General features: G+C 65.0%; 100 protein-coding genes, 1 tRNA gene and 1 riboswitch (2 of these 102 only partly in view). Of the genes, 39 read left to right on the plus strand and 62 right to left on the minus strand.

Annotated elements, in window-relative coordinates:
• The 16 genes from CTA01S_RS04790 to CTA01S_RS04865 form a co-directional block, all read right to left on the minus strand.
• Window positions 1-34: the start of an SDR family oxidoreductase gene (locus CTA01S_RS04790; RefSeq protein WP_019560763.1), read on the minus strand. The gene continues 875 nt to the left of window position 1, outside the view; only the first 34 of its 909 coding nucleotides appear in the window; the start codon lies at window positions 32-34; its stop codon lies off the left edge, out of view.
• 28 nt (window positions 35-62) lie between these two features.
• A complete protein-coding gene (locus tag CTA01S_RS04795; protein ID WP_019560764.1) occupies window positions 63-1,727 on the minus strand; it encodes an isovaleryl-CoA dehydrogenase in 1,665 nt (554 codons plus the stop codon).
• Window positions 1,728-1,760: 33 nt separating this feature from the next.
• A complete protein-coding gene (locus CTA01S_RS04800; RefSeq protein WP_019560765.1) occupies window positions 1,761-2,786 on the minus strand; it encodes an NADP-dependent oxidoreductase in 1,026 nt (341 codons plus the stop codon).
• A 23-nt stretch (window positions 2,787-2,809) separates the two neighbouring features.
• Window positions 2,810-3,265, minus strand: coding sequence for a PaaI family thioesterase (locus CTA01S_RS04805; protein WP_019560766.1), 456 nt, complete (start codon window positions 3,263-3,265; stop codon window positions 2,810-2,812).
• 8 nt (window positions 3,266-3,273) lie between these two features.
• A complete protein-coding gene (locus CTA01S_RS04810; protein ID WP_019560767.1) occupies window positions 3,274-4,062 on the minus strand; it encodes an SDR family oxidoreductase in 789 nt (262 codons plus the stop codon).
• Between the two features lie 47 nt (window positions 4,063-4,109).
• Window positions 4,110-4,463, minus strand: coding sequence for a Dabb family protein (locus CTA01S_RS04815; RefSeq protein WP_019560768.1), 354 nt, complete (start codon window positions 4,461-4,463; stop codon window positions 4,110-4,112).
• Window positions 4,460-4,666 (minus strand): hypothetical protein, encoded by a 207-nt coding sequence (locus CTA01S_RS04820; protein WP_019560769.1) that lies wholly within the window; start codon window positions 4,664-4,666, stop codon window positions 4,460-4,462. The genes CTA01S_RS04815 and CTA01S_RS04820 overlap by 4 nt, the downstream gene beginning before the upstream one ends.
• Entirely contained in the window at window positions 4,666-6,501 is a 1,836-nt protein-coding gene (locus CTA01S_RS04825; RefSeq protein ID WP_062193101.1) for an acyl-CoA dehydrogenase, read from the minus strand. Before CTA01S_RS04825 ends, CTA01S_RS04820 begins: the two co-directional genes overlap by 1 nt.
• Window positions 6,502-6,522: 21 nt before the next feature.
• The gene (locus CTA01S_RS04830) at window positions 6,523-7,698 is read right to left on the minus strand and encodes an acetyl-CoA C-acyltransferase (protein ID WP_062192785.1); all 1,176 of its coding nucleotides are present in this window, start codon (window positions 7,696-7,698) and stop codon (window positions 6,523-6,525) included.
• Window positions 7,699-7,736: 38 nt separating this feature from the next.
• On the minus strand, window positions 7,737-9,830 hold the full coding sequence (locus CTA01S_RS04835; RefSeq protein ID WP_019560772.1) for a 3-hydroxyacyl-CoA dehydrogenase NAD-binding domain-containing protein: 2,094 nt from the start codon (window positions 9,828-9,830) through the stop codon (window positions 7,737-7,739).
• A gap of 140 nt (window positions 9,831-9,970) precedes the next feature.
• A complete protein-coding gene (locus CTA01S_RS04840) occupies window positions 9,971-10,666 on the minus strand; it encodes an ABC transporter ATP-binding protein (RefSeq protein WP_019560773.1) in 696 nt (231 codons plus the stop codon).
• Between the two features lie 4 nt (window positions 10,667-10,670).
• Window positions 10,671-11,453: an ABC transporter ATP-binding protein gene (locus CTA01S_RS04845; protein WP_062192788.1), complete on the minus strand. Its 783-nt coding sequence runs from the start codon at window positions 11,451-11,453 to the stop codon at window positions 10,671-10,673.
• On the minus strand, window positions 11,450-12,790 hold the full coding sequence (locus CTA01S_RS04850; protein ID WP_371326080.1) for a branched-chain amino acid ABC transporter permease: 1,341 nt from the start codon (window positions 12,788-12,790) through the stop codon (window positions 11,450-11,452). The genes CTA01S_RS04845 and CTA01S_RS04850 overlap by 4 nt, the downstream gene beginning before the upstream one ends.
• A 4-nt stretch (window positions 12,791-12,794) precedes the next feature.
• Complete coding sequence (locus CTA01S_RS04855) at window positions 12,795-13,835, minus strand: branched-chain amino acid ABC transporter permease (RefSeq protein ID WP_019560776.1); 1,041 nt, start codon at window positions 13,833-13,835, stop codon at window positions 12,795-12,797.
• 95 nt (window positions 13,836-13,930) lie between these two features.
• Entirely contained in the window at window positions 13,931-15,172 is a 1,242-nt protein-coding gene (locus CTA01S_RS04860) for a branched-chain amino acid ABC transporter substrate-binding protein (RefSeq protein WP_157451299.1), read from the minus strand.
• Between the two features lie 127 nt (window positions 15,173-15,299).
• Window positions 15,300-16,931 (minus strand): 3-(methylthio)propionyl-CoA ligase, encoded by a 1,632-nt coding sequence (locus CTA01S_RS04865; protein ID WP_062192797.1) that lies wholly within the window; start codon window positions 16,929-16,931, stop codon window positions 15,300-15,302.
• A gap of 180 nt (window positions 16,932-17,111) precedes the next feature.
• Here CTA01S_RS04865 and CTA01S_RS04870 point away from each other — a divergent pair, with 180 nt between their 5' ends.
• The 5 genes from CTA01S_RS04870 to CTA01S_RS04890 all read left to right on the plus strand — a co-directional run bounded on the left by CTA01S_RS04870 (window position 17,112) and on the right by CTA01S_RS04890 (window position 20,825).
• Window positions 17,112-18,596, plus strand: a complete 1,485-nt coding sequence (locus CTA01S_RS04870; protein ID WP_062192800.1) for a protein adenylyltransferase SelO — start codon at window positions 17,112-17,114, stop codon at window positions 18,594-18,596.
• On the plus strand, window positions 18,593-18,997 hold the full coding sequence (msrB, locus tag CTA01S_RS04875; protein WP_019560780.1) for a peptide-methionine (R)-S-oxide reductase MsrB: 405 nt from the start codon (window positions 18,593-18,595) through the stop codon (window positions 18,995-18,997). Before CTA01S_RS04870 ends, msrB begins: the two co-directional genes overlap by 4 nt.
• A gap of 21 nt (window positions 18,998-19,018) precedes the next feature.
• Complete coding sequence (locus CTA01S_RS04880; RefSeq protein WP_062192805.1) at window positions 19,019-19,645, plus strand: septation protein A; 627 nt, start codon at window positions 19,019-19,021, stop codon at window positions 19,643-19,645.
• 1 nt (window position 19,646) lies between these two features.
• The gene (locus tag CTA01S_RS04885; RefSeq protein ID WP_019560782.1) at window positions 19,647-19,913 is read left to right on the plus strand and encodes a BolA family protein; all 267 of its coding nucleotides are present in this window, start codon (window positions 19,647-19,649) and stop codon (window positions 19,911-19,913) included.
• Between the two features lie 90 nt (window positions 19,914-20,003).
• Window positions 20,004-20,825, plus strand: a complete 822-nt coding sequence (locus CTA01S_RS04890; RefSeq protein ID WP_062192809.1) for a peptidylprolyl isomerase — start codon at window positions 20,004-20,006, stop codon at window positions 20,823-20,825.
• Between the two features lie 54 nt (window positions 20,826-20,879).
• On the opposite strand, the gene CTA01S_RS04895 is transcribed toward CTA01S_RS04890, so the two are convergent.
• Both CTA01S_RS04895 and purL read right to left on the minus strand, forming a co-directional pair.
• The gene (locus tag CTA01S_RS04895; RefSeq protein WP_062192814.1) at window positions 20,880-21,593 is read right to left on the minus strand and encodes an acetyltransferase domain-containing protein; all 714 of its coding nucleotides are present in this window, start codon (window positions 21,591-21,593) and stop codon (window positions 20,880-20,882) included.
• Window positions 21,581-25,567 carry a phosphoribosylformylglycinamidine synthase gene (gene purL, locus CTA01S_RS04900; RefSeq protein ID WP_062192817.1) on the minus strand — a complete coding sequence of 1,329 codons (3,987 nt, stop codon included), beginning with the start codon at window positions 25,565-25,567 and terminating at the stop codon, window positions 21,581-21,583. The genes CTA01S_RS04895 and purL overlap by 13 nt, the downstream gene beginning before the upstream one ends.
• A gap of 122 nt (window positions 25,568-25,689) precedes the next feature.
• On the opposite strand from purL, the gene map reads away from it, so the two are divergent.
• Genes map through CTA01S_RS04915 form a run of 3 tightly spaced genes read left to right on the plus strand, consistent with a single transcriptional unit; the run spans window position 25,690 to window position 29,721 of the window.
• Window positions 25,690-26,499: a type I methionyl aminopeptidase gene (gene map / locus CTA01S_RS04905; RefSeq protein WP_019560786.1), complete on the plus strand. Its 810-nt coding sequence runs from the start codon at window positions 25,690-25,692 to the stop codon at window positions 26,497-26,499.
• A gap of 14 nt (window positions 26,500-26,513) precedes the next feature.
• On the plus strand, window positions 26,514-29,144 hold the full coding sequence (locus CTA01S_RS04910) for a [protein-PII] uridylyltransferase (RefSeq protein WP_062192821.1): 2,631 nt from the start codon (window positions 26,514-26,516) through the stop codon (window positions 29,142-29,144).
• Entirely contained in the window at window positions 29,128-29,721 is a 594-nt protein-coding gene (locus CTA01S_RS04915; protein WP_019560788.1) for a mechanosensitive ion channel family protein, read from the plus strand. Before CTA01S_RS04910 ends, CTA01S_RS04915 begins: the two co-directional genes overlap by 17 nt.
• A gap of 14 nt (window positions 29,722-29,735) precedes the next feature.
• Here the strand turns inward: CTA01S_RS04915 and rocD are convergent, their stop codons facing one another.
• The gene (rocD, locus tag CTA01S_RS04920) at window positions 29,736-30,992 is read right to left on the minus strand and encodes an ornithine--oxo-acid transaminase (RefSeq protein WP_062192825.1); all 1,257 of its coding nucleotides are present in this window, start codon (window positions 30,990-30,992) and stop codon (window positions 29,736-29,738) included.
• A gap of 124 nt (window positions 30,993-31,116) precedes the next feature.
• On the opposite strand from rocD, the gene CTA01S_RS04925 reads away from it, so the two are divergent.
• Window positions 31,117-31,596, plus strand: a complete 480-nt coding sequence (locus tag CTA01S_RS04925; protein WP_062193109.1) for an Lrp/AsnC family transcriptional regulator — start codon at window positions 31,117-31,119, stop codon at window positions 31,594-31,596.
• Between the two features lie 6 nt (window positions 31,597-31,602).
• Here CTA01S_RS04925 and def read toward each other — a convergent pair whose 3' ends face one another.
• Together def and ligA are read right to left on the minus strand one after the other, a co-directional pair.
• Window positions 31,603-32,139: a peptide deformylase gene (gene def / locus CTA01S_RS04930; RefSeq protein WP_062192829.1), complete on the minus strand. Its 537-nt coding sequence runs from the start codon at window positions 32,137-32,139 to the stop codon at window positions 31,603-31,605.
• 1 nt (window position 32,140) lies between these two features.
• A complete protein-coding gene (gene ligA / locus CTA01S_RS04935) occupies window positions 32,141-34,231 on the minus strand; it encodes an NAD-dependent DNA ligase LigA (protein ID WP_062192834.1) in 2,091 nt (696 codons plus the stop codon).
• Window positions 34,232-34,312: 81 nt separating this feature from the next.
• Between ligA and gorA the strand changes: the two genes are divergently transcribed.
• A complete protein-coding gene (gene gorA, locus CTA01S_RS04940) occupies window positions 34,313-35,692 on the plus strand; it encodes a glutathione-disulfide reductase (RefSeq protein ID WP_062192839.1) in 1,380 nt (459 codons plus the stop codon).
• On the opposite strand, the gene CTA01S_RS04945 is transcribed toward gorA, so the two are convergent.
• Together CTA01S_RS04945 and smc are read right to left on the minus strand one after the other, a co-directional pair.
• Window positions 35,685-36,740, minus strand: a complete 1,056-nt coding sequence (locus CTA01S_RS04945) for a hypothetical protein (RefSeq protein WP_062192843.1) — start codon at window positions 36,738-36,740, stop codon at window positions 35,685-35,687. The genes gorA and CTA01S_RS04945 overlap by 8 nt on opposite strands.
• 5 nt (window positions 36,741-36,745) lie before the next feature.
• Window positions 36,746-40,261: a chromosome segregation protein SMC gene (gene smc / locus CTA01S_RS04950; RefSeq protein ID WP_062192846.1), complete on the minus strand. Its 3,516-nt coding sequence runs from the start codon at window positions 40,259-40,261 to the stop codon at window positions 36,746-36,748.
• 214 nt (window positions 40,262-40,475) lie between these two features.
• Here smc and queF point away from each other — a divergent pair, with 214 nt between their 5' ends.
• The 9 genes from queF (at window position 40,476) to CTA01S_RS04995 (ending at window position 49,293) form a co-directional block, all read left to right on the plus strand.
• A complete protein-coding gene (gene queF, locus CTA01S_RS04955) occupies window positions 40,476-40,907 on the plus strand; it encodes a preQ(1) synthase (protein WP_019561947.1) in 432 nt (143 codons plus the stop codon).
• A 44-nt stretch (window positions 40,908-40,951) separates the two neighbouring features.
• A complete protein-coding gene (dapC, locus tag CTA01S_RS04960) occupies window positions 40,952-42,163 on the plus strand; it encodes a succinyldiaminopimelate transaminase (protein ID WP_062192851.1) in 1,212 nt (403 codons plus the stop codon).
• 21 nt (window positions 42,164-42,184) lie between these two features.
• Window positions 42,185-43,015 (plus strand): 2,3,4,5-tetrahydropyridine-2,6-dicarboxylate N-succinyltransferase, encoded by an 831-nt coding sequence (gene dapD, locus CTA01S_RS04965; protein WP_062192856.1) that lies wholly within the window; start codon window positions 42,185-42,187, stop codon window positions 43,013-43,015.
• A 46-nt stretch (window positions 43,016-43,061) separates the two neighbouring features.
• Window positions 43,062-44,261 (plus strand): PilT/PilU family type 4a pilus ATPase, encoded by a 1,200-nt coding sequence (locus CTA01S_RS04970; protein WP_019561944.1) that lies wholly within the window; start codon window positions 43,062-43,064, stop codon window positions 44,259-44,261.
• A gap of 27 nt (window positions 44,262-44,288) precedes the next feature.
• Entirely contained in the window at window positions 44,289-45,440 is a 1,152-nt protein-coding gene (gene dapE / locus CTA01S_RS04975) for a succinyl-diaminopimelate desuccinylase (protein ID WP_019561943.1), read from the plus strand.
• Window positions 45,437-46,315 carry a 50S ribosomal protein L3 N(5)-glutamine methyltransferase gene (gene prmB / locus CTA01S_RS04980; RefSeq protein ID WP_019561942.1) on the plus strand — a complete coding sequence of 293 codons (879 nt, stop codon included), beginning with the start codon at window positions 45,437-45,439 and terminating at the stop codon, window positions 46,313-46,315. The genes dapE and prmB overlap by 4 nt, the downstream gene beginning before the upstream one ends.
• Window positions 46,312-48,237, plus strand: coding sequence for an ABC-F family ATP-binding cassette domain-containing protein (locus tag CTA01S_RS04985; protein ID WP_062192860.1), 1,926 nt, complete (start codon window positions 46,312-46,314; stop codon window positions 48,235-48,237). The genes prmB and CTA01S_RS04985 overlap by 4 nt, the downstream gene beginning before the upstream one ends.
• Before the next feature lie 91 nt (window positions 48,238-48,328).
• Window positions 48,329-48,832 (plus strand): MarR family winged helix-turn-helix transcriptional regulator, encoded by a 504-nt coding sequence (locus tag CTA01S_RS04990; RefSeq protein WP_019561940.1) that lies wholly within the window; start codon window positions 48,329-48,331, stop codon window positions 48,830-48,832.
• 35 nt (window positions 48,833-48,867) lie between these two features.
• Complete coding sequence (locus CTA01S_RS04995; protein ID WP_062192865.1) at window positions 48,868-49,293, plus strand: organic hydroperoxide resistance protein; 426 nt, start codon at window positions 48,868-48,870, stop codon at window positions 49,291-49,293.
• Window positions 49,294-49,310: 17 nt separating this feature from the next.
• Here the strand turns inward: CTA01S_RS04995 and CTA01S_RS05000 are convergent, their stop codons facing one another.
• Window positions 49,311-50,252 carry an asparaginase gene (locus CTA01S_RS05000; RefSeq protein ID WP_062192868.1) on the minus strand — a complete coding sequence of 314 codons (942 nt, stop codon included), beginning with the start codon at window positions 50,250-50,252 and terminating at the stop codon, window positions 49,311-49,313.
• 134 nt (window positions 50,253-50,386) lie between these two features.
• Here CTA01S_RS05000 and lexA point away from each other — a divergent pair, with 134 nt between their 5' ends.
• Window positions 50,387-51,061, plus strand: coding sequence for a transcriptional repressor LexA (gene lexA / locus CTA01S_RS05005; protein WP_026330354.1), 675 nt, complete (start codon window positions 50,387-50,389; stop codon window positions 51,059-51,061).
• Between the two features lie 155 nt (window positions 51,062-51,216).
• On the plus strand, window positions 51,217-51,996 hold the full coding sequence (locus tag CTA01S_RS05010; RefSeq protein ID WP_157451300.1) for a hypothetical protein: 780 nt from the start codon (window positions 51,217-51,219) through the stop codon (window positions 51,994-51,996).
• Between the two features lie 31 nt (window positions 51,997-52,027).
• Here the strand turns inward: CTA01S_RS05010 and CTA01S_RS05015 are convergent, their stop codons facing one another.
• From CTA01S_RS05015 to guaB, 11 genes are all read right to left on the minus strand, one after another.
• Complete coding sequence (locus CTA01S_RS05015; protein WP_062192876.1) at window positions 52,028-53,653, minus strand: ABC transporter ATP-binding protein; 1,626 nt, start codon at window positions 53,651-53,653, stop codon at window positions 52,028-52,030.
• Entirely contained in the window at window positions 53,650-54,762 is a 1,113-nt protein-coding gene (locus tag CTA01S_RS05020) for an ABC transporter permease (protein WP_083932489.1), read from the minus strand. The genes CTA01S_RS05015 and CTA01S_RS05020 overlap by 4 nt, the downstream gene beginning before the upstream one ends.
• Window positions 54,746-55,771, minus strand: a complete 1,026-nt coding sequence (locus CTA01S_RS05025) for a microcin C ABC transporter permease YejB (protein ID WP_062192880.1) — start codon at window positions 55,769-55,771, stop codon at window positions 54,746-54,748. The genes CTA01S_RS05020 and CTA01S_RS05025 overlap by 17 nt, the downstream gene beginning before the upstream one ends.
• A 5-nt stretch (window positions 55,772-55,776) precedes the next feature.
• Window positions 55,777-57,561: an extracellular solute-binding protein gene (locus tag CTA01S_RS05030; protein WP_062192882.1), complete on the minus strand. Its 1,785-nt coding sequence runs from the start codon at window positions 57,559-57,561 to the stop codon at window positions 55,777-55,779.
• Between the two features lie 58 nt (window positions 57,562-57,619).
• The gene (locus tag CTA01S_RS05035) at window positions 57,620-58,585 is read right to left on the minus strand and encodes an LD-carboxypeptidase (RefSeq protein ID WP_062192884.1); all 966 of its coding nucleotides are present in this window, start codon (window positions 58,583-58,585) and stop codon (window positions 57,620-57,622) included.
• The gene (gene tadA, locus CTA01S_RS05040) at window positions 58,533-59,141 is read right to left on the minus strand and encodes a tRNA adenosine(34) deaminase TadA (protein ID WP_062192887.1); all 609 of its coding nucleotides are present in this window, start codon (window positions 59,139-59,141) and stop codon (window positions 58,533-58,535) included. Before tadA ends, CTA01S_RS05035 begins: the two co-directional genes overlap by 53 nt.
• Complete coding sequence (locus CTA01S_RS05045) at window positions 59,138-59,359, minus strand: hypothetical protein (protein ID WP_033371608.1); 222 nt, start codon at window positions 59,357-59,359, stop codon at window positions 59,138-59,140. Before CTA01S_RS05045 ends, tadA begins: the two co-directional genes overlap by 4 nt.
• Window positions 59,360-59,461: 102 nt before the next feature.
• Window positions 59,462-60,022, minus strand: coding sequence for a 2'-5' RNA ligase family protein (locus CTA01S_RS05050; RefSeq protein ID WP_062192892.1), 561 nt, complete (start codon window positions 60,020-60,022; stop codon window positions 59,462-59,464).
• Between the two features lie 6 nt (window positions 60,023-60,028).
• Window positions 60,029-60,985 carry a YcjF family protein gene (locus CTA01S_RS05055; protein WP_062192908.1) on the minus strand — a complete coding sequence of 319 codons (957 nt, stop codon included), beginning with the start codon at window positions 60,983-60,985 and terminating at the stop codon, window positions 60,029-60,031.
• 253 nt (window positions 60,986-61,238) lie between these two features.
• Window positions 61,239-62,840, minus strand: coding sequence for a glutamine-hydrolyzing GMP synthase (gene guaA, locus CTA01S_RS05060; RefSeq protein ID WP_062192913.1), 1,602 nt, complete (start codon window positions 62,838-62,840; stop codon window positions 61,239-61,241).
• Between the two features lie 69 nt (window positions 62,841-62,909).
• Window positions 62,910-64,382, minus strand: a complete 1,473-nt coding sequence (gene guaB / locus CTA01S_RS05065; RefSeq protein WP_062192917.1) for an IMP dehydrogenase — start codon at window positions 64,380-64,382, stop codon at window positions 62,910-62,912.
• Window positions 64,383-64,581: 199 nt separating this feature from the next.
• Between guaB and CTA01S_RS05070 the strand changes: the two genes are divergently transcribed.
• Window positions 64,582-65,064, plus strand: a complete 483-nt coding sequence (locus tag CTA01S_RS05070; protein ID WP_157451301.1) for a DUF4124 domain-containing protein — start codon at window positions 64,582-64,584, stop codon at window positions 65,062-65,064.
• Here the strand turns inward: CTA01S_RS05070 and CTA01S_RS05075 are convergent, their stop codons facing one another.
• Both CTA01S_RS05075 and CTA01S_RS05080 read right to left on the minus strand, forming a co-directional pair.
• Window positions 65,065-65,388, minus strand: a complete 324-nt coding sequence (locus CTA01S_RS05075; RefSeq protein WP_019562116.1) for an RnfH family protein — start codon at window positions 65,386-65,388, stop codon at window positions 65,065-65,067.
• Window positions 65,375-65,827: a type II toxin-antitoxin system RatA family toxin gene (locus CTA01S_RS05080; protein WP_019562117.1), complete on the minus strand. Its 453-nt coding sequence runs from the start codon at window positions 65,825-65,827 to the stop codon at window positions 65,375-65,377. The genes CTA01S_RS05075 and CTA01S_RS05080 overlap by 14 nt, the downstream gene beginning before the upstream one ends.
• Before the next feature lie 47 nt (window positions 65,828-65,874).
• On the opposite strand from CTA01S_RS05080, the gene smpB reads away from it, so the two are divergent.
• Entirely contained in the window at window positions 65,875-66,339 is a 465-nt protein-coding gene (gene smpB, locus CTA01S_RS05085; protein WP_019562118.1) for an SsrA-binding protein SmpB, read from the plus strand.
• A 61-nt stretch (window positions 66,340-66,400) separates the two neighbouring features.
• Here the strand turns inward: smpB and CTA01S_RS05090 are convergent, their stop codons facing one another.
• The 7 genes from CTA01S_RS05090 to CTA01S_RS05120 all read right to left on the minus strand — a co-directional run bounded on the left by CTA01S_RS05090 (window position 66,401) and on the right by CTA01S_RS05120 (window position 74,024).
• Window positions 66,401-67,603: a trans-sulfuration enzyme family protein gene (locus CTA01S_RS05090; protein WP_062192927.1), complete on the minus strand. Its 1,203-nt coding sequence runs from the start codon at window positions 67,601-67,603 to the stop codon at window positions 66,401-66,403.
• 9 nt (window positions 67,604-67,612) lie between these two features.
• Complete coding sequence (locus CTA01S_RS05095) at window positions 67,613-68,512, minus strand: NAD(P)-dependent oxidoreductase (protein WP_062192931.1); 900 nt, start codon at window positions 68,510-68,512, stop codon at window positions 67,613-67,615.
• Window positions 68,513-68,541: 29 nt separating this feature from the next.
• Window positions 68,542-69,933, minus strand: coding sequence for a 30S ribosomal protein S12 methylthiotransferase RimO (rimO, locus tag CTA01S_RS05100; RefSeq protein WP_019562121.1), 1,392 nt, complete (start codon window positions 69,931-69,933; stop codon window positions 68,542-68,544).
• Window positions 69,934-69,974: 41 nt separating this feature from the next.
• Window positions 69,975-70,562 (minus strand): polyhydroxyalkanoate synthesis repressor PhaR, encoded by a 588-nt coding sequence (phaR, locus tag CTA01S_RS05105; protein WP_019562122.1) that lies wholly within the window; start codon window positions 70,560-70,562, stop codon window positions 69,975-69,977.
• A 206-nt stretch (window positions 70,563-70,768) separates the two neighbouring features.
• Window positions 70,769-70,845, minus strand: a tRNA-Val gene (locus CTA01S_RS05110).
• Between the two features lie 36 nt (window positions 70,846-70,881).
• A complete protein-coding gene (locus CTA01S_RS05115; RefSeq protein WP_084362304.1) occupies window positions 70,882-73,149 on the minus strand; it encodes a RelA/SpoT family protein in 2,268 nt (755 codons plus the stop codon).
• Window positions 73,146-74,024, minus strand: coding sequence for an alpha/beta fold hydrolase (locus CTA01S_RS05120; RefSeq protein ID WP_019562124.1), 879 nt, complete (start codon window positions 74,022-74,024; stop codon window positions 73,146-73,148). The genes CTA01S_RS05115 and CTA01S_RS05120 overlap by 4 nt, the downstream gene beginning before the upstream one ends.
• 72 nt (window positions 74,025-74,096) lie before the next feature.
• On the opposite strand from CTA01S_RS05120, the gene CTA01S_RS05125 reads away from it, so the two are divergent.
• Window positions 74,097-74,867, plus strand: a complete 771-nt coding sequence (locus CTA01S_RS05125) for a 3-hydroxybutyrate dehydrogenase (RefSeq protein WP_062192940.1) — start codon at window positions 74,097-74,099, stop codon at window positions 74,865-74,867.
• A gap of 107 nt (window positions 74,868-74,974) precedes the next feature.
• On the opposite strand, the gene CTA01S_RS05130 is transcribed toward CTA01S_RS05125, so the two are convergent.
• Window positions 74,975-75,682 carry an SIMPL domain-containing protein gene (locus CTA01S_RS05130; protein WP_062192943.1) on the minus strand — a complete coding sequence of 236 codons (708 nt, stop codon included), beginning with the start codon at window positions 75,680-75,682 and terminating at the stop codon, window positions 74,975-74,977.
• A 253-nt stretch (window positions 75,683-75,935) separates the two neighbouring features.
• Here CTA01S_RS05130 and ompR point away from each other — a divergent pair, with 253 nt between their 5' ends.
• The gene (gene ompR, locus CTA01S_RS05135) at window positions 75,936-76,679 is read left to right on the plus strand and encodes an osmolarity response regulator transcription factor OmpR (protein WP_019562127.1); all 744 of its coding nucleotides are present in this window, start codon (window positions 75,936-75,938) and stop codon (window positions 76,677-76,679) included.
• Between the two features lie 131 nt (window positions 76,680-76,810).
• On the plus strand, window positions 76,811-78,145 hold the full coding sequence (locus CTA01S_RS05140) for a sensor histidine kinase family protein (protein WP_019562128.1): 1,335 nt from the start codon (window positions 76,811-76,813) through the stop codon (window positions 78,143-78,145).
• On the opposite strand, the gene ispF is transcribed toward CTA01S_RS05140, so the two are convergent.
• Complete coding sequence (gene ispF / locus CTA01S_RS05145) at window positions 78,146-78,625, minus strand: 2-C-methyl-D-erythritol 2,4-cyclodiphosphate synthase (protein ID WP_019562129.1); 480 nt, start codon at window positions 78,623-78,625, stop codon at window positions 78,146-78,148.
• Window positions 78,625-79,320: a 2-C-methyl-D-erythritol 4-phosphate cytidylyltransferase gene (gene ispD, locus CTA01S_RS05150; protein ID WP_062192945.1), complete on the minus strand. Its 696-nt coding sequence runs from the start codon at window positions 79,318-79,320 to the stop codon at window positions 78,625-78,627. The genes ispF and ispD overlap by 1 nt, the downstream gene beginning before the upstream one ends.
• Window positions 79,321-79,426: 106 nt before the next feature.
• Between ispD and mfd the strand changes: the two genes are divergently transcribed.
• On the plus strand, window positions 79,427-82,870 hold the full coding sequence (mfd, locus tag CTA01S_RS05155; RefSeq protein WP_062192948.1) for a transcription-repair coupling factor: 3,444 nt from the start codon (window positions 79,427-79,429) through the stop codon (window positions 82,868-82,870).
• A 35-nt stretch (window positions 82,871-82,905) separates the two neighbouring features.
• Entirely contained in the window at window positions 82,906-83,607 is a 702-nt protein-coding gene (gene serB, locus CTA01S_RS05160; protein WP_019562132.1) for a phosphoserine phosphatase SerB, read from the plus strand.
• A gap of 45 nt (window positions 83,608-83,652) precedes the next feature.
• Here serB and rraA read toward each other — a convergent pair whose 3' ends face one another.
• The gene (rraA, locus tag CTA01S_RS05165; protein WP_019562133.1) at window positions 83,653-84,150 is read right to left on the minus strand and encodes a ribonuclease E activity regulator RraA; all 498 of its coding nucleotides are present in this window, start codon (window positions 84,148-84,150) and stop codon (window positions 83,653-83,655) included.
• A complete protein-coding gene (locus CTA01S_RS05170; RefSeq protein ID WP_019562134.1) occupies window positions 84,147-84,620 on the minus strand; it encodes an Lrp/AsnC family transcriptional regulator in 474 nt (157 codons plus the stop codon). Before CTA01S_RS05170 ends, rraA begins: the two co-directional genes overlap by 4 nt.
• Window positions 84,621-84,756: 136 nt before the next feature.
• On the opposite strand from CTA01S_RS05170, the gene CTA01S_RS05175 reads away from it, so the two are divergent.
• The 6 genes from CTA01S_RS05175 (at window position 84,757) to CTA01S_RS05200 (ending at window position 91,603) form a co-directional block, all read left to right on the plus strand.
• Window positions 84,757-85,662, plus strand: a complete 906-nt coding sequence (locus CTA01S_RS05175) for an EamA family transporter (protein ID WP_157451302.1) — start codon at window positions 84,757-84,759, stop codon at window positions 85,660-85,662.
• Between the two features lie 18 nt (window positions 85,663-85,680).
• A riboswitch (cobalamin riboswitch) is annotated at window positions 85,681-85,935 on the plus strand.
• Between the two features lie 66 nt (window positions 85,936-86,001).
• Window positions 86,002-87,846: a TonB-dependent receptor domain-containing protein gene (locus tag CTA01S_RS05180; protein ID WP_232300994.1), complete on the plus strand. Its 1,845-nt coding sequence runs from the start codon at window positions 86,002-86,004 to the stop codon at window positions 87,844-87,846.
• A 20-nt stretch (window positions 87,847-87,866) separates the two neighbouring features.
• Window positions 87,867-88,871 (plus strand): FecCD family ABC transporter permease, encoded by a 1,005-nt coding sequence (locus tag CTA01S_RS05185; protein ID WP_062192957.1) that lies wholly within the window; start codon window positions 87,867-87,869, stop codon window positions 88,869-88,871.
• Window positions 88,868-89,674, plus strand: coding sequence for an ABC transporter ATP-binding protein (locus tag CTA01S_RS05190; protein ID WP_084362305.1), 807 nt, complete (start codon window positions 88,868-88,870; stop codon window positions 89,672-89,674). Before CTA01S_RS05185 ends, CTA01S_RS05190 begins: the two co-directional genes overlap by 4 nt.
• Window positions 89,671-90,297 (plus strand): cob(I)yrinic acid a,c-diamide adenosyltransferase, encoded by a 627-nt coding sequence (gene cobO / locus CTA01S_RS05195; protein WP_019562236.1) that lies wholly within the window; start codon window positions 89,671-89,673, stop codon window positions 90,295-90,297. The genes CTA01S_RS05190 and cobO overlap by 4 nt, the downstream gene beginning before the upstream one ends.
• Before the next feature lie 4 nt (window positions 90,298-90,301).
• Window positions 90,302-91,603: a cobyrinic acid a,c-diamide synthase CobB gene (locus CTA01S_RS05200; RefSeq protein WP_062192961.1), complete on the plus strand. Its 1,302-nt coding sequence runs from the start codon at window positions 90,302-90,304 to the stop codon at window positions 91,601-91,603.
• Between the two features lie 53 nt (window positions 91,604-91,656).
• Here CTA01S_RS05200 and CTA01S_RS05205 read toward each other — a convergent pair whose 3' ends face one another.
• The 10 genes from CTA01S_RS05205 to cbiB form a co-directional block, all read right to left on the minus strand.
• Window positions 91,657-94,860, minus strand: a complete 3,204-nt coding sequence (locus CTA01S_RS05205) for a type I restriction endonuclease subunit R (protein ID WP_062192964.1) — start codon at window positions 94,858-94,860, stop codon at window positions 91,657-91,659.
• Window positions 94,860-95,468: a transposase gene (locus CTA01S_RS05210; protein WP_019562239.1), complete on the minus strand. Its 609-nt coding sequence runs from the start codon at window positions 95,466-95,468 to the stop codon at window positions 94,860-94,862. Before CTA01S_RS05210 ends, CTA01S_RS05205 begins: the two co-directional genes overlap by 1 nt.
• On the minus strand, window positions 95,465-95,941 hold the full coding sequence (locus tag CTA01S_RS05215) for a virulence RhuM family protein (protein WP_019562240.1): 477 nt from the start codon (window positions 95,939-95,941) through the stop codon (window positions 95,465-95,467). Before CTA01S_RS05215 ends, CTA01S_RS05210 begins: the two co-directional genes overlap by 4 nt.
• Before the next feature lie 85 nt (window positions 95,942-96,026).
• On the minus strand, window positions 96,027-96,890 hold the full coding sequence (locus CTA01S_RS05220) for a GIY-YIG nuclease family protein (RefSeq protein ID WP_062192967.1): 864 nt from the start codon (window positions 96,888-96,890) through the stop codon (window positions 96,027-96,029).
• Window positions 96,887-98,149: a restriction endonuclease subunit S gene (locus tag CTA01S_RS05225; protein WP_232300995.1), complete on the minus strand. Its 1,263-nt coding sequence runs from the start codon at window positions 98,147-98,149 to the stop codon at window positions 96,887-96,889. The genes CTA01S_RS05220 and CTA01S_RS05225 overlap by 4 nt, the downstream gene beginning before the upstream one ends.
• 399 nt (window positions 98,150-98,548) lie before the next feature.
• Window positions 98,549-100,246 carry an RNA-binding domain-containing protein gene (locus CTA01S_RS05230; protein WP_062192970.1) on the minus strand — a complete coding sequence of 566 codons (1,698 nt, stop codon included), beginning with the start codon at window positions 100,244-100,246 and terminating at the stop codon, window positions 98,549-98,551.
• Between the two features lie 43 nt (window positions 100,247-100,289).
• Window positions 100,290-101,861 carry a class I SAM-dependent DNA methyltransferase gene (locus CTA01S_RS05235; RefSeq protein ID WP_019559500.1) on the minus strand — a complete coding sequence of 524 codons (1,572 nt, stop codon included), beginning with the start codon at window positions 101,859-101,861 and terminating at the stop codon, window positions 100,290-100,292.
• A 29-nt stretch (window positions 101,862-101,890) separates the two neighbouring features.
• Complete coding sequence (locus tag CTA01S_RS05240; RefSeq protein ID WP_019559499.1) at window positions 101,891-102,796, minus strand: cobalamin-binding protein; 906 nt, start codon at window positions 102,794-102,796, stop codon at window positions 101,891-101,893.
• The gene (locus CTA01S_RS05245) at window positions 102,793-103,842 is read right to left on the minus strand and encodes an aminotransferase class I/II-fold pyridoxal phosphate-dependent enzyme (protein WP_062192973.1); all 1,050 of its coding nucleotides are present in this window, start codon (window positions 103,840-103,842) and stop codon (window positions 102,793-102,795) included. Before CTA01S_RS05245 ends, CTA01S_RS05240 begins: the two co-directional genes overlap by 4 nt.
• Entirely contained in the window at window positions 103,839-104,804 is a 966-nt protein-coding gene (gene cbiB / locus CTA01S_RS05250) for an adenosylcobinamide-phosphate synthase CbiB (RefSeq protein WP_232300996.1), read from the minus strand. The genes CTA01S_RS05245 and cbiB overlap by 4 nt, the downstream gene beginning before the upstream one ends.
• A 30-nt stretch (window positions 104,805-104,834) precedes the next feature.
• Here cbiB and CTA01S_RS05255 point away from each other — a divergent pair, with 30 nt between their 5' ends.
• Together CTA01S_RS05255 and CTA01S_RS05260 are read left to right on the plus strand one after the other, a co-directional pair.
• Window positions 104,835-106,307, plus strand: a complete 1,473-nt coding sequence (locus CTA01S_RS05255; protein WP_019559496.1) for a cobyric acid synthase — start codon at window positions 104,835-104,837, stop codon at window positions 106,305-106,307.
• A gap of 76 nt (window positions 106,308-106,383) precedes the next feature.
• Window positions 106,384-107,358, plus strand: coding sequence for an alpha/beta hydrolase (locus CTA01S_RS05260; protein WP_019559495.1), 975 nt, complete (start codon window positions 106,384-106,386; stop codon window positions 107,356-107,358).
• Here the strand turns inward: CTA01S_RS05260 and CTA01S_RS05265 are convergent.
• The 3 genes from CTA01S_RS05265 to CTA01S_RS05275 all read right to left on the minus strand — a co-directional run bounded on the left by CTA01S_RS05265 (window position 107,291) and on the right by CTA01S_RS05275 (window position 111,652).
• Window positions 107,291-108,553, minus strand: a complete 1,263-nt coding sequence (locus CTA01S_RS05265; protein ID WP_062192977.1) for a BaiN/RdsA family NAD(P)/FAD-dependent oxidoreductase — start codon at window positions 108,551-108,553, stop codon at window positions 107,291-107,293. The genes CTA01S_RS05260 and CTA01S_RS05265 overlap by 68 nt on opposite strands.
• Window positions 108,553-110,286: a thiamine pyrophosphate-binding protein gene (locus tag CTA01S_RS05270; RefSeq protein ID WP_062192980.1), complete on the minus strand. Its 1,734-nt coding sequence runs from the start codon at window positions 110,284-110,286 to the stop codon at window positions 108,553-108,555. Before CTA01S_RS05270 ends, CTA01S_RS05265 begins: the two co-directional genes overlap by 1 nt.
• A 103-nt stretch (window positions 110,287-110,389) precedes the next feature.
• Window positions 110,390-111,652, minus strand: coding sequence for an MFS transporter (locus tag CTA01S_RS05275; RefSeq protein WP_062192983.1), 1,263 nt, complete (start codon window positions 111,650-111,652; stop codon window positions 110,390-110,392).
• A 65-nt stretch (window positions 111,653-111,717) separates the two neighbouring features.
• On the opposite strand from CTA01S_RS05275, the gene CTA01S_RS05280 reads away from it, so the two are divergent.
• From CTA01S_RS05280 to nadA, 3 genes are all read left to right on the plus strand, one after another.
• Window positions 111,718-112,587, plus strand: coding sequence for an AraC family transcriptional regulator (locus CTA01S_RS05280; protein WP_019559491.1), 870 nt, complete (start codon window positions 111,718-111,720; stop codon window positions 112,585-112,587).
• A gap of 176 nt (window positions 112,588-112,763) precedes the next feature.
• The gene (locus tag CTA01S_RS05285) at window positions 112,764-114,104 is read left to right on the plus strand and encodes a roadblock/LC7 domain-containing protein (RefSeq protein ID WP_062192987.1); all 1,341 of its coding nucleotides are present in this window, start codon (window positions 112,764-112,766) and stop codon (window positions 114,102-114,104) included.
• Window positions 114,105-114,199: 95 nt separating this feature from the next.
• Window positions 114,200-115,052, plus strand: the 5' portion of a protein-coding gene (nadA, locus tag CTA01S_RS05290) for a quinolinate synthase NadA (protein ID WP_062192989.1). Its footprint extends 260 nt past the window's final position; only the first 853 of its 1,113 coding nucleotides appear in the window; it begins with the start codon at window positions 114,200-114,202; its stop codon lies off the right edge, out of view.

Consider the following 115,052-nt stretch of genomic DNA (forward strand, 5'->3'; position numbering starts at 1 on the left):
TCAGCACCGCCGTCTTGCCTTTGAGTTCTTTCATACGGTCTCCTCGATGAATACGCCACGGTTCACGCCGGCAGGGCTCGTTGCAGCAAGCCTTCCACATCGACGGCCGCCGGCAGGCTGCCATAACACAGGTGATGGAAGTCGCCCAGCCGGGAAGCGATGAAGGCGTCGAAAACGAAGTCCGGCGCATGGCGGCGCAACAAGGCCGCCTGCACGACCAACGCCAGTTCCTGCGCGAGTCGACGGGCGTCATGCTCATCGACAGCATCGCCCATGCAGTCCAGCACGCGGGCGCGGGCTGCATCGGCCACCGGGTGGGCGGCCTTCAGCGGCTCCAGTTCACTGGCCACCGCCTCGCGGACGCTGGGGCCGACCCGCTGCAGTACGCGCAAGAGATCCAACGCCATGATGTTGCCCGCTCCTTCCCAGATGGAATTGAGCGGCATCTCACGGTAGATGCGCGCCATCACGCCCTCGCCGCCTTCTTCGACATAGCCATTGCCGCCCAGGCATTCCATGGCTTCCTGGGCAAAGCCGCTGCCGCGCTTGCAAATCCAGAACTTGGCCACCGGTGTCAACACCCGCCGCATGAGGGCCTCGTAAGGATCGTCCTGGCGGTCGAAGGCGCGGGCCAGCCGCAGGCTCAGTGCGGTGGCCGCCTCACTCTCCAGCGCCAGATCGGCCAGCACGTTGCGCATCAGGGCATGCTGCACCAGCGCACGACCGAAGGCTTGGCGCTGGCGTGCATGGTGCAGAGCCAGCGACAGGGCCTGGCGCATCAGGCCCGTGGTGCCCAAGGCGCAGTCCAACCGGGTGAGCGTGCCCATCTCCAGAATCTGCGGTACCCCGCGCCCCTCTTCACCGACCAACCAAGCCTGCGCCCCGGTGAACTCGACTTCGGAGCTGGCATTGGCCTTGTTGCCCAGCTTGTCTTTGAGGCGTTGGATGCGCAAGGCGTTGCGCTGCCCATCGGGCAAGACGCGTGGCAGGAAGAAGCAGCTCAGGCCAGCCTCGGCCTGGGCCAGCACCAGGAAGGCATCGCACATGGGCGCGGAAAAGAACCATTTGTGGCCCACGAGCCGATAGCAACGGCCCCAAGGCGTATCACCCTCGAAGTGGGCGCGCGTGGTGTTGGCGCGCACGTCCGAGCCGCCTTGCTTTTCGGTCATGCCCATGCCCATGGTCACCCCGGCTTTGTCCCGAAAAACCACCAGGCGCGGGTCGTATTCGGTGCTGGTCAGACGCGGGAACCAGTCCGCCAGTATCGCGGGGTTGCCGCGCAGCGCCGCCGTGGCGGCGTAGCTCATCGAGATGGGGCACAGCACCGAGGGTTCGAGTTCGGTGAACAGCATGAAGCCAGCGGCGCGCTCCACATGGGCCCCTGGACCCAGCGCCCAGGGCCTGGCATGCAGACCGTGCGCAATGGCCGCTCCCATCAAGGCATGGTAGCTCGGATGGAACTCGACCTCGTCGATGCGACGGCCAAAGCGGTCATGGGTGCGCAACACGGGCCCATGCACATTGGCCCAGCGCGCATGCGCTTGCATCGCCGCCGAGCCGGCCAAGGCCCCCAAGGCCTTGAGCCGATCCTCGGCCGCTGCGTGAGCCTGGGCTGGCAGATGTGCAGCCAACCCCTCGCGCAACGGCAGGTTGGCTTCGAAGAGATTCACATCCACCAGCGGGCTGCTTTGGTTGAAGACCTCGTGGGTGAGCGTCGGATCGTCCATCGCCTGTCCTCCGTGGAGGATGCTTCTCCTTGCTCAGAGGAGCCGCACCAGTTGCTTGCCGAAGTTGCGCCCTTTGAGCAGACCGATGAAAGCCTCGGGAGCGCTTTCCAGTCCATGGGCGATGCTTTCACGATACTTGAGTCGGCCGCTGGCCACCAGCGCACCAAGCTCCTTCAGGGCCTCGGGCCAGACGTCCATGTGCTCGCTGACGATGAAGCCTTCCACACGCAGCCGCGAGACGAGGATCATCTGCGGGTGCTGCAACGGGATGGGATCGCCGTTGTAGCCGGCGATCATGCCGCACACCGCAATGCGGCCGAAGGCATTCATTTGCAGCAGCACCGCATCGAGCACCGAGCCGCCGACATTTTCGAAGTGCCCATCGATGCCGTCAGGCGTGGCGCTGCGCAAGGCCGCGTGCAGAGACTCCACAGTGGGATGCTGTCGGTAATCGATGCAGGCGTCGAAACCCAGTTCGTCCACCACGTAGCGACATTTGTCGGGACCGCCGGCAAAGCCAACCACGCGGCAGCCCCGGCTTTTGGCCAATTGGCCCACGACGCTGCCCACGGCGCCGCTGGCCGCACTGACGGTGATGGTTTGCCCGGGACGGGGCTCACAGATCTTCATCAGTCCGTACCAGGCAGTGACCCCAGGCATGCCCACGGCGCCCAGATAGGCCGACAGCGGGATGTGGGTGGTATCGACCTTGCGCAGCACGCCGGGCCGTGTGGCATCGACGAGCGCATACTCCTGCCAGCCGCCCATGCCGACGACCTTGTCACCGGGGGCATACTGCGGGTGACGCGAGGCCAGCACCTCGCCGACAGTGCCACCGATCATCACCTCGTTCAACGGCTGCGGTTGGGCATAGCTCTTGCCCTCGCTCATGCGCCCACGCATGTAGGGATCCAGCGACAGATAGTGGTGCCGGACCAGCACCTGTCCTTCTGCGAGTTGGTCGGGGCTGGGCAGGGAAGACTCGACGAGGCGGAAGTTGTCGATGCTGGGCTCGCCCTGAGGGCGCGACACCAGCAGGATTTGACGATTGACAATCATGGCGAATTCCTCGGGCTGAGCATTCAGTCGGAGCCGTCGCCATCGAGGCGCCGCTGCAAAGGTGCGACCTCGCGTGCGCCGGTGGGCAAGGCTCTCACATATTTGAAAGTCCCGGTGGCCTGCGCGGCCAGCGTTCCGTCTTCACGATAGACGCGGCCTTCGCAAAAAGCCAGGGTGGCCGTGCGGTGCAGCAAGCTGCCCACGGCCCGCAGACGGCCCTGGCCAGGACGCATGAAGCTGGTTTTCATCTCCAGGGTCACCACACCGGGACCATAGTGGGCCGCAGGGTCGTTGACGCTGCGTGCCGCATGGGCCATGACCACGTCCAACAACGTCATCACGGCACCACCATGGGCCACGCCAAAGGAGTTGCAATGGTCCTCGCGCAAGGCATAAAGGATCTCGGCCTGCCCCTCGGCCATGCGCACGAGTTCGAAGCCCAGGGCTTGGACGAAGGGAATGTGGACGGGAAACTGCATGACGCGATTCAACCGCCCGTCAGTGCACTGACACCGCCGTCCACCGCGAGAATCTGCCCCGTGATGTGCTTGCCAGCCCGCGTGGCAAACAGCAGCGCAGCTCCTTTGAGGTCTTCGTCGTCACCCAGGCGTTGCAACGGCGCATGTGCCGCCAGCGTATCGGCGCCCACCGTCTCGAGTACGCCCCGCGTCATCTTGCTGGGGAAGAAGCCCGGCGCGATGGCATTGACCGTGATGCCATAGCGTCCCCATTCGCAAGCCAACGCCCGGGTGAAATTGATCACGGCCCCTTTGCTGGTGTTGTAGGCAATCGTACTCATCACCGTGGGCAGCTGCCCGCCCAGACCGGCGATCGAGGCAATGTTGATGATGCGGCCCTGACGGCGCGGGATCATGCAACGTTTGCCAATGGCCTGGGTCAGCAAAAAGACACCGCGAATGTTGAGGTTCATCACCTTGTCCCAAGCCTCGATCGGGTGGTCCTCGGCCGGAGCCCCCCATGTCGCGCCGGCATTGTTGACCAGGACATCGACCGGACCGAGCCGCTGCAAGGTCTCATCGACCAGGCGCTGGATGTCGGCTTCCTTGGCGCCGTCGGCGGCGATCCAGCGCGCATCGATGCCACGGTCTTGCAGATGGGCGACGGCTTCTTCCAGCTCAGGCGCCTTGCGGGCGCTTAGCATGATCTTGGCGCCGGCCTCGCCGAGCGCCTCGGCGATCTGCAGGCCCAATCCGCGCGAGCCGCCGGTGACGAGGGCCACGCGGCCGCTGAGGTCGAAAAGAGAGGATACGCTCATGGTGGATAAAGGGTTCAACGACGGATCAGGGACAGGCGCACTGGGTTTCACAGGGAGCCCGGTGCGGTGGGAGCGAAAGACAAGTCTTGCGCGAGGTCCACGTCGGCCAACCCCGGCGCCTGGCTGGGGTAATCGAGCACCACGCGATCCAGGCGCAGTGAGGCCAGCTGCGACGCGATGGCCTTGTGATGCGGATGATTTTGGTAGGCCTGCAACGCCGCCGGGTCGGCAAAGCCCGAGACGAGCACCACATCCATCGAGGCCTCCAGCCCGGGGGAGCGGATGCCCACCTCCCACTCCAAGATGCCAGGCACGACCGACTTACAAGAATCCAGCAAGTCCTTGAACTTCGCAGCATCGGCCGGATCGCGCAGTCGCCACATGACGATGTGTCGGATCATGGTTCGTTCTCCCGGGAGGGGCCTTCCATGCGGGCACGCACGATCACCAGCACCACGCCGGCGGCTGTGCATGCCGCCCCTACCAGCATAAACCCAAGCCCGAGCGTCTGGGCACGGGCGGCAACGAACCCACCCCACACGGCGGCCAGTAACCCCCCATAGATGAGCAGCCAGGCGGCCGCGTCGATCCACTGCACACGCATCACAAAGCCTGCGGCGACAAGTCCAAACAGGTACGGTCTCGGTGGGCGACCACGCTCAGCCACGCATCGATGCACGGCAGCTCGTAGCGGAAGAAATACCGCGCCGCTGCCAGCTTGCCCTCGACGAACTCCGGCGGCAACCGGTCGCGGCAAGCCCAGGCGCGGTGAGCGAGCTCGAGCCACATCCAAGCCAGCACCACGTGTCCAAAGGCCTGCAGGTAGGGCGTGGCATTGGCCAGTGCTTCGTCGGGCTGAGCCCCGGCCCAGGCCTTGCGTGTGGCCTCGACCAACTCTTGCAGCGCCCGAGCCAGCGATGACGCCAGCGGCGCCACGGCCGGCTGAGCGGCAGCAAGCGCGATGCTGGCCTCGATGCGCTGGGCCAGCAGTTGCAGTCCGCGTCCGTCCTCCATCAGCACTTTGCGACCCAGTAGATCCAAGGCTTGGATGCCGTGCGTGCCTTCGTGAATCATGTTCAGCCGGTTGTCGCGCCAATACTGCTCCACCGGGAAGTCACGCGTGTAGCCGTAGCCCCCGAGGACCTGCATGGCCAGGCTGTTGGCCTCCAGGCACCACTGGCTGGGCCAGCTCTTGGCGATGGGCGTGAGCACTTCCAACAGCAACCTCGCCTCTTGGGCGGCCTCATCTTCCCCCGTGTACTGCTCATCGACCAAGCGGGCGCAATACAGCTCCAGGGCCAGCGCGCCTTCGCAATAGGCCTTCTGCGCCAACAGCATGCGCTTCACATCGGCATGCTCGATGATGGGCACCGGCGGCGAGGACGGGTCCTTGCCAGCCGGCCCCACCGGACGGCCTTGCGGGCGCTGGCGCGCATAGTCCAAGGACGCGAGAAATCCGGCATAACCAAGCATCGTGGCGCCCAGGCCCACGCCGATGCGGGCTTCGTTCATCATGTGGAACATGCACGCCAAGCCCCGCCCCGGCTCACCCACGAGGTAGCCGATCGCCCCTGGGCCGCCGCGCACGGGAAAGCGCCCTTCGCCGAAGTTGAGCAGGGTGTTGGTGGTGCCCCGATAGCCGCATTTGTGGTTCAAGCCGGCCAGCGCCACGTCGTTGCGTTCGCCGGTGAGGCGTCCTTCGGTATCGACCAAACGCTTGGGCACGATGAACAGCGAGATGCCCTTGACACCCGGAATGAGCTTGCCATCGGGGCCAGGGATTTTGGCCAACACCAGATGGATGATGTTCTCGGTGATCTCGTGGTCGCCCCCCGAGATCCACATCTTGTGGCCCCGGAGTCGATAGCGCGGTCCCAGCGGATCGGCCTGAAAGTCCGCACCGTCGGGTTGCGCACGGGTGGCAATGTCGGACAAGCTGGAGCCAGCTTGGGGCTCGCTCAGACACATGGTGCCAAACCAGCGGCCAGCAAACTCGTTGCGCGCAAAGACGGCCTTCTGCATCGGGGTGCCATGCGCCATCAGCAGGCTGGCATTGCCGCTGGTGAGCATGGCATAGGCTCCCAAAGAGACGCTGGCCATCGAAAAAAAACTGTTGGCCGCCATCTCCACCACGCAGGGCAGCTGCATGCCGCCGATCTCGTAGTCTTGGGCGGCAGCCAGCATGCCCGACTCGACATAGGCCCGTGCGGCCTCATGGGTGGCGCGTGGCAAATGCACCTGCTGACCGTCGAAATGGGGCTCTTCGAGGTCAGCCAGCCGATTGAACGGGGCGAACTTTTCGCGGGCGATGCGCTCGCAGGTGTCGAGCACCGAATCGAAGGTCTCCCGACCGTGGTCGGCAAACCGCTTCCGACGGGTCAATGCGACCACATCGAGCCAGTCATAGAGTAAGAAGTCGAGCGTGGCTCGCAAGCTCATCGCGGCCCCTTCCATGCGGACTCAAAGCACTTCGAACACACCGGCAGCGCCCATGCCACCGCCGATGCACATGGTCACGCACACCCGCTTGGCCCCACGACGCTTGCCTTCGATCAAGGCATGGCCGGTCAGACGTTGGCCACTCATGCCATAAGGATGGCCCAAAGCAATGGCACCCCCGTTGACATTCAAGCGATCCATGGGAATGCCCAGAGTGTCCGCGCAGTACAACACCTGGACGGCAAACGCTTCGTTCAGTTCCCACAAATCGATGTCGTCCATCTTCAGGCCCAGGCGCTTGAGCACCTTGGGCACGGCAAACACCGGGCCAATGCCCATTTCATCGGGCTCGCAGCCAGCCACCGCAAAGCCCAAGAAGCGCCCTAGGGGTTTGAGACCGCGCTGCTCGGCCAGTTTGGCATTCATCACCACGCAAGCCCCCGCGCCGTCGGAAAACTGGCTGGCATTGCCCGCAGCGATGACGCCCCCGGGCAAGGCCGGACGGATCCCGGCCACCGCCTCGTAAGTGGTGCCCGGCCGCAGCCCTTCATCGACACTGACAGTGACTTCCTTGGTGCGCAAGCCCATCACGGGATCGGCCACCCCGGCGGTCACGGTGATGGGCACGATTTCATCGCGGAACTTGCCCGCTTCTTGGGCCGCACAAGCCTTCTGTTGGCTGGCGGCTCCGTACTCGTCCATTCGCTCACGCGGAATGTTGTACCGCTTGGCCACCTGCTCGGCCGTCTGCAGCATGCTCCAGTAGATTTCGGGCTTGTGCTGCATCAGCCAGTTCTCACGCAGCATGTGCGTGTTGGCTTCGTTCTGCACGCAAGAGATGCTCTCGACGCCACCGGCCACGTAAATGTCCCCTTCACCGGCGATGATGCGTTGCGCCGCCATGGCAATGGTCTGCAGGCCGCTGGAGCAAAAGCGATTGATGGTCACGCCGCTGGTGGTCACCGGCAGCCCCGCGCGCAGCGCGATCTGGCGGGCGATGTTGCTGCCAGTGGCCCCCTCGGGCGTGGCACAGCCCATCAGCACGTCATCGACTTCGGCCGGTTCGATGCCGGCACGCTCGACGGCGGCCTTGACCACGTGGCCGCCCAGGGTCGCGCCGTGGGTCATGTTGAAGGCGCCTTTCCAGCTCTTGGCCAGCGGCGTGCGTGCGGTGGAAACGATCACTGCATCGGTCATGGCAATTCCTCGAATGACTTGTAAGGAGGCAGGCTGTCTCAGTTGAAGGTCTTGCCTTCGGCGGCCAGGCGCGCCAGCAGCGGCGCGGGCTGCCAGAACTGCGCATCGTCGTGAGGGTTCTTGGCAAAGCGCTTCATGGACTGCACCACATTGAACAGACCCACGGTGTCCGCATAGCGCATCGGGCCGCCGCGGAACAGCGGGAAGCCATAGCCGGTCAAGTAAACCATGTCGATGTCCGACGCCCTCAGGGCGATGCCTTCCTCGAGAATGCGCGCGCCCTCATTGACCAAGGCGTAAACCAGCCGCTCGACGATTTCCTCGTCGCTGATCTTGCGCGGGGTGATGCCCAACTCGGCACGGTGCTTCTCGATCATCTCCAGAACCACCGGAGATGGAATGGCGTCGCGCTTACCCGGCTTGTAGTCGTACCAGCCGGCTCCGGTCTTCTGTCCGAAGCGGCCCATTTCGCACAGCAGGTCGGCCGTCTTGCTGTAGCGCATGTGCGGCTTTTCGACATAGCGGCGCTTGCGGATGTACCAACCGATGTCGTTGCCGGCCAAATCACCCATGCGGAAGGGCCCCATCGCAAAGCCGAAGCGCTCGATGGCCTTGTCCACCTGCTCGGGCGTGCAGCCTTCTTCCAACAAAAAGCCTGCCTGACGGCTGTACTGCTCGATCATGCGGTTGCCGATGAAGCCGTCGCACACACCGGAGACGACCGCCGTCTTCTTGATCACTTTGGCCAGCTTCATCACGGTGGCCAGCACATCTTTGCCGGTCTTTTCGCCGCGAACCACTTCCAGCAGCTTCATCACATTGGCCGGGCTGAAGAAGTGCATGCCAATCACATCGGCAGGACGCCGCGTGAACGAAGCGATCTTGTTGAGGTCCAGCGTCGAGGTGTTGGACGCAAGAATCGCACCGGGTTTCATCACCTCGTCGAGCTTTCTGAACACCTGCTCCTTGACGCCGATGTCTTCGAACACGGCCTCGATGACGAGGTCCGCGTCCCGGATGTCGTCATAGTTCAGCGTGGTGGTCAGCAGCGCCATGCGCTGTTCGTACTTGTCTTGCGTGAGCTTGCCCTTCTTGACCTGCGACTCGTAGTTCTGGCGCATCACGCCCACGCCACGGTCCAGCGCCTCTTGCTTCATCTCGAGGATGACCACCGGAATGCCGGCGTTGAGGAAGTTCATGCTGATGCCGCTGCCCATCGTGCCGGCGCCGATCACGGCCACTTTGCGGATCTCGCGCGTAGGGGTGTCCTCTGGCACATCGGGGATCTTGCTGGCCGCCCGCTCGGCGAAGAAGGCATGGCGCAGCGCGGCACACTCGGGCGTGAGCATCAAATTGAGGAACTGCTCGCGCTCGAAGGCCAAGCCCTCGTCGAAGCGCTTGGTGGTGGCCGCCTCGACGCAATCGACGCACTTGACCGGAGCCGGAAAATTCCGGGCCGTGGCTTTGACCGTGTTGCGTGCGAATTGGAAATAGCCCGCGCCTTGCGGATGCTCAGCCTTCAAATCGCGCACCCGTGGCAAGGGGCGTCGGTCGGCCACTTCCCGGGCAAAGGCCAAGGCTCCAGCCATCAGGTCGCCCTCGATCACCCGGTCGAAGAGCTTCTGGCCAGGGATGCCGGCGAGCACCTCGCTCTTGACGGCATCGCCGCTGACGATCATGTTCAGGGCATTTTCGACGCCGATCACACGCGGCAGACGCTGCGTGCCGCCGGCGCCGGGCACCAGACCGATTTTGACCTCGGGCAAGGCCACCTGGGTGCCCGGGGCCACCACACGGTAGTGGCAGCCCAAAGCCAATTCCAGCCCCCCGCCCATGCAGACGCTGTGAATGGCCGCCACGACGGGCTTGTCGCAGTTTTCGACCATTTTGATCACGCTGAGGAGGTTGGGTTCTTGCACGGCCTTGGGTGAGCCGAACTCACGGATGTCGGCCCCCCCACTGAAGGCCTTGCCCGCGCCGGTGATCACGACGGCGCGCACCGCCGGATCGTCCTGGGCTTGCTGCAGCCCATCGGTGATGCCTTTGCGAGTGTCGTAGCCCAGCCCATTGACCGGCGGGTTGTTCAGGGTGATGACGGCAATGTCGCCGTGAAGCTCATAACTGGCACTCATCGGTAGGCCCCTTTTGCGATGGAAACGGGAGTCAATAGAACGATCGTTCGAGTGTAAAAAACAAGAACGCCGGCACTTTGTCGCCGGCGTGACAGAACAGGACGAATGTGCCGTCACGGCGCTGCCGGCGGCCGAGGGCGCTACACCTCCAGCCACTCCTTGCGAATATAGGCGTTGCTGCGCAGGTCGTCAGGCGTGCCTTCGAAGACGATGCGGCCGTGACCCATGACGTAGCAACGGGTGGAGATTTCCAGCGCAATGGTGAGTTTTTGTTCCACCAGCAACACACTGACGCCACGGCGTTTGAGCTCGTTCAGATACTCGGCCACCTGTTCGACGATCTTGGGGGCCAAACCCTCGGTGGGCTCGTCGATCATGATGAGCTCGGGATCCCCCATGAGCGTGCGGCACAAGGTGAGCATCTGTTGCTCTCCGCCGGAGAGCACGCCGGCCTCGGTGTGCTGGCGTTCCTTCAGGCGCGGGAAAAGCTGGTACATGTCATCGAAGCTCCAGCGCCCCGATTGGCCCTGCTTCTTCTGCCCGAGCATCAGGTTTTGATGCACCGTGAGCTTGGGAAAGATGTCGCGGTTCTCGGGCACGTAGCCAATGCCACGGTGAGCGATGTCGAAGGCATGAAGGCCGAGGATCTCTTCGCCTTTCCACTTGATGGACCCCTGCCCATCGACCAGGCCCATCACCGTCTTGACGGTGGTGGAACGTCCCGAGCCGTTGCGGCCGAGCAGGCTCACGATTTCGCCGGGCTTGACCTCCATGTGCACCCCGTGCAGCACATGGCTTTTGCCATAGAAGGCATGCAGATTCTCGATGTGCAGCATGACTTCAGGCTCCTGCAGTGGCGGCGGCGGCCTGCTGCTCGGCCAGCACCGACCCCAAATAGGCTTCCTGGACGCGCTGGTTGGCACGCACCGCATCCGGCTCGTCATAGGCGATGACCTCGCCATAGACCAACACCGCGATCTTGTCGGCCAAGCCGAAAACCACGCCCATGTCGTGCTCCACCGTCAGCAAGGTCTTGCCCTCGGTCACCTCGCGAATCAGCTGAACGAAGCGCTTGGTTTCGGACTTGCTCATGCCCGCGGTGGGCTCGTCCAGCAAAATGACATTGCTGCCGCCAGCGATCGTCAAGCCGATCTCCAAGGCTCGTTGCTCGGCATAGGTGAGATTCATCACTTGTGTGTCGCGTTTGCGATCGAGCTTGATCATTTCGAGCACTTCTTCGGTGCGCTCGTTGGCATCGTCCAGGTCAGCCAGAAACTTCCAGAACGCATACCGATACCCCAAAGACCACAGCACCGCACAGCGCACGTTCTCGAACACCGTCAGACGATGGAACAGGTTGGACACCTGGAAACTGCGCGATAGCCCTCGCCGATTGATCTCGTAGGGCTTGAGCCCATCGACACGTTCGCCATTGAGCAAGATCTCGCCACTGGTCGGGGCGAAACGCCCACTGATGAGATTGAACAGTGTGGACTTGCCCGCCCCGTTCGGTCCGATGATGGCCACACGCTCGCCTGCTTTGACTTGCAGGCTGGCACCACGGATGATCTCGGTTTTGCCAAAGCTCTTGCGCACGTCCCTGAGTTCGACCGCGAAGCTCATAGGGCCTCCCGACGACGGATTTCCAACTCGATTTCCTCCTGGATCTGGTTCCACTGTCGGACGAAGGCCCGACGCGCCAGCTCGAACAAGGAAACGCCAGTCACCAGCACGAAGACCGCGCCAAACCAACTGTCGAAGCTGTGCGCGTTGAGCGTTGCGCCCATGAACTTCAGCTCAGGGCCCAGCGCCACGTTGAGCTGCATGTGGTAGACCATTTCGATCATGGCAGCCGCCCCCGTGATGGCAACGGCTGCCGTGCCGCCCAAGGCCAAGTAGGCCGTCCACAGGCGTCGCAGCTTGCCGAAGGCGGCCACGCGCAAATTCATCATGATGAGACTGGCAATCCCTCCGGGGGCATACATCACCATGAACAGGAAAATCAACCCCAGATAGAGCAACCAGGCAGCGGTCATCTCCGACAGCAGCACGAAAGCCACCACCATCAGGATCGCGCCGATGATCGGCCCGAAGAAGAAGGTGGCGCCGCCCAGGAACACGAACAACAGATACGCGCCCGATCGTGCCGCGCCCACCACCTCGGCGGTGACGATCTCGAAGTTCAGCGCCCCCAAGCCTCCGGCGATGCCAGCGAAAAAGCCTGATGCACAGAAGGCCAGGTAACGCACCACCTGCGTGTTGTAGCCGATGAACTCCACCCGCTCGGGGTTGTCGCGCACCGCATTGAGCATGCGACCCAACGGCGTGCGCGTGAAGGCGTACATGGCAGCCGTGCACACGAAGGTGTAGACGGCGATCAGATAGTACAACTGCACCTGCGGCCCGAAGGTGATGCCAAACGGCTGGGCGCCCGTGACGCGGTTGCCGCTGATGCCACCTTCGCCCCCGAAGAACTCGGGAAACATCAGCGACATGGACCACACGAGCTCACCGACGCCCAGCGTGATCATCGCAAAGGGCGTGCCGGACTTCTTCGTGGTGACCCAACCCAAGAGTGCAGCGAAGAACAAGCCCGACAGCCCGCCGACCAGAGGCAGCAGACTGACCGGAAAGCCAGCCAGCGTGCCCGCGGAAATCATGTTGAGCGTGTGGATGGTCAAGAAGGAGCCCAGGCCGGAGTACACCGCGTGTCCGAAGCTGAGCATGCCGCCTTGGCCCAGCAGCATGTTGTAGGCCAGACAGGCGATGATGGCGATGCCCATTTGCGAGAGCATGGTCATCGACAGGCCGCTGGTGAAGATCAGCGGACTGACCAGCAATACCAGGGCATACAGCGTCCAGATGATCCAACGGCCGACGTTGTAGGGCTTGAAGTGATACACCGGACGGTCGGCCAAGGCCATGCTTGCGCCCGGGGCGTTGAGGGTTTGCGTTGGCATGGAGTCAGCCCTCCCGGGTGCCCAGGAGACCCTTGGGACGGAAGATCAGAATCAACACGAGCAGCAGATACGGCAGGATCGGCGCCACCTGCGAGACCGTCAGTTTGAACACCGCATAGCCGAAGGTCTCGGGGGTGATGGTCCAGCCAAACTTTGCGAAGAAGTTGATGAAGGAGTAATCGATGGCCACGGCGAAGGTCTGAATGATGCCGATCAGCAGCGAGGCCAAGAAGGCGCCGGCCAGCGACCCCATGCCCCCCACCACCACGACCACGAAGATGATGGCCCCCACGGTGAAGGCCATGCCGGGCTCGGTGACGAAGGCATTGCCACCGATCACCCCGGCCAGCCCGGCCAAGGCCGCTCCCCCTCCGAAGACGAGCATGAACACCCTGGGCACGTTGTGTCCGAGGGCTTCGACCATCTCGGGATGCGTCAGTGCGGCCTGGATCACCAGCCCCACCCGGGTCCGAGTCAGCAGCAGCCACAACGCCAGCAGCATCAGCACCGCCACCAGCATCATGAAACCCCGATATTTCGGGAACTGGGTGCACACGATGCGCACGCCTTCCTCGACCGCACGACACATCTCAGGCGGGGCCAGACCCCAGACCACGTCCAAAGCACCGGCCGTGGAACCCACGATGGTGAACAACGGCCCTTGCAGCGCCTCAGGCACGCGGTAGTCCACGGCCGAACGCCCCCACACGAGTTGCACCAGTTCGAGGATCACATAACTCAACCCGAAAGTGATCAGCAGTTCTGGAACATGGCCAAATTTGTGCACGCGCCTGAGGCAGTACCTTTCGAACAAAGCGCCCAGCACCCCCACCAACACGGGAGCCACCACCAGGGCTGGCCAGTAGCCCACGAGTTGCATGGTCGTGTAGGCGAAGTAGGCGCCCAGCATGTAAAAGCTGGCATGGGCGAAGTTGAGCACGCCCATCATGCTGAAGATCAGCGTCAGGCCCGAACTGAGCATGAACAGCAAGAGCCCATAGCTCAGTCCGTTCAGCATCGAGATCGTGAGGAACTGCAGGTCCATCGATGGTCAGCGCCCAGGGGCGCGATGATCAAAGAAAAGGGCCCGACAGGAAGATGCCATCGGGCCCGGGAGTACGAGACTGCCCTCGAGGCGGATCAGGACGGTCGCTTCATTTGGCAAGACGTGGGCGTGCTGGACACATAGGGTTCGAAGTACTTGACCGGCACGAAGGTGTAGCCGGTGTTTTCCGGGCTGTAGGGGTGCTTCGCATCGGCTTTCTGCCAACGCGAGATGTACAGCCCCTGCTGGAGCTGATGGTCGGCTCGCCGCATCTCGACTTCGCCGTTGAAGCTCTTGAACTTCAACCCGCTCATCGCAGCGGCCACCTTGACCGGATCGGTCGATTTGGCCTTGGCCATCGCATTGCTGAGCAACGCAAAGGCATGGTAGGTGGCGCCGGTGTACCAGTCGTCGTTGAAGCGCTTGCGGAATTCTTCTTGGATCTTGGCGACTTCACCCCCCATGTTGTAGTGGTTGTAGGACACTTGGTAGACGCGGCCTTCGCCTGCGGCCCCCATGGCCGTGGGCGTGCCACTGACGCCACCGTAGTAGACGAAGAACTTGGCATTCAGACCGGCATCGTTGGCCGCCTTGATCAACAAGGTCAGGTCAGAGCCCCAGTTGCCCGTGATCACGGAATCGGCCCCCGAGGCCTTGATCTTGGCAATGTAGGGCGCGAAATCACGCACCTGAGCCAGCGGGTGCAGGTCTTCACCGACGATCTTGATGTCCGGACGCTTGCGGGCCAGATTTTCCTTGGCATAACGCGCCACTTGGTGGCCATGCGCGTAGTTCTGGTTGATCAGATAGACATTCTTGATGTCCGGCTGATCTTTCATGAAGGTGGTCAGGGCTTCCATCTTCATCGACGTGTCAGCGTCGAGGCGGAAGTGCCAGTAACTGCATTTGCTATTGGTCAGATCGGGGTCGACCGCCGCGTAGTTCAGGAAAACGACTTCCTTGCCCGGGTTGCGCTCGTTGTGCTTGGTGACCGCATCGGACAAGGCCAAGGCAGCGCCCGATCCGTTGCCCTGCACGATGTAGCGGATACCCTGGTCGATGGCCGATTTGAGTGCGTTGAGGCTTTCCTGTGGGCTGAGCTTGTTGTCGATGCCGATGACCTCGAACTTCACACCGACCGGGTTGCCGCGGTTGAAATACTCGGCCATGAACTGGAAGCTCTTGAGCTGGTTTTGACCCACTGTGGCCATGAGGCCCGACAGCGGATCGATCCAGGCGATTCTCACGGTCTCACCCTTTTGGGCGAAGGCCGACCCGCAGCACAGCGCGGCCGCGGCCAGAATCGAGAGTTTCAGATGGGTGCGGCGGTTGATCATCGACGGTCTCCTCGAGCTGTTGGGCAGCGAATGAGCATGAGGCTACAGAACTTCGTTTCAGACTCGTACAGGGAATGCCCGTAGCGACTGTCTCACTGGCGACAGACGACGCCTTTCGGGGCATGGATCAAGTCGGCAAGACATGGTTGGCAAACTGCTCACGCAGCTTGAGCTTTTGGATCTTGCCGGTGGCCGTGTGTGGGATTTCATCGACGAACACCACGTCATCCGGGATCTGCCATTTGGCGATCTTGCCTTCGTAAAAGGCCAGCATCTCCTCGCGCGTGAGCGAGGCTCCGGGCTTGCGAACCACCACCAGCAGCGGGCGTTCATCCCATTTCGGATGCTTGCAAGCAATGGCGGCGGCTTCATGAACCGCGGGGTGGGCCATGGCGATGTTTTCCAACTCGATCGAGCTGATCCATTCCCCGCCGGACTTGATCACGTCCTTGGATCGGTCGGTGATTTGCATGTAGCCATCAGGGTCGATCGTGGCCACGTCGCCGGTGGGAAACCAACCATCTTGCAAGGGGGATTCATCGCGGCGGAAATAGCTTTGAATGACCCAGGGGCCTCGCACCACCAGATTGCCCGAGGACTTGCCGTCCCAGGGCAGCGGTTGACCGTCGTCTCCGATGATCTGCATGTCGATCCCATAAATCACCTTGCCCTGCTTTTCCAGGATGCGTCGCTGGGCTTCGAGCGGCAAATCCAAATGCTTGGCCTTGAGCTTGGACAAGGTGCCCAGCGGAGACAATTCCGTCATGCCCCAGGCATGGATGACGTTGACGCCAAAGTCGTCTTCGAGCGTGCGCAGCATCGACGGCGGGCAGGCCGAACCGCCGATCACGGTGCGTTTGAACGTGCTGAACTTCAGATTGTGTTGCTTGGCATGGGTGATCAACCCCAGCCAGACCGTGGGCACACCGGCGCTGAAGGTGACTTTTTCGGTCTCGAACAATTCGTACAGCGATTTGCCGTCCAAATGCGGCCCCGGCAGGACGAGCTTGGCGCCCACGAGCGCCGCCGAATACGGCAAGCCCCAGGCGTTGACATGGAACATCGGCACCACCGGCAAGATCACGTCTTGGGCCGAGCAGCCCATGGCATCGGGCAAGGCCGAGGCATACGCATGCAGCACGGTGGAGCGGTGGCTGTAGACCGCCCCTTTGGGATGGCCGGTCGTGCCGGACGTGTAACAGATGCTCGAGGCCGTGTTCTCATCGAACTGCGGCCAGGTGTATTGACCATCTTCGGCTTCGACCAGCTCTTCGTAACACAGCAGCCCTGACAGGCTCGTCTGCGCCGGCATGTGCGCGCGATCGGTCATCAGCACGAAATGCTGGACCGTCCGCAGCGTCGGCGCCAGCTTCTCGACCAGTGGCAGGAAGTTCAGGTCGAAACACAGGACGCGGTCTTCCGCATCATTGATGATCCAAGCGATCTGCTCGGGAAAGAGCCTGGGATTGATGGTGTGACACACCAGCCCGGAGCCGGACGTGCCGTAATAGATCTCGAAGTGACGGTACCCATTCCAGGCGAGTGTGCCGATGCGGTCGCCCATCTCGCAGCCCAGCCGCGCCAGGGCCTGAGCCAGCTTGCGCGCGCGCAGTTCTGCATCGCGGTAGGTGTAGCGGTGTATGTCTCCTTCCACCCGCTTGGAGACGATCTCGGTGTCGGCGCTGTGACGCGCGGCATGCGTCAACAGCGACGAGATCATCAAGGGCATCTGCATCATCTGGCCCATCAGGCGCGACATCGGAAACTCCTTGCTCGGTGGTGGTCGTGCAACCAGGTTGAAACGGTCGTTCGATTTCGATGATAGGAATCGTGCTGCACTGCGGTGCCTGCGGTTTTCCCTGAGAAACCGTCGCCATCACGACAGCGGCGTATGGCCCTGGGGCCAACCCCGCCTTGAGCGGCTGGCTACACTGCCGGCATGGACGTTCCTCATGAGTCGAGCCTGCCCGCCGGCCTGCGCTGGATCAACCGCTACGCCACCTTGGACGAGGTCTTTTACACCCGTGTGCGGCCCCAAGGGCTGCCCGAGCCTCGTTGGGTGGCCACCAGCGACGCCGCAGCGCAGGCTTTGGGCTGGCCGACGGACTGGTGGGCCAACGCCGAGGCGCTGGCCGTCTTCAGCGGCCATGCGCTGTGGCCCGGCATGGACGCCTTGGCCACGGTCTATAGCGGCCATCAATTCGGCGTGTGGGCCGGCCAGCTCGGCGATGGGCGCGCCGTGTGGCTGGGCGAGCTGCTCACACCCCATGGCAGCATGGAAGTCCAGCTCAAAGGCAGCGGCAAAACCCCCTACTCTCGCATGGGTGATGGCCGCGCGGTGTTGCGCTCGTCGATACGAGAGTTTTTGTGTTCAGAAGCCATGCACGCGCTGGGGCTGCCCACCACGCGGGCGCTGTGCCTGGTGGCCTCACCGCTGCCCGTGCTGCGCGAAACCGTGGAGACCGCAGCGATCGTCACCCGCTTGGCTCCGAGCTTCGTACGATTTGGCCATTTCGAGCACTTCTGTCATCACGGCCAGCCTCAGGCGCTGCGCCGCCTGGCCGATTTCGTGATCGACCACCACCTGCCCGAATGCCGAGACCAGCCGCACCCCTATGCCGCCTTGCTCGAGACGGTGGTACGCCGCACGGCCGAGCTGGTGGCCCAGTGGCAGGCGGTGGGCTTTTGTCACGGCGTGCTCAACACGGACAACATGTCGATCCTGGGCCTGACGATCGATTACGGCCCCTTCGGCTTCCTGGATGCCTACGACCCCGCCCACATTTGCAATCATTCGGACACCCAAGGCCGCTATAGCTATCACCGTCAGCCGCAAATCGCGCTATGGAATCTGCATGCGCTGGCGCAAGCCTTGATGCCGCTGATCGAAGACACCGATCTGGCCCTGGCGGCCTTGGAGACTTTTCGCAGTGTGTATCCGCAGGCCTGGATGCGGCTGATGCGCGCCAAGCTCGGTCTGCGCTCACAGGAAGAAGGCGATGCCGAGCTCATCGACGACTGGCTGAGCCTGCTGGCCCGCGACCGGGTGGACCATACCCTGGCCTGGCGCCGGCTGGGACGGTTTTCAGTGGACGCCACGGACGGGGCCGGGCCGGTGCGCGAACTCTTCACCGACCGCCAGGCCTTCGAGGCCTGGGCCAGCCGCTACCGGCAGCGGCTGTTGCGTGAATCCAGCCATGACGCTGAGCGGCGTGCTGCGATGGACCGGGTCAATCCGAAGTACATTTTGCGCAATCATCTGGCCGAGATCGCCATTCGCAAGGCCCAGGCCGGAGACGATGACGAGGTGCGGCGCCTGTTGCGCGTGCTGCAGCGTCCCTATGACGAGCAGCCCGAGCATGAGGCATATGCGGCCTTGCCTCCCGAATGGGCGCAAAGCATCGAGGTGTCTTGTTCATCATGAGCGACTACGAAATCCACAAGTCCGATGAGCAGTGGCGGGCCCAGCTCGACCCTCTGGCCTACCGCGTGACCCGCCATGCCGCTACCGAGCCGCCGTTTACTGGCCGCTATTGGCGGCACGATGCCGACGGCGTGTATCGCTGCATCTGTTGTCAAGCCGAGCTGTTCGATTCCAGCACCAAGTTCGATGCCGGCTGCGGCTGGCCGAGCTACTACCAGGCCATCGAGGATGGACGCATCGAGCGGGTGATGGACTACAGCCACGGCATGGTGCGTGTGGAGGTGCGCTGCCGGCGCTGCGGCGCCCATCTGGGCCATGTGTTCGACGACGGCCCACCCCCGACGGGCGAGCGCTACTGCATCAACTCCGCCGCCTTGGATTTTCTGCCTCGTCGAGGCTGAGCCCTCGGTGGCGACCGCCCCATGAAACTGTTGCTCGACTTTTTGCCGCTCATTCTGTTTTTCGGCAGCTACAAGCTGGCGCAATCGCAGCCCGAGCGGGCTGTCGACCTGGCCACGGCCTGGTTCGGCTCGCTGGGCGCGGGAACGGCGGTGGAGGCGCAAACCGCCCCCGTGTTGCTGGCCACGGCCGTCGTCATGGCGACCTCGGCGCTGCAGATCGGCCTCATGCTGGCGCAAGGGCGGCGTGTCGATGCGATGCTGTGGGTCAGCCTGGTGCTTGTGTTGGTATTGGGTGGGGCCACCTTGTGGTTCCACAACGACACCTTCATCAAGTGGAAACCCAGCGTGCTCTATTGGTTCATGGGGGCCAGCTTGTGGGTCAGCCACACTCTCTTTCGTCACAATTTATTGCGTGCGCTCATGGGTGGCCAGATCGAACTGCCCGCCTCGGTGTGGCAGCGCTTGAACTTCGCCTGGATTGCCTTCTTCGGCCTCATGGGCTTGCTCAACGTGTACGTGGCCTATAGTTTTCCCACGTCGGTCTGGGTGAATTTCAAGGTGTTTGGCGCGCTGGGTCTGATGCTGTTGTTTTTGATCGTGCAAGCGATCTACCTCAGCCGCCACCTCAAAAACGAAGAAGCCTCTTGAGATGCCTGTCAGTGCCCAACACATCGAGAATCGCCTGCGCGAAACCCTGGAGCCGCTGAGCCTGTCGGTCCAAGATGACAGCCATCTCCATGCGGGTCATGCCGGCGCCAGCCAAGGCCGGCATTTCAGCGTGCGCATCGTGAGCGCGCGATTTCACGGTTTGTCACGTGTGGCTCGGCATCGCCTCGTGTATGATGCCCTCGCCCCGTTGATCCCTCAGGGCATACACGCATTGGCGCTTCAAACCCATGCCCCTGGCGAGGTCTAAGGTCGGTTCCCGACGGTGATGATGCCGTTTGGGCCACGTGCTGAACTTGGCTGTGGTCCGCCCATTTCTTCCCAACACGAGGTTTCCTGCATGAAGAAGTCTGTTTTCGCCATCGGTGTGCTGAGCCTGGCTCTGGGCGCGGCGCTGCTGCCGGCCGAGGCGACGGCCCAAAACGTGGCCATCGTCAACGGCAAGGCCGTACCGAAGGCGCGTGTCGATGCGCTGCTCGAGCAAATCAAGCGCCAGGCCGATGCGTCGGGCCGCACCCTGCCCCCGAACTTCGAACGCCTGGTCAGCGACCAAGTCGTGCTCAATGAGATCTTCACGCAAGAAGCCGAACGCCGCGGTTTGGCCGCCACGCCCGAGTACCGTCGCCAAATGGAGCTGGTGCGCCAGAACGTGTTGATCCAAGCGCTGTTCCAAGACTTCGAGAAGAAAAACCCGGTCACGGATGCGGAAATCAAGGCCGAGTACGACAAGTTCAAAGCGCAAGCCGGCCAGGAAAAGGAATACCGTGCTCGGCATATCCTGGTGGACAAGGAAGAAGACGCCAAACGGCTGATCGCCCAGATCAAAGGGGGCGCAAGCTTCGAGGACTTGGCCAAGAAGAATTCCAAAGATACCGGTTCGGCGGTCAACGGCGGTGATCTCGACTGGGCCGAGGCCAACGTCTATGTGCCCGAGTTCTCGCAAGCCATGGTCAAGCTGAGCAAGGGCCAAGTCACCGACGCGCCAGTGAAGTCGCAGTTCGGCTACCACGTCATCAAGCTGGAGGATGTGCGAGACGTCCAGTTCCCACCGCTGGAGGAGGTCAAGCCGCAGATCCAGCAGCGCTTGCAGCAGCAAAAAATGATCGAGTTCCGCGACAGTCTGCGCAAGGCCGCCCGCACGGACTACAAGTTCGAGCAGTGAGCCAGCGTCACAGCGGCACACAGGGCGCCTGACAGGGCGCCCTGTTTCCTTGGCTCAGCGCCACAGCCACGCGACGGCCGCCAGCGCACCGATGAACAGCGGCTGGTGCAGCATGTAAAAGCTCAGGCTCCACCGTCCGAGCCAGGCCAAAGGCTTCAGGGCCTGCGGTGTGCTGCCGGCCAGCCAAGCGGGCCGATGCGCAAGCACCCATTGCCCCATCGCCATCCCCCACCACATCACGCCCAGCCAAGGCAGCACGGGGACATAGTCTTCGGTGATCGGCTTGCGGGTGACGAGGCCCACCCAATTCATCCATCGTGCATCGAAAAACGGGTGCTGCACGAGCTGCGGCAACACGATGGCCACCCCGCCCAGCAGCCACAGCCATCGTCCCCAGCCTGCTGTGCAGCGGACGATGACGAGCATCACCGCAATGCCGTGCAACACACCGAAGTAGATGAAACTACGGGGGAACATCAGGTACGAACCGATGCTCACCAGCACGGCACAGCCGGCCACTTGAGCCCAACGTCGCCAAAAGCGCGGCCAGCCCTGCCCTTGCCGGCAGGCCACGGCCTGCCCCACACCGGCGCAGAACAGGAACAGCGACACGATGGCCGTGCGCTGGGTGGTCCAAAACGGGTCCTTGTAAAAATTCTCGTGAATGAAGCCGAAGAGGTTGAGGTCGTAGCAAAAGTGATAGGCCGCCATCCAGAGGATGGCCACGGCCCGCAGGACATCCAGTCGCTCGAACCTCAGCCCACCCATCGACGTGCGTTGCGGAACATGCGCATCCAGGGGCTGAACGCCGCCGGGTCGCCCGAGGTCCAGCTCATCTGGATGTTGCGGAACACCCGCTCCGGGTGCGGCATCATCACGGTAAAGCGCCCGTCGGCGGTGGTCACCGCGGTCAACCCGCCGGGGCTCCCATTGGGATTGGCCGGATAAGCCTCCGTGGGTCGGCCCTGGCTGTCGACGAAACGCATCGCGACGTGCACGGCCTTGGCGTCGCCGCGGCGGGAGAAATCGGCAAAGCCTTCCCCGTGGGCCACGGCGATGGGCAAGAGGCTGCCGGCCATGCCGGTAAAGAAAATCGACGGGCTGTCCAGCACCTCGACTTGGCTCAGACGCGCCTCGAACTGCTCGCTACGATTGCGCGTGAAGCGTGGCCAGGCCGCCGTGCCTGGGATGATCGACGACAGAGCCGCCATCATTTGGCAGCCGTTGCACACGCCCAAAGCAAAACTGTCGGATCGTTGGAAGAAGGCTGCGAACTGCTCGGCCAGCTGCGGGTTGAAGAGAATCGAGCGGGCCCAGCCCTCGCCGGCGCCCAGGGTGTCGCCATAGCTGAAGCCGCCGCAGGCCACCAGCCCCTGGAACTGGTCCAGTCGAGCGCGGCCGGCTTGCAAATCGCTCATGTGCACGTCGTAGGTGTCGAAGCCCGCCTGGTCCATGGCATAGCTCATCTCGACATGCGAGTTGACACCCTGCTCGCGCAAGATGGCCACTTTGGGCCGCGTGAGGTTCAGGAAGGGGGCGGCCACGTCCTCGGACGGATCGAAGCTCGGCTTGACCTGCAGCCCGGCATCGGCCGGATCGCCCACTGCATCGTGCTCGGCCTGCGCGCAAGCCGGGTTGTCGCGCAACATCGCGATGCGCCAGCTCACCTCGTCCCACACTTGGTGCAGCTCTCGCAGCCCGGCGGAAAACACGGCCTTGGCATCGCGCCAGACCTCCACGGTGCCGCGGTCATTGGGCTTGCCGATGACATGGCTGTGGCGTGACAGGCCATGGCGACGCAACACGGCCATGGCATCGTCGCGCCGTGCGGTGGGCACCTGCAGCACCACGCCGAGTTCTTCGTTGAAAAGCGCGCGCAGCGTCAGCTCGTTGCGGCGTTCGCTGACCTGCTGGGTCCAATTCTTGGAATCGCCATACTCGGCCCGGCTGTCGGCGATGCCGTCGCTTTCGGTCACCAACAGATCCACGTTCAGGCTCACCCCGCGGCGGCCGGCGAACGCCATTTCGCACACGGTGGCCCACAGCCCCCCGTCGCTGCGGTCATGGTAAGCCAGCAGCCAACCCAGGGCGCGCAGCTCGTTGACGGCCGCCACCAAGGATTTGAGCAGGGCCGGATCGTTCAAGTCGGGCACCTCGCCACCGAACGCCCCCAAGGTCTGCGCGAGGATGGAGCCGCCCAGCCGCTGGCGGCCTTGCCCCAGATCGACCAGCAGCAAGGTCGTGTCGCCGTCTTTCAACTGGGGCGTGAGGGTGCCGCGCACGTCATCGAGCGTGACGAAGGCCGACACGATCAGTGACACCGGTGCGGTGACTTGTTTGTCCACCTCGCCGTCGCGCCAGCGTGTGCGCATCGACAGCGAATCCTTGCCCACCGGCACGCTGATCCCCAGGGCCGGGCACAGCTCCATGCCCACGGCCTTGACGGTGTCGTACAAAGCGGCGTCTTCGCCAGGTTCGCCACAAGCAGCCATCCAATTGCATGACAGCTTGACTCGCGCCAACTCGATCGGGGCGGCCAACAGGTTGGTGATCGCCTCGGCCACGGCCATGCGGCCCGAGGCGGGAGCATCCACCGCGGCCAGCGGGGTGCGCTCACCCATGCTCATGGCCTCGCCGCGAAAACCCGTGTAGTCGGCCAAGGTGACCGCGCAGTCGGCCACTGGCACCTGCCAGGGGCCCACCATTTGGTCGCGATGGCTGAGCCCCCCGACCGTGCGGTCGCCGATGGTGATCAGGAAGCGCTTGCTGGCCACGGTGGGATGGCGCAGCACGTCGAAAGCCGCTTGCCGCAGGCTCACACCGGTGAGATCCAGGGGGGACGAGCGCCGCACCACGCGCTGCACGTCACGATGCATGCGTGGCGGCTTTCCCAGCAGCACCTCCATGGGCATGTCGATGGCCCGTTGACCGCCAGGTCCGTCCTCGAGCACCAAGGTTTTGTCACCGGTGGCCACGCCCACGACGGCAAACGGGCAGCGCTCGCGCGCGCACATCGCCTCGAACAAGGGCAGGCCCGCCGGATCCACCGCCAAGACATAGCGCTCCTGGCTCTCGTTGCACCAGATTTCCTTCGGAGCCAGACCGCTTTCCTCCAGTGGCACCTTGCGCAGATCGAAGGTGGCCCCCAAGCCGGCACCGTCCACCAGTTCGGGAAACGCGTTGGACAGCCCGCCGGCGCCCACGTCGTGGATGGCCAGGATGGGGTTCTTCTCGCCCAGACCGAGGCAGTGGTTGATGACCTCCTGCGCGCGGCGTTGGATCTCGGGGTTGCCACGCTGCACCGAGTCGAAGTCGAGTTCGGCCGCATTCACTCCGGCGGCCATCGAGCTGGCCGCTCCCCCGCCCATGCCGATCCGCATGCCCGGGCCGCCCAGCTGGATCAGCAGCGTGCCTTCGCCAAACGGCAGTTTGTGCGTCAGACCTTCCCGGATGCGTCCGAGCCCCCCGGCGATCATGATGGGTTTGTGATAGCCGCGGCGCACGCCATCGACCTCTTGCTCATAGACGCGGAAGTAGCCCCCCAGGTTGGGCCGCCCGAACTCGTTGTTGAAGGCCGCACCGCCCAGCGGACCGTCGATCATGATCTGTAGGGCGCTGGCGATGTGGGCCGGCTTGCCGTAGGGCTCGCGTTCCCAGGGCTCGTCCGTGCCGGGCAAGTGCAAATTGGACACGGAAAATCCCGTCAGCCCTGCCTTGGGCTGGGCCCCTCGGCCAGTGGCCCCTTCGTCGCGGATTTCTCCGCCGGCGCCGGTAGCGGCGCCCGGAAACGGCGAAATGGCCGTGGGATGGTTGTGCGTTTCCACCTTCATCAGCACATGGGCCACTTCGTCGTGGGCAGCATAGCGCGGGGCATTGGTATAGCCCTGCGGCCGCCAAGCCCGCACCGGGCCGCCTTCCATCACGGCGGCATTGTCGGCATAGGCCACCACGGTGTGCTGAGGCGCGCGCTGGTGGGTGTTGCGAATCATCGCGAACATCGAGCGCTCCTGGGGCTCGCCGTCGATCGTGAAGTTCGCATTGAAGATCTTGTGGCGGCAGTGCTCGCTGTTGGCCTGGGCGAACATCATCAGCTCGACGTCGCTCGGGTTGCGCTGCAGACGGCCGAAGGCATCGACCAGGTAGTCGATCTCGTCGTCCGACAAGGCCAGGCCGAAATCCCGGTTGGCGGCTTCCAGCGCGGCGCGTCCCTGGCCCAGCACATCCACACACTCCATGGGCTTGCCAGGCTGTGGGTCGAACAGATGGACGCAGGCCTCGCGCTCGAAGGCCACGCTTTCGGTCATGCGGTCGTGCAGTTCGGCGGCCAAGGCCTGCAAGGTGGCGGCCTCCAGCGGCTTTGCCCCCCGCAACAGCCCGCCTTTGAGCTGCAGGCGATACTCCGTCACGCGCTCGATGCGCTTGACCGCCAGGCCACAGTTGTGGGCGATGTCCGTGGCTTTGGAAGCCCAGGGCGACACCGTGCCCAAGCGGGGCATCACCACCACGAGCGCACCATCGTCGGCGGCGGTGTAGGGCTCGCCGTAATCGAGCAAGGCCGCCAGCTTGTGTTGCGCCTGCGGCGTCAACGGGCCGTCACACCATACCCAGTGCACATGGCGGGCGCTCAAGCCCACGATTTGTGGAGCGATGGCCTGCAGGCGCGGCAGCAGCGCTTGGGCCCGAAAGGCAGACAGGGCATTGCCGCCCTCGAAGTGCAGGAGGTGTTTGGCTGAAGCAATCACGTGGGGAACTCGTGCGCAGTGGAGCGGCCGCCCGGCCTGGCATTCGGCAAAGGAAACCGGACGTAAAAGCGGGATTTTACCGGGGTGATGGGTTCACAGCCGTGGCCTGAGATAATCCAGGCATGAGCATCACCATCAAGACGCCCGAAGATCTCGAAGGCATGCGTGTGGCCGGCCGCCTGGCCTCGGAGGTGTTGGACTACCTCACGCCGTATGTCAAGCCCGGCGTCACCACGGCCCATCTGGACAAACTCGCGCTGGACTACATCGAGAACGTCCAGGGAGCGACTTCGGCGACGGTGGGCTATCAGCCCCCCGGCTATCCGCCCTTCCCGGCGGCGATCTGCACCTCGGTGAATCATCAGGTCTGTCACGGCATTCCGAACGACCGGCCGTTGAAGAACGGGGACATCCTCAACATCGATGTGACCGTCATCAAAGATGGCTGGCATGGCGACACCAGCCGCATGTTCATCGTGGGCGAGGGATCGATCGCCGCGCGGCGCCTGTGCCAGATCACTTATGAAGCCATGTGGCGTGGCATCGCCAAGGTCAAACCGGGGGCCCGGCTGGGCGACATCGGCCATGCGATCCAAACCTTCGTCGAGAACGCGGGCTATTCGGTGGTGCGCGAGTTCTGTGGCCATGGCATCGGTCGCAAGTTCCATGAAGAGCCCCAGGTGCTGCATTACGGCCGCCCCGGTACGCTGGAAGAACTCGTGCCGGGCATGGTCTTCACGATCGAGCCCATGGTCAACGCCGGGCGACGCGAGATCCGCGAGATGCCCGACGGCTGGACCATCGTGACGCGCGATCGCTCGCTATCGGCCCAATGGGAGCACACGGTGGCGGTCACGGAGACCGGCTACGAGATCCTCACACTGTCGGCCGGCTACCCGCCGCTGCCCGATTTCATCCGAACGACCACCTGAGACGGAGAGCCCGCATGGCCGTTGGAAGCACCGCGGCGCAGGCCACGCCGGTCCAGGATGGTGCGGCCCGACTGGCACAGCTGCGCGCGCAGTTCCGGCAAGGCAAGCAAGCCTTGTTGCAGGCATTTCGGGAGGCTCGCCCCACTGCCGCGGCGGCCACTCGGTTGGTACGCGATCTCTGCCGCCATGTGGATCAGGCCTTGGTCGGCCTGTGGAAGCAGGCCGATCTCCCCGCTGGGGCGGCCTTGGTCGCCGTGGGGGGGTACGGGCGCGGCGAGCTCTACCCCTACTCCGACGTGGACGTGCTGGTGCTGTTGCCCGACGAAACGGAGTCGGGCCTCCAGGACGACGCCGCCAGAAAGGCCGGCATCGAGGGCTTCATCACGGCCTGCTGGGACATTGGCCTGGAGATCGGCTCCAGCGTGCGCAGCGTCCAAGACTGCCTGGACGAGGCCGCGCGCGACGTGACCGTGCAGACGGCCTTGCTCGAGTCGCGCTTGCTGTGCGGCTCGCGCCGTCTGTACCAACGCTTTCGCAAGGCCTTCGATGCACGCCTCGATGCGCGCGCCTTCCTACGCGCCAAGACGCTGGAGATGCGGCAGCGCCATCAAAAGTACGAAGACACGCCCTACTCTCTGGAGCCCAACTGCAAGGAAAGTCCCGGCGGCTTGCGTGATCTGCAAGTGATCATGTGGGTGGCCAAGGCCGCCGGTCTGGGCCGGACTTGGTCGGCCCTGGCCGCCCGCGGGCTCATGACCCCCTTCGAGCTCAAGCAAGTGCAGCGCAACGAGGCGTTACTGCGTCTGATTCGCGCCCGGCTGCACGTGGTGGCCGGGCGACGCGAGGATCGCTTGGTCTTCGACTTGCAGACCGCGGTGGCCGAAAGCTTTGGCTACCAGCCGACCAAGGCCCGGCGCGCCTCCGAAGCGTTGATGCACCGCTACTACTGGGCAGCCAAGGCGGTGGCTCAGCTCAATTTGATCCTGATGCTCAACATCGAAGAGCGCATCCTGGGCTCGCAACACACGCCCATGCGCGCCATCGACGAGCAGTTTCTGGACCGCGACGGCCTGCTCGAGGTGGCCAGCGACGACCTCTATGAGCGTGATCGCCACGCCATTTTGCGTACCTTCCTGGTCTACCAGCAAACCCCGGGCATCAAGGGCTTGTCGGCGCGCACCTTGCGCGCGCTGTACAACGCCCGTGGGCTGATGGATGCCGAATTCCGCCGCGACCCGGTCAACCGCGCCACGTTCATGCAGATCCTGCAGCAGCCACTGGGCCAGACGCATGTGCTGCGTCTGATGAACCAGACGTCGGTGCTGGGGCGCTACCTCTGGGTGTTTCGGCGCATCGTCGGTCGTATGCAGCACGACCTGTTCCACGTCTACACCGTGGATCAGCACATCCTGATGGTGTTGCGCAACGTGCGGCGATTCTTCATCCCCGAGCATGCGCACGAGTATCCGTTTTGCTCCCAGCTGGCCTCGCAGTTCGACCGGCCTTATGTGCTGTATGTGGCCGCCCTGTTCCACGACGTGGCCAAGGGCCGCGGTGGGGACCACTCCGACCTGGGGGCCATCGAGGTGCGGCGTTTCTGCCGCGATCATGGCGTGCCGAAGGAGGATGCGCGCCTCATCGAATTCTTGGTGCAGCACCACTTGACGATGTCGCGTGTCGCCCAGAAGGAGGACCTCAGCGACCCGGAGGTGGTGGCCGGATTTGCCCGGCTCGTCCAGACCGAACGCCGCCTCACTGCGCTGTACCTGCTGACCGTGGCCGACATCCGTGGCACCAGCCCGAAGGTGTGGAACGGCTGGAAAGGCAAGCTGCTCGAAGACCTGTATCGCCTCACCTTGCGCGCCCTGGGCGGGGCGCAACCCAATCTGGCCGCCGAGATCGAAACACGCAAGCAAGAAGCGCTGCAAATGCTGGCGCTGTATTCGATGCTGCCCGGCGTGCAAGAACCGCTGTGGCAGACCCTGGAGCTGAGCTATTTCGCGCGGCATGAAGCGGCCGACATCGCGTGGCATGCCCGCGCCTTGTGGCGCCACGTGGATGCCGGCTACGCCGTGGTCAAGGCACGGCCTTCGGCGGCTGGTGACGGACTGCAAGTGGTCGTGTATGCCCCCGACCAAGATGATTTGTTTGCGCGCATTTGCGGCTACTTCGACAGCGCCGGTTTCAACATCCTGGATGCGCGCATCCACACCACACGCACCGGCTACGCGTTGGACACCTTCCAGGTCATCACCACCAACCTCGACCTGCACCACCGCGACCTGATCTCGCTGGTCGAAAGCCAGTTGCTGCAAGCCCTCAGCCGCGACGGACCGCTGCCCGAACCCAGCCGAGGGCGTCTGTCGCGGCGGGTCAAGTCGTTTCCGGTGCAGCCGCGCGTGTCGTTGCGTCCGGATGAGCGTGCTCAGCGCTGGTTGCTCACGGTCTCGGCCAGCGACCGCTCGGGTTTGTTGTATTCCATCGCCCGGGTGTTGGCCAAATACCGCATCAATGTGCAGCTGGCCAAGATCACCACGCTGGGCGAACGGGTCGAAGACACGTTCCTGATCGACGGACCGGCCTTGCAGCAATCCAAGGTGCAACTCGCGATGGAATCGGATCTGCTCGATGCGCTGGCTGACTGAGCTGAAGACACATCTGCCCGCCTGGATGCTGGAGTGGCTGGATATCATCATTCCAGCCACCCAGGTGCTTCTGATCCTGTTGGCCGCCTACCTGCTGCGCGCCGCGCTGCGTCTGGCCATCAAGCGGGTCTGTGCGCACTACCAGTTGCCTGCCGAAGTGCACATGGGCGCGCGGCGTGTGCTGGGCTTCCTCGTCTATGCCGCAGCCATCCTGTTGATCCTGGAGCGACTGGGGGTCTCGGGCAGCGTGCTGTGGTCGGCCTTCACCGGCTTTGCGGCCGTGGCCGCCGTGGCGTTCTTCGCCGCATGGAGCGTGCTGTCGAACATTTTCTGCACGATTCTGATCTTCAGCACTCGGCTGTTTCGTCTGCACGATCACATCGAAGTCCTGGAAAGCGGCGACAAGCCCGGTCTGAAGGGGGTGGTGATCGACATCAACGTCGTCTACACCACGCTGCTGGAAGATCAGGGCACCAAGCTGCAAGTGCCCAACAACTTGTTCTTCCAACGCATGGTGCGACGGGGACGGCCGCCAGCCGGGCCCGAAGGCACGACCTCGGATGATTTCGGCGATTGAGCGGCGCGGGGCCCTCAAGCGGCTTGGCGATCGGGCTGCAGCCGCAAGGCTTGCGTGGCGGCCAGCGCGCGGCCGAAGGCGGCCACGGCTTCGTCCAGTTGGGCCGCAGTGACCGTCAGCGGCGGCGCAAAACGCACCACGGTGTCGTGCGTGTCCTTGCTCAGCACGCCTTCGCGCATCAAGGCTTCACACACGAGACGGGCATGCGCGAATTCCCGGTCGATTTCCACGCCGACCAGCAACCCTTTGCCCCGCACCTCGCGGATGGCCGGATGGTGCAGCGTCCGCAGTCCTTGCATCAGGCGCTCGCCCAGATGCGCGGCGCGCTCGCACAGCCCTTCGCGCTCGAGCAGCTCCAACGCGGCCAGACCCACCGTCGCGGCCAGCGGATTGCCGCCGAAGGTGCTGCCATGGTCGCCTGGGCGGAACACCCCCATCACTTCTTCTCGCGCGCAGAAGGCCGACACGGGCAACAACCCACCGCCTAGAGCCTTGCCCAGTGTCAGACCATCGGGCACCACGCCCTCGTGCTGACAGGCCAACACACGCCCGGTGCGCCCCAGGCCGGTTTGCACTTCGTCACAGATCAACAGCACGCGATGCCGGGTGCACAGTTCGCGCGCGGCGCGCAAATAGCCCGGCGGCGGCACGATGATCCCGGCTTCGCCCTGGATGGGTTCGACCAGAAAGGCCACGGTGTTGGGCGTGATGGCCCGCTCCAGGGCCGCGATGTCGCCATACGGCACCGACGCGAAGCCCGGCGCGAAAGGGCCAAAGCCATCGCGGTATTGCGGTTCACTGGAGAAGCCCACGATCGTGGTCGTGCGTCCTGCAAAGTTGCCCTCGGCCACCAGGATACGGGCCTGTCCTTCAGGCACGCCCTTGACCTTGTAGCCCCATTTGCGCGCGGCCTTGATCGCCGTCTCGACGGCCTCCGCGCCAGTGTTCATCGGCAACGCACGGTCCATGCCCGTGTCGCGGCACAAGCGGGCCAAGAAGGGGCCGAGGCGATCGGTGTGGAAAGCGCGGGAGGTGACGGCCAGCCGAGCGGCTTGCTCGGTCAACGCCTGCACCAGCACCGGATGGCTGTGGCCGAAACTGACGGCCGAGTAGGCCGACATCATGTCCAGATAACGCCGCCCGCGGTCATCCCAAAGGTAGACCCCCTGCCCACGCACCAGGGTGACCGGCAGTGGGTGGTAGTTGCGTGCACCGAAACGCTCTTCGAGTTCGCGCGGGCTGGCGGTGAGGTCGGCTTGACGCAAGGACATGTCTGTCTCCACGGAATCATTGGCGATATGCCTCACTCTAGGCGTGGCAAGAGGAAATTTGATTTCCATTTGTTGTAGAAAATGACAAAATCTCGCAACAATATTTCATATGCCAGCGCACACCATGCCAGCCCCTCCTGCCCACGACCTGGACGCCATCGACCGAAGGGTGCTGGAGGTGCTACAGACCGACGGCCGCATCAGCAACGTCGATTTGGCCTCGCGGGTGCATTTGTCGGCGCCGCAGTGTCTACGCCGCGTGCGCTCGCTCGAAGAACGTGGCGTGATCCGTGGCTATGCGGCGCAGGTCGATCGCCAGGCGCTGGGGCTGACGGTGATGGCGTTCGTCGGCTTGAGCATCGACCGCGAACAGTTCACCCGCGTGCGCGAGCTGGAAAAGGTGTTTCAAGATTTTCCCGAGGTCATCGAGTGTCACTCGGTCTCGGGAGATCACGATTACTTGCTCAAAGTGGTGGCCCCCGATCTGCGCACGCTGTCGCAGTTTCTCACCGACCGCTTGATGCAAGTTCCTGGGGTGGACAATGTGCGCTCCACCATCTGCCTGGAAGAAATCAAGCCGCCATCGGCGCTGCCAGTGGGCTGATCGGGGTCAGTCGTCGGTGGTCGCATCCAGCCCGGGAAACAGCACCGACGTGAAGCCGAAGCGGGTGAAGTCGCGCACTCGCATGGGGTAGAGCTTGCCGATCAGGTGATCGCATTCATGCTGCACCACCCGGGCGTGGAAGCCCTCGGCCTCGCGCTCGATGCGTCGCCCCTGCACATCGAAACCGCTATAGCGAATGCGGGCAAAGCGCGGCACCACACCGCGCAGGCCGGGCACGGACAGGCATCCTTCCCAGCCCTCCTCTTCTTCATCGGTCAGCGGTTCGATGTGCGGATTGATCAGCACCGTCTCGGGCACTGGCGGCGCCTCGGGGTAGCGGTCATTGCGGGTGAATCCGAAGATCACCACCGCCAGGTCCACCCCGATCTGGGGGGCGGCCAAACCGGCGCCGTGGGCCGCACGCATGGTGTCGAAAAGATCCTGCACCAAGGCATGCAACTGCGCCGTGTCGAACTCACGCACAGGGCGTGCCACCCGCAACAAGCGAGGGTCGCCCATCTTCAGAATCTCGCGCACAGCCATCTCACACGTCTCCTTGGGACAGCAGGGCCTTCAGGCCTGCTTCGTCCAGCACCGGCACGCCCAGCTCCTGGGCCTTGGCCAGCTTGCTGCCGGCTTCCGATCCGGCCACCACATAGTGGGTTTTCTTGCTCACCGAGCCGGCCACCTTGCCCCCTGCGGCTTCGATCAGCGCCTTGGCCTCGTCTCGGCTCATCGTGGGCAAAGTGCCGGTCAGTACCAAGGTTTTGCCCAACAGAGGGCGCCAAGCCTCGCTGGAAGCCCCTTGGACTTCGGGCCAATGCACCCCGGCATCACGCAACTGCTGGACCACCTCGCGATTGTGCGGCTGCTGAAAGAAGGTGTGTATGCTCTGAGCCACCACGGGGCCGACGTCGTTGACCTCCAGCAGCTCTTCCACGCGCGCCTCCATGATGCGCTCCAGACTGCCGAAGTGGCGCGCCAGATCTTTGGCCGTGGCCTCGCCGACATGGCGGATGCCCAGTGCGAACAAAAAGCGCGGCAGCGTGGTCTGCTTGGATTTTTCCAGTGCCTGCACCAGGTTGCGTGCGCTTTTGTCGCCCATGCGCTCCAGCGCGGCGAGCCGGTCCACGTCCAAGGCGTATAGATCCGGCAAGGTACGGATGAGGCCACCGTCGACCAGTTGATCGACGAGTTTTTCGCCCAGGCCCTCGATGTCCATGGCCCGGCGCTGGGCAAAGTGCAGCAGCGCTTGCTTGCGTTGGGCTGCGCAGTACAAGCCGCCACTGCAGCGCCAGTCCACCTCGCCCGGCTCGCGGACGATCGCACTGCCACACACCGGGCAGCGACCATCCAACCGCCGGTACAGATCGAACGCCTCGCCCACATCGGGCGGCCGGCGCTCTTTGACCACGGCCACGACTTCGGGGATCACGTCGCCGGCCCGTCGCACGATCACCGTGTCGCCGATGCGCACATCCTTGCGGCGGGTTTCGTCTTCATTGTGCAGCGTGGCATTGGTGACGGTGACGCCGCCCACGAACACCGGTGCGAGTTTGGCCACCGGCGTGAGCTTGCCAGTGCGTCCCACTTGGATGTCGATGTCGAGCACCGTGGTCATTTGTTCCTGCGCGGGGTACTTGTGCGCGACGGCCCAGCGCGGCTCCCGTGTGACGTAACCAAGCTGGCGTTGTAGATCCAGGCGGTTCACCTTGTAGACCACGCCGTCGATGTCGAACGGCAGTTGGTCGCGCTTGAGGGCGATGCGTCGATGGAACTCGATCAAGCCCTGCGCGCCGTGCACCACGCTGCGTTCCTCGCACACCGGCAGCCCAAAATCCACGAAAGCATCGAGCACCCCCGACTGCGTATCCGGTTGCTGCGGCCACCCCAGCACCTCGCCCCAGCCATAGGCAAAAAAGCACAGCGGCCGCTGCGCGGCAATCGCTGGATCGAGCTGACGCACGGCGCCTGCGGCGGCATTGCGCGGGTTGACGAAGGTCTTCTCACCGCGCTCACGCTGGCGCGCATTGAGGCGCTCGAAGTCGTCCCGGCGCATATAGACCTCGCCGCGCACTTCCAACACCTCTGGGGGCGAGCCGCGCAGTCGCAAAGGAATTTGTCGGATCGTGCGGATGTTCTGTGTCACGTCTTCACCGACCTCGCCGTCGCCCCGGGTGGCGGCGCGCACCAGCACGCCATGCTCGTAGCGCAAGCTGATGGCCAGGCCGTCGAATTTCAGCTCGGCCTGGTATTCGAGGGGAGGATCGGCCTCGGTGAGCTTGAGTTCACGACGTACACGGGCATCGAAGTTGGCCGCGCCGGTGGGCTCGGTGTCGGTCTCGGTGCGGATGGACAACATGGGCACGGCATGCCGCACGGGCTCGAAGGCTTCGAGCGCCCGCCCCAGCACCCGCTGCGTCGGCGAGTCGGGTGTCAGCAACTCGGGATGCGCAGCCTCCAGGGCCTGGAGTTCTTGGAACATCCGGTCGTACTCGGCATCGGGGATCTCGGGGGCATCGAGCACGTAATACAGATGGGCATGGTGATGCAGTTGCTCTCGCAACCATGCGGCACGCTGCGCCGCCTCGGTCTTGGAGGCCGCATCCGGGTCGAACAGAGAAGACTGGCTCATGGCCCGGCATTGTCCCGCAGGGCGTACACGCTGACCACAGGGGCGTTAAGCTGAGGTCATCGTCACCGGGGAGCCTCCACCATGTCCGAATCCTTCGATTTCGATCTGCTCACCTTGGGTGCCGGCTCGGCCGGCGTGGCAGCTTCGCGTCGCGCCGCCGCGCATGGCGCCAAAGTCGGCATCGTGGAGGCCTCTCGCGTGGGCGGCACCTGTGTGATCCGCGGCTGCGTTCCGAAAAAGCTGCTGATGTATGCCGCCCAGTATGGCGATGCTTTGCGCGAAGCGGCCGAGTACGGCTGGGACCTGGCCGGGGCGTCCCCCCGCTTCGAGATGGCCCGCTGGGCCGCTCGCAAAGCCGCCGAGATCGATCGCTTGGAAGGGGCGTACCGCCACTGGCTCGCCCACGCCGGCGTGACCCTCATCGAGGGACAGGCCCAGGTGGTGGGCCCCCACACCGTGCAGGTAGGCCCCCGCACGCTACGCGCGCGCCGGCTGCTGATTGCCACCGGGGCCACCCCGGTGCGCGACAGCATCCCAGGTATTGCCGCCTGCCCCACGTCGGATGAACTGCTGGATCTGCATGAACTTCCCAGCGATGCCACCGTGATCGGCGCCGGATACATCGCGCTGGAGTTCGCCAGCATCCTGGCCCGGCTGGGAGTGCGGGTGCGCCTGGTGCATCGGGCGGACTTGCCGCTGCGCGGCTTCGACCAAGACCTGCGGCAACGCGTGGCCACCGCCTTGGACCAGGCAGGCATCGAGCGCTTGGCAGGCCAAGGCGTGAAGGCCGTGCATGGCGAGCCAGGCCGCTGGGTGGTGGAGCTGGCCGATGGTCGCCGTCTGGCTGCGCGCTACGTGCTCAATGCAACGGGCCGACGGCCCAATACGGCGGGATTGGGGCTGGAGACGCTGGGCATCGTGCTGCGCGCCAACGGCGCGGTCCCGGTCGATGAACGGCTGCAAACCCCGGCCACCGAGGTCTATGCCATCGGCGATGTGACCGACCGCCTCAACCTCACCCCCGTGGCCATCGCCCAGGGGCGCGCGCTGGCCGACGCGCTGTTTGGCCCCACGCACCGCTTTCCCGATTTGAGCATGGTGGCCACGGCCGTGTTCACCTTGCCGCCAGTGGGCACGATCGGTCTGACCGAAGACGCGATGCGCCAACGACGCCGGCCCTACCGGGTCTACGAGGCCGACTTCCGGCCGATGCGCCATGCCTTCTTTGGAGGTGCCGAGCGCTGCTACATGAAACTGCTGGTCGACGATGCATCCGACCGGGTCATGGGCCTCCACATGCTCGGCGCCGATGCCCCAGAAATCGTGCAAAGCCTGGCCGTGGCCTTGACCGGCGGTGCGACCAAAGCTCAGTTCGACCACACCGTGGCCGTGCATCCGACCGTGGCCGAAGAATTCGTGCTGATGCGTGACCCCGTGCGCCTGGTGCGCGACTTCAGCTGAACAGCCGGCGCGCCGCTGGTGAGCCGGCGGGCAAACCGCGCGCCTCCAGCATCGCATACAGGCGGTCGAGCTCGCGGCCGATGGCCTCGAAGGCTTGCGGGCCCAGGGGCTGGCCCGCGTCGTCCATCACGGCGGCCTCCATGCCCAAGGCCAAAGCCTGCGCACTGGCTTGCCAGGCCAGGAAAGGCGATTCCGCAGCGCTCGTCTGGGGCACGTCGAAGGCCAGGGTGACTTCACGCACCGCGGCCCGGTTGGGATCCTCCGCGAAAGCGGCCTGTGCATCGAATTGCAAGGTCAGTATCGCCGGGTCGCCTTCGTGACGCCCGGGCAGCACGAGACGGCCTGGCACGGCACCGGAGACGAAACCGTGGCGTGCGGCGTGCTGCTGGATGAATGCCACCGACCATGCCGCACCACGGGCCACCAATCGACAAGCCAGCTGCGCATCGTGCTGGCTGGCGAACTGGTCGAGCTCGCGCGCCCGCGCGACCACGTCGAGCATGTCGGGGAAATCTGCGGTGGCGCCGATCGCATCGGCAAAGGCTTGCACCTTTTGCACGAACTCGGAGTATTCGATCTCGTTGAGCGCTCCGGTGCGGTTGGCCAATTGCACGCCGGCTTGGAACTCTCGGTACGTCTGCCCAGGTTGAGGCGGCTCCCATTGCGAGCTGGCATCGTTCAGCCCCTCGATGAAAAAGGGCTTGCTGCCGGCCCGCCGGGTGGCCGGCAGGTGGTGCATCACACTGTCGCCGGTGAAGCGTAGCTCCACGCTCAGCGGCACGATGGCGTCGATCAACGGGTCCAGACGCGGTCCGCCCGCCCGACGCACAACCGGGGACGCCAGCGTGGCATCCAGCGCATCGGCCGCTGGGGCAGGCTCGAAGTCGTCCAACGGCAACACGGGCTCTTCGAAGCGCCGCGCAGCCGTCTGGCCCCGAATGCCAGCCCGGCGCACGCCGGCTTTGCGGGCTTGCCAAGCACCATGGGCCACCACCGCGGCGATGACCAAGGCGCCCAGGACGAGCAAGGCCAATTGCAGGCTGCCCATGTTCGTCAAGCCGCTTCAGCCATGCCCACGGCCGCTTCCATGTCCACCGCCACGATGCGCGAGACGCCCTGCTCCTGCATCGTCACACCGATGAGTTGCTCAGCCATTTCCATGGCGATCTTGTTGTGCGAGATGAACAAGAACTGGGTGTCCTTGGACATCGCAGTGACCAGCTTGGCGTAGCGTTCAGTGTTGGCGTCGTCCAGCGGCGCATCGACCTCGTCGAGCAAACAGAATGGCGCCGGGTTGAGCTGGAAGATCGCAAACACCAGCGCAATGGCCGTCAATGCCTTCTCGCCACCGGACAGCAGGTGGATGGTGCTGTTTTTCTTGCCCGGCGGCTGGGCCATCACCTGCACGCCGGCATCGAGGATTTCGTCGCCGGTCATCACCAGTTTGGCCGTGCCACCGCCGAACAGCGTCGGGAACATCTTGCCGAAGTGCTCGTTGACGAAATCGAAGGTCTTCTTCAGCAGATCGCGGGTTTCCATGTCGATCTTGTGGATCGCATCTTCCAGCGTCTTGATCGCATCGATCAGATCGGCGTTCTGGGCGTCCAGGAAGGTCTTGCGCTCGCGCGCGGCGGCGAGTTCGTCCAGGGCCGCCAGGTTGACCGCCCCCAGCGCGTTGATTTCGCGGTTGATGCGGTCGATCTCCGCTTGCAAGCCCTGCAGCCGCACTCCGCCTTCCTCGATGGAGCGCGCCAAGGCCTCGAGATCGACCCCCGCTTGGGTGAGTTGCTCCAAGAATTGTGCGCCTCCCAGCGAGGCGGCCTGTTCTTCGAGCTGCAACTTGGTGATGCGCTCCCGCAAGGGATCGAGGCTGCGCTCGAACTCCAGGCGTTGCTCGTCGGCCCGGCGCAAACGCATCGACAAATCGTCGTATTCGCTGCGCTTGGCCGCCAGGGCCGCTTCGCGCTCCATCTTGAGCGCCAGCGCCTCCTGCAAGCCGGCTTGCGCCGCCGCATCGTTGAAGCCATCGAGCTCGGCCTGCAGCTGTTCGGCCGAGCGCTCATTGGCTTGGAGTTGCTGCATCGCCGTCTCGATGGATCGCTGTAGCTCCCCGCGACGAGAGGCCAAAGCACGCGCCGAGAACTGCGATTCCTGGGCTTCCCGTTCCAGTGAACGGAGTTGCTCGCGCGCCTGATTGAGCTTGCGTTCGGCCTCGATCACGGCTTCCTCGAGCTCGGCGTGGCGTTCTTGCTCATCGGCCAGCTGCTGGTCCAGCGCTTCGAATCGAGCCTCCCCCGTGGCGCGCCGTTCGGCCAGTTCTTCGAGTTGTGCGTCGATCTCGGCCAACTCGTCCTCGATCTGCCCGCGCCGGCTGCTGGTCTGCTCGGCCTGCTGCGTCAGGCGCAGCAACTCCACCTGCAGTTCATGGACGCGGGCCTGTGCCTGCGCGGCCTCGCGACGCGCGGCCACCAGACGCTGCGATGCCTCGGTGTAGGCCGCTTCGGCTCGCACCAGGGCTGCGCGCGCCTCGTCGGCAATCAGGGCCTGCGCGCGCACTTGGCGCTCCAGGTTCTCGATCTCCTGCGCGCGCGCCAACATGCCGGCTTGCTCGGAGTCCGGCGCATAAAACGCCACGGCAAACTGCGACACGGCATGGCCCTCGCGCGTCATGATCACTTCCCCGTGCGTGAGCTTGCCACGCTGGGCCAGCGCTTCGTCGAGCGACGCGGCGGTGTAGACCCCTTCCAACCAATCGTTCAAGAGCGCTTTCAGTCCCGCATCGTGCAGACGCAGCAGGTCCGACAGCCTCGGCAGCGTGTGATGGGTACTGCTGATGGCCGCCGAGGGCAGCGTGTAGAAGGCCAGCTTGGCCGGCGGCGCATCACTGGCGAACGCGCGCACGATGTCCACGCGGCCCACCTCCAGCGCGTTGAGCCGTTCGCGCAGCGCCGATTCCAGCGCCGTCTCCCACCCTGGCTCGATGTGCACTTTGGTCCACAGGCCCTGCAGGCCCTCCAAACCGTGCTTGGCCAACCAGGGCTTGAGCTTGCCTTCGGTTTGCACCTTTTCCTGCAAGGCCCTCAGAGCCTCCAACCGCGCGCCCAAGTCAGCCTGCTTGGCCGATTCGGCATTGACCCGCTCCTGCTGAGCCCGCCGGGCCTCATCCAGCCGAGGCACCAGTTCGGTCAGCTCGTGCAGCCGCTCGTCGGCCATGGCCTGCTCCTGCGCGGCCAGCTCGACCTGATGCTCGAGCTCGGCCAACCGGGCCTCGTCTGGGGCGGCCAACCCCTTGGCCTCCGCGGCCAGCCGTTCACGCCGCGTCTGCAACTGCCGACATTGTTCGTCCAGATTGCGCGATTCCACCGCGAGCACCTGGATCTGCTGCTGGACGCCCGAAACCGCATTGCGCTGCTCATTGGCTCGCGCCACGGCGGCACGCACCTCATCCTCCAGGGCCGGCAGCGCGGCCGCCTCTTCCTCGGCCTGAGCGGCCAGGATCTCGGCCTGCTCTTGCGCCATGGCGATCTGCTCGGCAATGGTTTCGAGTTCGCCTTCGGCTTGCTCGCGGCGCTGCCGCCATTGCTCGCTTTGCGCTTTCAGTTCGATCAATCGCTGCTCGACCCGCTGACGCCCCTCCACCACATAGCGGATGCGCTCTTCCAAGCGGCTGACTTCCAGGTTGGCCTCGGCCAGCGCGGCTTGCGCGGCGTGCAGCTCGTCACTGGCCGTGTAATGCGCCTGACGGATGGTCTCCAACTCGGCTTCGACATGGCGTAACTCGGCCAGCCGGGACTCCAAGGCATTGGTGGCTTCGAGCACTTCACGGTGCACGCGCTCTTGTTCGGCCGCGGCGTCACGGTGTTTGAGAAACCACAGCTGGTGCAGCTTGAGCGTGCCTAGTTCTTGCAGGCTGCGATAACGCTGAGCCACTTCGGCCTGCTGTTCCAGGCGTTCGAGGTTGTGGCTCAGTTCACGCAGGATGTCTTCCACCCGGGTGAGGTTCTCGCGCGTGTCTTTCAGCCGGTTCTCGGTTTCGCGGCGACGTTCCTTGTACTTGGAGACCCCGGCGGCCTCCTCCAGGAACATGCGCAGTTCTTCCGGGCGGGATTCGATGATGCGACTGATCGTGCCTTGACCGATGATGGCGTAGGCCCGCGGCCCCAGGCCCGTGCCAAGGAAGACATCCTGGACGTCACGCCGACGCACCGGTTGCCCGTTGATGAAATAGCTCGACGTCCCGTCGCGGGTGAGCACCCGTCGCACCGAGATCTCGGTGAACTGGTTCCACTGCCCGCCGGCACGCCCATCGGAGTTGTCGAACACCAGCTCCACGCTGGCTCGGCTCGCTGGCTTGCGGGTGCTCGAGCCGTTGAAGATCACGTCTTGCATCGACTCGCCGCGCAACTCCGAGGCTTTGGATTCGCCCAGCACCCAGCGCACGGCATCCATGATGTTGGACTTGCCGCAGCCATTGGGCCCCACCACGCCGACGAGTTGCCCGGGCAGCTGAAAGTGCGTGGGATCCGCGAAGGACTTGAAGCCGGACAGCTTGATCGAGTTCAGGCGCATGGGCAGCTCGAGGCACCGCGCCGGGCCGCCTGTGGCGACCTCGCGCTAAGTCGTTGATTCGTCTGGGAAAACCGGTTCAGCATCCGGTGGCTTGGAAGCGCGGATGATACCATCGCCCCCTCGCGTCGCCGGCTCTGGCGACCCCATTGATTCTTCGCGTCACACCGTCATGGCCAAACGTACTTCTGCCCTCCCCGCGGCCCGGCAGCGCCAAATGCCGCCCAACCCGCCCTCGGCGCCTTCGAAGGAGCTGCACGTCTTCCCCAATCCGAGCCCCAAGCGTGACTACGTCATCCAGTTCCAGGTGCCCGAGTTCACCTGCCACTGCCCCTTGACCGGCCAGCCCGACTTTGCGCATTTCACGATCGACTGCGTGCCCGACCAACTGTGCGTCGAGCTCAAAAGCCTGAAGATGTACATGTGGAGCTACCGCAACGAAGGGGCTTTCCATGAGAAGGTCACCAACGACATCCTCGATGACATCGTCAAGGCCATTCAGCCCCGATTCCTGCGCATCACGGCCAAGTGGTATGTGCGCGGCGGCATTTACACCAATATCGTGGTGGAGCATCGCAAGAAGGGCTGGAAGCCGCAGCCTCACATCGAGTTGCCGCAGCACGCAGCCGAAACCGGCCTGTTGAGGTGAGCGACGGCGCGCCCAGGCTGGCCGAGGGCGGATAATCATGCACCATGAATCCCCTGCTCGCCCGGCTCCAGCCCTACCCCTTCGAACGGCTGCGCGCCCTCACGCAAGACATCACGCCCAACCCAGCGCTGCGCCCCATCAGCTTGGGGATTGGGGAGCCCAAACATCCCACGCCGCCGTTCATCCGCCAGGCGCTGACTGAGGCGCTGGATGGTCTCGCCCAGTACCCGGCCACGGTGGGCCAACCGGCGCTGCGCGAGGCCATGGCCGCATGGGTGCAACGTCGCTACGGCGTGCACCTGGATCCGGCCACCCAAGTGCTGCCGGTCAACGGCTCGCGCGAGGCGCTGTTCGCATTCGCCCAAACCGTCATCGACCGGACCCGCCATCCCGAGGCGGGCCGGCCCCTGGTGGTATGTCCCAACCCCTTCTATCAGATCTATGAGGGTGCCGCTTTGCTGGCCGGTGCCGACACGGCCTTTGCCAACAGCGACCCCAGGCGCAATTTCGCATGCGACTGGTCGGCCCTGTCGGACGACACCTGGGCACGCACCCAGCTGGTCTACGTGTGCTCGCCGGGCAATCCCACCGGTGCAGTGATGCCACTGGAGGAGTGGGCTCGCCTGTTCGAGCTGAGCGATCGGTATGGCTTCGTGATTGCCTCGGACGAGTGCTACTCCGAGATTTACTTCCGTGAAGTCCCCCCGTTGGGCGGATTGGAAGCGGCCGTGCGCCTTGGGCGCCACGACCTGCGCAACCTCGTGGCCTTCACCAGTCTGTCCAAACGCTCCAACGTGCCCGGCCTGCGCTCGGGCTTCGTGGCTGGCGATGCGCGCTTGCTCAAAGCCTTTTCGCTGTACCGCACCTACCATGGCAGCGCCATGAGCCCGGTGGTGCAGCAGGCCAGCATCGCCGCCTGGAATGACGAGGCCCACGTGATCGCCAACCGCCAGCAGTACCGAGCCAAGTTCGAGCGCGTCACGCCCATGCTTGCCGAGGTGCTGGAAGTGGCCCTGCCCGACGCGGGCTTTTACCTGTGGGCCAAGGTGCCCGAGGCCCTGGGACAAAGCGACACCGACTTCGCCCGGGGGCTGCTTGCTCAATACAATGTGACCGTCTTGCCCGGCAGCTTCCTTGCGCGACAGGCGCATGGCCGCAACCCCGGTGCCGGTCGCATCCGCATGGCATTGGTGGCCGAGCTCGAGGAATGCGTCGAAGCCGCCGAACGCATCGTTGCCTATGTCCGTTCTCTTTGATCCATTGCAAAGTCCGCATCCATGAGCCAAGCCCTCGAAGCCGTCATCCATCAGGCCTGGGACGACCGCGCCGCCCTATCGCCATCCACAGCCGCGCCCGAGGTGCGCGAAGCCGTCGAATCCGTGATTGCCGACCTGAACAAGGGCCGCTTGCGCGTTGCCGAAAAGATCGACGGCGTCTGGACCACCCATCAGTGGATCAAGAAAGCCGTGCTGCTGAGCTTCCGCTTGCATGACAACGTGGCCATGCGTGCCGGCGACCTCGGGTTCTTCGACAAGGTGCCGACCAAATTTGCCCATCTGAGCGAAGAGGAGATGCGCGCCACCGGCGTGCGCGTCGTGCCGCCGGCCGTGGCGCGCCGCGGCAGCTACATCGCGAAGAACGTGGTGCTGATGCCCTCTTATGTGAACATCGGCGCCTATGTCGACGAGGGCACCATGGTCGACACCTGGGCGACCGTGGGTTCTTGCGCCCAGATCGGCAAGAACGTGCACTTGTCCGGAGGTGTGGGCATCGGCGGTGTGCTCGAGCCGCTGCAGGCCAACCCCACGATCATCGAGGACAACTGCTTCATCGGCGCGCGTTCCGAGGTGGTCGAAGGCGTGATCGTGGAGGAAAACTCCGTGCTGGGCATGGGCGTGTACATCGGCCAAAGCACCCCGATCTTCAACCGCGAGACCGGCGAAATCACATACGGGCGCGTGCCGGCGGGCTCGGTGGTCGTCAGTGGCAGTCTGCCCAAAACCACGGCCGCCGGTCAGCCCTACAGCCTGTATGCCGCTGTGATCGTCAAGCGCGTGGACGCCCAGACGCGCTCCAAGACCAGCATCAACGAACTGTTGCGAGCATAAGGCCCACGCCGGCATACCCGACAGACCCACGACGAGGAGGATGGCGATGAGCGGTGGCAACATGGAGCGCGTGCTGCGCCTGATGGCCGACAAGCAAGCGTCGGACGTCTTTCTATCTGCGAAAACGCCCATCCTCATCAAAATCCATGGGCAAATCCTGCAAGTCAGCGATCAGCCCCTCTCGCCCCAGCAGCCACGTCAGCTGCTGGCCGAGGTGCTCACTCCCGCGCAAATGGAAGAGCTGGATGAGACCGGCGAACTCAATCTCGGGGTGGTCTTGCCCGGTGTGGCCAGTTTCCGCTTGAGTGCCTTCAAGCAGCGCGGCTCCATTGCTGCGGTATTTCGCTACATCCCGAACACGATTCCCTCGTTGGAATCGCTCAACGTGCCCGAGATCCTCACCAGCCTCGTGCTGGAAAAGCGCGGGCTGATCTTGCTCGTGGGCGCCACCGGCACCGGCAAGAGCACGACCTTGGCGGCCATGCTCGAACATCGCAATCAGCAAGTGGCCGGACACATCCTCACGATCGAGGATCCGATCGAGTTCCACTTCACGAACAAGAAGTCCGTGGTCAATCAGCGCGAGGTCGGGCGCGACACCCAGTCATTGCAAATCGGCCTGAAAAACGCCCTGCGGCAAGCCCCCGACTGCATCATGATCGGCGAGATCCGGGACCGCGAAACCATGACCGCGGCCCTGTCTTACGCCCTGTCCGGTCATTTGGTGCTGTCGACGATGCACGCCAACAATAGCTACCACGCGCTCAGCCGCATCATGTCGTTCTACACCCCTGAGGCACGGCCGGCCATGCTGTCCGATCTTGGGTCGGGTCTGAAAGCCATCGTCTCGCAGCGCCTGATGCGCGCAGTGGCCGGCGGGCGCATCCCAGCGGTGGAAGTCCTGCTCAACACCAAGCTGGTGGCCGAATTGATCGAAAAAGGCGACCTGTCCGGGGTCAAAGAAGCCATGGAGAAATCTTTGGCGGAAGGATCGCAGACCTTCGAAGCCGACATTGCCAGGCTGATCCAAGAAGGCCGCGTCACTCGCGAAGAAGGCCTGGCCTACGCCGACTCGCCCACCAACCTGATGTGGCGGCTGCAAAACGACACCAGCACCCAGAGCAAGCTCACCCCGAAGAAAGAGGACATCGAGGATGGGCCATCCTTCACCGAAATCACGCTGGATGTGCGCCATGACGAACGCCCCAGCGGCTACGGCACCACTGGCTTTGGCATGCTGCGCTGAGCTTCCGATGGTTGTGCTCCCCACCCCATGACCGACACCCTGCGCCTTGCTGAAGCCCTGATCGCCCGGCCCTCGGTCACACCGTCCGATGCCGGCTGCCAGGCCTTGATCATCGAACGCTTGTCGCCGCTGGGGTTTGCGTGCGAGACCCTCGTGTTCGGCCCACCGGACTTTCGCGTCACCAACCTATGGGCCAAGCGCGAGGGCCGCGCCGGTCGCCAAGGCAAGGTGCTGGTGTTTGCCGGCCACACCGATGTGGTGCCGGCCGGCCCCTTGGAACGCTGGCTCAGCGACCCCTTCACGCCGACCCACCGGGAGGGCATGCTCTACGGCCGCGGCGCGGCCGACATGAAGAGTTCGATCGCCGCGATGGTGGTGGCCGTCCAAGAGTTCGTGGCCGCCCACCCCGATCACCGCGGCTCCATCGCCTTCTTGATCACCAGCGACGAAGAAGGTCCGGCCAACGACGGCACGGCCAAAGTCTGCGACTGGCTGCGCACGCGTGGCGAACGGCTGGATTACTGCATCGTCGGCGAGCCCACGTCGGTCGAGCAGTTGGGCGACATGATCAAGAACGGTCGCCGCGGATCACTGTCGGGGCGACTGACGGTCAAAGGCATCCAGGGCCATATCGCCTATCCTCATCTGGCGCGCAACCCGGTCCACCAGGCCGCCCCGGCCTTGGCCGAACTGGCTGCCATCGAGTGGGATCGCGGCAACGCCTACTTCCCGCCGACGAGTTGGCAAATTTCGAATCTACATGCCGGCACCGGGGCCACGAACGTGATCCCAGGCGAGCTCGTCGTCGATTTCAATTTCCGATACAGCACCGAATCCACCCCAGATGGCTTGAAGGCCCGGGTGCACGAAGTGCTCGACCGGCATGGCCTGGAGTATGAACTGACCTGGACGCTCGGCGGCTTGCCCTTCCTCACGGAGCCAGGCGACCTGAGCGAAGCCGTGGTGTCGGCCATCCGCACCGAAACCGGACTGACGCCCGAGCTGTCCACCACCGGTGGCACCTCCGATGGCCGCTTCATCGCCCAAATCTGCCCTCAGGTGATCGAGTTCGGGCCGCGCAATGCCACCATCCACAAAATCAACGAAGCCGTGGAAGTGGCCCACTTGGAGCCGCTGAAGAACATCTACCGCAAGACCCTGGAAGCACTGATCGCATGACCGTACTCGAGCTGATCGAGCGCATGGCCGCCCGCCTCGACGAGGCGGGCGTTTCGTTTGGGCACGGCACGACCAATGCCCGCGATGAGGCCGCCTGGCTCACCCTGTGGGCCCTGGGCCTGCCACTGGACGATCTGGACGCCGTGGCCACGCGCGAACTCGACCGCGCCGATCAAGCCCGCGTCAATGCCTTGATCGACGAACGCATCACCACCCGGTTGCCGGCCGCTTACCTCACCCAGGAGGCATGGCTGCAGGGCGTGCGCTTCTATGTCGATGAACGCGCCATCGTGCCGCGCTCCTTCATTGCCGAGCTGCTGGCCGACGGCAGCATCGACCCCTGGCTGGGTGCGCACACCCGCACCGTGCTCGATCTGTGCACTGGTAACGGCAGTCTGGCCGTGCTGGCCGCCATGGCCTATCCGGACATTCATGTCGATGCCTCCGACCTGAGTGCCGAGGCTCTGGAAGTGGCGCGCATCAATGTCGAACGCCATGGCTTGACCCAGCGCATCCGCCTCCTGCACAGCGATTTGTTCGACGCGGTGCGCGGCCGCTACGACCTCATCCTGTGCAACCCGCCCTATGTGAACACGCTGTCGATGGCGGCCTTGCCGGCCGAATACCAGGCCGAGCCGGAACTGGCCTTGGCCGGCGGCGACGATGGCATGGATCTGATCCGTCGCATCCTGCGCCAAGCGCCAGACCACATGAACGAGCAGGCCGTGCTCGTGCTGGAAATCGGCCATGAGCGTGCCCATTTCGAAGCCGCCTTTCCCCTGCTCGAAGCCGTCTGGCTCGACACCAGCGCAGGCCCAGACATGGTGGTGTTGCTCACCCGTGAAGCCTTGGCCGCTCAGACGCTGCTGCGATGATCCAGCTCAAGAATCTGACGCTGCGCCGAGGCACGAAGATCGTGCTCGATGGCGCCTCGCTCACCCTCAATCCCGGCGAAAAAGTAGGCCTGGTCGGCCGCAACGGCGCCGGCAAATCGTCGCTGTTTGCCTTGCTCACGGGCCGGCTGCAAGCCGATGCCGGCGATGTCGAGCTGCCGGCCCATTGGCAGGTGGCCGAAGTCGCGCAAGACATGCCCGAGACCGACCAGACGGCCACCGACTTCGTGCTGGCTGGCGACCGCGTGCTGCAGGCCGCGCAGGCGGCGTTGGCCCAAGCCGAGGCAGCCGGCGACGGCATGGCCATGGCCGAAGCGCATCAGCGCATCGCGCAAGCCGGGGGCTTCGATGCTCGCGCCCGTGCCCAGGCCTTGCTGATGGGCTTGGGCTTCACCAGCGGGCAGCTGGACGCCCCGGTCAACAGCTTTTCGGGGGGGTGGCGCATGCGGCTGCAACTGGCGCGTGCGCTGATGTGTCCGGCCGACTTGATGCTGCTGGACGAGCCGACCAACCACCTGGACCTCGACGCCCTGGTCTGGCTGGAAGCCTGGTTGCAGCGTTTCGAGGGCACGCTGATCGTCATCAGCCACGACCGCGAGTTTCTCGATGCAGTCACGCGGGTGACGGTGCACCTGGAAGACGCCCGCCTGACCCGCTACGGCGGCAACTACACCCGCTTCGAGGAAATGCGCGCCGAACGCCTGGCCCAGCAACAGGCCGCCTATGAGCGCCAGCAAGAGCGCATCGCGCAGTTGTCGCGTTTCATCGAGCGCTTCAAGGCCAAGGCCAGCAAGGCTCGCCAAGCTCAAAGCCGCATCAAGGCCTTGGCACGCATGGAGAAACTGGCGCCGGTGCTCACGGCCGCCGATTTCCACTTCGAGTTCCGCCCACCGGCCCAACTGCCCAACCCCATGTTGGTGCTCGACGGTGCAGCCATGGGCTATCGCCACGCGGATGGCGCGGCCATCATCCTGCGCGACGTGCACCGCTCGGTGCTGGCCGGCCAGCGTATCGGCATTTTGGGCGCCAATGGGCAGGGCAAGTCCACCCTGGTCAAGACCATCGCGCGCAGCCTGCCCCTGCTGGGCGGACGCATCACCGAGGGCAAAGGCCTGTCCATTGGCTACTTTGCGCAGCAAGAGTTGGACGTGCTGGAACCCACCGATACGCCCTTGCAACACCTGATCCGCCTGGCCCGCGACGTCGGACCCGCGGCACGCGAGCAGGAACTGCGGGACTTTCTCGGACAGTTCCGCTTCGTGGGCGACATGGTCATGCAACCGGTGGGCAGCATGAGCGGCGGCGAGAAAGCCCGTCTGGTGCTGGCCCTGCTCGTGTGGCAGCGTCCCAACCTGTTGTTGCTGGACGAACCGACCAACCATCTGGACCTCACCACCCGCGAGGCACTGAGCCTGGCGCTCAATGAATTCGAAGGCACCGTGATGCTGGTCAGCCACGATCGCGCGCTACTGCGCGAGGTGTGCGACGAATTCTGGCTGGTCGCTCACGGCACGGTCAGCCCGTTCGATGGCGATCTGGACGATTACCAGCAGTGGTTGCTGGAGCAAAGCCGTCAGCGGACTCAGACGCAGCGGCAGGCGCCGCCCGAGGCGCGACCGCCGTCCGGTGCTCACAACGCTCGGCAAGATCGACGCGACCCGCAACGCCAGCAACGTTTGGAACAAGCCCGTGCGCTGAAGAAGGAGCTGGCGGCCATCGACGCCCGCCTGGACGCCCTGAGCCAGGAGAAAGCCACGCTCGAGGCGGCATTGTCCGGCGGCCAAGGTACGCCACAGCAGTGGGCGCAGCAGGGCCGACGCCTCAAAGCCATCGGCGAGGACATCGAAGCGCTCGAAACTCGTTGGCTGGAACTGAGCGAACAGCTGGAACGGTTGCACGCTTGAAACCTGGGCCGCCCCGCCGGGCCTGCTGGCACTGCACTGGCGTGCCGACAATTAAATTGCACACAATTAAATAGTGCGATATTATTTCGCCATGCCACGCTCCACCCCTTCCGAGGTCGATTCGCAAGACGTGCTGCAGCTGGACAAGCAGTTGTGCTTTGCGCTGTATGCCACCACGCTGGCGATGACCAAGCTCTACAAACCGTTGCTGGATCGCTTGGGCCTGACCTATCCGCAATACCTGGTCATGCTCGTCTTGTGGGAGCATGGCCAGCAGACGGTCAGTGAACTCGGACAACGTTTGTTCTTGGATTCCGGCACGCTCACGCCCCTGCTCAAGCGCCTGGAGGTCGCCGGCAAGGTGGAGCGCCGCCGTGACGCTGCCGATGAGCGACGAGTCCTCGTCCGCCTCACGCCCGCGGGCCAGGCGTTGCGTGCAGCGGCCAGCCGGCTGCCACTGGACATCGCCTGCGCCACCCAGTGCAGCCCGCAAGAGATTGCCGATTTGCGTCAGCGTTTGCACGATCTGCGCCGCCGCTTGGACCTCCAGTCCCTCCCCTCGGCCAGCAGCCCCGCCAAGCGACGGGCCGCCTGACCGCCTCGCCCTGCCACTCATCGAAAGGAAAGCCCATGCCTCTTGAAAAAGTTCTCTATCAAGCCCGTGCGACCTCGACCGGAGGCCGTGATGGCCGTTCGATCTCGTCCGACGGCGCGCTCGATGTCCGGCTGAGCACCCCCAAGGAGCTGGGCGGCGCTGGCGGCCCGGGCACCAATCCCGAACAATTGTTCGCTGCCGGATATTCGGCCTGTTTCATTGGCGCGATGAAGTTCGTGGCGGCCCAGCGCAAGATCGCGCTGCCCGCCGACACCTCCATCACGGCGACGGTGGGCATTGGCCCCATCGCGCAGGGCTTCGGCATCGAAGTCGACCTGGAGGTATCGATCCCCGGCATGGACCGTGCCCAGGCCGAGGCCCTGGTGCAAGCGGCTCACCAGGTGTGTCCGTACTCCAACGCCACACGCAACAACATCGACGTGCGTCTCAAAGTGGTCTGAACGCCACGCGCCTCGGCTCACACCGGCATCAGCGCCAGCATCAGGGCCACACGGGCCTTGGCTGGCGTCAAGGTGCCCACCGAGGGCCATCCTCGCGGATGCGCCCCCAGCACCGGCCCGGCGCCGCAGCGGCTGGCACGCCACACGGTCACCCCTTGCGCCTGAGCTTCGGCCAAGGCAGCCTCCAAGTCGCGGTGGATGCTGCCATTGCCGGTGCCGGCCACCACCAAGCCTCGCACACCGGCGTGCACCAACGCCCGCACGGCTTCTCCCCGCGCCCCCGCCGTGCTGGTGACGATCTCCACCCAGGGCCAGGCAGCCGGCTCCAAGGCCCACACGCGTTCCCAGTCCAGCGCCTGCCCCTCGGGCCAGGGGCGCAGCAAGCGCAAGCTGCCAGCCTCCACCAGCGCCACCGGGCCGGCATCGCCCGAATCGAACGCATCCACTTGATAGGTGTGGGCCTTGCGCACATCGGCCGCTGCATGCACCCGGCCGCACAACACCGCCACGACGCCGCGGGCACCGGGCCAGGCAGCCACCGTCATTGCATCGACCAGGTTTTGGGGGCCGTCGGCCGACAATGCCGTGGCCGGACGCATGGCCGCCGTCAGCACCACCGGCTTGCTCGGTGCCAGCACGGACTGCAGGAACCAGGCCGTTTCCTCCAAGGTGTCGGTCCCGTGGGTGACGACGACCCCCGCCACCTCGGGCCGTGCCAGCGCCTGTGCGACCGCCTGGGCCAGCTCGCGCCAGACGCCGAAGTCCATGTCTTTGCTGTCCACTTGGGCCAGCTGATGCACTTCCAACGGTGCGCCGCTCAGTGAAGGCACCGCCGCCACCAACTGCGCCACCCCCAGCTGCGCTGCCGTGTAGCCGGTATGGTCGGACGCACTGCTGCCCACACCGGCAATCGTGCCTCCCGTGCCGATGACCACGATCGTGTTTGAATGGCTTTGCATTTTCTTCGAGACTGGATAAAAATACAGATACTGGATGCGCAACCAGTGGGTGCGTGCTCAGAAGGCCTGCGGGCCTGTGCTCGCGCGACCGCGCCCGGTCGATAGTCTCCATCATTCCTTGCCGGTCCATGGACATGTCCGAGACCCCGAAGCTCACGGCCCGTCAGCAACAAATTCTCGAGCTCATCCAAAGCGCGATCGAGCGCACCGGCGCGCCGCCCACGCGGGCCGAGATCGCCGCTGAGCTCGGCTTCCGCTCGGCCAATGCCGCCGAGGAACATCTGCAAGCCCTGGCCCGCAAAGGCGTCATCGAACTGGTGGGAGGCACCTCGCGAGGCATCCGGCTCAAGTCTGACACATTGCGCTCGCTGGCCGAGTCGCGCATTCGCCAGTTCAGCCTGCCTCTGCCGGGGCTGGCTCAGCTCGCCTTGCCTCTGGTGGGCCGGGTGGCCGCGGGCAGTCCCATCTTGGCGCAAGAGCACATCGATCAGACGTATCACGTCGAAGCCAGTTTGTTTCAGCGCAAACCCGACTTTCTGCTCAAAGTGCGTGGCATGAGCATGCGCGACGCTGGCATCCTCGACGGAGACCTGTTGGCCGTGCAGGCCACTCGCGAGGCCAAGAACGGCCAGATCGTCGTGGCCCGCCTGGGCGACGAGGTCACGGTCAAGCGTTTTCGCCGTCAGCGAGGTCACATCGAACTGCTGGCCGAGAACCCCGACTACCCCACGATCATCGTCGAGCCCGGACAAGACTTCGAGCTCGAAGGCATTGCCGTGGGGCTGATTCGCAACACCATGTTGATGTAGCCGCATCGCCTCCGGCCCACTGCAGGTGGTGGGCGCCAGCGCGAGGAGGACATCGCCTCGCACAGGCCCTGCAGTTGGCCCGCTGCGCCTCCAGGCGAAGCACCCGTCCCAATCCTGCCGAATGTCATGAGCTTGGTAGATCTTCGGAGATGGACATGAACGACACGGCTTCCCTGCCCCCCTGGTGGCGACGTTTGCGCTTGCGGCCTCGCCGGGCCACACCGGAGCGTCTGCCCACTGGGCATGCGAGCCTGGATGCGGCCCTGCCGGGTGGAGGTTGGCAGGCTGGACAGGTGTTGGAAGTATGCGGCCCGCAGGAGGGTGCCGCCGCATGGCGTCTGCTGGAAACCGCCATCGAGCGCGCTGCGCGAGCGGGCCGACCGGTGGCTCTGGTGCAACCGCCGCACACTGTGCACCGCCGACTGGAGCCGGGGTTCGGCACGGGTCCGCTCAGCTGCTGCTGGCCTGGCCCACAAGGCGCGCGCGTCGTCGAGGCGGGCGTGCAATGGCTGCAAACCCACCCCGGGGGAATGCTGTTGTTGTGGGCCTCGGACATGCCGACGGCAGCTTGGCGAGCGCTGTCACGCGCCGCCCGCCGCCACGCGGCCCATGTCTTGCTCATGCGCCCGGCCTCGTCGCGCTGGGATGACAGCCCGGCCGACGTCCGGCTGAGTCTGTTGCCGGGCCGGGGGCGCCACTGGGACGTGCACGTGCAAACCCCCGCTAGTGCAGCCGCGGTGTTGCTGCGGGTGTCACTCGACGAGGCTGGCGGTGCGAAGCCCTCAGCCGGGCTCGCCCCCATGTCCGCCCTGAAAGTGGCCGTCGATCCGACCGACCGACGCCGCACGGCCTTGTGCGGCACCTTGGCTCAGGTCTGTGACGAACTCGAACGCCTGGCCCGCCGCGAAGCCGAAGGCTGGCCTCTGGCGGCCTGAACGAGGCAGATCGGCAAGCGCGTCGACCCTCTCAAGCAGGGTTCGGCACGCTCGCCGCGGCCACGAGCCGCCGGGTGTAAGGATGCCGTGGGGCATCGAGCACTTCATGCATCTGGCCGGACTCGACCACTTCACCGTCCTTCATCACGATCACGTGGTGGGCCATCGCACGGATCACATCCACATCGTGGGTGATCAGCAGATACGCCAGGCCGTGCTCACGCTGCAGGCGCTGCAACAGGGCGAGAACCTGCTTCTGGATGGTCACATCCAGCGCGCTGGTGGGTTCGTCCAGCACCAGCAGCTGAGGTCTGACGATCAGCGCGCGCGCAATCGCCAAGCGCTGCCGCTGCCCACCGGAGAACTCATGCGGATAACGGGCGAGCAAGCCTGGAAACTGCGCTTCGGTAAGGCCCACATCGGCCAAGGTCTGGCGCACGCGCTCGCGTCGGGCATGGGCATCCAAGGCCGGCTCGTGCACCCGCAGCCCCTCGCCAATGAGTTCCTCGACCGTCATGCGAGGCGACAGCGACGAAAACGGATCCTGAAAGACCACCTGGGCCACCCGCCGCAAAGGACGATCGGCCCGTGGCGAGCCTTGCCAGGAGGCACCTGCCAGGCGCAGCTCGCCTGAGCTGGGCACCAACCCCAGCACGGCCATGGCCAGGGTGGATTTGCCCGATCCCGATTCACCGATCACCCCCAAGGTCTGACGCGGGGCCAAGTTCAGGCTCGCACTGCGAACGGCCACGAACTCACCGCGACGGAACCAGCCTCGCAAGCCAGGCCTTGGAACGGGATAGACCACCCGCAGCGACCGGGTGCGCAACAAATCGTCCTGTGTGGATGAGGCGCTCACGCCCTCGACCACATCGCGCTCGGGTCGGCTGTCGATCAGTTTGCGGGTATAGGGATGCCGCGGGCGGCCAAAGACCTCGGCCACCGTGCCTTCTTCCACGAGATGGCCGCTTTCCATCACGGCCACCCGGTCGGCAAAGCGGCGCACCAGGTGCAGGTCGTGGGTGATCATCAGCACGGCCATGCCGCGGCGACGCTGCAAATCATCCAACAGATCCAGGATTTGCACACGCAAGGTCACGTCCAGCGCCGTGGTGGGTTCGTCGGCCAGCAACAGGCGCGGTTCACCGGCCAAGGCCATGGCGATCATGGCGCGTTGACGCTGCCCGCCGGACAGCTGATGCGGATAGGCCCGCGCACGGCGTTCCGGCTCGGAGATGCCTGTGTCGGCCAGCAATTGCACCGCCTTGTCCCAAGCGTGCGCCGCGCTCAGCCCTTTTTTGAGCTGCAGCACTTCGACGATCTGATCGCCCACGGTGTACAGCGGATTGAGGGCCGTCATCGGCTCCTGAAAAATCACGGCGACATCCTCGCCTCGAACGGCGCGCAGTGCCCGCTCGTCGAGCGACAACAGATCGCGTCGGTCGCCCTGAGCCCCTTGCAACCAGACCTGTCCGTGCACCTGGGCCGAGGGCACCAGGCGCAGCAGGCTCAAGGCCGTGACGGTCTTGCCCGAGCCCGATTCACCCACCAGAGCCAGTTTCTCGCCAGGCCGCACATGCAGGTCCACACCATGCACCACTTCCTTGCCGCCAAAGCTCACGCGCAGTCCGCGCACCTCCAACAGTGCATCGCTCATGCCTGCGCCTCCTGGGTCATGCTCGGCATGGACGGGCGCGGCTGGGCTTCGGGCGGATCAGGCATGCGCGGATCCAAGGCATTGCGCAGCGCATCGCCCATGAAAGTCAGCAACAGCAAGGTCAGCACCAACACACCGAAGGTGGACAAGGAAATCCACCAGGCATCGATGTTGGCCTTGCCCTGATTGAGCAGCTGGCCCAGCGATGGCGTGTCAGGCGGCACCCCCAAGCCCAAAAAGTCGAGCGAGGTCAGCGCCAAAATGGCCGCACTCATGCGAAAGGGCAGGAAAGTCACCACGGGCGTGAGGCTGTTGGGCAGAATGTGACGCCAGATGATCTGCAGATTGCCCACGCCCAGGGCACGGGCCGAGCGCACATAGTCCATCTGCCGGTTGCGCAGGAACTCGGCCCGTACGTAATCCGACAAGCCCATCCAGCCGAACAGACTCAGCAGCACCAGCAGCAATCCAAGGCTGGGCGCGAACATCGCGCTGAAGATGATGAGCAAATAGAGCTCCGGCATCGAGGCCCAGATCTCGATGAGCCGCTGCATGGTCAGGTCGATGCGTCCGCCGAAGTAACCCTGCACAGCCCCGGCCACCACCCCCAGAACGACGCCAATGGCCGTCAGCGCCAGCGCAAACAGCACGCTCACCCGAAAGCCGTAGATCAGCTGGGCCACCATGTCTCGCCCTCGATCGTCGGTGCCCAGCCAGTTGTCACGCGACGGGCCCGCGGGGTTGGGTTCCTTGGCGAAATAGTTGATCGTGCGTGGGCCATACGGGTTGGGCGGATAGATCGCCCAGTTGCCCCCTTGGCTGAGCCGCTCGCGGATGAACGGGTCCAGATAGTCGGTGGGCGTCTCGAAGTCGCCACCGAAGACCGTCTCTGGGTAATCATGCAACAACGGCAGATAAAAGCGGCCCTCGTAACGCACCAGCAGCGGTCGGTCATTCGACAACACCTCGGCAAACAGGCTGAGCACGACCAAGGTGCAGAAGATCACCAAACTCCAAAAACCAAGCCGGTTGTGACGAAAGCGGCGCCAGGCCCGCCGGCTGGGGCTGTTCGAGGCGGCAACTGGCACGGGGTCAATCGAACTTGACACGTGGATCCACCCAGACGTAACAGAGGTCGCTGATCAGCTTGGTGACCAGGCCAATCAGCGTGAACAGGTACAGCGTGCCCAGCACGACGGGGTAGTCACGCCGGATCACGCTTTCGTAACTCAACAAGCCCAGGCCATCCAAAGAGAACAGGGTCTCGATCAGCAAGGCGCCCGTGAAGAACGCCCCCACGAAGGCTGCGGGAAAGCCCGTGACGATGGGGATCAGGGCGTTTCGAAAGACATGCTTCCACAGCACTTGGCGCTCGCCCAGGCCCTTGGCGCGCGCCGTCAGCACGTACTGCTTGCGAATCTCCTCCAGGAAGGCGTTCTTGGTGAGCATGGTGGTCACGGCAAAACTGCCCAGCACCATGGCCGTCACGGGCAGGGTGATGTGCCACAGGTAATCGACGATGCGCGCCCCCCAGCTCAGATCTTCCCAGTTGTCCGAGGTCAGGCCGCGCAGGGGGAACCACTGGAGCTGTCCACCGAAGACCACCAGCAAGGCCACTCCAAGCACGAAGCCAGGAATCGCATAGCCCACCAGCACCAGCAGCGTGGTCACGAGGTCGAAGCGCGTGCCGGAGCGCACCGCCTTGGCCACGCCCAAAGGCACGGCCACGCCGTAACTCAGCAGAAAAGTCCACATCCCCAAGCTGATGGACACTGGCAGCTTTTCGACGATCAGCGTCCACACGTCCTTGTTCTGGAAAAAGCTCTTCCCCAGATCGAAGCGCATGAACTGGCCGAGCATTTGCAAGAAGCGTTCGTGGGCAGGCTTGTCGAAGCCGTAGAGCGCCTTGATCTCTTCCAGGCGCTTGCGATCGACCCCCTGGGCCCCACGATAAGCCAAGGCGCCCGCCTCGCCGCCGCCGGGGACGGCACGGGCTTCGGCCAGATATTGCTCCACCGGGCCACCGGGCACGAACTGCACCACGACGAAGGTGATGAGCAGCACCCCCAGCAGGGTGGGAATCATCAGCAGCACGCGCTTGAGGATGTAAGACCACATGGCTGTTACTTTGCCCACCAGGTGAACATGACCCAGTCCTCGCCTTGGATGTATGGCGGCACCGTTTGCGGACGCGCCAGGCGCCACTGGTTGTAGGCAATTCGGTGAGTCGGCGCCGTCCATTGCGGAATCAGGTAATGCCCATACGCGATCACCCGGTCCAGCGCTCGACACGCAGGCAGCAGCTCAGCCTGGGTGCGCGCAGCACTCATGCGGTCGATCAGCGCGTCCACCGCAGGGTGGCTGACGCCTGCCAAATTGCCAGAGTCTGGCGTTCGAGCCGCTTGGCTGCCAAACAAGTCCGCATACTCGCTGCCGGGGTTGTGCGTGCCTTGGAACGCAATGGTCGTGATGTCGAAATCGAACTCCCGCAGCCGCTGCTGAAACAGCGCGAAATCCACCGCTCGATAGACCAACCGAATGCCCAGCTTCTCCAGGTTGCGAGCCCAAGGCATCACGATGCGCGCACCGGCTTCGTTGCTGTCTAGATATTCCAGCACCATCGCTTCGCCCTGGGCATTGCGCAGCACACCGTCTTGCACCGTCCAGCCCGCTGCAGCCAGCAAGGCCTTGGCACGGCGCAAATTGTCCCGCAGCGAATGCTCGCCGTCGGTGCGTGGCGGCTGATACATGGGGCCGAAGACGGCCGCCGGCAAACGGTCGCGCCAGGGCTCGAGCAAGGCCCGCTCCTGTGCCGAGGGCTCGCCCCGAGCCTGGCAGGCCGTGTTGCCAAACAGCCCCGTCACCCGTTGGTAGCTGTTGTAGAAGAGCATCCGGTTCATCCACTCGAAATCGAAGGCCAGACCGAGGGCCTCCCGGACTCGGGGGTCTTTGAGCTTGTCGCGCCTGGTATTGAGCACGAAACTCTGGAAGCCCGAAGGCAAGCGGTGCTGGAACTCGCCTTTGACCAATTCACCCGAATCGAAGCGCCGGCCGGTGACGCGCCGCGTCCAGTCCCCGGCCGAGAAAAACCGCATCATGTCGAACTCGCCGGCTTTGAGAGCTTCCAGCCGCGCGGTGTTGTCCTTGTAGATCTTGACCGTGATGCGATCGAAGTTCACCGTCCCGCGGCGCACATTCAAATCCCGCCCCCAGTAATTGGGGTCGCGTACGTACGTGATGTCCTTGCCAAACCGCACCGGACCGATGCGGTAGGGTCCGCTGCCGATGGGCGTGTCCATCACCACTTGGTCGAAGGGCTTGCCCTGCCCCCACTCATGGCTGAACACGGGCAGCCCGCCCACCGTCAGCGGCAGCTCACGGTTGGGCCGTGAGAAGCGATAGCGCACGGTGCGTTCGTCCAGCACGTCGAGCCCGGCCACGTCGGCCAGCAACGTCTTGTAGGCCGGCGAGGTGTGCGGCCCCATCAAGACCTCGAAACTGTGCTTGACATCCTTGGCCAGCACCGGCGATCCGTTGTGGAAGCGGGCTTCACGCCGCAGCCGGAAGACCGCACTCAACCCATCGGGCGCCACCTCCACGCTTTCGGCCAACAAGCCGTAGCCACTGGCCGTCTCGTCCAGCGAGCCGATCAGCAAGGACTCGAACATCAACGCTGACAAATACGCTGGCGCACTGCCCCGCAAGGTGAACGGGTTGTACTTGTCGAACGTCGACACCCGCAGGTTGCTCACCAAGCGCAGCTCACCGCCCTTGGGAGCATCGGGATTGACATAGTCGAAATGCGCAAATCCGGCTGGGTACTTGAGATCGCCCCACAAGGCGTATCCATGAGCCGCCCACACCGGCAGCGCCGCGCACCACAGCAGCAGACCCCACAGGCTTCTCATGCGCCACATTCTGCATGAAGCCCGCGGGCCTGGGCCCTGGGCAACGCTCCAGAAGCATTCACCATGCGATCAAGGCGTCGCGCCCTTGCACCACCAGCTGCACTTTCGCCCCCACCGGCAGCGTGACTTTGGTGGCCACATGGCCAAACGGCAGGCCCGTGAGCACCGGCGTGCGCGTGAGGCTGCGCACATGGGCCACCACCGACTTCAGGGAGTACCCCCGGTCCAGAGGCGATGGCTTGAAATCGGTGAAGCGGCCCAGCACGACGGCTTTTTGCGCATCCAGCACGCCGGCTTGGTGCAGTTGCAACAAGTCTCGTTCGATCCGATAGGGGTGCTCGTTCACGTCTTCCAGAAACAGAATGCCCCCCTTGACCCGGGGCCAGTGCGGCGTGCCCAACAAAGCGTTGACCATGCACAGATTGCCCCCCCACAGCCGCCCTTTGACGTCTAGCCCATCGAAACCCGCCTCGGTGCGAAAACCCACCGCTTCGAGCTCGCCCCGCATGGCTTCGAGAAAGCAATCCTGCGTCACCTCGTCCACCTGCTCGGCGCCGAAATCAAAGCAGGCCATCGGCCCGGCATAGGTCACCCCCTCCACCCCATGGGCCAGCAAGGCCAATTGCAAGGTCGTGAAATCGCTGTGACCGACCCAGCGGGTCCCCCGCTCGATGCTGCGCCCGATGCGGCGGTAGTCCAGACGATCCAACAGCCGGGTCAAGCCGTACCCGCCCCGTAGCGCCATCGCCACATCACTGCGGCCGTCGGCCACGCGGTGCACGGCGGCCAGGCGGGTGTCATCATCCCCGGCAAAGCGCTGGTGCCGCGCCAGCGCATCCTCATCCAAGCTCACCTCGAAACCAAGTCGGCGCAGCCTTGCCATGGCCCGCCGGGCCACGGCGCGATGTGCCACCACGCCCGACGGCGAAAACAACTTCAGCGTGCGGGGGGCCGAGGCGGCCTGTGTGTGTTCATGATCGTGATCGTGGACCTTCAACGGGGGGCTCCAAATCGGAAAACTCATGGACCTCACCGGTCGGAATGGGCTCGTGACCCACGGCCGCCTGACCCCGCGGTGAGGGCAAGCTCTCGGCTTGCCGGCGCTGCCGGTAAGCGGCGCGCCGCTCGGCAAAAAAGTCACGCAGCACTTGCCCGCAGGCTTGTGCCAACACACCACCATGCACCTGGGTATGGTGGTTGAGCCGACTTTCGGCAAACAGATTCAGCACTGAGCCAGCCGCCCCTGTCTTGGGGTCGGCGGCGCCGAACACCACACGCCTGAGGCGTGCATGCATCAAGGCCATCGCACACATCGCGCAGGGTTCGAGCGTGACGTAAAGCTCGCACTCCGGCAGGCGGTAATTGCCAAGCAACTGGGCAGCATGGCGCAGCGCGACGATCTCGGCATGGGCCGTGGGATCGTGTTCGGTGATGGGCCGGTTGTAGCCGGTTGCGATCACCTTGCCCTCGCGCATCAGCACCGCACCCACCGGAACCTCGCCCACCAACCAAGCGTTGTGGGCCTGGTCCAGGGCAATGCGCATGGCGTACTCGTCTTGAAGACGCTGCTCGTCGCTCATTCGTCCACCTTGCGCGCCGGCTGCTGCAAGGCCTGATCCAGACCTTGACGAAACTGTTCGAGCTGCTGCGACGGACTGCCTCGCAGAGGCGCTGACGCTGCCGAGGACGGACCAGCCGGCGCAGCCGGCAGCGTCACCGAGCTCAGCTGCTGCTTGGCCAGCACGGCGAGCACGGCCAAAACGATCAGCACGGCTGCAAGACTGAAAAGGATTCGCATCGATGGAAACGGATTCTGGCGAAGCCCCGTTTCTAGCATGATCCCGCCCGAAACAGGCTCGGGCCGACCTCGCCTGTCGCGCTGCCGCCGCTCATCCCGTCCTCACGACTCCCATCGCCCCAGCACCACGTGACGGCGCAGCCCCACCAGACTGCGCATCAGCACGAACCCACGGGCCTGCCACTCGATGGGCTCCACAGACTCGGGCGGCAGCTTCACCGCTTCACGCCCCAGGGTGAGATGGGGCGTGAAGCCTGCCGATGCGCAGGCCAAGCCCAGCCTCTGCCCCTGTTGCACCAACGCCTGGTGCAGCTGCCTCAACGGTCCGTCGCCACCCTCGGTGGCCAACACCAAAGGATGGGCTCCAGGGCGAGCATCGAAGCTCAGCAAACGATCGAGCGTGACGGACAGCGCTTGCATCCGAACTGCAGCGCCCAGGGCCAACGCTCTGTCCACGACATCATCGGGCAACCGGCCGACACGGCCGACAAAGAGCAGCGTGAGATGCCACAAGGACCTGGGCACGGGACGCCGTAGCTGCAAGCCCCGGCGCGCCAGCGCGTCCACCACGGCCTGGATACGGTCTTGAGCCTGAGCTGGCGGCAGCAACGCGAAAAACAGACTGTCGCCGTCACGCTTCGCCGATGAGGACGGCCCGCCCATGACCCATCAGCCCTGACGCACCAGATTCATCACTTGTGCGGCATCCAGCGTGCGCGCCCGCTGCTGCATCTGCGGCAAGTAACGCGCGTGCAAGCCCTGCGCCTCGCGCGTCATGCCCGCGTAAGCGTCTTTGAGCATCTGGGCCGACAACACCCGTCCACCGGCGTAGTAACGCTTGGCCACATGGCCCAGGGCGTAGGTGGTGGCAAAGCTCATGCCCGAGCTGACGGCCTGCTTGCCCAGGCCGCGCAACAGCCCCCCGCCCACCGAACCCAACAGGCCGCCGATCAGCTTGCGCCCGGCCTGCTCCAGATACTGAGAGGTCAAACCTACTCCCGCCGTGGCAAGGAAGTCCTTGATATGCCCGCGGTCCAGCTCATAGCCGTAGGCCTTGCCAATGCGGTAGACCAACTTCATTTGCAACGGAATGATGGCCAGGGTCGAAATCGATTCCGGCAACAGCTCCAGGGCCCCGTTGAGAATGGCTGCATTCAGGATGGCCGAATCCAGTTCCGCCTCGTTCACGGCCGCCTGGGCGGTTGCCGCCGTGGACGCCGGGACTGGTGCCGAGGCGGGCGCGCTCATCGGCACGGTGGCCAACGTTTCGGCTTGCTGCGAAATCGTGGCGGCCACGCCGGCCTCCAAACCCAGAACCCGGGCCAGCTCGGCCAGAAACGCCTGCTCGGCCGGCGATTGGGCCCCATCGGCATCACACACGCCCACGGCCATCTCGTAAGCCAGCTGACGCGACTCGGGGCTGGACAGCACGGCGGCAGCCGAGCCGACCGTCACGCGCTTCATCAGCACGTCCTGCACCAACGAGGGCACATGGAGGCCCCCTTCGCCGGCCAGTCCTTCGGCAATGCGCCGGATCTCGGCACGCTCACGTTCATGCTTCTGTCCGTCGGCAAACGCCGCCAGCAGGCTGATCGTCACGATGGCACGGGTTTCGTCTGGTGTCATGCGGGTCTCCTAGGCCATCTTTGGTACCACCGGAGGCCCTGCCGGTTCCCTACCGCTGCCGGTTCCCTGCCGAGCACAGCCATCAGGGCGCCCGATGCAAGCGAACCACCCCTCGAGCCCAGCGAGGGGCTGGGTGAGGAGCTTTCGAGGGCGACCACCCGTGCGTGACCTGCCCCCGTTTTCCGTTCCACCGGTTGGGAACATTTCCCCGCGAGGGTGATGAACTGTACGCTTGGGGTCTTCCGGGTCCAGGTCACTCCCACTCGATCGTCGCCGGCGGCTTGGAGCTCACGTCGTAGGTCACACGGTTGATGCCACGCACCTCGTTGATGATGCGGCTGGAGACCCGCTTGAGCAGACTGTAGGGCAGTTCGGCCCAGTCGGCGGTCATGAAGTCGCTGGTCTGCACGGCGCGCAAGGCCACCACGTAGTCGTAGGTGCGGCCGTCGCCCATGACGCCCACGCTCTTGACCGGTAGGAAGACGGCAAAGGCTTGGCTGGTGAGGTCGTACCAGCTCTTGCCAGTGGCTTCGTCGCGGGTGTTGCGCAATTCCTCGATGAAAATGGCATCGGCCCGGCGCAGCAGGTCGGCGTATTCTTTCTTCACCTCGCCCAGGATGCGCACCCCCAAACCAGGGCCAGGGAACGGGTGGCGGTACACCATCTCGGGCGGCAGGCCCAGGGCCAAACCCAGTTCGCGCACTTCGTCTTTGAAGAGTTCACGCAGCGGCTCCAACAGCTTCAAGCCCAGCTGCTCGGGCAAGCCGCCCACGTTGTGGTGGCTCTTGATGGTGACGGCTTTCTTGGTCTTGGCGCCACCGGACTCGATCACATCGGGATAGATGGTGCCTTGCGCCAGCCACGCCACGTGGCGCTGGTGGGTCTGCTTGATTTTTTCGGCTTCGGCTTTGAAGACATCGACGAACAGGCCGCCGATGATCTTGCGCTTGGCCTCGGGGGCGCTCACGCCAGCCAGCTTGCTCAGGAAAAGCTCGCTGGCATCGACGCGCACCACTCGGGCGTGCAGCTTGCCGGCAAACATGTCCATCACCATGTCGCCCTCATTGAGGCGCAACAGACCATGGTCGACGAACACGCAGGTCAGCTGCTCGCCAATGGCGCGATGGATGAGCGCGGCAGCAACGCTGGAATCGACCCCACCCGAGAGACCGAGGATGACCTCTTCGTCGCCCACCTGCTCGCGGATGCGGGCCACGGCCTCCTCGATGTAGTCGCCCATGATCCAATCGGCGCGGGCACCACAGATGTCGCGCACAAAACGGGTGAGTATCGCCTTGCCTTGCACGGTGTGCGTGACCTCGGGGTGGAACTGCACCCCGTAGTAGCCCCGTGTCTCGTCGGCCATGCCTGCAATGGGGCAACTGGGTGTGGAGGCCATGACTTTGAAGCCCGGCGGCAGCTCGGTGACTTTGTCACCATGGCTCATCCACACCTGCAACATGCCGTAGCCATCGGCCGTGCGGAAGTCCTCGATGCCGTTGAGCAGCCGCGTATGGCCGCGCGCACGCACTTCGGCATAGCCGAATTCGCGATGGTCGCTCCACTCGACTTTGCCCCCCAGTTGCACCGCCATGGTCTGCATGCCGTAGCAGATGCCCAGCACCGGCACGCCCAGCTCCCACACCACCTGCGGGGCGCGCAGCTCGTGGTCTTCATAGGTGCTGGCGTGGCTGCCCGACAGGATGATGCCTTTGGGTGCGAACTGGCGGATGAAGTCATCCGACACGTCGTTGGGATGGATTTCGCAGTAGACGTGGGCTTCGCGCACGCGCCGCGCGATCAGCTGAGTGACTTGGGAGCCGAAATCGAGGATGAGGATCTTGTCGTGCTGCACGGTTGGCGCCTGTTCTGAGAAGGAAAAAAGGCAGCACCGAGTGCTGCCTGTCTATGCCTGGGTCACCGATCATTCGACCCGGTAGTTCGGGGCTTCCTTGGTGATCTGTACGTCGTGGACATGGCTTTCGCGCATGCCGGCCGCGGTGATCTCGACGAACTCGGCCTTGCTGTGCATTTCGGGGATGGTGGCGCAGCCGCAATAGCCCATCGCCGCGCGCAGGCCGCCAGCCATTTGATAGATGATGGCCACCACCGACCCCTTGTAAGGCACTCGCCCTTCGATGCCCTCGGGCACGAGCTTGTCGGCATTGGGGTTGGTGGTTTCGTCGTTTTCCTGGAAGTAGCGGTCGGCCGAGCCGGCCTTCATCGCACCGATGGAGCCCATGCCGCGGTAGCTCTTGTAGCTGCGGCCTTGGTAGAGGATGACTTCGCCAGGCGCCTCTTCGGTGCCGGCAAACATGCCGCCCATCATGACCGAGCTGGCGCCGGCGGCGATCGCCTTGGCAATGTCGCCCGAGTATCGGATGCCACCATCGGCAATGATGGGCACGCCCGTGCCCCGCAGCGCGGTGGCCACATTGTCGATCGCGGTGATTTGAGGCACGCCCACGCCTGCCACGATGCGGGTGGTGCAAATGGACCCCGGACCGATGCCGACTTTGACGGCATCGGCCCCAGCTTCCACCAGGGCCAGCGCGGCCGCGCCGGTGGCAATGTTGCCGCCGATGACGTCCACATCGGGGTAATTTTTCTTGACCCAGCGCACGCGCTCGATCACGCCGGCGCTATGGCCATGCGCGGTGTCGACCACGATGACATCCACCCCGGCCTTGACCAGCAGTTCCACGCGCTCTTCCGTGCCCTCTCCCACGCCCACGGCTGCCCCCACGCGCAACTTCCCTTGGGAGTCGCGCGCAGCGTTCGGGAAATTGGTTTGCTTGGTGATGTCCTTGACGGTCATCAGACCGCGCAGCTCGAACGCATCGTTGACCACCAGCACACGTTCGAGCTTGTGCTTGTGCATCAGGGCCTTGGCTTCTTCGAGTGAGGCCCCCTCTTTGACGGTGACGAGCCGCTCGCGCGGGGTCATGATCTCGCGCACTGGCACGTCCATGCGGGTTTCGAACCGCAGGTCACGCCCGGTGACGATGCCCACCACGGTCTTGCCCTCGAGCACTGGAAAGCCAGAGATGCCGTGCTGATCGGACAAGGCCTTGACCTCGCGCACCGTGGTGCCCGGCGAGATGGTGATCGGGTCGCGCAGCACGCCCGATTCATAGCGCTTGACCTTGGCCACCTCGGCGGCCTGCTCACGCGCAGAGAGGTTCTTGTGGATGATGCCGCAGCCACCTTCCTGGGCAATGGCAATGGCCAAGCGCGATTCGGTGACCGTGTCCATGGCAGCGGACACCAAGGGCAGATTCAGGGAAATGTGACGGGTCAGGCGGGTGGCCAGCGAGGTGTCACGTGGCAGGACTTGGGAGAACGCCGGCACCAGCAACACGTCGTCGAAGGTGAGCGCTTTACCGAGGAGGCGCATGAGGAGAACTCCAGACGCAAAATGAAATTATACGGAACCCCCCTTGGTCCCTGGGCGCCCCGGGCGTGAGCCGCGCGAGCTGCCTCAATGTGTGCGATACGCCACGAACTGGGGTTCAAAGGCCGCGTTGGCCACGTCGCTGGCGCGGCCCAGGGATACACTTGCCGACATGGAAAAATCCACGAAATCCACGACTTGCATGCGGTGGGCTGGTGTGGCGCTGGCGTTGATGCTGGCGTCGGCTGGGCCGGTGTGGGCTCAGTGGAAGTGGAAGGACAGCAGTGGCAAGGTGCAGTACAGCGACCGTCCGCCACCGGCATCGGTGCCTGATCGCGACATCCTGCAGCGCCCCTCCGGGCCGCGCAGCATCGCCCCCCCTCCTGCCGAAGCGGCCCCCGCGCCGGCAGCAGCCGCCTCGGCGCTTGGCGTGGACAAGGATCTCGAAGCCCGTCGGCGCCAAGAGGAACAAGAGCGCGAAGCCAAAGCGCGCGCAGAGAAAGAACGCATGGCCCAAGTGCGCGCCGAGAACTGCACGCGGGCTCGCAATTACCTGCAAACACTGGAAAGTGGGGTGCGCCTCACCCGCACCAATGCGAAAGGCGAACGGGAGTTCCTCGGTGATGAGGCTCGCGCTGCCGAAGTCGCTCGCACCCGCGAGCTCATCGCCGCCAACTGTGATTGATCAGCGTGCGGGGCGACGCCGCCGCCCCGACGGCGCTTGTTGGCGGTATCGCAGCCGTCGCGCCTCTTTCGGATCGACCTTGAGCGGACGGTAGATTTCCACCCGATCACGCTCGCGCAAGGCATCGTCCAGCCCCGCCAAGCGCCCCCAGATGCCCACCCGGTGGCCGCCGGCGTCCAACAGCCCTTGGTGACGCTGCAGGATGCCACTGGCTTGCAGGGCGTGTCGCACGGTCGCCCCTTCGGGCAAGTCCAAACTCACCCGATCCACGCAGTGAGGCGCCGGGGCATAGACCACCTCGACCTTCATCTCAACGTGCCCCATAGACTTGCTCAGCACGCCGCACGAAAGAGTCCACGAGCGTATTGGCGATGCGGTCGAACACCGGGCTGACCAAGGCCTGCAGCGCCGTGCTGGAAAATGCGTAACGCAAGTCGAGCTCCACCTTGCACGCTGGCGGCCCAGACGGCCCACTGCCCAAGGGCAGAAAGCGCCATTCCCCGGCCAGTTCCGAAAACGGGCCGTCCACCAGTTCGACCACCACCAGTTCGGGGGCCTGGTGGGTGTTGCGTGTGGTAAAGGCATGATGCAAACCGGCGTAGCGCAGCGTCAGACGCGCTGTCATCTCATGCTCGGTTTCGGACAGGATCTCTGCCTTTTCGCACCAGGGCAAGAAGGCCGGATACTGTGCCACGCCGGTGACGAGCTCGTACATCTCGCGCGGCGAGTACCACAGCAGAACGGACTTCTTGACGTGCTTCATACAATGCCGGGATTGTAGTGAGCCGCGCAGACCCCACCGAACCTGTCATGTCGATCGTCGAAAACCGCAAAGCACGCTTCAACTATCACATCGAAGAACGATTCGAGGCAGGCATCGTATTGTCCGGCTGGGAAGTCAAGGCCATTCGCGCCGGCCAAGTGCAGCTCACCGATGGCTACGTCGTCATCAAGGATGGCGAGCTCTACCTGATCGGCTGCCGCATCAATGCCCTGCGCACGGCCTCCACCCACGTGCGCCCCGAGGCCGATCGCACCAAGAAACTGCTGATGCACAAGGATCAGATCCGGCGCCTCATCGGCAAGGTGGAACAAAAAGGCTATACCCTGGTGCCGCTCGATCTGCACTACAAAGGCGGCTTGGTGAAGGTCGAGATCGCGCTGGCCAAGGGCAAGCAATTGCACGACAAGCGTGAAGCCGAAAAAAAACGCGACTGGGAACGTGAAAAGGGACGCTTGATGAGACACAAAGTCTCATCACGTGCGAAGGATTGAGATTGAGCGCGCGGCGCAGCGGACCTTCTGCCAACAGGGGCGCCTGGAGAAACCGAAGGTCTCAGCGAGCGCCAAAGGCCGTGTCCTTGGCCTGCGCCAGGTCGGCGATGAGGTCATCCACCGCCTCCAATCCGATGCACAGACGCACCAGCGTGCCTTGGTAAGGCGTTGGCAAACGGCGCATGCTTTCGGCCCGATAGGGCACGGCCAAACTTACCGGCCCTCCCCAGGACCAGCCGATGCGAAACACTCTGAGCGCATCGACGAAGGCATCCCCCTGCGCCGGTGTGAATCGGGGGTCGAGCTCCACGGTCAACAGCCCAGCGGCCGCCGAACACAGTGACTGCCAATGCTCGTGCCCTGGTGAGCCCGGCATGGCCGGATGCAGCACGCGCACGAACTCGGGTTGCTCGCAGCACCATTGCGCGATACGCCGTGCCGCGCGATCCTGGGCGTGATAGCGCAACTCCAGCGTGGGCAACGAGCGCAGCACGGCTTCCACGTCATTGGCGCCCACGCCCAGACCCAGGCGGCTGTGGGCCCAGGCCAGGTTCTGATACAGACCGGCGTCGCGGCAGGCAATCGAGCCCATCAACACATCTCCCCCGCCCGAGGGGTATTTGGTCAAGGCATGCACCGTGAGGTCCACGCCCAGCCCCTCGCCCAACTCGAATGGCGCGAAAGCCAGCCCCGCGCCCCAGGTGTTGTCCAGGGCCACCACGGCTTGTGGCGCACGCTCTCGCACCAAGCGCACCAGAGCACGCAGGTCAGGAAACTCCAAGGTCACCGAGCCCGGCGCCTCCAGCCAGACCAGTTTGACTTCGTCAGACAGCACGGCCGCCAGCGATGAGGCATCCATCGGGTCGTACAGCCGGTGTCCAATGCCCCAATGTGCGAGCTCGTGCTGGGCGAAATTCAGGCTCGGTCCATAGACGTTGTCCGGCAGCACCACCACGTCGCCTTGGCGCAGCAGCGCCATGTCCACCGTGGTGATGGCCGACAAGCCACTGGGGGCCAGCAACACATGACGAGCGCCCTCCAGCGTGGCCAGGCGCTCTTCGAGCATGAAGGTGGTCGGTGTGCCATGCAGGCCATAGGTGTAAGCGCTCTTGTCGTCCCAGCGCCGCCGGCGCAAGGCCGCCACATTCGGAAAGAACACCGACGAGGCCTTGAACACGCCGGGCATGGTCGCATCGAACTCCGACGGCGGCCGATACGGATGGTGGATGAGCTCGGTGCTGCGGCGAGGGGTACGCTGAGTCATGGGCAAAGATCAGTATCCGAGTTGACGATCCACCAGGCGAGGCAAAGGGTGGCCGGTTTCGAGCGCTTCCAACCCTTCGATGAACTGGGCGACGATGGTGTCCACCGACGATTGCGCCGCGATGTGCGGCGTGATGATCAGATTCGGCGCATCCCAAAGGGGGGAGTCCGGCGGCAAGGGTTCGTGCACCTGCACGTCCAGCGCCGCAAAGGCCAGATGCCCACTGCGCAGTGCGGCCAGCAGATCCTCCTCGACCACATGGGCGCCACGGGCGATGTTGATGAAGGCTGCTCCGCGAGGCATGACCGCCAGCGCCGCCCGGTCGATCAGGCCGCTCGTCTGTGGGGTCAAGGGCAAGGCGCACACGACGATCCGGGCCTCGCGCAAGGCCTCGTGCAGGGGACGCCCTTGGCTGCGTCGCCATCCGTCCACCACGAAACCGCAAGCGCCGAGCATGCGCGAGATGGCCTGTCCGGTCGCCCCCTGCCCCAGCACACAGACACGGTGGCGGGCCGCGGCCATCGGGTGCCGCACCCACAGGCGTTCACGTTGCTGCTGCTCGTAGCGCGGCAGCTCACGCGCGTAACGCAAAGCCATGGCCGTGACGTATTGAGCGATGCCCAAAGCCTGGTCGGGGTCGATGATGCGTGACACGGGCACGCTGGCGGGCAACTCGGGCACCAGCAGCTTCTCCACGCCGGCGGCCACGGAACAGACCCAGCGCAGACGAGACATCGCCTCGGCCACGCCGGCGGGAAACCGCCAGCCAAGCACCACGTCGGCATCGGCCCATTGGGACGCCGGCTGCTCACGTGACCAGACCGTCAACTCATCGTGTGGCCGCAAGCGACGCAAAGCTTCGACATAGGGCTCGGCCGACAGAGGGTGGGTCAGCAGAAGGATTTTCATGGCCCCCCAACCTTAGCCGCAACATCTGTTCAGAGGGGCTGGCCAATCAGGTCATGCCCCTGCGTGCCGACGATCAGGGCCTGCGTGAACTCGCCAACCTTCAGCGTGCGTGAAGCCTTTTGTGGCGGCAGCAACCGCACCGTGCCATCGATCTCGGGCGCATCGGCATAGCTGCGCCCCACCCCGCCCTTGCGACCCAACGCCGGGGCAGCGTCCACCAGCACTTGCATGGTGGCACCCACGCGCTGTTGCAACTTGGCGGTGGACACGGCCTCGGCCACGGCCATGAAGCGGGCGCGCCGCTCCTGGCGCACGGCATCGGGCACGGCGCCGGGCAGCTCATTGGCCGCGGCGCCATCGACCGGAGAATAAGCAAAGCAGCCGGCTCGGTCGATCTGCGCCTCGCGCATGAAGTCCAGCAAGTATTCGAACTCGGCCTCGGTCTCGCCTGGGAAGCCCGCGATGAAGGTCGAGCGGATGACGATCTCGGGGCAGATTTCGCGCCAACGTCGGATGCGTTCGAGGTTCTTTTCCCCGCTGGCCGGACGTTTCATGCGCTTGAGCACATCCGGGTGCGCATGTTGGAAGGGCACGTCAAGATACGGCAGGATGCGGCCTTCGGCCATCAGCGGCACGATGTCGTCCACATGGGGGTAGGGATAGACATAGTGCAGCCGCACCCAGGCACCATGCTCGGCGGCCAGATCGCCCAGCGCCTGCACGAGTTCGAGCATGCGAGTACGCAGGGGTTTGCCGTCCCAGAAACCCGTGCGGTACTTCAGGTCCACACCGTAAGCGCTGGTGTCCTGGCTGATCACCAACAGTTCCTTCACCCCAGCCTCGAACAGTCGCCGCGCCTCGTTGAGCACGTCGCCGATGGGCCGCGAGACCAAATCGCCACGCATGCTGGGGATGATGCAGAAGGTACAACGGTGATTGCAGCCTTCGCTGATCTTGAGGTAAGCGTAATGTCGGGGGGTGAGCTTGATGCCGGTGGGCGGCACCAGATCGACGAAGGGGTCGTGGGGCTTGGGCACGTGCCGGTGCACGGCATCCAAGACCTCCTGGGTGGCATGCGGCCCGGTGACGGCCAGCACCTTGGGATGCACTTCTTGCACCAGGTTGCCGCCGCCCTGCCCGGCGCGGGCGCCCAGGCACCCCGTGACGATGACCTTGCCGTTTTCGGCCAAAGCCTCGCCGATGGTGTCGAGGCTTTCCTTGACCGCCTCATCGATGAAGCCACAGGTGTTGACGATCACCAGATCGGCGCCCTGAAAGGTTTTGGAGGTCTCGTAGCCTTCGGCGCGCAGTTGGGTGAGGATGAGCTCGGAGTCCGTCAGCGCCTTGGGGCAACCCAGGCTGACGAAACCAATTTTGGGGGGAGAGGCGGTGGCAGCCACCGCCGGCGAGTCTTGCGTCATGGGCGAATTTTCGCCGATCCGCCCGCCCCGGGCCCGCGGCCTCAGCGCTTGGGGGGACCGAAGCCGGGGAACCCCGGCGGCATCAGCGTTTCGGCCTGCTTTTGCATTTGGGCTTGCAGCTGCTCAAAGAGCGTCTTGGACTGCTCGAGATAGCTGTTCATCAGCCCTTGCACCATGGGCGCTTGCACGCTCATGAACTGTGTCCACATCTCCGGCGAAAAGCCCTTGCCTTCGACCATGCCGCGCGACTGTTCGGCAAAGCGCTTTTGCATGTTGACGAAGGCTTCGATGCTCTTTTCGAGATAGGCCCCCATCATGCCCTGCATCGCGTTGCCGTAGACACGGATGATGTCGGCCAGCATGTGAGTCGAAAACATGGGCACGCCGCCGGACTCTTCCTCCAGGATGATTTGCAGCAGGATGCTGCGGGTGAGGTCCTCGTTGGTCTTGGCATCGCGCACGATGAAATCTTCCCCGGCCAAGACCATTTTTTTCACATCGGCCAGCGTGATGTAGCTGCTGGTGGCCGTGTCATACAGGCGACGGTTGGGGTATTTCTTGAGCGTGCGCAACTGCGGGGCTGCGCCACCACTTGCCGAAGGCGAGGCGCCACGTTTGGCCTGTGCCATGAGGGTCTCCAACTACCGAACAGGTGCACGACAGTGCACTGCAAAATTCATTCTAGGGGGCCACCCTGTGAGAACCGCAAGGGGGTTTCCCCACGGTATGCACGCCTGTGTGCGCAACTCGCCACGCTTTGCGGCCATGGGCGGCGCAATGAAAGCGGCCCAATGAAAAAGCCCCGCAGGAATCACTCTGCGGGGCTTTGCGTGTTTGGTAGGCGCGATTGGACTCGAACCAACGACCCCCACCATGTCAAGGTGGTGCTCTAACCAGCTGAGCTACGCGCCTAAGAAGCTCGATACTATAGCATGTTTTTCGGCAGGTTCAGCGTCGTCGGGCTCGCCGCACCCCTTGGACCTGCGCCACCGCGCCCAGCACCTGGTTCAGACGTGCGGAATCGGCCACCTCCACGGTGAAGGTCATCCATGCGGTGCCGCGCACGGTTTGCGTATTGACGCCGATCACGTTCATCTTCTCCTTGGCGAACACCTCGGAGATGTCGCGCAGCAAGCCCTGACGATCGACGGCTTCGACCGTGACATCCACGGGATAGACGGGAATCTTGTCACCCGTGGGTTGCCCCCAGGCCACGGCGATCACCCGCTCTGGGTGGCGGCCGGCAATCTGCCGAAAGGTCGAGCAGTCGGCCCGATGCACCGCCACCCCCTTGCCCTTGGTGACATAGCCTCCGATCGCATCGGGCGGCGCGGGCTTGCAGCAGCGCGCCAGCGTGGTCAGCAAAGACTCCACGCCCACGACGAGCACCCCGCCCTTGCTGCTGCTGGATGCACTGCGGGGCTTGCGCAAAGCGATCTGATCGTCGGCGGTGGGCCCTGGCTCGGATGGACGCAGCAGGTTCTCGATGTGGCGCAGCGAGTACTCGTCTTTACCGACCACATCGAACAAGGCCTCGGCGTTGCGAAAGCCCAGTTGCGTGGCCAGGTCCTCGAGCTTCATTGCGGTGCGCCCCTCCCGTTGGAGGAGCTTCTCCACCAGCTCGCGTCCGCGGGCGATGGTTTGTTGTTGCGCCAGCGCATTGAACCAGGCGCGCACTTTGGCCTTGGCCCGTGCGCTGCGCAAATAGCCCAGCTCAGGGTTGAGCCAATCCATCGAGGGGCCGCCTTCTTTGGCCGTGAAGACTTCCACGGTCTGACCGCTTTGCAGCGGCGTGTTCAACGGCACCATCACGCCATCGACCCGGGCTCCCCGGCAGCGGTGGCCCAAGTCGGTGTGCACGGTGTAGGCAAAGTCCACCGGCGTGGCACCAGCCGGCAGCTCCACGATGGCCGCTTGGGGCGTGAACACGTAGATGCGATCGTCGAAGACGGCGCCGGAAGTCTCGGCCGCCTGACCGACGAAATCGCGTTCCCAGGCCAGCAGTTGGCGCAGCACGGCCTTGCGGGCTTCGGCCACCTGGGCTTCGAAATCGCCTGCCGCGCTGACCCCCGCGTACCCACGAGTGCCGGCCTCTTTGTAGGCCCAATGGGCAGCCACGCCATGCTCGGCATGCTCGTGCATGGCCTGGGTGCGGATTTGAATCTCCAGACTGCGCCCCTGATCGTCATAGACCACGGTGTGCAGCGACTGATACCCATTGGCTTTGGGCTTGGCGATGTAGTCGTCGAACTCCTCGGGCAGCGGACGGTACAGCTCATGAACCAGACTGAGCACGGCGTAGCAGTCGGGCACGCTGCGCACGATGACACGCAAGGCGCGCAGATCGTAGACATGGTCGAAATCGAGCTGCTTGCCCCGCATCTTCTTCCAGATGCTGTAGATGTGCTTGGGCCGACCCTGCACTTGCGCGTCGATACCGTGCTCGCGCAGCTGGGCGCTCAAGCGCCGACGCGCCTGCTCGACCACCTGCTCACGCTCGATGCGCTTTTCGTCGAGCTGGCGGGCAATGGCCTTGTACTGGTCGGGCTCGAGGAATCGGAACGACAGATCCTCGAGCTCCCATTTGATCTGCCAGATGCCCAGCCGATTGGCCAGGGGCGCGAACACGTGCAGCGATTCGCGCGCGAGCACCAGCGGACATTCGCGCTTGGATTGCGCGTAATAGCGCAAGGTCTGCAATCGCGAGGCCAAGCGCACCAGCACCACGCGCAGATCGCGCGAGAACGCCAACAGCATCTTGCGCACACGCTCGGTCTGCTCGGCTCGCATGTCCTCATCGACCAAGGCATCGCGGGCGTTGCGCTGGATCTGCACCAACTTGCGCGTGGCGGCCACCAAGCTCGCGTAAGACGGGCCAAAAGCCTTGCCGATCACCTCCTCGGGCTTGTTGAGGTATTCGCTCACGTAGACGAGGTACACCGCGGCCTGCAGCGATGGCGAAGCCCCGATGGCCCGCAGGATCGAGGCCACACCATGGGCATGGTCCAGCGCGTCCTCGCCCGTGTCGAGCCTTTGGCCGGCCAGCAGGGGCTCGGCAAAGGCGCGCGCGCGCTCCAAGCGCGCCACTTCCTGGGCCAGGGCTTCGGCCGCGTCAGCCCCACGCGGCACGGCGGCCGCAGACGGCGCATCCATCTCGCCGGCCAGTTGCACGATGGGCGCGGCATGCTCGGCCGCGTCCTGAGACATGGTCTTCATGCTGAGGTCAGAAACTCCCGGACCACGGCCACTTGAGCCGGGTCCACCAGCGTGGGCGCATGGCCCACGCCCTCGAACTCCACCACTTTGGCCCGCGGCCCGCGCTCGGCCATGGCCTGGGCCGTCTGGCGCGTCAACAAGTCCGACTGCGCACCGCGCAGCACCAGCGTGCGCGTGCGCAGGCTGTCATAGCGCTGCCACAGCATGGCCTGTGCCGCGGCGGCCATCTCCGGGGTGGCGGCATGGAATGGCACCGCGATCTTCGGGTCGTAATGCGGGATGTAGCCCACGCCCTGCTCATCTTCGATCCGGCGCAACATGGGGCGCGTCAGGGCCAGCCACTGCTCGCGCGTGTGCGGGCCAAAGCCTTCGGAGATGGACAGAAAGTAGTCGGCAGCGGCCTCCACCGTCTCGAAACGTGGGACCTGCCCCACGTAGCTGCCAATGCGCGCCAGCGCCGCCGGCTCGATCGTGGGGCCCACGTCGTTGAGCACCAAGGAGCGCACTGGCGAGCCCTTCAGCGAGGCCAAGCCCAATCCGATGAGCCCGCCCATCGAGGTGCCGACCCAGTCCACCGTCTCGGCGCGCAGGCGCGCCAGCAAAGTCACCATGTCGGCCACATAGGTCGGAATCTGGTAGCCCATCGGGTCGTCGAGCCAGTCCGAACGCCCGCGGCCCACGACATCGGGACACACCACGCGATAGTGGTCGCACATCGCTTGCGCCAGCACATCGAAGTCGCGGCCCTGGCGTGACAGCCCATGCACGCACACCAGCACCCGGCCGTTGGACGGGTCGCCCCACTCCCAGTAGGCCATGCGGTGCAGTCCGTGAGGGTCCAGACATTGCACGAAATCAAGGCGTGGCTGCGTCATCGGGGCATTCCTCTCTGATAATCCAAGCGCTTGTCGCCGATTCTCCCTGAACCTTAGCAAAGAGGACTCTGTATGTTGAAAGGCAAGACCGCCCTGGTCACGGGTTCGACCAGCGGCATCGGCTTGGGCGTGGCCTTGGCTTTGGCACGTGAAGGCGCCGACGTGATACTCAATGGTTTCGGCGACGTCGAAGGTGCGAAGGCCGCGGTGGAAAAGACCGGTGTGCGGGTGGGCTATCACGGGGCCGACATGAGCCAGCCAGCGCAGATCGCCGAGATGATGGCCTACGCCCAAAAGGATTTCGGCGGCGTGGACATCCTGGTCAACAATGCCGGCATCCAGCACGTGGCTGCAGTGGAGGACTTCCCGCCCGAGAAGTGGGATGCCATCATCGCGATCAACCTCAGCTCGGCATTTCACACCACCCGGCTGGCCTTGCCGCACATGAAGCAGCGCAACTGGGGCCGCGTGATCAACGTGGCCTCGACCCATGGCTTGGTGGCCTCGGCACAAAAGTCGGCCTATGTGGCCTCCAAGCACGGGCTCGTGGGCTTCACCAAAGCCGTGGCGCTGGAGACGGCCACCACTGGCGTGACGGTCAATGCGATTTGTCCCGGCTGGGTGCTGACCCCCTTGGTGCAGAAGCAGATCGATGCCCGCGCCGCCCAAGGCGGCATCCCCGTGGAGCAGGCCCAGCGGGAACTGCTGGGAGAAAAGCAGCCTTCGCTGCAATTCACCACGCCCGAGCAATTGGGAGCGCTGGCCGTCTTCCTGTGCTCCGCGGCGGCCGACAACGTCCGCGGCGTGGCCTGGAACATGGACGGCGGCTGGGTGGCCCAATAAGCGCGGAAGGCGCGCCCCATCGGGCGCTGGGCCGGCACACGGTCGCACGCCCGGCTCGGCCCGGTCCTGGAGCCCGATCGCATGAACCGGCGCGTGCCGGCGGGGCCTTACTTCAACGTCACGCTGCCGCTGACGGTCACCGTCACGAGCGCTTTACCGGCCTCCACCGGCACGGGGGCCGCTTCGGCGGCCGTCACGTCGGCTTTGGCGCGCATCATCATCGGCCACGGGGTCACCCCGGGCTCCGAGGTCGAGACGCTCACTTCCCGCAGCTCATAGCCCCGAAAGCCAAACAACTCGGCCAGCTCCTGCGCCCGGGCTCGGTAGCGTGCCACGGCCTGGGCTTGCACGGCCGCCTCGTGCCTTTCGCGGGCCTGACGCGACAGCCCCTGCGAGACGCGGGCCACGCTCAGCGTCTGGATGCGGGCAGCCGTTTGCGTGATGCGCGCCCAATCCGTGCCTTCGAGCACCAGCTCGGCCGTGCCCTGCCAGCCCGCGATTCGCCCTTGGCTGGCATAGCGCGGGTAGATCGAAAACTGACCGGTGCGCACATCCATCGCGCCGGGCTGGGCGGCAGGCCGGGCCTGGGCCAGAGCCGCTTCCACGGCCTGCTGCAGCGCCTTTTGAACCGCCGCCGCCTCGCCGGCTTCGCGCGTGGTGTTCAGGGTCAGACTCAAAAAGTCTTGCGGAACTTCCATGCTGGCGCTGGCAGAAAAACTCACCACTTGGGCCGGCGGCACCGGCTGGGCCAGCGCCCCGGAGCTCAGCAAGACCGCAGCGAGGTACAGGCCGGGCCAAACGACATGCTGCTTCATGGATTCCTTTCCTGGAGGGGCAAGACACTGTGAATGTAGGAGGCTAACGCAAGCCGGTGCGGCCAAGACGACCACCCGTGCCGCCCACGCAGGGATGGGACGGCGCAGGACCCGCCCTTCACCCGCTGACGCACAGGGTTTTGCGGTCGCGGTTCCCCCGAGTGGCAATATTTGTAACACTTGGTCAAAACGGCACTTTTTCGCGACTGCGCAACCCCACAATCCCGCTTTGTTACAAATTCGGGAGTCCTCGATGACCACAACCCCTCAGACCCCCGCCCCCCGTCCCGACCAGATCGTGGTGGTGGATGACGATGCCCGCATCCGTGACCTGCTGCGCCGATATCTCACTCAAGAAGGCTTCGAGGTCTTCCTGGCCGAGGATGCCAAGGCCCTGAACCGGGTGCTGACGCGCGAAACCGTCGATTTGATCGTGCTGGATCTGATGTTGCCCGGCGAGGATGGTTTGTCGATCTGCCGCCGGCTGCGGGCGGCCAATGATCAAACGCCCATCATCATGCTGACGGCCAAGGTCGAGGATGTCGACCGCATCGTCGGCTTGGAAGTCGGGGCCGACGACTATTTGCCCAAACCCTTCAACCCGCGCGAGCTGCTGGCGCGTATCCATGCGGTGTTGCGTCGGCGTCCGGCCATGGAGGCCCCAGGTGCGCCGACCAAGGAGCCGCAGACCGTGGTGTTCGGCCCCTTCGAGTTCGACTTGGCTCAGCGCCGGCTCACGAAGGATGGTGAGGCCATCCCGCTGACGACCGGCGAGTATTCGATGCTCAAAGCCTTGGTTCGTCATCCGCGCCAACCGCTGTCGCGTGACAAGCTGGCCCAACTGGCGCGGGGCCGAGAGTTCGAGCCCTTCGATCGCAGCCTGGACGTGCAGATCTCGCGCCTGCGCAAGATGATCGAACCCGATCCGGCCCAACCCCGCTATATCCAGACGGTGTGGGGGGTCGGCTATGTGTTCGTGCCCGACGGAAACGCCTGAACCTGCCCTCATCACCCAGGCACGCCAGACCCCTGGGTCTGGCGTTTTTCATGCATTCCTGAGACCGTCCCCGGCTGGCGGAGGGCATACTGCGGGGCGCGTGTGAATCCCAGCCCTGTCCGACGAGCCCGATGGTCCGCAAACGTGTCACCCTGAGCCTGTTCTGGCGCACTTTCATGATGCTAGGCGCCCTGCTGGGGTTTGGCATCGTCGCCTGGGTGCAAACCTTCCGGGCGCTGGAATTCGAGCCGCGGGCCGTGCAAGCGGCCCAGCAGCTGGCCAGCCTGGTGAACCTGTCGCGGGTGGCGCTGCGCTACACCGATAGCATCAACCGGGTGGCCTTGCTCAAGACCATCACGGAGCAAGAAGCCATCCGGGTCCAGCCGCGCGAAACCTCAGACGCCTATGTGCCCTTCGAGAGCGACCGCTTTACGCGACGCATCGCCGAGGAATTGCGCAGCCGTCTGGGTCCGACCACGGTGGTGGCTTCCAGTGTGAATGGACGCCCAGGACTTTGGATCGACTTCGCCATCGAGACCGACCGTTATTGGCTGCAAGCAGACCCGCAGCGCCTGCAGCCCGTCACCGGCAAGACCTGGTTCGTCTGGGTGGGCATCGCTTTGCTGGCCACGGTGATCGGCTCGGCCACGGTCGCGCGGCTCATCAACCAGCCGCTGCGCCAGCTGTCGTTTGCCGCCAGCCGCATCCGCGAAGGCGAGTACGAATCGCGCCTGGACGAAAACACCATGACCAGTGAGATCCGGGAGGTCAACAAGGGCTTCAACCGCATGGCACGCGAGTTGGCCAAAGTGGAAGAAGACCGCGCGGTGATGCTGGCCGGCATCTCGCACGACCTGCGCACGCCGCTGGCGCGGTTGCGCCTGGAAGTGGAGATGAGCGTCCAAGACGAAGAAGCCCGTCGCTACATGGCCGCCGACATCGACCAGCTCGACGCCATCATCGACAAATTCATGGACTATGCGCGCCCGGGCGAGGTCAAGCTCGTGCCGGTGCACTTGTCTGGGGTGATCGACCGAGCCGCGGCCGCCTTCCGCGACACCAGTCAGATCCGTATCGAATCACGGGTGGCCATCGACACCATGGTGCTGGCCGACGAAACCGAGTTGGGGCGGGTGATCGCCAACCTGTTCGAGAACGCGCGACGCTATGGTCGCAGCAGCGACACCGGCATCGCCTTCGTGCAGGTGACATACGCCCGCACCGGCCCCTGGGTCATCATCAGCGTGCGCGACCACGGCCCGGGCGTCTCGCCCGAGAAATTGTCGCAACTGACCACCCCGTTTTTTCGTGGCGATGCGGCACGCACGGCCGCCACCGGTGCCGGACTGGGGCTGGCCATCGTCGAGAAGACCATTTTGCGCATGGGCGGCACCTTCGAGCTGAGCAATGCCACGCCGCCCGACACCGGGCTCATCGCCCGCATCCGGCTGCGCAAAGCCCCTTGATCAAGCCCGCCGCAGCAGGCACACCGCGCGCGCCTCGATCGATTCCTGCCGCCCCACCGGTCCGAGCTTCTCGGCCGTCTTGGCTTTCACGTTGACCTGTTGCACCGAACAGCCCAACACGGCGGCGATGCGTTGGCACATGGCCGGGATGTGCGGCGCCATCTTGGGGGCCTGGGCGACGATGGTGGCATCGAGATTGACCAACTCATAGCCGTGCTCGCGCACCCGGCGCATCGCCTCGGCCAGGAGCACCGCGGAATCGGCACCACGGAAGCGCTCGTCGGTGTCCGGAAAGTGCCGGCCGATGTCGCCCAGCGCCGCTGCGCCCAGCAAGGCGTCGGTGATGGCATGCAGCAAGGCATCGGCATCCGAATGCCCTTGCAGTCCGAGATGGTGTGGGATCTCCACCCCCCCCAGAATGAGCTTGCGCCCCGGCACCAAGGCATGCGTGTCCCAACCTTCTCCGATGCGCCAGTCCATCAACGTGTCCTCAACAGTCGTTCGGCCAGGACGAAGTCCTGCGGATAGGTGATTTTGAAGTTTTCCAGCGCGCCAGGCACGAGCTTGGGCCAATGGCCCAAGGCTTCGACGGCGCTGGCCTCGTCGGTGACGGCCTCGCCGGCATGCGCCAACGCCGCCTGCAGCAAACCCAAGCGGAACATCTGTGGCGTCTGGGCTTGCCACTTTGCATGGCGGTCCAGGGTACTCACACAACGGCCATCACGTGCTTCCTTGAGCGTGTCGGCCACCGGCAAGGCCAGCAGCCCCCCGACTTCGTCCTGATCGCATGCATCGATCAGCGCTTCGACCCACTCGGGCCGCAGCAAGCAGCGGGCCGCATCATGGACCAGCACCCAGTCGTGCGGCTGGACGCCGCGCTCGCGCAGCACCGCCAAACCGGCCGCCACCGAGGCCGCACGGCTGGGCCCGCCCACGCGCGCCACCCAGCCGGCGTAGTGGGGCACGGCGTGCTCGAAGCGCGCATCATCGGGCGCCAGCACCACCAAAGTGCCCGCCAGCCTCGGCACGGCGGCCAGCGCCGCCAGCGTATGCGCCACGACCGCGCGCCCGGCCAGCAGCTCGTACTGCTTGGGGCCGGCCGCCCCGGCTCGCACCCCCACCCCTGCGCAGGGAACCAGCGCATAACAACGGGGAGCCTCGAACGAGATCTGCATGAGGCAGCAGCAGTCTAAAGGGATGCGGATTCTATAATCTGGCCGCTCTTTCGCCCCGGGGGAGCGCCCTTTCGGGGCGATTTGCTTTTGCCAGGCCGCCCCGTCCATGCAGATCCCGTCCCTGACTCCCGGCAAGCGCTACACCCTGCCCCGCCCTCCGGGCTCGGCCGATGCCCTGCTGCTGGCGCATTTCGCGCGTGCGCAAAGCCAGGCGGGTCGTCTGGCCGTCATCATCACGGCCGAGCCTGCCGATGCCCAACGGCTGCATGACGAGCTGGCCTTCTTCGACCCGGCTTTGCGCTGTGCGGTGTTTCCCGACTGGGAAACCCTGCCCTACGACACCTTCTCGCCCCATCAGGACCTCATCTCCGAACGCCTGGCCACGCTGTGGCGGGTGCTGCGCAAAGAGGTGGACGTGGTGCTGCTGCCAGCCACCACGGCGCTGGTGCGCCTGGCGCCGCCGTCGTTCTTGGCGGCCTACACCTTTCATTTCAAACAAAAAGAGAAGCTCGACGAAGCCGCGTTGAAGGCCCAGCTCACTTTGGCCGGCTACACGCATGTGAGCCAAGTGGTGTCGCCGGGCGAATACGCCGTGCGCGGCGGGCTGATCGACCTGTTCCCGATGGGCTCGCCGGTGCCTTATCGCGTCGACCTCTTTGGCGACGAGGTCGATTCCATCCGCACCTTCGACCCCGACAGTCAGCGCAGCCTCTACCCCGTGCCCGAGGTACGCCTGCTGCCCGGGCGCGAGTTTCCGATGGACGAAGACGCCCGTGCGAAGTTCCGCGCCCGCTGGCGCGAGCGCATCGAGGGCGACCCGAGCAAGGCGCGGATCTACAAAGACATCGGCCTTGGCATTGCCACCGCCGGCATCGAGTACTACCTGCCGCTGTTCTTCGATGAGACGGCCACGATCTTTCAGTACATCGGCGAGACGGCGGTATTGGGTTTGCACGGAGAGATCGACGAAGCCCTCAAACGTTTTTGGGCCGACACCCGGGAGCGTTATCGCTTCTTGCAGCACGATCCCGAGCGTCCCTTGCTGCCGCCCGAAGACCTCTTTCTTCGGCCCGAAGACTTTTTCAGCCTCGCCAATGCGCATGCCCAGCTCGCATTGCGCGGTCAGGGCGAGGTGGACTGGGCTCGCCCCTTGCCCGACCTTTCGGCCGAACGGGGCACGCCACAGCCGCTGAAGCGGCTCCAGACACATGTGAACTCCACCGCGCACCGGGTGCTCATCGTGGCCGAGTCGCCCGGTCGCCGCGAAAGCCTGCTGGAACTGCTGCGAGACAACCAGATCGAGCCGCCCACCGTCGACACACTGGCGGACTTCGAGGCGGAGGACACCCATTTCGCGATCACCGTGGCGCCATTGGCCGCCGGCTTTCACTGGCAGCGGCCCGAGCCTGCGCCAGCCATCCAGTTCATCACCGAGACCGAACTCTTCGCCACGGCGCCCACCACGCGCCGCCGACGCAAGCAAGAGCAAGTCAGCAATGTCGATGCGCTGATCAAAGACTTGTCCGAGCTCAAAGTCGGCGATCCGGTCGTGCACGCCAACCACGGCATCGGGCGCTATCAGGGTTTGCTGAACATCGACTTGGGCGACGGTCCGAGTGAGTTCTTGCACTTGGAGTATGCCGACAAGGCCACGCTGTATGTGCCCGTGGCGCAGTTGCATTTGATCAGTCGCTACACCGGCGTGAGCGCCGAGGAGGCGCCGCTGCACCGTTTGGGCTCGGGCCAGTGGGAAAAAGCCAAACGCAAAGCTGCCGAGCAGGTGCGCGACACCGCAGCCGAGTTGCTGAACCTCTACGCTCGCCGTGCCGCGCGCCAAGGGCATGCCTTCCGTTTTTCGGCGCACGATTACGAAGCCTTTGCCGCGAGCTTCGGTTTCGAAGAAACACCGGATCAGCGTGCAGCCATCCATGCGGTGATCCAGGACATGATCAGCCCGCGCCCGATGGACCGGCTGGTATGTGGCGACGTGGGCTTTGGCAAAACCGAGGTGGCCCTGCGCGCGGCTTTCGTGGCCGTCACCGGCGGCAAACAGGTGGCTTTGCTGGCGCCCACCACCTTGCTGGCCGAACAGCACTACCAAACGCTGTGCGACCGGTTTGCGCAGTGGCCCGTGAAAATCGCCGAGCTTTCCCGCTTTCGCACGGGCAAGGAAGTGCGCCAAGCGCTCGACGGCCTGGCCGACGGCACGGTGGACATCGTCGTGGGCACGCACAAGCTGCTGTCGCCCGATGTGAAGTTCGCTCGCCTGGGCCTGCTCATCATCGATGAGGAGCACCGCTTCGGCGTGCGCCACAAGGAAGCCATCAAAGCCATGCGCGCCGAGGTCGATGTGCTCACCCTCACTGCCACGCCCATCCCGCGCACGCTGGGCATGGCGCTGGAGGGGCTGCGCGATTTGTCGGTGATCGCCACCGCGCCGCAGCGCCGCCTGGCGATCAAAACCTTCGTGCGCAACGAAAACAATGGCGTGATCCGCGAGGCCGTGCTGCGCGAGCTCAAGCGGGGCGGGCAGGTCTATTTCCTGCACAACGAAGTCGAGACCATCCAAAACCGGCGCGAGAAACTGGCCGAGCTGCTGCCCGAGGCCCGTATCGCCGTGGCCCACGGCCAGATGCACGAGCGCGAGCTGGAGCGCGTGATGCGCGACTTCGTGGCCCAGCGCTACAACGTGCTGCTGTGCTCGACCATCATCGAAACCGGCATCGACGTGCCCACGGCCAACACCATCATCATCAGCCGGGCCGACAAATTCGGTTTGGCTCAGTTGCACCAGCTGCGGGGCCGGGTGGGCCGCTCCCACCATCAATCCTATGCCTACTTGCTGGTGCCCGATGTGGAAGGGCTCACGAAGCAGGCCGCGCAACGCCTGGAAGCCATCCAGAGCATGGAAGAACTGGGCTCGGGCTTTTATCTCGCCATGCACGACTTGGAAATCCGCGGAGCAGGCGAAGTGCTCGGCGACAGCCAAAGCGGCAACATGCAGGAGGTGGGCTTCCAGCTGTACAACGAGATGCTGGCGCAGGCCGTGCGCGACCTCAAGGCTGGCCGCGAGCCCGATTTGCTGTCGCCGCTGAACGTCACCACCGAAATCAACCTCCACGCCCCGGCCCTGTTGCCCGACAGCTACTGCGGTGACGTGCACGTGCGCCTGAACCTCTACAAACGCCTGGCCACTGCCGAGCGATTCGAACACATCGACGCCTTGCTCGAAGAAATCACCGACCGCTTCGGCAAGCTGCCCCCGCAGGGCCAGACGCTGTTCGACGTGCACCGGCTGCGGGTGCTGGCCAAGCCGTATGGCGTGCTCAAGATCGATGCGGCGCCTACCGCAATGAGCATCACCTTCCGCCCCAACCCCCCCATCGATGCGATGCGCATCATCGAGCTGGTGCAGAAAAACCGCCACATCAAACTGGCCGGCAACGACAAGCTGCGCATCGACAAGGCCTTGCCCGACCCGAAAGACCGCGCCCAGTTCATCCGCGATGTGCTGCGTTCGCTGGGCACGCCGGTGGCCACGGCGGCTTGAACACCTTGTGAATTTCCGTGCCCCCTTCAACTGACATGACACCCCCCACCGAATACGCCCCCGGGCTCGTCATCCGTGGATTCACCCCCCCGCTGCGCCTGGCCGACTACAAGGCCATCGCCTTCGACATGGATTCCACGCTGATCAATATCGAGTGCATCGACGAGATCGCCGATGCCGTCGGCAAAAAGGCCGAAGTGGCTGCCATCACCGAAGCGTCGATGCGCGGTGAGATCACCGACTTCAAGGACAGCCTGCGCCGACGTGTGGCCTTGCTGCAAGGCGTGCCCGAAGGCGCACTGAGGGAGATCTACACCCAACGCTTGAGACTCAACCCTGGGGCTGCGGAATTGGTCGATGCCTGCCGCGCCGCGGGGCTGCGCACGCTGCTGGTCTCGGGGGGCTTCACCTTTTTCGCCGAGCGCGTACGCGAACGGCTGGGAATCGACCACGCGCGAGCCAATGTGCTCGACATCCACGACGGCCGGCTCACCGGACGTGTGCTGGGCGACATCGTGGACGGCGAAGAAAAGAAACGCCAGCTGCTGGCGCTGTGCGAGCGCCTGGGCTGCCCGCCGTCGCAAGCCATCGCCGTGGGCGACGGCGCCAACGACCTGCCGATGATGGCCGCCGCTGGCCTGAGCGTGGCCTATCACGCCAAGCCCAAGGTGCGCGAGCAGGCGATGGTGGCCATCGATGAAGGCGGCCTGGACCGCTTGTTGGAGGTGCTGCGCTGACGCGCAAAGCCGGCCCCAGTGCGGCCACGCCGACGCCCCCTGGGCTCAGGCGCGCGCCGGCATCACGACGATGCCGTCTTCGTCGGCAAACAGCCAGTCCCCGGGGCGCACCCACACCCCGTGAATGAGCACTGGCACGTCACGCAAGCCCTGCCCGCGACGTTCGGTGGGCATGGGATGCAGGGCCAACGCACGAATGCCCACTGCACAGGCGCGCAGTTCGGCGGCATCGCGCACGCAGCCATGGACCACCACCCCGGCCCAGCCATTTTTTGCCGCAGCCGCAGCGATGTTGCCCCCCACCAAGGCACGCGCCAGCGAGCCGCCACCATCGACCACCAGCACCTGGCCCTGGCCTGGGCCTTCCAACAGCGCCTTCACTTCGGTGTTGTCCTCGTAGCACTTCACCGTGCGCACCGCACCGGCAAAACGCGGCTTGCCGCCGTAGTCGTGAAAGACCGGGGGCAACACCCGAAACGCGCCGCTGGCATCGCCCTTGTGCTCGTCACACAGATCACAGGTGGAAAAAGACTCGAAGTTCATGCGTTGTCAACCTTTTGGATCGGGGGTTTCACATCCTCGGGCCGGGCCGGCAGCACCGGTTGATGCTCGCGGGCGGCATTCAGGATGATGGAAGTGGAAGTTTCCGTCAGCAGGCAAAACTTCGTCACCACCGCATCGAGGTGCGCGACATCGATCACGGCGATCTCGAGGATCCAGCTGTCTTCACCGGTGACGTTGTAGGCGTTGATCACCTCGGGCGTCTGCTGGATGAGCTTGACCACCCGCGCATACTCGGCGCGCCCCACGCGCACGATCGCGCGAATGCCGTAGCCAAGCTTGGCCAAATTCACCTGCGCACGGTAGCCGGTGATGATGCCGGCGGCTTCCAGCTTGCGCACCCGCTCGGTCACTGCCGGCTGGCTCAGGTGCACGCGCCGGCCCAGCTCGGCCATCGATAAACGGGCATCGGCCTGCAGTTCGGCAAGAATGCGGGTGTCGTAGTGATCCATGTCGATCTTCAAAGAAGAAGGCCTAGTTTTCCTTTGAGATTCAAGGTTATCCGACCTCATCTTCGTTGAATCCGTCTTCAATGGCGCCTCTGACTTTTCTAGCATAGCGGCTCCGCATTCGATAACGACGCCCGCCATGACTTCTGCCGCCACCTCGCTGCCCTCCCCGCCGGCGCTCAGCCCGCTGGTGATGCTGTGCCTGGCCGCCACGTGGCTGGTCTGGGGTTCCACCTACCTGGCCATCAAGTATGCGTTGATCAGCTTCCCGCCCTTTTTTCAGATGGGCACGCGCTTCGTGCTGGCCGGCGTGGTGCTGGCCGCCTGGATGCGCTGGCGCGGCGCGGCCTGGCCCAACCTGCAGCAATGGCGCAATGCCTTGGTGGTGGGCACCCTGATGCTGGGCGGGGGCATGGGGGGCACGGCCTATGCCGAGCAAACGGTGGGCTCGGGCCTGGTGGTGGCCTTCATCGCCGTGGTGCCGCTGATGATCGCGGCCCTCAACCTGCTGTGGCGTGTGGTGCCCGGCCGCATGGAGCTGGCTGGCATCGCCGTGGGCCTGAGCGGTGTGCTGATGCTCACCCAGGGTGCGGGCTTCCAAGCTTCGCCCGCTGGGCTGGCGGCCATCGCCATTGCTTGCCTGACCTGGTCGCTGGGCAGTGTGCTCAGCCAGCGCAGCCTACCGCTGGCTGCAGGCGCGATGGGCTTTGCCAGCGAAATGATCTGTGGCGGCATGGTGCTGATGGCGCTGGCCTGGGCCAGCGGTGAGTCGCCCACCTGGCCGCCCGCGCCACTGGCCGTGGGGGCATGGCTGTATCTCGTGGTGTTCGGCTCGCTGATCGCTTTCAACGCCTACATGCACCTGCTGGCACACACGAGTGCGGCGTTGGCCTCGAGCTATACCTTCGTCAACCCGGTGATCGCGATGGTGCTGGGCGTGGCTGTCGGCGGCGAGCACATCACCGGAACCGAATGGCTGGCCGCCGGCATCGTGTTGTGCGGCGTGGTGTTGATGCTGCGGGGAGTGAGCACGCAACGCCGCTGAAACGCGCTGGGGCAGCGTATTACAATTTGTGATGTTGGTGCTCGCCCAGGCGATTCCGCCAGGCAGTTAAACGGGAAGCAGGGAGCACCGTCGGCCTCGCCGACGAGCCAACCTGCGCTGCCCCCGCAACGGTAAGCAGACGAAGGGACTTTCACCACTGACCGCCCTTCAGCTTCGGCATTGGACCACTGGCTTGGCCTTTTCGGGCCGCGCTGGGAAGGTGGCCGGAGTCGTTCTGCCAGCCCGGATACCGGCCAACAGGGGGGCGCGTTCGCGCGCTCGGTGGGTTTTGGCCTGCGGGGAAGCGGGCCGAAACGGTCTTCTCAATGTCCGTCATCGATGAACTCGTCTGTTCGTGCCCGTCGCGCTGCGCGATGGTTGTCCCTGCCCCTGGGGTGTGCTTTGTTGCCATGCGCGGCCGCCGCGCAAACGTTGTTGGCCTCGTCTGCGACGCTCGACACGGTGGTGGTCACGGCCACCCGTGTCGAGCAAAAGCTCGAGGATGTGGTGGCCGACGTGTCCGTGATCGAGCGTGACACCATCGAACGCAGCGGCGCCACGACGGTCGCCGACTTGCTGACGCGGCTGCCCGGCGTCGAGTTCGTTCGCAATGGCGGGCCCACGGCCAACACCAGCGTGTTCGTGCGCGGCGCCGACAACCGCCACACCGCCGTGTTCATCGACGGGGTGCGCGTGGACTCGCAAAGCACCGGCGGAGCCAACTGGAATGCCCTGCCGGTGGCTCAGATCGACCGCATCGAAATTCTGCGCGGGCCAGCGGCGGCCATCTACGGCTCGGATGCCATCGCCGGCGTGGTGCAGATCTTCACCCGCCAAGGAACAGGCCCCTTCACGCCCAGCATCGGCCTGGGGCTTGGCAGCCACCGCACCCGCAAGGCCGATGCGGGCTTTCACGGCAAATCGGGCGCGGTGGACTACGCCTTGAGCGTCGGGCACGAAACCAGCGACGGCTTCGATGCCCGGCCCGGCGTTGGATTCGCCGATCGTGACGGATATCGCAGCACCTCGGCCTCCGGCCGCCTGGGCTGGACGCTGAATCAGGCCCACCGGCTGGAAGCCACCGCGTTGTTCAGCGATGTCAACACCCAGTACGACGGCTTTGCCAGCACCGCCGACGACCGAGCCCTCAATGAAGTGCATACCCTCGGGGTGAGCTGGCATGCCCGCTGGAGCGACACCTACCGCATGCGGCTGAGTGCCAACCGCGGACGCGACCAGTACGAAACCCGGCCCTCCCCCTATCTCACCGACACCAAGGTGGATGGCTATCTCTGGCACCATGAGCTGCAATTCGGTGCCCATCGTTTCACCGCCGCGTTGGAGCGTCGGGTGGACCGCCTGGACAACTCCGGACCTCCGGCGATCGACGCCTCGCGCTCTCAAAACGCCTTGGCGCTCGGTTATGGATGGACCGACCGCACGCACACCGTGCAGCTCAATGTCCGCCACGACGACGACAGCGAATTCGGCGGCAAGACCACGGGAGCAGCGGCCTATGCATACGCCTTCGCACCGGGCTGGCGCGTGACAGGGTCGGCCGGCACGGCCTTTCGCGCACCGACGCTGTATCAACGCTTCAGCCAATACGGCGTGGCCGACTTGAAGCCCGAATCCTCGCGCAACATCGAAGCCGGCCTGCGCTATGCCCAGGGGGCGACGCAGTTCGGCCTGGTGGTGTTCCGCAACGAAGTGACCGACCTCATCAACTTCGGAGCGGCCGGCCCCTGCGCCAGCACTTTCGGCTGCTATGAAAACGCCGGCAAGGCGATCCTCGAAGGGGTGACCCTCTCGGGCGAGCATCGTCTGGGCGGGGTGAACCTGTGGGGGTCCGTCGATGTTCAAAACCCGCGCAATGCCGACACCGACCGCATCCTCGCCCGGCGGGCTCGACGCCATGCCCAGCTGGGGGCCGACACCATGCTTGGCGGCTGGACGGTCGGCGCCGATCTGAAGCTGGTCGGCGAGCGCTTCGACAACGCCAGCAACACCGTGCGCCTGGGCGGCTACGGGCTGGTGAACCTGCACGCCAGCCGCACCCTGGCGCGAGACTGGACCGTGCTGGCCCGCGTGGACAATCTCGCTGACAAGGACTACGAAGTCGCGCGGACCTATGCCACCGGCGGCCGCATGGTGTTCGTCGGCTTGCGTTGGTCGCCGCGCTGAACGCCGCGACTCGACAGCCGATGCGCACCCCCCGCTCGCTGCCTGTGGTTTACGTGGCGCTGTTGGGCGCAGTGGCTCTTGCCTTGGTGATCGCGTTGGGCATGGGCAGCCAACGGTTGGACGCAGCCCAGGTGTGGGCAGCGCTGGCGGGGCAGCGGGACCACATCGGCGCCGACATCGTCCTGGGCCTGCGGCTGCCGCGCGCGCTTGCCGCTTTGGCTTGCGGCGCCCTGCTGGCCTTGGCAGGCGCGCTGCTGCAAACCCTGTTGCGCAACCCGCTGGCCGACCCTTACGTGTTGGGCATCTCCAGCGGGGCTTCGGTGGGGGCGCTGCTGGCGCTGTGGGCGGGCGCCGCCTGGGGCTGGGTGAACCTGGGCGCCGCCGCCGGGGCCTTGACGGCCACCGCACTGGTGTTCCTGCTGGGTGCGCGGGCCTTTCGCCGGCAGGCCGACAGCGCTCGCGCCGGCGCGCAGCTGCTGCTGGTGGGCGTGATCGTTGGCGCGGGGTTTGGCGCCATCGTGGCCTTCATTCTGTCCGTGGCGCCGGAAGCCCAGCTGCGCGGCATGATTTTCTGGCTGCTGGGCGATCTGAATGGCGCCGACCGCTGGCACTTGCCGCTGGCTGGAGCGGCCATGCTGCTTGCCCTGAGCCTGCTGCTGGCGCGCGACCTGAACCTTCTGCTGCTGGGCGATGGCCCGGCTCAGGCGCTGGGGGTGAACGTGCGCCGCCTGCGGCTGTGCGTGGTGCTGCTGGCCTCGGTGGCCGCCGGGCTGGCCATCACCGTGGCAGGCAGCATCGGCTTCGTAGGTTTGGTGGTGCCGCACGCGCTGCGTTTGCTCCTCGGCAATGACCAGCGCATCCTCCTGCCGGCCTGCGCCCTAGCTGGTGGTGCCTTCTTGGTCCTGGCCGACACCCTGGCGCGCACCGTGTTGGCTCCCCTGCAACTGCCCGTGGGCGTGCTCACAGCCTTCATCGGCGTGCCCAGCTTTCTGTGGCTGCTGCTGCGCCATGGGAGAGGCGGATGACTGCGGCACTGCTGTGCACCCGGCAGCTCAGCGTGCGTGCGGGCCGGCGCATCCTCGTCAAGGATCTCGACCTGCGTGTGCAACGCGGCCAACGGTGGGTCTTGCTGGGGCCCAATGGCTGCGGCAAGACCACGCTGCTGCGCACCCTGGCCGGTTTGCTGGACCCGGCAGGCGGCGAGGTGTCCATCGACGGTCGGCCCCTGCCCCGCATCCCCACCCGCACCCTGGCCCGCCTGCGCGCCTGGTGCCCGCAACACCATCACGACGTGTTTGCACTGACCGCGCTGGACGTGGTGCTGGCCGGCCGCCAGCCTTACGCCGGGCGCTTTGGCTGGCTGGCGCCCGTGGATGAGCGCATCGCCCGAGAACAGCTGGCCGCACTGGACGCGGCGCACCTGGCCGAGCAAGACGTGCGCAGCCTCTCCGGTGGTGAACGCCAGCGGGTGGCCATCGCGGCGGCACTGGCCCAGGCCACCCCATTGGTGCTGCTGGACGAACCGATGGCCCATCTCGATGTGCCGCATCAGTTGGCCGTCTGTCACCTGTTGGCTGGCTTGGCCGACCGCGCGGTATTGATGTCTTTGCACGACGTCAACCTGGCCCAGCGCTGCTGCACCCACGCCCTGCTCTTCCTGCCGCCCGGCGCCGACGGGCTGCCCCGCCTGCTGGCCGGGCCGCTGGCCGAAGTGCTCACCGAAGCCCACCTGAGCCAAGCCTACGGTTGCCCCATGCGCGCGCTGCACATGGGCGGCCTGCGACACTTCCTGCCGGCCACCGATGCCGTTTGCGAGAGACCCTCATGAGCGACCCGAACACCGACGACGATGCCGGCTTGAATGAACGCCACCGCCAGCGCATGCAGCGCAAGAAAGCCGTGGTCGATGCCAAGATCGCAGCGGCGCAACAAGAAGGCGGCGTGGTCCTCGTGCTCACCGGCAATGGCAAAGGCAAGAGCTCCAGCGCCTTTGGCATGGTGACCCGCGCCCTGGGTCATGGCATGAAAGTGGGCGTGGTGCAATTCATCAAGGGCGCCATGCCCAGTGGCGAGGAGCTCTTTTTCCGCCGATTTCCGGAGGCGGTGCGCTTCCATGTCATGGGCGAGGGTTACACCTGGAACACGCAAGACCGCGCGCGCGACGTGGCCAAGGCCCAAGCCGCCTGGGCGCTGGCGCGCGAGATGCTGACCGACCCATCGCTGGGGCTGGTGGTGCTCGACGAAATCAATATCGCGTTGAAATACCGCTATGTGGACGTGCAAGACGTGCTCACCGCGCTCGCACAACGCCCCGCGGCCCAACACGTGGTGCTCACCGGCCGCGCAGCGCCGCCCGAGTTGATCGAGGCGGCCCACACGGTCACCGAGATGGGCCTGCGCAAGCACGCCTTCGAACAAGGCTTTCGCGCGCAACCAGGCATCGAATGGTGAGACCATGGTGCATGCCGTATTGATCGCCGGGCCTGCCTCGGGCCAAGGCAAGACCATGCTCACCTGTGCGCTGGCGCGCCGCCTGCGCGCCCAGGGCCAGCGTGTGCGCGCCTTCAAGGTCGGGCCGGACTTCATCGACCCCGGCCATCTGGCCGCAGCCACCGACGCACCGGTGCGCAACCTCGACCTGTGGATGGTGGGCGAAACCGAATGCCGCCGCGAGCTGGCACGTGCGGCTGCCCAGGCCGATTGGCTGCTGGTCGAAGGCGCGATGGGGCTGTATGACGGGTCCCCCAGTGCGGCCGACTTGGCCGCTCGACTGGGCCTGCCCGTGCTGCTCGTGATCGATGCCGGCGCCATGGCCGAAACCTTCGGCGCGCTGGCCCTGGGCTTGCAAATGCACGGCCACGCACGCGGTGTGCGGGTGATCGGGGCACTGGCCAACCGGGTGGCCAGCCCCGGCCACGCCCGCATGCTCGCCGGCAGCCTGCCTCCAGGCCTGCCCTGGTGGGGCCATTTGAGCCGCGCCAGTCGCACCTTGCCAGAACGCCATCTCGGGCTGGTGCAAGTGCAGGAATTGCAAGCCAGCCTGCCCGGCGTGTGGGCCGCACTCGATGCCGCGTTGGTGCTGGAAGCCCATGCCCTGACGAGCCTGACGGCCTGGCAGCCCCCACCGCTCGAGGCCGAGCCCATGATCGAGCCCTTGCTGGCCGGCCAGCGCATCGCCGTGGCCCGCGATGCCGCTTTTTCGTTCTGCTACGAAGCCAACCTCGACATGCTGCGCGCCATGGGGGCGGAAGTGCAGCCCTTCTCGCCGCTGGCCGACGAAGCCATCCCCGCAGATGCCGACGCCATCTATCTGCCCGGAGGCTACCCCGAATTGCACGCCGCCGCCTTGTCTGAATGCCAACGCTTCATGCACAGCCTGCGCGAGCACCACGCCATGGGCCGTCCCATCGTGGCCGAATGCGGCGGCATGATGGTTTGCTCCCGCGAGCTGCGCACGCTCGACGGCACGCACCACCCGATGGCCGGTCTGCTCGACGCCGTCGCGGTGATGGGCGAACGCCTGGCCGGCATCGGCCTGCATCACTGGGACACGCCGCTGGGCAGCCTGCGCGGCCATGTCTTCCACTATGGCCGCCTCGAAGCCGGCCCCGCGCTACGCCCCAGCCACCTCACCCAGCCACGCCGCTACGGCGGCCCCGAAGCCGTGTACCAGCAAGGCCGCCTCACCGCGAGCTTCTTCCATGGCTACTTCGCCTCGGCACCGAAGCTGGTGGCCGAGCTGTTCCTGCGCCGCTGACTCGTGCGCCAAACGGCACACCCTGCACCGGGAAGCAATGGCCGTGACACACGTCACTGGACGCTGAGTGTCGGCTGCACCCACCGCTCGGCCCACGCTTCGGCCTGCGCGAGCACGGTCTGCACCGCTGCATCCTGCAAGTCCGGCGGATAGCCGAATTTGCGCAGGATGCGCTTGACCAACACCCGCATGCGGGCGCGGGCCGATTCGCGGTGCGCCCAGTCCACCGACACGTTGTCGCGCAAAGACACCAGCAGCTCATGGGCGATCACGCGCAGCTTCTCATCCCCCATGACCTGCACCGCGCTGTCGTTCTCGGCCAGGGCGTCGTAGAAGGCGATTTCCTCCTCGCTCAAGCCTTGCTCCTCGCCACGCTGGCGGGCGGCGCGGATGTCGCGGGCCAACTGGATCAGCTCTTGCAGCACTTCAGCGGTGGTGATGGCATTGGCGTGGTAGCGCGCCACCGCGGCCTCCAAGCGCTCGGAAAACGCGCGGGTTTGCACGACATTGACCTTGGCGCGCGAGCGGATGCCGTCGTTGATGAGCTTCTTCAGGGCTTCTAGCGCCAGGTTCTTCTGCTCTAGCTGCTGCACTTCGGCCAGGAATTCGTCCGAGAGGATGGAGATGTCTGGGCTCTTGAGCCCGCTGGCCTTCAGAATGTCCACGATCTCGGTGGACACCACGGCGCGGCTGACGATTTGCTGGATCGCCAATTCGCGCTCTTGCTGGGTCACTCCGGAGCCGGTGCTGCTCTTGACCAGCGCGGCACGGATCGCCTGGAAGAAGCCCACTTCCTCTCGGATTTGGCGAGCCTCGTCAGAGGCGGAGGCCAAGGCATACGCCTTGGACAAGGCCAGCACCGCATCGCCAAAGCGCCGGTGCGCGGCCTTCTTGCCTTGCGGCGTGGCTTCCTGCGCCGCCCACTGCTGCTGTTGGTCCAGAATCCACTCGATGGCGCCCGCCATCATCGCCAGCCGCGCCTGCGGCGAGCCCTCCAGCGCGGCCCGGTAGTCGAAGCCGTGGAACATGTCGCGCACGACTTCGTACTTTTCCATCATCACCGCAATCGCATCACGCTCGTCGATGCCGGTGTGTTCTCGGTCGCGCGGCGAGTACTGCGCCAGCGCGTTCTTCAGATTCTGCGCAATGCCGATGTAGTCCACGATCAGCCCGGCCGGTTTGTCGCGAAACACGCGGTTGACGCGCGCAATCGCCTGCATCAGCCCGTGGCCGCGCATGGGCTTGTCCACGTACATGGTGTGCATGCACGGCGCATCGAAGCCGGTGAGCCACATGTCGCGCACGATCACGAGCTTGAGTGGGTCTTTTGGGTCGCGCGCGCGCTTGGCCAAGAGATCGCGCCTTGCCTTGTTGCCGATGTGCGGCTGCCATTCCACCGGGTCGGCGGCCGACCCCGTCATCACGATCTTCACCGCGCCGGCGTTGTCATCGTCGCTGTGCCAGTCCGGCCGCAGCTTGACGATCTCATCGTAGAGTTTGACGCAGATGCGTCGGCTCATGCAGACGACCATTGCCTTGCCATCCAGCGCGGCCACGCGATTTTCGAAGTGCTGCACGATGTCCTTGGCCACCAGGGCCAGGCGCTTGTCGGCGCCGACCAGCGCCTCCACCGTGGCCCACTTCTGTTTGGTGCGCTCGCGGGTCGGCTCCTCCTCGTCTTCCAAAATGGCTTCGATCTCGGCGTCGATCTTGGGCTTTTCGTCGTCGTCCAGTTCAATGCGCGCCAGGCGCGACTCGTAGTAGATCGGCACGGTCGCGCCGTCTTCCACCGCGCGGCTGATGTCGTAGATGTCGATGTAATGGCCGAACACTGCCGGGGTGTTGACATCCTCGGCTTCGATGGGCGTACCGGTAAAGCCGATGAACGAGGCGTTGGGCAGCGCGTCGCGCATGTACTTGGCAAAGCCATAGGAGACTTCGCCGGTCTTGGCATCCACCTTGGCCTTGAAGCCATATTGGCTGCGGTGCGCCTCGTCGGCAATCACCACGACGTTGCGGCGCGTGGTGAGCGGCCCGTCCACTTCGCCGAACTTTTGCAGCGTGGTGAAGATCACCCCGCCGGATGCCCGGTTGAGCAACTCCTTCAAATGCTCGCGCCCCTCGGCCTGCACCGGCGTTTGGCGGATCAGGTCGCGGCACATCGAAAACGTGGCAAAGAGCTGATCGTCCAGGTCGTTGCGGTCGGTCAGCACCACCAGCGTGGGGTTTTCCAGCGCCGGGTGCTTGACCAGTTGCCCGGCATAGAAGGCCATCAACAGGCTTTTGCCCGAGCCTTGCGTGTGCCAGATCACACCCACACGCCGGTCGCCAGGGCGCTGGGTCTTGGCCGACGGCAGGCCGTAGTCCGCCGGGTCTTCTTGCGCAACGTGCTTGGGCGGCAAGGCGCGCACGGTTTGTTCCACCGCCTTCTTCACCGCGTGGAACTGGTGATAGCCCGCGATGATCTTGGCCAGCCCCGAACCGGTTTCGGCAAACACCGTGAAATCGCGCAGCAGATCGAGCAGGCGGCGATGCGCGAACACGCCTTCGATCAGGGTCGAAAGTTCCGGCGCGCCTTTCGGGGCAATGGCCGTGCCGTCGGTGGTGCGCCACGGCATGAAACGCTCCATATCCGCCGACAGCGACCCCACCCGCGCCGCGATGCCATCCGACGTGACCAGCAGCGCGTTGGTGTGGAAGAGCTGCGGAATCTCCCGCTTGTAGGTCTGCAACTGGTTGAACGCGCCCCAAAGATGCGCCCCGGCGCTGCCCGGGGCCTTGAGCTCGATCACCGCCAGCGGCAGGCCGTTGACGAACACCACCACGTCGGGACGCCGGTGGTTCTGGCCGTGGATCACCACGAACTGGCTCACCGCCAGCCAGTCGTTCTGCGCCGGGTTTTCGAAATCGATCAGCGCGACCTTGCCCGCCCGCAAGGTGCCATCGTCCGCGTGGTACTCGACATCCACGCCTTCGGTCAGCAGCCTGTGCAGGCGGCGGTTTTCCTCCAGCAGATGGGGCAGCTCGGACTGCATCACCCGCCGCACGGCATCCTGACGCGCCTCCAGTGGCAGATGCGGGTTCAGCCGGGCCACGGCGTCCTCGAAGCGTTTTTTCAGCACCACTTCATCGTGGCCCTCCCGCTCCGGCCGGTGTCCATCGGGGCCGATGTCCTCCTCACGCGCGATGCCATAGCCCAGCGCGGCCAGTTGGTCCAGCAGCGCAGATTCGACGTCGGCTTCGGATAAAAAGGCCATTACGGTTCTCCAGATCCGGGCGGCATCCAACGCGATCCAAGCGCGGGATTCTCCGCATCCAGCGCCCATTGTCGCGGGTTGTTGGCGATGTATTCGCGAACGCGGGCGAGCGCGCCTTCATTGCGGATGATGTGTTCGTAATAGTTGCGCTGCCAGATGGCGCTGGGTCTACCCCGCAATCCGTTGATCCGTTTGGTGGTGACCGATTTGAATTGCCCAATGATGGCGCCAACGGAACCGGGGGCGGGTCCAGATGTAGGGGCGACGCGGCGTGTAGGGGCGACGCGGCGCGTCGCCCCTACTACATGGTCATTCCCCACGATCCAGATGATGCCGTGCACGTGGTTGGGCATCACGACGAATTCGGCATCGTGCAATCGCACAAACGGGCGTATTTGTGCGGTCTTGAACCATTCCTCACGCACGATCTCGCCCCACGTGTTCAACCGCATTTCTCCATCCACCACTTCACCGAACAGGCATTGCCGATCGTGCGTGCAGATTGTCACGAAATACGCGCCGGGCTGCGTGTAATCGTAGTCTTTCAGGCGGATGGAGCGACGGTTTCCAAAGCGGCCGGCCGCTGGCCCGCTGACATGGCCGTTCATCGCCCGCGCTCCTGCTCGGCCGTGAGCGCCTCGCCCGCGGCGGCTTTTTTCACCAGCGCCAACGCCGCTTCCAGCTCGGCAGCGTTTTGCTCAAAGCGCTGGCGGTCCAGGCTGTAGCCCTGGGTCAGATGCTCGCGCAGAACCCGCGTGGCCCATTGGCGAAAGCGTGTGGCGCGGGTGGAGTTGACGCGGTAGCCGACCGAGATGATGGCGTCGAGGTTGTAGTGTTTGAGCTGTCGCCGAACCTGCCGCCTGCCTTCGGTCTGAACTGCTAAGAAATCCTTAGTCGTTGCCGCCTCCTCCAGCTCGCCATCGCGGAAAATGTTCTTCAGGTGCATGAGCACGTTTTCCGGCGTGGTGGCAAACACCTCGGCCATCTGGCGCTGCGTCAGCCAGAGGGATTCGCCCTCCAACCGCACCTGCACCGGCTGTCCGCTCGACTCGAAAATGACGAGTTGGTTGAACGTGGTCATGGTGTTCTCTCCCTGAGAAACGTTTCGGCGTCTTTTATACGCAGTTTGCCAGAAAACAGCTTGGGCAGCAGGGTAAACCAGGCGCTCACGCCGCCGCCGCTTCCTGGAGGACTTTTAACGTACGCCCTTTTGCGTCCTTCCACTCTGTGCGCCCATTGGCGGAGCGCCCAAGCAAAATACCCGCCGCTGTGGAAGGCGAGTTGAACGTGTAGTCCTCCGTCAAGCAGTAGAACTCACCTGCGTCTTGCAGTATTCCGTTCGCAAGCAGCGACTGACGCAGCTCGCTCAAGTACGCGTGAATGGACGGCACTTCTGTTTTGACGGCCTGCGAGCGAGAGCGCACGATGAAGCCTTCGGCACTTTCGATTCCGCGCGCCTCGATGCCCTTGGCACGTAGAAACAATTCCTGCTGACCGTTCGGCAAGTGCGCGGGTGCTTTCGACTTCTCGAAAACGGTTACACCGAATACGGGCAGACAGAGCAAGATGTCAGCCAAGAAGCCTTCCGCATCGGCCGCGTCAGCCTCGGACAACACCGGAAGCTGTGGCACATTGCCATTGTCCAACTCGGCCCGCCTAGCTTGACTAGCGAGTGAAACCAGCCGCGCCTCCAGATATTGCACATGCGCTTTGTTGAGGTTTTGATCCTTGCTGGTGAATACGATGGCGTGTGTCCAGAAATCCTTTTGCTTGTGATGCTGGTCAAGCCGGGCGCGAAGGAAATCACCTTCGCCCACATAAATCCTGGGCAGTTGCCCGAAGACACCAGGCCCCCACAGCACGTACACTCCGGCACGCTGCAATTCGGGACGCTGGCGCACCTCGGCAAAGATCGCGCGCGGGAACATCAGCCCTTGTCCCGTCCAGTTGGACTTTTCAATGATGCGCAGCCCCTCCGGATCACCCATGGGCACGAAAATTTGCACGGAAAATGCGCGTTTCTCAGTCATAAGCCTCTCTCCAGCAAAAACCGTTCTGCATCTTTTACCCGCAGTTCGCCGGATATCAGCTTGGGCAGCAGGGTGTCGCGCAGTTGGGCGAGGGTTTCGATTTCCTCAGCATTAACTTTGACATTCTTGAATGGGGGCGCAACAAGACGAGAGAACGCATCCCATACAGTCTTCTTGACCGGTGCCGCAAGCTTGAACGCGGCCACCGAGTCAGCCTGAACACGCTGCCGACCGGAGGTGCCTGTCATGCTTCGGATAGCCTGCGCCCGAAAAGTCGAATCTCGTGCCAGTAAGTACCCGAATTCCGGCGGCACTGGGGCTTTGGGTCGCATTACGATATATTCAGTGGAACCCCACCCCACCGCGTTGTCAGGCAAGCACTGGACAAAGGCCGCCTTTCCATTCTCCAAACAGGGTGTAATCCGGGCCAACAAGGTGTCACCATTGCGAAAACGCATACCACTACCGAATGGCCGCAATACCGGCGGCTCTGGCCAGCTCCCAGACGTCGGCAATGCGGCCATTTCGATGTATGGGGCTTCCGTCCCCTTTCCCAAGGATTCTGATGGATTGAACTCAATGAGATGGCTCGCTGGTACACTTTCCCACCCCTCCGGAATCTCGCCCAATTCTGAATCGATGAGCCGGTCGGGGAAGAGGTCGTAGAGGTGCGCGGGCAGGCCAGGTAGGGGCGACCGGCCGGTCGCCCCTACATCCCCCCTCTGCCAGCGCCCTTCCATCTTGGCGCGCACGGGCTCGAAATCCACGAACCACGCCTTGAACAAGGCGCGGGCCATGGCCTCTAACGTTTCGTTCTGGCGGCGCAAGAGTTCGATCTTGTCGTCCAGCGTGCCGAGGATATGGGCGATGGCGCGTTGCTCGGCAAGCGGGGGTAGTGTGATTTGAAATCGTTCAACGGCTGACGACGGGACGCGCTGTCGGCCGGATGTCCCCTCCATGTGCCCTATTGCATAGCGTCGGAATTCCGGAGAACGAGCTATGTAATAGGCGAACAATGAATCGCTTTCTCCGGATCTGCCGCTGAGCACGATATATTCTGTCGATCCATGCGCCACTTCATCATTACGCAGGCCGACGACAAAGGCGGTTTTTCCGTTTTCGAGACACGGTGTAATGCGTGCAATAAGCGTATCACCGTTGCGAAACCTAGTGCCTGAACCTGTGAATTCGCGGGTTTCGATGCGCTCTACTGCTCTTGCGTGCGCTGGCAACGCATCCATTGGGATGAACGGTGCCACGCTACCTCGCTTCAGTGGACGAGGCGGATTGACATCAAATGCAGCGCCGATTGTCGTTTTGCGCCACTCACTGACCATCCTCACCCCCCCTTCAAGTTAACCTGACTTGCAGCAGCCATTGCCTTGACCTTCCCTTGGCAACGCATCACGACACCTCCCGACCCGCTCATACGCCCGCCTCCGCCGTTTCCTCGAACAGCCGCAAATAGGGTTCGAAGCGAAAGCGCCGGTTGCGGGCGTAGCCGGTGATTTCGCGCAAGTCGCTTGATCAACGTTGCGTTGATTGTGGTCATCACTCGGGCGTGTGTTCAACGCAGCGTTCAAAACCCCAGCGCCTCAGGTTGGCCTCGGTCGCGGCATCGAGCTTATGCGCGCGATGCTCGGCATTTATGCGCGCGCTCATATTTTTGTTCCTCGCTCATACCAAGCCCCCTTGCGTTCTCCGTGGCGCACCAGTCGGCCGTCGTCCACCAGTCTGGATAGCAGGCGAGTGGCTTGGTGCGGGCCGATCCGGCAGAGCTCAGCCGCATCGCGCCGTGTGATCCGTCTGTGCTTTTCCACGAACTGGAGCACCATTTGTTCTTGCTGCAGGGGTTCGAATCCGCGTTGGCGGACGTAGCCGGCTTTGTTGCCCAGCAGGCGATAGACGGCGGCGGCCAGGTGCCAGGTTCGGCCTTTCTTTTGGCCGCGTTCTTCGACGAGGCCCGCTTCCACCAGGGTATGCAAGGTGGTGCGGGTTTCCGCCTCGGGCTTTTGCAGCAAGTGGGCGGCGTCGCCAGTGGTCAGGCTGCGCTCCTGCCAGAGGGCGTTGAGGATCAGGAGCTCATCCAAGCCCAGAGTGCGTCCGTTCTGCGCTTCGGTGACGAGCAGGCGGACGAAGTCGAGGTTGGCTTGGCCTCCAGGGATGACGACGGTGACGCCAGTCGCATCGCTGCGCGCGTAAGAGGGGGCGGTGCGGCCGTTGCGCAGTTGTTCGTAGAAGATGGTGTCGATGCCGCGCGCGGTGCGCTCGACGATGCCGGCGCGCTTGAAGGCGTCGGCCAGCAAGGGGTTGCGCGGGCGTGGTGCGGTGACGAGCAGGTTGTCCAGGCGCACACCTTCCGGAAAGCCGCCGGGGTTGCTGATTTCGATGCGTTCGGGGTGCCATTGGAAATGGACGGCACCCAGGCGCTGATAGTCACGGTGGATGAGGGCATTGGCCACCGCTTCGCGCAAGGCGCGCTCGGGGTAGTCGGGAACGCCTACGCGCAGCAACCCGACCATCAGTTCCTTTTCTCGGTTGCGGGCGCGGATGCGCATTTCGATCTCTTCCATCACGCGCAACAGTGGCCAGCGAAAGAAGTCGTTGACCTCCAAGTCGAGCCCGCGCAACACCTGAAAGGCGACTTCGTGCGCCGGAACGTAACGGCGCAGTGCCTCTTCCTTGCCAAAGAGCAACAAGGCCGCCAGGCGAACGCCGCGCACGCTGCCATTGGCATCGATGACACCCAGCGCTTTGGCGAGCTCCAGATCGGGTAGGTCGAGCAGGCTTTCGTCGCTGCGGCCGCGTCGCTCCCGCACACTGCGGCGAAAGCGTTCGAACTCCAGGGGGTCGAGATCCTGCCAGCGGGCATCGGCGAGGATCTGCGCCGAAGGGTCGAGCAACCCCCGTCCTGCCAAGAGGGACTGAACGGCGTGGGCATCCATTGGTAGGCAAGCAGGTTTGCCGTCACCACCCACCGCGCGGCGAAGGAAAAGGCCATCTGCGGTGGCAACCGGGTGGTGTTGTGTAGGTACTTCGATCACCAGAACGGCATGGCCTTCGTAGTCGATGGATTCGATGCGAACGGTTACTGGTGGACGGGTGCGATGGGCGATCAGGGCGGCGAGTTTGTCCAGGTCGGTGATGCTGCCATGGCGCGGACGTGCGCCGGTGAGGCGGCCATCGTCTTCGACCCCGATCAGAAGATAACCGGATTCGCTGCCGGTTCGATTGGCCAGACAGACAACGGCCTGCACCAAATCGCGGTCGGAAAGGGGGGCTTTGGCTTCGCCCTTGAACTCGACGGCAAGCCTCTCCCCAGCGGCAATCATCTGCAGGAGCTCTTGCGGGGTCATCGGGTGCTCCAGGTGGTGAATGGCGGCAATAAGAACGACATGATCAAAACCCCAGCTCCTTCAGATTGGCCTCGATCGCGGCATCCAACCTGGCCGCTTCTTCGCGCTGCTGCCGCCACTGGGCGGACAGGCGCGCCATCTTTGCTTCGAAGGGTTCGCCGTCGTCCTCCTGCTGCGCCGCACCCACATAGCGGCCCGGCGTCAGCACATGGCCGTGTTGGCGGATGTCCTCCAACGTGGCGGATTTGCAGAAACCGGGGATGTCGGCGTATTCCGGTAGGGGCGACCTGCGGGTCGCCCCTACGGTTCCGCGCCAAGCGTGGTAAGTGTCGGCGATGCGCTGGATTTCCTCGTCGGTGAGTTCGCGCCGGGTGCGGTCCACCAGCACGCCCATCTGGCGGGCGTCGATGAACAGCACTTGGCCGCGCCGGTCGCGCAAGCCCCCGCCGGGGTTTTTGTTGCGCGCCAGAAACCACAGGCAAGCGGGAATCTGCGTGGAGTAAAAAAGCTGCCCGGGCAACGCCACCATGCAGTCCACCACGTCGGCTTCGACCATGGCACGGCGGATGTCGCCTTCGCCGCTCTGGTTGGAGCTCATGGAGCCGTTGGCCAGCACCACGCCCGCGGTGCCGTTTGGAGCGAGGTGGTGATAGATATGCTGCAGCCAGGCGTAGTTGGCATTGCCCACCGGCGGCACGCCAAAGGTCCAGCGCACGTCTTCGCGCAGGCGCTCGCCGCCCCAGTCGGAAACATTGAACGGCGGGTTGGCAAGGATGTAATCGGCCTTGAGGTCGCGCAGTTCGTCTTTGTGGAAGCTGCCTTCGTTGTTCCAGCGGATGTCGGCGTCGATGCCGCGCACGGCCAGGTTCATCTTGCACAGCCGCCACGTGGTGTAGTTGCTTTCCTGCCCGTAGATGGCAATGTCGCCGATGCGCCCGCCGTGCTCCTGCACGAACTTTTCCGATTGCACGAACATGCCGCCCGAGCCGCAGCAGGGGTCGTACACGCGGCCCCGGTAGGGTTCGAGCATTTCCACCAGCACGCGCACCACCGAGCGCGGGGTGTAGAACTCGCCGCCGCGCTTGCCTTCGGCGCCGGCGAACTGCCCCAGGAAATACTCGTACACACGCCCGAGTATGTCCTTCGAGCGGTGGGCCGCATCCTTTAGGCCGATGCGCGAGAACAGGTCGATCAACTCGCCCAGCATGACCTTGTTGAGCGCGGGGCGGGCATAGTCCTTGGGCAACACGCCTTTGAGCGAGTCGTTTTCTTTTTCGATGGCGCGCATGGCCTCGTCGATCAGGGTGCCGATCTCGGGCCGCTTGGCGTGGGCCTGCAGATACGACCAGCGCGCCGCCGCTGGCACCCAGAACACGTTGTCGGCAAGGTATTCGTCGCGGTCTTCGGCAACCTGCGGGTCTTCGGCCAACAGCGCCTGGTGCTTGGCCTCGAAGGCGTCGGAGATGTATTTCAAGAAGATGAGCCCCAGCACGACATGCTTGTAGTCGCTGGGCTCCATGTTGCCGCGCAGTTTGTCGGCGGCTTTGAAGAGTTTGGCCTCGAAGCCAAGGTTGGCGTCGTTGCCGCTTTTGGCGGGATCTTTCCGTTTGTTCATCGTACGAGGGTGTCCATGCCGTGGGTTGATCAGCGTCGCCGGCGGCGCGCCTCCTCGATCGCCTCGCACAGCAAGGCTGCGCCTTGCAGCACCCTGGGCGTGGGCCGGTTGATGAGGTCGCCGTTCACGTAAAAGAGGTTGCCGCGCTGCACCGCCATGAGTCGCGGGAAGCGTTTCCAGCCGTCCAGGCTGTCCAGCGGGCGATCGGAGGCAGTGGCCCCCATGCTGGCAGCAAAGATGAATTCGGGGTTGGCTTGCAGCACGGCCTCATCTGACAGGGTGGGCACCAGCGGGGCGAGTCGACCGAAGACATTGACGCCGCCGCACAGGCGAATGACGTCGCTGACCAGATGTTCGTCATTGAGCGTTTTCAGCGGTTGGCGCCACACTTGGTAAAAGGTGGTCACCGGGGGACGGCCCGCGTAACGCTCGCGCAGGGCGTGCAGAGTGCGGCGGTAGTCGTCGGCCGCCTGTTGGGCGGCGGCTTCGGTGCCCATCAAGCGGCCCAGTCGCTCCAGCGCGGTCGGAATGTCGTCGAGCCGCCGCGGCTCGCTTTCGTACAGGGGGATGCCCAAGGCGGCGAGTTTTTCGATCTGGCGGCGTGCATTGCCATGACGCCAGACGACGATCAGATCGGGTTTGAGCGCAGCGATGGTTTCCAGGTCGATGGCTTTGTTGTCGCCCACACGGCGGATGGACCGAGCCGCTTCGGGGTAGTCGCTGTACTCGACCACCCCGACCAGACGATGCCCTGCGCCCGCGGCAAAAACGAGTTCGGTCGCATGCGGCGCCAAGCTGATGATGCGCTGCGCAGGCCGCGGCAGCGTGAGCGTGCGTCCATGGTCATCGACGGAACTGACGGCCTGCGCCTGGGCAGCCGGCGCACCCGTGACACAGGCCGCAGCCAAAAGCAAGCTCATCCAAACGGTCTTCATGGGTTCTCCAGCATGGGGACGGTTGCAGCCAGGGCGGCATCAAGCCGCTGCAACGCCGCTTCATGGGGTGGCAGGCCCAGGCGCAGGGCCTGGAAGTCGGAGCCGTGATGGCCGCTTGGCGCGGGCAGGTCGAACAGGCGTGTCCACACGCCTTGCCGGGCCAAGGCTTCGTGCAAGATGGCAGCCCGGGCCGTGATCACGGTGCGAAATAGCATCGTGCCCTGGTGGGCCAGACCATGACGAGCCAGCACGATGCCCAAGGACTGCGCGGCCACCTGGAGCCGCTGGCGCATGGTGGCTCGCCAGGCAGTATCGCGCAATGCAGCCGCAGCCAGTTGCAACGCCAAGCCCCCCACGGACCAGGGCCCCAGCTCGGCGGCCAGGGCCTCGCGCCACGCGGGGCTGGCCAGCACGGCCCCGACGCGCAACCCCGCCAGGCCGTAGAACTTGCCCAGCGAACGCAGCACGACGACATTGGGCAGGCCCAGCTGGGCATGGCTGGGTCCATCGGCGGCGTCGAGAAAGGCTTCGTCGATGACGAGCAGGCGGCAGGCCGCCGCCAGCGCGCGCACGCGCGATGCATCGAAAGTGTCGCCGGTGGGGTTGTTGGGGTGAGCGATGACGATCACGTCGGCCGCCGTGCGCCCCAGCGCGGCCGCAGCGTGCAGGTGCACGGCATGCCCTTCCAAGCCCCAGCGTGCGGCATGTTCACCATAGCTGGGCCACAGCACTTGCACGTGCGCACGGCCGAGATGGCGTCGCCACAGGCGGGGCAGCGCTTGGATGGCGGCCTGCGAGCCAGGCACGGGCAGCGCCCCTGATCCGTAGGCCGCATCGAAAGCAGCTTGCACTTGCGCATCGGGGCCGGGCAGCTCATGCCAGGCAGCCTCGGGCAGGTGGGTCATGTGCTCACGCGCAGGCCAGGGCCAAGGGTTGATGCCGGTGGACAGGTCCAGCCACGGCTTCCCTGCTGGGGCGAAGCCAAAGCGCTCGATGGCCCGGTGCAGGTCGGCCCCATGGGGAATGGGCGCGGGCTTGGGGATCACGCCCCCTCCTGAACGAGGATCGCCAGCAAGGTCAGCACGACCATCCACAGCACGAAGCAGCGAAGCAGCAATGCACAGGCGCGCTGGACGTCGGTGGCGCCGGGTGGCTTGCCTTCGCCGAGCACTGGCCGCCATTCCAAGCGGCCATGGTAGCGTGCCGCGCCCCCCAGCCGCAGGTTCAGCGCCCCGGCACCGGCGGCCATCGCCGGGCCGGCGTTGGGGCTGTCCCACTGGGGCGCTTGTGTGCGCCAACAGTGCCAAGCTCGGCCGGTGCGGCCGCAGAGGGCATAGCTGAGCGCCGTGGCGCGTGCGGGCAACCAATTCAACACATCATCGAGGCGCGCTGCGGCCCAGCCGAAGTGCCGATACCGTGGGGTGCGATAGCCCCACATGGCATCCAGTGTGTTGGACAGCCGGTGCAGCAACACGCCTGGTGCGCCCGCCAGGGCAAACCAAAACAGGCTGGCGAAGACGGCGTCACTGCCGTTTTCCAAGGCCGACTCCACGGCTGCCGTGGCCACACCGGCTTCATCGAGCACCGCACAGTCGCGCGTGACGATGTGCTGCACGGCTTGGCGGGCAGCGGGCAGGTCTTGCTGCTGCAAGGCGCGACCCACCGGCACCACATGCTCGATCAGACTGCGCAGGCCCAATGCAGCGTAGAGCGCCAGCCCGTCGAGCAGCCAGCGCCCGGCCATGGGCGTGATCGCCCGCATCATCATGAACGCCCCCACGATCGGCAGCACGGCCAGACACCAGGCCAGCACGCCCCGCCGTTTGGACGACCCACGGTGGAGGCAACGTTCGATGAACCGAGCCCAGCGACCAAAGCCCACCAGCGGATGCCAGCGCCGTGGCTCACCCAGGCACAGGTCCAGCGCCACGCCCAGCCACAAGCTCCACAGCCAGCCGGGCTGGGTGAGCGCAATAGGCATGGCGAAGGTGTCGGTCAGGAAGCTCATGGGCGGGCCGCGCGAAATCATAATCGGGCCATGCCGTCCTTCTACGAATGCTTCCACGGCACGCTGATGGTGCAAGGCTGCACCAGCGATGCGGGCAAGTCCACCTTGGTGGCCGCGCTGGGCCGCCTGTTTCATCGGCATGGCCGTCGTGTGGCACCGTTCAAGCCGCAGAACATGGCGCTGAACTCGGCGGTGACGGCCGACGGCGGCGAGATCGGCCGCGCCCAGGCACTGCAAGCCCAGGCCTGTGGGCTGGCACCGCACACGGACATGAACCCGGTGCTGCTCAAGCCCAACAGCGACACTGGCGCCCAGGTGATCATCCAGGGCCGCGCGCGCTTCAATGCCCATGCGATCGAGTACCACGCCTTCAAGCCGCTGGCCCTGCCCTATGTGCTGGAGAGCTACGCGCGGCTGCGCGCCGCGCACGAGGTGGTGCTGGTGGAAGGGGCTGGCAGCCCGGCCGAGGTGAACCTTCGCGAGCGCGACATCGCCAACATGGGCTTTGCCGAAGCGGTGGACTGCCCGGTGATCCTGGTGGCCGACATCGACCGCGGCGGCGTTTTCGCGCACCTGTTGGGCACGCTGGAATGCCTGAGCCACAGCGAACGGGCGCGCATCCGCGGTTTCGTGATCAACCGTTTCCGTGGCGACGTGTCTTTGCTAGAGCCCGGCCTGCGCTGGCTGGAGGAGCGCAGTGGCAAACCCGTGTTGGGCGTGCTGCCCTACCTCAGCGGCCTGATGCTCGATGCCGAAGACGCCCTGCCCCGTGAGCGCCTGACCAAGCCGGGTGAACCGCGGCTGCGCGTGGTGGTACCGGTGTTGCCGCGTCTGTCGAACCATACGGACTTGGACGCGCTGCGCGTGCATCCGCAGGTGGAATTGATTTTCGCCGGCCCCGGCCGGCCACTGCCACCGGCCGATCTGATCGTTCTGCCAGGCAGCAAGAGCGTGCAGGCCGATTTGCGCGCCTTGCGCGAACGGGGCTGGGACCGTGATCTCGCACGCCACCTGCGCTACGGCGGCAAGCTGATCGCCATCTGCGGCGGCCTGCAGATGCTGGGCCGCTGGCTGCACGATCCCCACGGTCTGGAGGGTCCACCGGGTTCGATGCCGGGTCTGGGCTGGCTCGACTTGGAAACCACGCTCGCGCCACAAAAGCAGTTGCGTCAGGTGCAAGGCCGCCTGCGGCCCGGGGGCGAGATGGTGTGGGGTTACGAGATCCACGCCGGCGTCAGTACCGGCCCGGCCTTGGAGCATCCGCTGCTGGACCTGGACGGCCGACCCGAAGGGGTGCGCGACCCGGGGGGGCAAATCCTGGCCACGTATGTGCATGGTCTGTTCGATGCACCGCCAGCCCAGGCCTCGCTGCTGCGCTGGGCCGGGCTCGACGCGGCCGAACCCACCGACCTGAACGCCTTGCGTGAAGCCAGCCTGAACCGGCTGGCCGATGCCGTGGCGCAGCATCTGGATGCATCGGCCTGGGAGCGTGCGCTGAGCTAACAGCCCGAGCACTTCATTGTTCTTGACCTTGGAGCGGCATGCGCTTAACACACCTTGCGCACAATGGACGGCACTCTTGGCCTTGCTGCAGATCGACATGACCACGGACTCGAATCGTCGCCACTTGCTGCGCTGCAGTGTGGGACTGGTCAGCCTGCCCCTGGCGGCTTGCGCTGGCGCGGCTGGCGCAGAGGCATGGCGCCGCCGTCCTCCTGACGGACCGTATCGACTGCAGCCCAACCTGGCGTATGGCCAGCACCCGCGCCAGGTGCTGGATCTGTACCTGCCGCTTGGACCGGCCAGCGGCGCTTTGTTGATGATGGTGCATGGCGGGGGTTGGCGCTACGGCGACAAGGCCATGGGCCCAGTGGTGCAGCACAAGGTCGAACGATGGGTGCCGCAAGGTCATGCCTTCGTGTCCATCAACTATCGCTTGCTGCCCGAGGCCAATCCATGGGAACAAGCCCGTGACGTGGCTCGGGCATTGGCTTTCGTGCAAGCCCATGCCTCGCACTGGGGCCTGGACTTGAACCAGCTGGTCCTCATGGGGCATTCGGCCGGGGCCCACTTGGCCGCGCTGGTGGCCGCCGATCAGCCTCTGGCCCGGGACCACGGCGTGCGCCCCTGGGCGGGCACGGTGTGTCTGGACAGCGGCGCCTTGGACGTGCCGGCGCTCATGCACAACCAGCCCTGGTCCTTGTTTCGTGAAGCCTTCGGCACCGATCCGTCGTTCTGGCAGCAAGTCTCGCCAGTACACCGTCTCACTCAGGCCCCTGCCCCGATGATGCTGGTGTATGCCGCCTCCCGCCAGCGAGCGCGTGACCAAAATCAACGCATGGCCCGCGCCATCGAACGCGTGGGCGGGCGAGCCCAGCTCTACGCAGTGGATCTGTCCCACAGCGAAATCAACCGTGAGTTGGGCCTCCCGGGGCCCTACACCGAGGCCGTGGAAACCTTCTTGGCTTCGATTGGCGTGCGGGGTCTCACGTCACCCCGAGCCAGCGGGCCGCTCCCTCGCCGGCCCAACGACCACTGGCAAAGCAGGCTGTGAGCAGATAGCCGCCCGTAGGAGCCTCCCAGTCGAGCATCTCGCCCGCGCAGAACACCCCGGGCAGCTGCCGCAGCATCAAAAACTCGTCCACAGCCTCGAAGGCCACCCCCCCGGCCGTACTGATGGCCTCGTCCAACGGACGCGGGGACACCAACCGCAAAGGCAAGGCCTTGAGCGTGGCGGCCACCGTCACGGGCTCGTGCTTGGCCAAGGGCCCCAGCACTTCGTGCAGCAAAGCCACTTTCAGACCCTTGAGACCCAAGCGGCTTTGCAGATGGCTGGCCCATGACCGCGAGCCGCGCGGGCGCGACACTTCGGCCAGCACCCGCTCGGCCGGCCAGTCCGGCATCAAATCGAGGTGGATATCCACCGCACCGTGCGCTGCGATGGCCTCGCGCAACAGGCCAGACGCCGCATAGACCAGACTGCCCTCGATGCCGGTGTCGGTCAGCACGAATTCGCCGCGGCGCGCGAAATGCTCGCCGCCAACGCCCTTGGCGCTGAGAACCACGGTTTTGAGCGGCTGGCCGGCATAGCGGCTGCGCAGATGCTCAGACCACCCCAGCTGCGGGTGGACGTGCGGACCGGACCGAGCCACATCGAAGCCACAATTGGCCGGCAGCAAAGGCCTGACGATCACGCCCCGCGCAGTCAGCCAGGGCACCCAGGCGCCATCGGAGCCCAGGCGCGACCAACTGCCCCCACCCAGCGCCAGCACCACGGCGTCGGCTTGCACCACCACACTCCCGGTGGGGGTGTCCATCGCCAAACCTCGCTCGCCGGCCCACCCCGTCCAGCGATGGCGCATGTGCAAGCGCACCCCGGCCTCGCGCAGCCGGTGCAGCCAGGCACGCAACAAAGGCGCGGCCTTCATGTCCTTTGGGAAGACGCGCCCGGAGCTTCCAACGAAAGTCTCGATGCCCAGCCGGGCCGCCCAGGCGCGCAGGTCCTCGGCCCCAAAGGCCGCCAGCCAAGGAGCCACCACCGACCGTTGCGCACCGTAACGCGACAGAAAAGCCGCTGGCGGCTCGGAATGCGTCAGATTGAGTCCCCCCTTGCCGGCCAACAAAAACTTTCGTCCAGCCGAAGGCATGCGCTCGTACACATCCACGGCCACACCGTGACGCGCAAGGGTTTCGGCAGCCATCAAGCCGGCCGGCCCGGCACCGACCACGGCCACACGCCAGGCGGCCATCACGTCCTCGCCGACGACGCTGCGGCCCGCAGCGCACTGAGCGTGGTGCGGCTGGTCAGGACTTCGGCATCCAGCTTCAGATGCAGCAACGTCGGGGTGTGACGCGCCAGCGCCGCCCGAAAGGCCGGTTCGAAATCCTCGGTACGATCGATGCGCGCGGCCTGCGCCCCGTAGGCCTGCGCCAATTGCGTGAAGTCCGGGTTGAACAAGTCGCTGCCCGACACCCGCCCCGGAAACTCGCGCTCCTGGTGCATGCGAATCGTGCCGTAGGTGCCGTTGTCCACCACCAGCACGATGAACGGCCCCGACGAGGCCTTGCGATACCCCATGGCGGTGGCCAGCTCTTGGCCGGTCATCAAGAAGTCGCCATCGCCGGCGATGTTGATCACCGTGCGCCCCGGCTGCAACAAGCTGGCAGCCACGGCCGCCGGCACCCCGTAACCCATGGCGCCGGCTGTGGGTGCCAGCTGAGTGCGCTGGCCAGCGGCCAAGCCGGGGTATTCATAAAAGCGATGCAGCCAACCCGAGTAATTGCCCGCGCCGTTGGTGAGCACGGCGTCGGCACGGCCTTGTTCACGCAGCACACGCTGCATCGTCTTGACCACTTCAGCCAAGTCCAAGGGCCCAGGCGGTGGCGTCGAGACACGGTTGGCTTGGCGGTCGGCCCGCACGCCGGCCACCCAGTCGGTCCACGGGAGCGACGACGGCGCGGCCAGGCTGGCCAAGGCAGGCGCGGCGCAGGCCATCGAGGCCTGAACCAGCACATGGGCGGCATAGACGCGGCCCAGCTCCTCCGCCCCGGCATGGATGTGAATGAGCTGCTGACGCGGACGCGGGGCTTCGATCAAGGTGTAGCCGCTGGTGGTCATCTCGCCCAGCCGCGGGCCCACGGCCAGGATGAGATCGGCCTCGCGGATGCGCTGTGCCAGCCTCGGGTCGATGCCGATGCCCACATCCCCCGCATACAACGGGTGGGCGTTGTCGAAGAGATCCTGAAAACGGAAAGCGCAGCCCACCGGCAACTGCCAGTCTTCGGCAAACCGTTGCAGGGCTTGGCACGCCGCCGGCGTCCAGCCGCCCCCGCCCACGATTGCCAGCGGCCGCCGCGCCGCCAGCAGCATCTCGCGGATGCGGCGCAATGCGCCTGGCGTGGGCCAGGCCTGCGCAGGCTCCACTCGGGGCAGCACCGGCGCATCCGTGCGCTGCATCAGCATGTCCTCCGGCAGCGCCAGCACCACCGGGCCCGGACGTCCTTGCAAGGCCACATGGAAAGCCCGTGCCACATATTCGGGCAGGCGCTCGGGGCGGTCCACTTCGGCCACCCATTTCGCAAACCCCCCGGTGTTGGGGCCGAACATGGCCCGATAGTCCACCTCTTGGAAGGCTTCCCGGTCGCGAAAATCAGTGCCCACCTGACCCACGAAAAGAATCATCGGCGTGGAATCCTGATAGGCCGTGTGCAAGCCAATGCTGGCATTGGTCGCGCCCGGCCCACGCGTGACGAAGCAGATCCCAGGCCGCCCCGTGAGCTTGCCTTGGGCCTCGGCCATGAAGGCCGCACCGCCTTCGTGCCGACAAGCGATGAAGCGAATGCGCTCGCGGTGTTCGTAGAAGCCGTCCAGCACGGCCAGAAAACTCTCGCCAGGCACGCCAAAAGCGGTGTCCACGCCTTGTGCAAGCAAGGCCTCGACCAGCGCGTGGCCTGCCAGGCGGGAAGCCGGGGTCGGAATCATGCAGCACACTCCTCGATGCAAACGGGCCGATTATCCCGGCCCGCCGGTGCGCAACGCGAGCGTGGCGAATCCAGGCCCCTGCCCCTTGCGTCGCGGGTCCACTTCAGGCCGGCGCGCGTCTCGGCGCGGCGCCTGCCGCAGCCACACGCGTGCCCACCCAAGCCGCTGAGCCCACGGCCAAGGCCAAAGCGCCGGCCGCCGCGTAGAAGATGCCCGAGGTGGCCCCCCGGTCCATGAGCAGCCCCAGCAGCGGAGGCGCCACGGCAAAGCCCAGATCCAGCCCGGAATACACCGTGCCATACACCCGTCCTGTGGCCCCGGGCGGCGCCGCCCGTTTGATGAGCATGTCGCGCGACGGGCCCGCGATGCCCGTGCCCAGCCCGGCCAACGCAACCAGCCCCACGGCCACCAGCCCGGGCAAGACACCCAGCCCGGCCCCGGCAAGCAGCAGGCCCGAGCCCACCAGGCACACGCCAATGATGCGTTCAAGCCGCTGCACCTTGGCCACGAGGAAGCCCCCGATCACCATGCCGGCCGCCCCGGCCAGCATGTAGCCGGTCACCACCAGCGAAGTCACCGCCAGCGGCAGGCCATACAGCGACCGCAACGCCGGACTGGCGAAGCTCTGGATCGCACTCAAAGCGCAGGTGGTCCAAAAGAAGAACGAAAAACACAGCCACACCGAGGGCAGCTTCAGGAAGGCCATGGGATGGTCCGAGACGGCGACCGCGGACGCCTGCGCGGCATGCGCCGTGCGCCCCGGGCGATCGTCCAGGGCCTGGCGCTGCCACACCAATGCGGCCAGCACGACAGCCGCCAGGCCGGCCGCCCCGGCGCAAGCCATGCGCCACGAGCCCGTGGCCGTCGTCACGCCGGCCATGAACACCGGTGCGGCCGCCCACCCCAGATTGCCCGTGATGCCATGCACCGAAAAGGCATGCCCGAGCCGCGGGGGCGACACCCGCTTGTTGAGGATGGTGAAGTCCACCGGATGAAATGGCGCGTTGCCGAGCCCGGCCAATGCCGCTGCCAGCACCAGCCCGCCATAGCCCGACGCCCAGGCAGCCGCCAGTCCTGCCAGCGTGAAACACGCCAACGCCACGAACAGCACCGGACGCGCGCCGACGCGGTCGACCAAAAAGCCCGACAAAGCCTGCCCCACGCCCGAAATCACGAAAAACACCGTCACCAGCAGCCCGAGCTCGGAGTAACTCAGCGAGAACTCGCCGATCAGCCAGGGAAACAAGGGCGGCAGCAGCATGTGGAAAAAGTGCGATGTCCCGTGCGCCAAGCCCACCAGGCCGATGGTCTGGGCGTCGGGCCCCCACGGTGCTGCGCGTGAAGCGCTCGGTGTCGTCATGCTCATGGGCCGCATGGTAGGCACGATCACGTCGGCAGGTTTACGATAGGAAGCCAACTTCTGTCGCAAACATGCCAAAGCCTGCTTCGGCCCTCCGTTCACGTGAGCTGTCTTATGTGGGGCCGCTGACGCCTCACCTGTACGCCCCCAGCCGAACGCGGCCCGTGCGCGCCAAACTGCACCATCTGCGCGCAGACACACAGGTCGTGCCACACCGCCATCCCTGGGCCCAGCTCGCGATCTCCACCACCGGCGTCACACGCCTGACCGTGGCCCGTGGCAGCTACATCGTGCCGCCCTCGCGGGCGCTGTGGATCCCCCCCGGGGTCGAGCACGCGGTCACCGTGGTGGAGGATGCAGATCTGCGCACCCTCTACCTGCACCAACCCGAAGGCCAATGTGGCCCAAACGTCCCGCCCCAAGAGCAGGCGCGCTGGCGCACATGCCGGGTGTTGGAAGTGTCGGCCTTGCTGCGCGCCCTCGTGCTGGAAATGGACACCCGCCCCGATGGCCAAGCCGACCTCACCCCGGCCGAGCTGGCTCGGGAACGCCTGCTGGGCGCCTTGGTGCTGGACGAACTGCGCCGCGCTGCCGCGGTGCCGCTGGGCGTGGACCTGCCGCGTGACAAGCGGCTGCGTCAGCTCTGCGAGGCCGTGCTGGCCGACCCGACCCGGCATGCCACCCTGGCGGACTGGGCCCGCGACTGCGGCGCCAGCTTGCGCACCGTGGCGCGGCTGTTCCGCGACGAATTGGGCACCACCTTCACCCGCTGGCGCCAGCAGGTCGTGCTGGCCCATGCGCTCGCTCGCGGAGCCACTCGGCGGCCGGTTGGCCACATCGCAGCCGAGCTGGGCTACAGCCCCAGCGCTTTCAGTGCCATGGTGCGCCGCACCATGGGATGCTCGGCCCGCGAGCTGTTGGCCAGCCCACGGTCGCGCTGAGCACGCCGACCCTCGCTGCCGGGCCTTCGCCTTCGATCCGGCCGAAACGACCTTTCGCCGGGAACGCCCCGGCGCACACTGGCCGCTGCGACGGGCAAGGCCTACACTGAACGGTCATCGACCGGTCTGCTGGCCGATGCGTCGCCCCCGACCCGCCTTGCACCGAGGAGCCTGCCATGCTGACCTCTCTTTTTGGCGACCTCTTGCCCTTGGGCGGCCCAGCCACTCGGGCCTTGCGCCACGCCCAAGCGCAGCAAGACAAAGGTTTTGCGGCCACCGCGATGCTCGAAAACCGCAGCACCGAGGTGACCGACCGTGGCCACATCGTCGACAAGCACATCCGCGACCTGTTCATCGTGGGTTCGCCGGCCGAAGCCATCCGTCAGCACCTGGCGGCATCGAGGGCCGATCTCGACCTGGCCGCACGCCAGATCACCTTGCACGACCCGGCACGCCTATGGGCCGGTGGTGTCATCAAGGCCCTGTCCGACGCTTCGGGGCAGCCCATCGAGCGGCTGCATCTGCGCCACCAAAGCACACTGGCGTCGATCGCGCTGATCGAACGCACCGCACTGCCTCGCCGAGTCGATGACCCGCTCAAGATCTACCACGCCGATGTCCGCGACCCGAGCCCGGACGCTCAGGCCATTCCCATTGCGTTGATGGAGCGCAGCCACCTCAGCGCGATCATCATGGCGCCGATGCCCGAAGCACTCTTCGATGAAATCGTCGCCACCCTCAATGCCGCAGCGCATGGCGAGCATTGGCAGTGCCCCCACTTGCTCTTCTTGTTGGCCGCACCGCTGGCCACACTGACGCCCCGCATCGCGGCAGTGCCCTGGCCCACAGCCCTCAATGTGATGGTGAGCACCGAACCCATGACCAGCGCATCGGCCGTATGGAACTGCGTGCTCAACACCTGGAATCGCGTCAAGCACCTCTCGCCGGCGGTGCAGGCCCGGTTGCGCGAGCCCCCCCTGCCCGGCGGAGAGTTTCCGATGCGCATCGACGATCTGATCTGCGCATCGGCGGCCGAAGCCTCCGAGCCCGCGCAGGCAGCCGGCCCCAGCGGCAGCCTCACCCCCTTGCCCGAAGTCCATGAGATCGGCCCGGCGCAATTCGTGGACGATGCGCTGCGCCCACGCCTGGACCAAGCCCGCGTGCTGCGCGTGCTCGAGCAGCTCATGCGCATCGAAGGCGTGCTGGGCGGCTGCATCGTCGACACCTCCACCGGCCTGGTGCTGGGCCAGCAACTTGCCGACGACGTCGAGGACCTTCCGCTGGAGCTGACCGCTGCCACCGCCACCGAAGTGCTCAAGGCGCAGCGCCGCGCCGCGCGCGACCTCGGCAGTCAGCGCGTCGACGAAATCATCATCACCCTCGATCGGCACCAACACATCCTGCGCAGCGTCCACCAACATGCCGACCTGTTCCTGCTGGTCGTTCTCGACCGACGACGCACCAACCTCGCGCTGGCACGCTTTCAAGTGATGGACGCCGAGCACTTGCTGGCCTGAACCCCACCCGGCGCCGCAGGCAGGGTGGCTCGGCTACCATGCGGTGTTGAGTCCTTCTATTCGATGAGGGCCGCCCCCACACGGCCCCTGACGCCATGGAATCCGTGATTTACGACTACACGCGCCAAGATGCCCGAGGCGCCAGCTGTACCGCTCATGCCTGGGCCAAAGTGCCCGAACCCTTGCCGCCTGCGGCCAAAGCGGCCACCCGAGAGCGCATTCGCCAACTGCTGGCCGAGCGCGATGCCGTGCTCGTCGCCCACTACTATGTCGACGGCGACATCCAAGACTTGGCCTTGGAGACCGGCGGCTGCGTGGCCGACTCTCTGGAAATGGCCCGTTTCGGACGCGACCATGCCGCGCGCACCCTGATCGTGGCCGGCGTGCGCTTCATGGGCGAAACGGCCAAAATCCTCAGCCCGGACAAAACCGTGCTGATGCCCGACCTGGAAGCGACCTGTTCGCTCGACCTGGGTTGCCCGCCCGACGAATTCGCCGCCTTCTGCGACGCCCACCCCGACCGCCAGGTCGTCGTCTATGCCAACACCAGCGCGGCCGTGAAAGCCCGCGCCGACTGGATGGTGACCAGCTCCTGCGCGCTGGCCATCGTGCGGCATTTGCAAGAGCAAGGCCACAAAATCTTATGGGCCCCCGACCGCCACTTGGGCCGCTACATCCAAGAGCAAACCGGGGCCGACATGCTGATGTGGAACGGTGCGTGCATCGTGCACGATGAGTTCAAGGGGCTCGAATTGGAACTGCTGCGCCAGCAGCATCCCGATGCCTTGGTGCTCGTCCACCCCGAATCGCCGCGCAGCGTGGTCGAACAAGCCGACGTGGTCGGATCGACCAGCCAGCTCCTGAAAGCCGTCGTCGAGGGCCAGGCCAGCACCTACATCGTGGCCACCGACAACGGCATCCTGCACCGCATGCGCCAGATGGCCCCCG

The organism is Caldimonas taiwanensis NBRC 104434 (genome assembly GCF_001592165.1).
GTDB lineage: Bacteria > Pseudomonadota > Gammaproteobacteria > Burkholderiales > Burkholderiaceae_C > Caldimonas > Caldimonas manganoxidans.

Coding starts and splice junctions, on each gene's coding strand:
- smc (WP_062192846.1), bottom strand. CDS start 40,261: ATGCGCCTGAACTCGATCAAGCTGTCCGGCTTCAAGTCCTTCGCGGAT.
- rraA (WP_019562133.1), bottom strand. CDS start 84,150: ATGAACTTCGAGTCTTTTTCCACCTGTGATCTGTGTGACGAGCACAAG.
- CTA01S_RS04795 (WP_019560764.1), bottom strand. CDS start 1,727: ATGGACGATCCGACGCTCACCCACGAGGTCTTCAACCAAAGCAGCCCG.
- CTA01S_RS05030 (WP_062192882.1), bottom strand. CDS start 57,561: ATGAGAAGCCTGTGGGGTCTGCTGCTGTGGTGCGCGGCGCTGCCGGTG.
- CTA01S_RS04820 (WP_019560769.1), bottom strand. CDS start 4,666: ATGCGTGTGCAGTGGATCGACGCGGCCGCCTGGCTGCTCATCTATGGG.
- CTA01S_RS05090 (WP_062192927.1), bottom strand. CDS start 67,603: ATGACTCAGCGTACCCCTCGCCGCAGCACCGAGCTCATCCACCATCCG.
- CTA01S_RS05230 (WP_062192970.1), bottom strand. CDS start 100,246: ATGACCCCGCAAGAGCTCCTGCAGATGATTGCCGCTGGGGAGAGGCTT.
- CTA01S_RS04885 (WP_019560782.1), top strand. CDS start 19,647: ATGCCTGTCAGTGCCCAACACATCGAGAATCGCCTGCGCGAAACCCTG.
- serB (WP_019562132.1), top strand. CDS start 82,906: ATGACACCCCCCACCGAATACGCCCCCGGGCTCGTCATCCGTGGATTC.
- CTA01S_RS04945 (WP_062192843.1), bottom strand. CDS start 36,740: ATGGGCAGCCTGCAATTGGCCTTGCTCGTCCTGGGCGCCTTGGTCATC.
- dapC (WP_062192851.1), top strand. CDS start 40,952: ATGAATCCCCTGCTCGCCCGGCTCCAGCCCTACCCCTTCGAACGGCTG.
- dapE (WP_019561943.1), top strand. CDS start 44,289: ATGACCGACACCCTGCGCCTTGCTGAAGCCCTGATCGCCCGGCCCTCG.
- msrB (WP_019560780.1), top strand. CDS start 18,593: ATGAGCGACTACGAAATCCACAAGTCCGATGAGCAGTGGCGGGCCCAG.
- CTA01S_RS04910 (WP_062192821.1), top strand. CDS start 26,514: ATGGCCGTTGGAAGCACCGCGGCGCAGGCCACGCCGGTCCAGGATGGT.
- CTA01S_RS05120 (WP_019562124.1), bottom strand. CDS start 74,024: ATGACGCAGCCACGCCTTGATTTCGTGCAATGTCTGGACCCTCACGGA.
- CTA01S_RS04805 (WP_019560766.1), bottom strand. CDS start 3,265: ATGCAGTTTCCCGTCCACATTCCCTTCGTCCAAGCCCTGGGCTTCGAA.
- CTA01S_RS05205 (WP_062192964.1), bottom strand. CDS start 94,860: ATGGCCTTTTTATCCGAAGCCGACGTCGAATCTGCGCTGCTGGACCAA.
- CTA01S_RS05285 (WP_062192987.1), top strand. CDS start 112,764: ATGCTGACCTCTCTTTTTGGCGACCTCTTGCCCTTGGGCGGCCCAGCC.
- def (WP_062192829.1), bottom strand. CDS start 32,139: ATGGCTGTGCGCGAGATTCTGAAGATGGGCGACCCTCGCTTGTTGCGG.
- CTA01S_RS04830 (WP_062192785.1), bottom strand. CDS start 7,698: ATGACCGATGCAGTGATCGTTTCCACCGCACGCACGCCGCTGGCCAAG.
- lexA (WP_026330354.1), top strand. CDS start 50,387: ATGTCCGAGACCCCGAAGCTCACGGCCCGTCAGCAACAAATTCTCGAG.
- CTA01S_RS05215 (WP_019562240.1), bottom strand. CDS start 95,941: ATGACCACGTTCAACCAACTCGTCATTTTCGAGTCGAGCGGACAGCCG.
- CTA01S_RS05185 (WP_062192957.1), top strand. CDS start 87,867: ATGCGCACCCCCCGCTCGCTGCCTGTGGTTTACGTGGCGCTGTTGGGC.
- tadA (WP_062192887.1), bottom strand. CDS start 59,141: ATGAGCGACGAGCAGCGTCTTCAAGACGAGTACGCCATGCGCATTGCC.
- CTA01S_RS05180 (WP_232300994.1), top strand. CDS start 86,002: ATGAACTCGTCTGTTCGTGCCCGTCGCGCTGCGCGATGGTTGTCCCTG.
- CTA01S_RS05270 (WP_062192980.1), bottom strand. CDS start 110,286: ATGATTCCGACCCCGGCTTCCCGCCTGGCAGGCCACGCGCTGGTCGAG.
- CTA01S_RS05140 (WP_019562128.1), top strand. CDS start 76,811: ATGGTCCGCAAACGTGTCACCCTGAGCCTGTTCTGGCGCACTTTCATG.
- mfd (WP_062192948.1), top strand. CDS start 79,427: ATGCAGATCCCGTCCCTGACTCCCGGCAAGCGCTACACCCTGCCCCGC.
- CTA01S_RS05125 (WP_062192940.1), top strand. CDS start 74,097: ATGTTGAAAGGCAAGACCGCCCTGGTCACGGGTTCGACCAGCGGCATC.
- CTA01S_RS05220 (WP_062192967.1), bottom strand. CDS start 96,890: ATGACTGAGAAACGCGCATTTTCCGTGCAAATTTTCGTGCCCATGGGT.
- CTA01S_RS05070 (WP_157451301.1), top strand. CDS start 64,582: ATGCGGTGGGCTGGTGTGGCGCTGGCGTTGATGCTGGCGTCGGCTGGG.
- CTA01S_RS05240 (WP_019559499.1), bottom strand. CDS start 102,796: ATGAAGACCGTTTGGATGAGCTTGCTTTTGGCTGCGGCCTGTGTCACG.
- CTA01S_RS04810 (WP_019560767.1), bottom strand. CDS start 4,062: ATGAGCGTATCCTCTCTTTTCGACCTCAGCGGCCGCGTGGCCCTCGTC.
- CTA01S_RS05210 (WP_019562239.1), bottom strand. CDS start 95,468: ATGAACGGCCATGTCAGCGGGCCAGCGGCCGGCCGCTTTGGAAACCGT.
- CTA01S_RS04850 (WP_371326080.1), bottom strand. CDS start 12,790: ATGCCAACGCAAACCCTCAACGCCCCGGGCGCAAGCATGGCCTTGGCC.
- CTA01S_RS05175 (WP_157451302.1), top strand. CDS start 84,757: ATGACTTCTGCCGCCACCTCGCTGCCCTCCCCGCCGGCGCTCAGCCCG.
- CTA01S_RS04995 (WP_062192865.1), top strand. CDS start 48,868: ATGCCTCTTGAAAAAGTTCTCTATCAAGCCCGTGCGACCTCGACCGGA.
- guaB (WP_062192917.1), bottom strand. CDS start 64,382: ATGCGCCTCCTCGGTAAAGCGCTCACCTTCGACGACGTGTTGCTGGTG.
- CTA01S_RS04915 (WP_019560788.1), top strand. CDS start 29,128: ATGCGCTGGCTGACTGAGCTGAAGACACATCTGCCCGCCTGGATGCTG.
- CTA01S_RS04860 (WP_157451299.1), bottom strand. CDS start 15,172: ATGATCAACCGCCGCACCCATCTGAAACTCTCGATTCTGGCCGCGGCC.
- CTA01S_RS04970 (WP_019561944.1), top strand. CDS start 43,062: ATGAGCGGTGGCAACATGGAGCGCGTGCTGCGCCTGATGGCCGACAAG.
- CTA01S_RS04845 (WP_062192788.1), bottom strand. CDS start 11,453: ATGAGCTTCGCGGTCGAACTCAGGGACGTGCGCAAGAGCTTTGGCAAA.
- CTA01S_RS04835 (WP_019560772.1), bottom strand. CDS start 9,830: ATGAGTGCCAGTTATGAGCTTCACGGCGACATTGCCGTCATCACCCTG.
- CTA01S_RS05255 (WP_019559496.1), top strand. CDS start 104,835: ATGCCGTCCTTCTACGAATGCTTCCACGGCACGCTGATGGTGCAAGGC.
- CTA01S_RS05050 (WP_062192892.1), bottom strand. CDS start 60,022: ATGGGCGGGCCGTCCTCATCGGCGAAGCGTGACGGCGACAGTCTGTTT.
- dapD (WP_062192856.1), top strand. CDS start 42,185: ATGAGCCAAGCCCTCGAAGCCGTCATCCATCAGGCCTGGGACGACCGC.
- CTA01S_RS05190 (WP_084362305.1), top strand. CDS start 88,868: ATGACTGCGGCACTGCTGTGCACCCGGCAGCTCAGCGTGCGTGCGGGC.
- CTA01S_RS04895 (WP_062192814.1), bottom strand. CDS start 21,593: ATGGGTGGGCTGAGGTTCGAGCGACTGGATGTCCTGCGGGCCGTGGCC.
- ispD (WP_062192945.1), bottom strand. CDS start 79,320: ATGCAGATCTCGTTCGAGGCTCCCCGTTGTTATGCGCTGGTTCCCTGC.
- ligA (WP_062192834.1), bottom strand. CDS start 34,231: ATGAGCCAGTCTTCTCTGTTCGACCCGGATGCGGCCTCCAAGACCGAG.
- CTA01S_RS04825 (WP_062193101.1), bottom strand. CDS start 6,501: ATGAGCTTGCGAGCCACGCTCGACTTCTTACTCTATGACTGGCTCGAT.
- CTA01S_RS05280 (WP_019559491.1), top strand. CDS start 111,718: ATGCCAAAGCCTGCTTCGGCCCTCCGTTCACGTGAGCTGTCTTATGTG.
- CTA01S_RS04865 (WP_062192797.1), bottom strand. CDS start 16,931: ATGTCGCGCCTGATGGGCCAGATGATGCAGATGCCCTTGATGATCTCG.
- CTA01S_RS05235 (WP_019559500.1), bottom strand. CDS start 101,861: ATGAACAAACGGAAAGATCCCGCCAAAAGCGGCAACGACGCCAACCTT.
- CTA01S_RS05095 (WP_062192931.1), bottom strand. CDS start 68,512: ATGAAAATCCTTCTGCTGACCCACCCTCTGTCGGCCGAGCCCTATGTC.
- CTA01S_RS05000 (WP_062192868.1), bottom strand. CDS start 50,252: ATGCAAAGCCATTCAAACACGATCGTGGTCATCGGCACGGGAGGCACG.
- CTA01S_RS04855 (WP_019560776.1), bottom strand. CDS start 13,835: ATGGACCTGCAGTTCCTCACGATCTCGATGCTGAACGGACTGAGCTAT.
- CTA01S_RS04815 (WP_019560768.1), bottom strand. CDS start 4,463: ATGATCCGACACATCGTCATGTGGCGACTGCGCGATCCGGCCGATGCT.
- CTA01S_RS04925 (WP_062193109.1), top strand. CDS start 31,117: ATGCCAGCCCCTCCTGCCCACGACCTGGACGCCATCGACCGAAGGGTG.
- CTA01S_RS05015 (WP_062192876.1), bottom strand. CDS start 53,653: ATGAGCGATGCACTGTTGGAGGTGCGCGGACTGCGCGTGAGCTTTGGC.
- CTA01S_RS05265 (WP_062192977.1), bottom strand. CDS start 108,553: ATGGCCGCCTGGCGTGTGGCCGTGGTCGGTGCCGGGCCGGCCGGCTTG.
- smpB (WP_019562118.1), top strand. CDS start 65,875: ATGTCGATCGTCGAAAACCGCAAAGCACGCTTCAACTATCACATCGAA.
- CTA01S_RS05115 (WP_084362304.1), bottom strand. CDS start 73,149: ATGAAGACCATGTCTCAGGACGCGGCCGAGCATGCCGCGCCCATCGTG.
- rocD (WP_062192825.1), bottom strand. CDS start 30,992: ATGTCCTTGCGTCAAGCCGACCTCACCGCCAGCCCGCGCGAACTCGAA.
- CTA01S_RS04840 (WP_019560773.1), bottom strand. CDS start 10,666: ATGCTGCACATCGAGAATCTGCATGCCTTCTATGGCAAAAGCCATGTG.
- ompR (WP_019562127.1), top strand. CDS start 75,936: ATGACCACAACCCCTCAGACCCCCGCCCCCCGTCCCGACCAGATCGTG.
- CTA01S_RS05010 (WP_157451300.1), top strand. CDS start 51,217: ATGAACGACACGGCTTCCCTGCCCCCCTGGTGGCGACGTTTGCGCTTG.
- CTA01S_RS04990 (WP_019561940.1), top strand. CDS start 48,329: ATGCCACGCTCCACCCCTTCCGAGGTCGATTCGCAAGACGTGCTGCAG.
- CTA01S_RS04800 (WP_019560765.1), bottom strand. CDS start 2,786: ATGATTGTCAATCGTCAAATCCTGCTGGTGTCGCGCCCTCAGGGCGAG.
- CTA01S_RS05055 (WP_062192908.1), bottom strand. CDS start 60,985: ATGACACCAGACGAAACCCGTGCCATCGTGACGATCAGCCTGCTGGCG.
- CTA01S_RS04985 (WP_062192860.1), top strand. CDS start 46,312: ATGATCCAGCTCAAGAATCTGACGCTGCGCCGAGGCACGAAGATCGTG.
- map (WP_019560786.1), top strand. CDS start 25,690: ATGAGCATCACCATCAAGACGCCCGAAGATCTCGAAGGCATGCGTGTG.
- CTA01S_RS05080 (WP_019562117.1), bottom strand. CDS start 65,827: ATGAAGCACGTCAAGAAGTCCGTTCTGCTGTGGTACTCGCCGCGCGAG.
- ispF (WP_019562129.1), bottom strand. CDS start 78,625: ATGGACTGGCGCATCGGAGAAGGTTGGGACACGCATGCCTTGGTGCCG.
- CTA01S_RS04890 (WP_062192809.1), top strand. CDS start 20,004: ATGAAGAAGTCTGTTTTCGCCATCGGTGTGCTGAGCCTGGCTCTGGGC.
- cbiB (WP_232300996.1), bottom strand. CDS start 104,804: ATGAGCTTCCTGACCGACACCTTCGCCATGCCTATTGCGCTCACCCAG.
- cobO (WP_019562236.1), top strand. CDS start 89,671: ATGAGCGACCCGAACACCGACGACGATGCCGGCTTGAATGAACGCCAC.
- CTA01S_RS05025 (WP_062192880.1), bottom strand. CDS start 55,771: ATGTGGTCTTACATCCTCAAGCGCGTGCTGCTGATGATTCCCACCCTG.
- CTA01S_RS05075 (WP_019562116.1), bottom strand. CDS start 65,388: ATGGGGCACGTTGAGATGAAGGTCGAGGTGGTCTATGCCCCGGCGCCT.
- CTA01S_RS05035 (WP_062192884.1), bottom strand. CDS start 58,585: ATGAGTTTTCCGATTTGGAGCCCCCCGTTGAAGGTCCACGATCACGAT.
- CTA01S_RS05170 (WP_019562134.1), bottom strand. CDS start 84,620: ATGGATCACTACGACACCCGCATTCTTGCCGAACTGCAGGCCGATGCC.
- queF (WP_019561947.1), top strand. CDS start 40,476: ATGCCGCCCAACCCGCCCTCGGCGCCTTCGAAGGAGCTGCACGTCTTC.
- CTA01S_RS05275 (WP_062192983.1), bottom strand. CDS start 111,652: ATGAGCATGACGACACCGAGCGCTTCACGCGCAGCACCGTGGGGGCCC.
- phaR (WP_019562122.1), bottom strand. CDS start 70,562: ATGGCACAGGCCAAACGTGGCGCCTCGCCTTCGGCAAGTGGTGGCGCA.
- prmB (WP_019561942.1), top strand. CDS start 45,437: ATGACCGTACTCGAGCTGATCGAGCGCATGGCCGCCCGCCTCGACGAG.
- CTA01S_RS04880 (WP_062192805.1), top strand. CDS start 19,019: ATGAAACTGTTGCTCGACTTTTTGCCGCTCATTCTGTTTTTCGGCAGC.
- gorA (WP_062192839.1), top strand. CDS start 34,313: ATGTCCGAATCCTTCGATTTCGATCTGCTCACCTTGGGTGCCGGCTCG.
- CTA01S_RS05130 (WP_062192943.1), bottom strand. CDS start 75,682: ATGAAGCAGCATGTCGTTTGGCCCGGCCTGTACCTCGCTGCGGTCTTG.
- CTA01S_RS05200 (WP_062192961.1), top strand. CDS start 90,302: ATGGTGCATGCCGTATTGATCGCCGGGCCTGCCTCGGGCCAAGGCAAG.
- CTA01S_RS04870 (WP_062192800.1), top strand. CDS start 17,112: ATGGACGTTCCTCATGAGTCGAGCCTGCCCGCCGGCCTGCGCTGGATC.
- CTA01S_RS05045 (WP_033371608.1), bottom strand. CDS start 59,359: ATGCGAATCCTTTTCAGTCTTGCAGCCGTGCTGATCGTTTTGGCCGTG.
- rimO (WP_019562121.1), bottom strand. CDS start 69,933: ATGACGCAAGACTCGCCGGCGGTGGCTGCCACCGCCTCTCCCCCCAAA.